This is a genomic window from Pseudomonas sp. C1C7, from assembly GCF_013359595.1.
Classification (GTDB): Bacteria; Pseudomonadota; Gammaproteobacteria; order Pseudomonadales; family Pseudomonadaceae; genus Aquipseudomonas.
The window spans coordinates 48,130-163,472 of the sequence record NZ_JABFMP010000002.1 but is presented as its reverse complement, the minus strand read 5'-3'; the positions used below and the strand labels follow the sequence as shown (position 1 = coordinate 163,472).

Annotated in this window: 93 protein-coding genes and 1 pseudogene (1 of these 94 running past the window's edge); 41 read left to right on the top strand and 53 right to left on the bottom strand. The window is 62.3% G+C overall.

Translation table 11 applies throughout. The features are described from left to right. Positions 1-1,250: the 3' portion of a TolC family outer membrane protein gene (locus HNO86_RS02345; RefSeq protein ID WP_175375425.1), read on the top strand. 184 nt of this gene lie to the left of the window's left edge; only the last 1,250 of its 1,434 coding nucleotides appear in the window; its start codon lies beyond the left edge, outside the window; the stop codon is at positions 1,248-1,250. Between the two features lie 86 nt (positions 1,251-1,336). On the opposite strand, the gene waaA is transcribed toward HNO86_RS02345, so the two are convergent. Together waaA and HNO86_RS02335 are read right to left on the bottom strand one after the other, a co-directional pair. After that, positions 1,337-2,614 carry a lipid IV(A) 3-deoxy-D-manno-octulosonic acid transferase gene (gene waaA, locus HNO86_RS02340; RefSeq protein ID WP_175375424.1) on the bottom strand — a complete coding sequence of 426 codons (1,278 nt, stop codon included), beginning with the start codon at positions 2,612-2,614 and terminating at the stop codon, positions 1,337-1,339. Beyond that, a complete protein-coding gene (locus tag HNO86_RS02335; protein ID WP_175375423.1) occupies positions 2,607-3,527 on the bottom strand; it encodes a LysR family transcriptional regulator in 921 nt (306 codons plus the stop codon). The genes waaA and HNO86_RS02335 overlap by 8 nt, the downstream gene beginning before the upstream one ends. A gap of 101 nt (positions 3,528-3,628) precedes the next feature. Here HNO86_RS02335 and HNO86_RS02330 point away from each other — a divergent pair, with 101 nt between their 5' ends. The 4 genes from HNO86_RS02330 (at position 3,629) to HNO86_RS02315 (ending at position 7,057) form a co-directional block, all read left to right on the top strand. Continuing rightward, positions 3,629-3,961 carry a multidrug efflux SMR transporter gene (locus tag HNO86_RS02330; protein WP_175375422.1) on the top strand — a complete coding sequence of 111 codons (333 nt, stop codon included), beginning with the start codon at positions 3,629-3,631 and terminating at the stop codon, positions 3,959-3,961. A 109-nt stretch (positions 3,962-4,070) separates the two neighbouring features. Next, complete coding sequence (locus HNO86_RS02325; RefSeq protein ID WP_175375421.1) at positions 4,071-5,246, top strand: FAD-binding oxidoreductase; 1,176 nt, start codon at positions 4,071-4,073, stop codon at positions 5,244-5,246. Then, the gene (locus tag HNO86_RS02320) at positions 5,243-6,055 is read left to right on the top strand and encodes an aldo/keto reductase (protein WP_175375420.1); all 813 of its coding nucleotides are present in this window, start codon (positions 5,243-5,245) and stop codon (positions 6,053-6,055) included. Before HNO86_RS02325 ends, HNO86_RS02320 begins: the two co-directional genes overlap by 4 nt. A gap of 33 nt (positions 6,056-6,088) precedes the next feature. Then, complete coding sequence (locus HNO86_RS02315; protein ID WP_175375419.1) at positions 6,089-7,057, top strand: metal ABC transporter ATPase; 969 nt, start codon at positions 6,089-6,091, stop codon at positions 7,055-7,057. Between the two features lie 86 nt (positions 7,058-7,143). On the opposite strand, the gene hldE is transcribed toward HNO86_RS02315, so the two are convergent. The 5 genes from hldE to HNO86_RS02290 all read right to left on the bottom strand — a co-directional run bounded on the left by hldE (position 7,144) and on the right by HNO86_RS02290 (position 13,155). Next, positions 7,144-8,568 carry a bifunctional D-glycero-beta-D-manno-heptose-7-phosphate kinase/D-glycero-beta-D-manno-heptose 1-phosphate adenylyltransferase HldE gene (gene hldE / locus HNO86_RS02310; RefSeq protein WP_175375418.1) on the bottom strand — a complete coding sequence of 475 codons (1,425 nt, stop codon included), beginning with the start codon at positions 8,566-8,568 and terminating at the stop codon, positions 7,144-7,146. A 102-nt stretch (positions 8,569-8,670) separates the two neighbouring features. Beyond that, positions 8,671-9,276: an adenylyl-sulfate kinase gene (cysC, locus tag HNO86_RS02305; protein ID WP_175375417.1), complete on the bottom strand. Its 606-nt coding sequence runs from the start codon at positions 9,274-9,276 to the stop codon at positions 8,671-8,673. After that, positions 9,269-9,973, bottom strand: coding sequence for a sulfotransferase family 2 domain-containing protein (locus HNO86_RS02300; protein ID WP_175375416.1), 705 nt, complete (start codon positions 9,971-9,973; stop codon positions 9,269-9,271). Before HNO86_RS02300 ends, cysC begins: the two co-directional genes overlap by 8 nt. A gap of 188 nt (positions 9,974-10,161) precedes the next feature. Continuing rightward, positions 10,162-11,967 carry a lipid A export permease/ATP-binding protein MsbA gene (gene msbA, locus HNO86_RS02295; protein ID WP_175375415.1) on the bottom strand — a complete coding sequence of 602 codons (1,806 nt, stop codon included), beginning with the start codon at positions 11,965-11,967 and terminating at the stop codon, positions 10,162-10,164. Between the two features lie 15 nt (positions 11,968-11,982). Next, positions 11,983-13,155 carry an O-antigen ligase gene (locus HNO86_RS02290; RefSeq protein WP_175375414.1) on the bottom strand — a complete coding sequence of 391 codons (1,173 nt, stop codon included), beginning with the start codon at positions 13,153-13,155 and terminating at the stop codon, positions 11,983-11,985. 149 nt (positions 13,156-13,304) lie between these two features. Here HNO86_RS02290 and HNO86_RS02285 point away from each other — a divergent pair, with 149 nt between their 5' ends. Further along, positions 13,305-13,874 carry a toluene tolerance protein gene (locus HNO86_RS02285; RefSeq protein WP_256672534.1) on the top strand — a complete coding sequence of 190 codons (570 nt, stop codon included), beginning with the start codon at positions 13,305-13,307 and terminating at the stop codon, positions 13,872-13,874. On the opposite strand, the gene HNO86_RS02280 is transcribed toward HNO86_RS02285, so the two are convergent. From HNO86_RS02280 to glnE, 15 genes are all read right to left on the bottom strand, one after another. After that, positions 13,866-14,960 (bottom strand): glycosyltransferase, encoded by a 1,095-nt coding sequence (locus HNO86_RS02280; protein WP_175375412.1) that lies wholly within the window; start codon positions 14,958-14,960, stop codon positions 13,866-13,868. The two genes, HNO86_RS02285 and HNO86_RS02280, sit on opposite strands and share 9 nt — an antisense overlap. A gap of 32 nt (positions 14,961-14,992) precedes the next feature. Continuing rightward, entirely contained in the window at positions 14,993-15,949 is a 957-nt protein-coding gene (locus tag HNO86_RS02275; protein ID WP_175375411.1) for a glycosyltransferase, read from the bottom strand. An 83-nt stretch (positions 15,950-16,032) separates the two neighbouring features. Beyond that, on the bottom strand, positions 16,033-17,433 hold the full coding sequence (locus tag HNO86_RS02270; protein WP_175375410.1) for a PIG-L deacetylase family protein: 1,401 nt from the start codon (positions 17,431-17,433) through the stop codon (positions 16,033-16,035). Positions 17,434-17,441: 8 nt separating this feature from the next. Then, a complete protein-coding gene (locus tag HNO86_RS02265) occupies positions 17,442-18,338 on the bottom strand; it encodes an antimicrobial resistance protein Mig-14 (RefSeq protein ID WP_175375409.1) in 897 nt (298 codons plus the stop codon). Continuing rightward, positions 18,338-19,468, bottom strand: coding sequence for a glycosyltransferase (locus HNO86_RS02260; RefSeq protein WP_175375408.1), 1,131 nt, complete (start codon positions 19,466-19,468; stop codon positions 18,338-18,340). The genes HNO86_RS02265 and HNO86_RS02260 overlap by 1 nt, the downstream gene beginning before the upstream one ends. Next, on the bottom strand, positions 19,452-21,209 hold the full coding sequence (locus HNO86_RS02255) for a carbamoyltransferase (protein WP_175375407.1): 1,758 nt from the start codon (positions 21,207-21,209) through the stop codon (positions 19,452-19,454). The genes HNO86_RS02260 and HNO86_RS02255 overlap by 17 nt, the downstream gene beginning before the upstream one ends. 164 nt (positions 21,210-21,373) lie before the next feature. Next, positions 21,374-21,709 (bottom strand): YceK/YidQ family lipoprotein, encoded by a 336-nt coding sequence (locus tag HNO86_RS02250; protein WP_175375406.1) that lies wholly within the window; start codon positions 21,707-21,709, stop codon positions 21,374-21,376. 176 nt (positions 21,710-21,885) lie between these two features. Beyond that, a complete protein-coding gene (locus HNO86_RS02245) occupies positions 21,886-23,337 on the bottom strand; it encodes a lipopolysaccharide kinase InaA family protein (RefSeq protein ID WP_175375405.1) in 1,452 nt (483 codons plus the stop codon). After that, positions 23,337-24,089, bottom strand: a complete 753-nt coding sequence (locus tag HNO86_RS02240) for a lipopolysaccharide kinase InaA family protein (RefSeq protein WP_175375404.1) — start codon at positions 24,087-24,089, stop codon at positions 23,337-23,339. Before HNO86_RS02240 ends, HNO86_RS02245 begins: the two co-directional genes overlap by 1 nt. Beyond that, positions 24,086-24,820 (bottom strand): lipopolysaccharide kinase InaA family protein, encoded by a 735-nt coding sequence (locus tag HNO86_RS02235; protein ID WP_175375403.1) that lies wholly within the window; start codon positions 24,818-24,820, stop codon positions 24,086-24,088. Before HNO86_RS02235 ends, HNO86_RS02240 begins: the two co-directional genes overlap by 4 nt. Then, positions 24,820-25,626, bottom strand: coding sequence for a lipopolysaccharide core heptose(I) kinase RfaP (gene rfaP / locus HNO86_RS02230; protein WP_175375402.1), 807 nt, complete (start codon positions 25,624-25,626; stop codon positions 24,820-24,822). The genes HNO86_RS02235 and rfaP overlap by 1 nt, the downstream gene beginning before the upstream one ends. After that, positions 25,627-26,748: a glycosyltransferase family 4 protein gene (locus HNO86_RS02225; RefSeq protein WP_175375401.1), complete on the bottom strand. Its 1,122-nt coding sequence runs from the start codon at positions 26,746-26,748 to the stop codon at positions 25,627-25,629. Beyond that, positions 26,748-27,809, bottom strand: a complete 1,062-nt coding sequence (gene waaC, locus HNO86_RS02220; RefSeq protein ID WP_175375400.1) for a lipopolysaccharide heptosyltransferase I — start codon at positions 27,807-27,809, stop codon at positions 26,748-26,750. Before waaC ends, HNO86_RS02225 begins: the two co-directional genes overlap by 1 nt. Before the next feature lies 1 nt (position 27,810). Then, entirely contained in the window at positions 27,811-28,845 is a 1,035-nt protein-coding gene (waaF, locus tag HNO86_RS02215) for a lipopolysaccharide heptosyltransferase II (protein WP_175375399.1), read from the bottom strand. A 193-nt stretch (positions 28,846-29,038) separates the two neighbouring features. After that, a complete protein-coding gene (glnE, locus tag HNO86_RS02210) occupies positions 29,039-31,978 on the bottom strand; it encodes a bifunctional [glutamate--ammonia ligase]-adenylyl-L-tyrosine phosphorylase/[glutamate--ammonia-ligase] adenylyltransferase (RefSeq protein WP_175375398.1) in 2,940 nt (979 codons plus the stop codon). Between the two features lie 384 nt (positions 31,979-32,362). On the opposite strand from glnE, the gene aceE reads away from it, so the two are divergent. The 5 genes from aceE (at position 32,363) to msrA (ending at position 42,333) form a co-directional block, all read left to right on the top strand. Then, positions 32,363-35,008 (top strand): pyruvate dehydrogenase (acetyl-transferring), homodimeric type, encoded by a 2,646-nt coding sequence (gene aceE, locus HNO86_RS02205; RefSeq protein ID WP_175375397.1) that lies wholly within the window; start codon positions 32,363-32,365, stop codon positions 35,006-35,008. 11 nt (positions 35,009-35,019) lie between these two features. Next, on the top strand, positions 35,020-36,984 hold the full coding sequence (gene aceF, locus HNO86_RS02200; RefSeq protein ID WP_175375396.1) for a dihydrolipoyllysine-residue acetyltransferase: 1,965 nt from the start codon (positions 35,020-35,022) through the stop codon (positions 36,982-36,984). A 238-nt stretch (positions 36,985-37,222) separates the two neighbouring features. Continuing rightward, positions 37,223-38,599, top strand: coding sequence for an alkaline phosphatase D family protein (locus HNO86_RS02195; protein WP_175375395.1), 1,377 nt, complete (start codon positions 37,223-37,225; stop codon positions 38,597-38,599). 275 nt (positions 38,600-38,874) lie between these two features. Further along, entirely contained in the window at positions 38,875-41,568 is a 2,694-nt protein-coding gene (locus tag HNO86_RS02190; protein WP_175375394.1) for a GGDEF and EAL domain-containing protein, read from the top strand. 114 nt (positions 41,569-41,682) lie between these two features. Next, entirely contained in the window at positions 41,683-42,333 is a 651-nt protein-coding gene (gene msrA, locus HNO86_RS02185; protein WP_175375393.1) for a peptide-methionine (S)-S-oxide reductase MsrA, read from the top strand. A gap of 90 nt (positions 42,334-42,423) precedes the next feature. Here msrA and HNO86_RS02180 read toward each other — a convergent pair whose 3' ends face one another. Together HNO86_RS02180 and putP are read right to left on the bottom strand one after the other, a co-directional pair. After that, positions 42,424-43,260, bottom strand: a complete 837-nt coding sequence (locus tag HNO86_RS02180) for a 23S rRNA (adenine(2030)-N(6))-methyltransferase RlmJ (protein ID WP_175375392.1) — start codon at positions 43,258-43,260, stop codon at positions 42,424-42,426. A 300-nt stretch (positions 43,261-43,560) separates the two neighbouring features. Then, positions 43,561-45,045, bottom strand: coding sequence for a sodium/proline symporter PutP (gene putP / locus HNO86_RS02175; RefSeq protein ID WP_175375391.1), 1,485 nt, complete (start codon positions 45,043-45,045; stop codon positions 43,561-43,563). A 457-nt stretch (positions 45,046-45,502) separates the two neighbouring features. Between putP and putA the strand changes: the two genes are divergently transcribed. Next, positions 45,503-49,456 (top strand): trifunctional transcriptional regulator/proline dehydrogenase/L-glutamate gamma-semialdehyde dehydrogenase, encoded by a 3,954-nt coding sequence (gene putA / locus HNO86_RS02170; protein WP_175375390.1) that lies wholly within the window; start codon positions 45,503-45,505, stop codon positions 49,454-49,456. Between the two features lie 221 nt (positions 49,457-49,677). Further along, positions 49,678-51,480 (top strand): acyl-CoA dehydrogenase, encoded by a 1,803-nt coding sequence (locus tag HNO86_RS02165; protein ID WP_175375389.1) that lies wholly within the window; start codon positions 49,678-49,680, stop codon positions 51,478-51,480. 91 nt (positions 51,481-51,571) lie between these two features. Here HNO86_RS02165 and HNO86_RS30525 read toward each other — a convergent pair whose 3' ends face one another. From HNO86_RS30525 to HNO86_RS02150, 4 genes and pseudogenes are all read right to left on the bottom strand, one after another. Then, the gene (locus HNO86_RS30525) at positions 51,572-52,303 is read right to left on the bottom strand and encodes a methyl-accepting chemotaxis protein (protein WP_372242507.1); all 732 of its coding nucleotides are present in this window, start codon (positions 52,301-52,303) and stop codon (positions 51,572-51,574) included. Between the two features lie 135 nt (positions 52,304-52,438). Next, positions 52,439-53,464, bottom strand: a pseudogene (locus HNO86_RS30520) (cache domain-containing protein); the annotation flags it as partial. A 145-nt stretch (positions 53,465-53,609) separates the two neighbouring features. Then, positions 53,610-53,909: a cell division protein ZapA gene (locus tag HNO86_RS02155; protein ID WP_175375387.1), complete on the bottom strand. Its 300-nt coding sequence runs from the start codon at positions 53,907-53,909 to the stop codon at positions 53,610-53,612. Beyond that, positions 53,906-54,136 (bottom strand): hypothetical protein, encoded by a 231-nt coding sequence (locus tag HNO86_RS02150; RefSeq protein ID WP_056852308.1) that lies wholly within the window; start codon positions 54,134-54,136, stop codon positions 53,906-53,908. Before HNO86_RS02150 ends, HNO86_RS02155 begins: the two co-directional genes overlap by 4 nt. A 343-nt stretch (positions 54,137-54,479) precedes the next feature. Between HNO86_RS02150 and HNO86_RS02145 the strand changes: the two genes are divergently transcribed. The 6 genes from HNO86_RS02145 (at position 54,480) to trxC (ending at position 63,337) form a co-directional block, all read left to right on the top strand. Beyond that, on the top strand, positions 54,480-56,222 hold the full coding sequence (locus tag HNO86_RS02145; protein ID WP_175375386.1) for a potassium/proton antiporter: 1,743 nt from the start codon (positions 54,480-54,482) through the stop codon (positions 56,220-56,222). Positions 56,223-56,257: 35 nt separating this feature from the next. After that, a complete protein-coding gene (gene mscK, locus HNO86_RS02140) occupies positions 56,258-59,611 on the top strand; it encodes a mechanosensitive channel MscK (protein ID WP_175375385.1) in 3,354 nt (1,117 codons plus the stop codon). A gap of 48 nt (positions 59,612-59,659) precedes the next feature. Continuing rightward, positions 59,660-61,123 carry a protein adenylyltransferase SelO gene (selO, locus tag HNO86_RS02135; protein WP_175375384.1) on the top strand — a complete coding sequence of 488 codons (1,464 nt, stop codon included), beginning with the start codon at positions 59,660-59,662 and terminating at the stop codon, positions 61,121-61,123. 184 nt (positions 61,124-61,307) lie between these two features. Next, positions 61,308-61,613, top strand: coding sequence for a helix-turn-helix domain-containing protein (locus HNO86_RS02130; protein ID WP_175375383.1), 306 nt, complete (start codon positions 61,308-61,310; stop codon positions 61,611-61,613). Continuing rightward, positions 61,613-62,827, top strand: coding sequence for a type II toxin-antitoxin system HipA family toxin (locus tag HNO86_RS02125; RefSeq protein WP_256672532.1), 1,215 nt, complete (start codon positions 61,613-61,615; stop codon positions 62,825-62,827). The genes HNO86_RS02130 and HNO86_RS02125 overlap by 1 nt, the downstream gene beginning before the upstream one ends. Positions 62,828-62,902: 75 nt before the next feature. Beyond that, on the top strand, positions 62,903-63,337 hold the full coding sequence (trxC, locus tag HNO86_RS02120) for a thioredoxin TrxC (protein ID WP_175375382.1): 435 nt from the start codon (positions 62,903-62,905) through the stop codon (positions 63,335-63,337). Positions 63,338-63,430: 93 nt separating this feature from the next. Here the strand turns inward: trxC and HNO86_RS02115 are convergent, their stop codons facing one another. After that, the gene (locus HNO86_RS02115; protein WP_175375381.1) at positions 63,431-64,201 is read right to left on the bottom strand and encodes a ParA family protein; all 771 of its coding nucleotides are present in this window, start codon (positions 64,199-64,201) and stop codon (positions 63,431-63,433) included. A 355-nt stretch (positions 64,202-64,556) separates the two neighbouring features. On the opposite strand from HNO86_RS02115, the gene HNO86_RS02110 reads away from it, so the two are divergent. From HNO86_RS02110 to HNO86_RS02015, 20 genes are all read left to right on the top strand, one after another. Continuing rightward, the gene (locus HNO86_RS02110) at positions 64,557-65,282 is read left to right on the top strand and encodes a beta-ketoacyl synthase chain length factor (RefSeq protein WP_175375380.1); all 726 of its coding nucleotides are present in this window, start codon (positions 64,557-64,559) and stop codon (positions 65,280-65,282) included. Then, positions 65,258-66,070 (top strand): 1-acyl-sn-glycerol-3-phosphate acyltransferase, encoded by an 813-nt coding sequence (locus HNO86_RS02105; RefSeq protein WP_175375379.1) that lies wholly within the window; start codon positions 65,258-65,260, stop codon positions 66,068-66,070. Before HNO86_RS02110 ends, HNO86_RS02105 begins: the two co-directional genes overlap by 25 nt. After that, positions 66,048-66,323, top strand: coding sequence for a phosphopantetheine-binding protein (locus HNO86_RS02100; protein WP_175375378.1), 276 nt, complete (start codon positions 66,048-66,050; stop codon positions 66,321-66,323). Before HNO86_RS02105 ends, HNO86_RS02100 begins: the two co-directional genes overlap by 23 nt. A 9-nt stretch (positions 66,324-66,332) precedes the next feature. Then, positions 66,333-66,587, top strand: a complete 255-nt coding sequence (locus HNO86_RS02095) for an acyl carrier protein (RefSeq protein WP_110965992.1) — start codon at positions 66,333-66,335, stop codon at positions 66,585-66,587. Further along, positions 66,584-67,129 (top strand): hypothetical protein, encoded by a 546-nt coding sequence (locus HNO86_RS02090; protein WP_175375377.1) that lies wholly within the window; start codon positions 66,584-66,586, stop codon positions 67,127-67,129. The genes HNO86_RS02095 and HNO86_RS02090 overlap by 4 nt, the downstream gene beginning before the upstream one ends. Beyond that, positions 67,126-68,805: an acyl-CoA synthetase family protein gene (locus tag HNO86_RS02085; RefSeq protein ID WP_175375376.1), complete on the top strand. Its 1,680-nt coding sequence runs from the start codon at positions 67,126-67,128 to the stop codon at positions 68,803-68,805. Before HNO86_RS02090 ends, HNO86_RS02085 begins: the two co-directional genes overlap by 4 nt. A gap of 163 nt (positions 68,806-68,968) precedes the next feature. Next, the gene (locus HNO86_RS02080; RefSeq protein WP_175375375.1) at positions 68,969-69,703 is read left to right on the top strand and encodes a glycosyltransferase family 2 protein; all 735 of its coding nucleotides are present in this window, start codon (positions 68,969-68,971) and stop codon (positions 69,701-69,703) included. Further along, positions 69,700-70,641 carry a glycosyl transferase gene (locus HNO86_RS02075; RefSeq protein WP_175375374.1) on the top strand — a complete coding sequence of 314 codons (942 nt, stop codon included), beginning with the start codon at positions 69,700-69,702 and terminating at the stop codon, positions 70,639-70,641. Before HNO86_RS02080 ends, HNO86_RS02075 begins: the two co-directional genes overlap by 4 nt. Then, entirely contained in the window at positions 70,622-72,166 is a 1,545-nt protein-coding gene (gene hutH / locus HNO86_RS02070; RefSeq protein WP_175375373.1) for a histidine ammonia-lyase, read from the top strand. Before HNO86_RS02075 ends, hutH begins: the two co-directional genes overlap by 20 nt. Further along, positions 72,159-72,584, top strand: coding sequence for a thioesterase family protein (locus HNO86_RS02065; protein WP_175375372.1), 426 nt, complete (start codon positions 72,159-72,161; stop codon positions 72,582-72,584). The genes hutH and HNO86_RS02065 overlap by 8 nt, the downstream gene beginning before the upstream one ends. Positions 72,585-72,730: 146 nt before the next feature. Then, complete coding sequence (locus HNO86_RS02060; protein WP_175375371.1) at positions 72,731-73,309, top strand: outer membrane lipoprotein carrier protein LolA; 579 nt, start codon at positions 72,731-72,733, stop codon at positions 73,307-73,309. Further along, the gene (locus HNO86_RS02055; RefSeq protein WP_175375370.1) at positions 73,281-75,632 is read left to right on the top strand and encodes an MMPL family transporter; all 2,352 of its coding nucleotides are present in this window, start codon (positions 73,281-73,283) and stop codon (positions 75,630-75,632) included. The genes HNO86_RS02060 and HNO86_RS02055 overlap by 29 nt, the downstream gene beginning before the upstream one ends. Beyond that, the gene (locus HNO86_RS02050) at positions 75,629-76,789 is read left to right on the top strand and encodes a sodium:proton antiporter (RefSeq protein WP_175375369.1); all 1,161 of its coding nucleotides are present in this window, start codon (positions 75,629-75,631) and stop codon (positions 76,787-76,789) included. Before HNO86_RS02055 ends, HNO86_RS02050 begins: the two co-directional genes overlap by 4 nt. Next, positions 76,776-78,023, top strand: a complete 1,248-nt coding sequence (locus HNO86_RS02045) for an NAD(P)/FAD-dependent oxidoreductase (RefSeq protein WP_175375368.1) — start codon at positions 76,776-76,778, stop codon at positions 78,021-78,023. Before HNO86_RS02050 ends, HNO86_RS02045 begins: the two co-directional genes overlap by 14 nt. Continuing rightward, positions 78,020-78,742 (top strand): class I SAM-dependent methyltransferase, encoded by a 723-nt coding sequence (locus HNO86_RS02040; RefSeq protein ID WP_175375367.1) that lies wholly within the window; start codon positions 78,020-78,022, stop codon positions 78,740-78,742. The genes HNO86_RS02045 and HNO86_RS02040 overlap by 4 nt, the downstream gene beginning before the upstream one ends. Continuing rightward, positions 78,742-79,350: a hypothetical protein gene (locus tag HNO86_RS02035; protein WP_175375366.1), complete on the top strand. Its 609-nt coding sequence runs from the start codon at positions 78,742-78,744 to the stop codon at positions 79,348-79,350. The genes HNO86_RS02040 and HNO86_RS02035 overlap by 1 nt, the downstream gene beginning before the upstream one ends. Next, complete coding sequence (locus tag HNO86_RS02030) at positions 79,347-80,537, top strand: beta-ketoacyl-[acyl-carrier-protein] synthase family protein (protein WP_175375365.1); 1,191 nt, start codon at positions 79,347-79,349, stop codon at positions 80,535-80,537. Before HNO86_RS02035 ends, HNO86_RS02030 begins: the two co-directional genes overlap by 4 nt. Beyond that, complete coding sequence (locus tag HNO86_RS02025) at positions 80,534-80,995, top strand: hotdog family protein (protein WP_175375364.1); 462 nt, start codon at positions 80,534-80,536, stop codon at positions 80,993-80,995. Before HNO86_RS02030 ends, HNO86_RS02025 begins: the two co-directional genes overlap by 4 nt. Next, entirely contained in the window at positions 80,992-81,720 is a 729-nt protein-coding gene (gene fabG, locus HNO86_RS02020) for a 3-oxoacyl-ACP reductase FabG (protein WP_175375363.1), read from the top strand. The genes HNO86_RS02025 and fabG overlap by 4 nt, the downstream gene beginning before the upstream one ends. Continuing rightward, positions 81,720-82,946: a beta-ketoacyl-ACP synthase gene (locus HNO86_RS02015; RefSeq protein ID WP_175375362.1), complete on the top strand. Its 1,227-nt coding sequence runs from the start codon at positions 81,720-81,722 to the stop codon at positions 82,944-82,946. The genes fabG and HNO86_RS02015 overlap by 1 nt, the downstream gene beginning before the upstream one ends. 182 nt (positions 82,947-83,128) lie before the next feature. On the opposite strand, the gene HNO86_RS02010 is transcribed toward HNO86_RS02015, so the two are convergent. Further along, a complete protein-coding gene (locus HNO86_RS02010) occupies positions 83,129-84,031 on the bottom strand; it encodes a LysR family transcriptional regulator (RefSeq protein WP_175375361.1) in 903 nt (300 codons plus the stop codon). Positions 84,032-84,183: 152 nt separating this feature from the next. Here HNO86_RS02010 and HNO86_RS02005 point away from each other — a divergent pair, with 152 nt between their 5' ends. Continuing rightward, positions 84,184-85,413 (top strand): MFS transporter, encoded by a 1,230-nt coding sequence (locus HNO86_RS02005; protein ID WP_372242506.1) that lies wholly within the window; start codon positions 84,184-84,186, stop codon positions 85,411-85,413. 106 nt (positions 85,414-85,519) lie between these two features. Here HNO86_RS02005 and gspM read toward each other — a convergent pair whose 3' ends face one another. From gspM to HNO86_RS01890, 23 genes are all read right to left on the bottom strand, one after another. Next, positions 85,520-85,966, bottom strand: a complete 447-nt coding sequence (gene gspM / locus HNO86_RS02000) for a type II secretion system protein GspM (RefSeq protein ID WP_256672531.1) — start codon at positions 85,964-85,966, stop codon at positions 85,520-85,522. Then, positions 85,963-87,054, bottom strand: coding sequence for a type II secretion system protein GspL (gspL, locus tag HNO86_RS01995; protein ID WP_175375359.1), 1,092 nt, complete (start codon positions 87,052-87,054; stop codon positions 85,963-85,965). The genes gspM and gspL overlap by 4 nt, the downstream gene beginning before the upstream one ends. A gap of 4 nt (positions 87,055-87,058) precedes the next feature. Continuing rightward, positions 87,059-87,871, bottom strand: coding sequence for a general secretion pathway protein GspK (locus HNO86_RS01990; protein WP_175375358.1), 813 nt, complete (start codon positions 87,869-87,871; stop codon positions 87,059-87,061). Beyond that, positions 87,868-88,404, bottom strand: coding sequence for a type II secretion system protein GspJ (locus tag HNO86_RS01985; protein ID WP_175375555.1), 537 nt, complete (start codon positions 88,402-88,404; stop codon positions 87,868-87,870). The genes HNO86_RS01990 and HNO86_RS01985 overlap by 4 nt, the downstream gene beginning before the upstream one ends. Next, positions 88,397-88,768 carry a type II secretion system minor pseudopilin GspI gene (gene gspI / locus HNO86_RS01980; RefSeq protein WP_175375357.1) on the bottom strand — a complete coding sequence of 124 codons (372 nt, stop codon included), beginning with the start codon at positions 88,766-88,768 and terminating at the stop codon, positions 88,397-88,399. The genes HNO86_RS01985 and gspI overlap by 8 nt, the downstream gene beginning before the upstream one ends. Then, entirely contained in the window at positions 88,761-89,228 is a 468-nt protein-coding gene (gspH, locus tag HNO86_RS01975) for a type II secretion system minor pseudopilin GspH (protein ID WP_175375356.1), read from the bottom strand. The genes gspI and gspH overlap by 8 nt, the downstream gene beginning before the upstream one ends. Positions 89,229-89,231: 3 nt before the next feature. After that, positions 89,232-89,681: a type II secretion system major pseudopilin GspG gene (gene gspG, locus HNO86_RS01970; RefSeq protein ID WP_175375355.1), complete on the bottom strand. Its 450-nt coding sequence runs from the start codon at positions 89,679-89,681 to the stop codon at positions 89,232-89,234. 3 nt (positions 89,682-89,684) lie between these two features. Next, entirely contained in the window at positions 89,685-90,893 is a 1,209-nt protein-coding gene (gspF, locus tag HNO86_RS01965; RefSeq protein WP_175375354.1) for a type II secretion system inner membrane protein GspF, read from the bottom strand. Beyond that, positions 90,894-92,363: a type II secretion system ATPase GspE gene (gene gspE, locus HNO86_RS01960; protein WP_175375353.1), complete on the bottom strand. Its 1,470-nt coding sequence runs from the start codon at positions 92,361-92,363 to the stop codon at positions 90,894-90,896. After that, entirely contained in the window at positions 92,360-94,261 is a 1,902-nt protein-coding gene (gene gspD, locus HNO86_RS01955) for a type II secretion system secretin GspD (protein ID WP_175375352.1), read from the bottom strand. Before gspD ends, gspE begins: the two co-directional genes overlap by 4 nt. 8 nt (positions 94,262-94,269) lie before the next feature. Continuing rightward, positions 94,270-94,647: a type II secretion system protein N gene (locus HNO86_RS01950; protein ID WP_372242503.1), complete on the bottom strand. Its 378-nt coding sequence runs from the start codon at positions 94,645-94,647 to the stop codon at positions 94,270-94,272. Between the two features lie 235 nt (positions 94,648-94,882). After that, a complete protein-coding gene (gene gbpA / locus HNO86_RS01945; protein ID WP_175375350.1) occupies positions 94,883-96,349 on the bottom strand; it encodes an N-acetylglucosamine-binding protein GbpA in 1,467 nt (488 codons plus the stop codon). 294 nt (positions 96,350-96,643) lie between these two features. Further along, a complete protein-coding gene (gene hemE / locus HNO86_RS01940; protein ID WP_175375349.1) occupies positions 96,644-97,711 on the bottom strand; it encodes a uroporphyrinogen decarboxylase in 1,068 nt (355 codons plus the stop codon). A 151-nt stretch (positions 97,712-97,862) separates the two neighbouring features. Next, positions 97,863-99,281 (bottom strand): FAD-dependent oxidoreductase, encoded by a 1,419-nt coding sequence (locus tag HNO86_RS01935; RefSeq protein WP_175375348.1) that lies wholly within the window; start codon positions 99,279-99,281, stop codon positions 97,863-97,865. A 126-nt stretch (positions 99,282-99,407) separates the two neighbouring features. After that, positions 99,408-103,856: a glutamate synthase large subunit gene (gene gltB / locus HNO86_RS01930; RefSeq protein ID WP_175375347.1), complete on the bottom strand. Its 4,449-nt coding sequence runs from the start codon at positions 103,854-103,856 to the stop codon at positions 99,408-99,410. 347 nt (positions 103,857-104,203) lie between these two features. Beyond that, positions 104,204-105,799, bottom strand: coding sequence for an AAA family ATPase (locus HNO86_RS01925; RefSeq protein WP_175375346.1), 1,596 nt, complete (start codon positions 105,797-105,799; stop codon positions 104,204-104,206). A gap of 10 nt (positions 105,800-105,809) precedes the next feature. After that, positions 105,810-106,910, bottom strand: coding sequence for a 3-dehydroquinate synthase (aroB, locus tag HNO86_RS01920; protein ID WP_175375345.1), 1,101 nt, complete (start codon positions 106,908-106,910; stop codon positions 105,810-105,812). A 150-nt stretch (positions 106,911-107,060) separates the two neighbouring features. After that, positions 107,061-107,579, bottom strand: coding sequence for a shikimate kinase AroK (aroK, locus tag HNO86_RS01915; RefSeq protein ID WP_056725695.1), 519 nt, complete (start codon positions 107,577-107,579; stop codon positions 107,061-107,063). A gap of 4 nt (positions 107,580-107,583) precedes the next feature. After that, positions 107,584-109,671 carry a type IV pilus secretin PilQ gene (pilQ, locus tag HNO86_RS01910; RefSeq protein ID WP_175375344.1) on the bottom strand — a complete coding sequence of 696 codons (2,088 nt, stop codon included), beginning with the start codon at positions 109,669-109,671 and terminating at the stop codon, positions 107,584-107,586. Between the two features lie 13 nt (positions 109,672-109,684). After that, complete coding sequence (locus tag HNO86_RS01905) at positions 109,685-110,212, bottom strand: pilus assembly protein PilP (protein ID WP_175375343.1); 528 nt, start codon at positions 110,210-110,212, stop codon at positions 109,685-109,687. After that, entirely contained in the window at positions 110,209-110,832 is a 624-nt protein-coding gene (gene pilO / locus HNO86_RS01900) for a type 4a pilus biogenesis protein PilO (RefSeq protein ID WP_175375342.1), read from the bottom strand. The genes HNO86_RS01905 and pilO overlap by 4 nt, the downstream gene beginning before the upstream one ends. Next, the gene (locus HNO86_RS01895; RefSeq protein WP_175375341.1) at positions 110,829-111,395 is read right to left on the bottom strand and encodes a PilN domain-containing protein; all 567 of its coding nucleotides are present in this window, start codon (positions 111,393-111,395) and stop codon (positions 110,829-110,831) included. The genes pilO and HNO86_RS01895 overlap by 4 nt, the downstream gene beginning before the upstream one ends. After that, a complete protein-coding gene (locus HNO86_RS01890; protein WP_175375340.1) occupies positions 111,395-112,456 on the bottom strand; it encodes a type IV pilus assembly protein PilM in 1,062 nt (353 codons plus the stop codon). Before HNO86_RS01890 ends, HNO86_RS01895 begins: the two co-directional genes overlap by 1 nt. 216 nt (positions 112,457-112,672) lie before the next feature. Between HNO86_RS01890 and HNO86_RS01885 the strand changes: the two genes are divergently transcribed. Next, entirely contained in the window at positions 112,673-115,114 is a 2,442-nt protein-coding gene (locus HNO86_RS01885; RefSeq protein WP_372242505.1) for a penicillin-binding protein 1A, read from the top strand. The last annotated feature ends 229 nt before the right edge of the window (positions 115,115-115,343 follow it).

The following is a 115,343-nucleotide window of genomic DNA, read 5'->3' as shown; positions in this document are numbered from 1 at the left end:
AGGCCCGCGCCGGATTGCTGCCCAATCTGTCCGGTGGCGCCGATGTCACCGCCGTGCGCACGAAACTAGACCAGCCTTCGGCCACTGCCAATCGTGACGCCCATTCGTACCAGGCCACCCTGGCACAACCGCTGTTCCGCGCCGATCGCTGGTTCCAGTTCCAGGCAGCCAAGGATGTCAACGAACAAGCTGCGCTGCAGCTCTCGGCGACCCAACAGAACCTGATCCTGCAAACCGCCGACAGCTATTTCAACGTGCTGCGCAGCCAGGACAACCTGGCCTCGACCAAGGCCGAGGAAGCCGCGTTCAAGCGTCAGCTCGATCAGTCCAACGAGCGCTTCGATGTCGGTCTCTCGGACAAGACCGACGTGTTGAACTCACAGGCCAGCTATGACACCGCACGGGCCAACCGCATCGTTGCGCAACGCCAAGTGGATGATGCTTTCGAAGCCCTGGTGACTCTGACCAACCGGCGCTACAACTCGATTCAGGGCATCAGCCACAACCTGCCGATCCTGCCGCCGGCACCGAACGACGCCAAGGCCTGGGTCGAAACGGCCGCTCAACAGAATCTCAATCTGCTGGCCAGCAACTACGCGGTCAGCGCCGCCGAGCAAACCCTCAAGCAGCGCAAGGCCGGGCATGCGCCGACCGTCGATGCGGTGGCGAGGTACGAAAAGGGCGACAACGATGCACTGGGCTTCGGTAACCCGAATGGCTTCCCGGTACCGTACGGTGGCAACGTCGAACAAACGTCGGTGGGGCTGCAACTGAACATTCCGATCTACAGCGGCGGCCTGATCAACTCCCAAGTACGCCAGTCGTATGCACAACTGGACCAGACTGAACAGCAACGCGAGTCCCTGCGCCGTTCCATCGTGGAAAACACCCGCGACCTGCACCGTGCGGTGAACACCGATGTCGAACAGGTCCAGGCGCGCAAGCAGTCGATCATTTCCAACCAGAGTGCGGTGGAAGCGACCGAGATCGGCTATCAGGTGGGGACACGCAACATCGTCGACGTACTGGATGCGCAGCGCTCGCTGTACACCTCGGTCCGTGACTACAACAACACCCGCTACGACTACATCCTCGACAACCTGAAGCTCAAGCAACAGGCCGGTACGTTGAACCCGGGGGATCTGCAGGACCTGGCGCGTTGGCTCAAGCCCGACTACAACCCGGACAAGGATTTCCTGCCGCCGGATCTGGCCAAGGCGGCTGCCGAGCAGCTCAAAGCCCGGCCATAAGAGCAAAAGATCGCAGCCTTCGGCAGCTCCTACATTGGAATGCGTTTCCCTGTAGGAGCTGCCGAAGGCTGCGATCTTTTTTCGGTTTAACGTTTGATCAACCGCCCCAACCCATCCAGCAATCGCTGCAACGCGCCCTGATTGCGGCGCATCACGGTCAACCCCGCCTCCGCCATGCGCTGAGCATCGCGCGGCAGTTCGAACAGGCGCTGCACCGCCAGCGCCAATCCCTCGGCATCTTCCACTTCCTGCAACGCTCCGGCACTGCGCAACTGCGCGGCGATTTCCAGGAAGTTGAACAGGTGCGGACCGCTGAGCACCGGCTTGGCCAGCGCCGCCGGCTCCAGCAGGTTATGCCCGCCATTGGGCACCAGGCTGCCGCCGACGAAAGCGCTGTCGGCCAGCGCATAGAGGAACAGCAACTCGCCCATGGTGTCGCCGAGCAACACCGACGTGGCCGAAGTGACCGTTTCGCCGCTGGAACGCCGGACCGTGGCGAACCCCTGCTGACGGCACAGTTCGAACACCGGATTGAACCGCTCGGGATGGCGCGGCACCAGAATCAGCAACGCATCCGGATGGCTCGCCAGCAGCCGGCGATGGGCCGCGAGCACCACCTCGTCTTCGCCGTCGTGGGTACTGGCGGCGATCCACACCGGGCGCTCCTGCGCCTGCCATTGCCCGCGCAAGTCGGCGGCGCGCTGCAACAACTGCGGATCGATGGTCAGATCGAATTTGATCGAGCCGGTGACTTCGACGGTTTCCGCGCGCGCGCCCAACTCGCGGAAACGCTGCGCCTCGGCTTCGGTCTGCACCGCGAACAGGCTCATCTCGGCGAGCATCGGCCCGGTCAACTTGCCGAAACGTCCATAACCTCTGGCCGAGCGTTCGGAGAGACGTGCGTTGGCCAGGGCCACGGGAATGCCACGCTTGGCGCATTGGTGGATATGGTTGGGCCACAGTTCGGTTTCCATGATCACCGCCAGCTTCGGCTGGACCCGGTCGAGGAAACGCCTGGCCGCGCACGGCAGGTCATAGGGCAGATAGCAGTGCTGGATGCGCGGTTCATTGGCGAACAGTGCGTGGATTCGCTCCGAACCGGTCGGGGTCATGCAGGTCACGGTGATCGGCAGCTGTGGATAACGCTGCAGCAAGGCGCGAATCATCGGTGCGGCGGCAATGCTCTCGCCCACCGACACGGCGTGCACCCAGATACCGCCGGGCTTCATCGCCGGCAGGCCGAAGGAGAAGCGCTCGCCGATGCGCTTGGCATAAGCCGGCGCCTTGCGCGAACGCAGCCACAGCCGAATCGCCACCAATGGCAGCCCCAGGTAAAACAGCGCGGTGTAGAGAGTTCTATTCATGGCGGCGGAGTTTATCGGGTTTTTCGCCGATCGCCTGCAAATGCACGGCAAAACGTTCAGCCAGCCAGCGCGCCGCCGGGCCCAGCGGTTCATCGCGACGCCAGACCAGTTCCACCACCAGCGCCGGCGGGGTCCATTCGCTGTTCAACTCGACCATTTGGTCCTGATAGGTCGGGTACTGCACCACATGGCGCGGCAGCCAGGCCCAGCCCAGGCCACGCACCAGCCATTCGGCCATGACGTAGAAACTGTCCGCCCGCCAGACTTCCGGGCTGGCGGGTTCGCTGCCGGGATAAATGCTCGATTGGGTCGACATCAGCAACTGGCGATGCTGTGCCAGTTGCTGGCAATTGACCTGCGCCAGTTTCGCCAGCGGATGGCCGACGCCACAGACGGTGACCATTTCCACGCTGCCGAGCACCCGCCGCTCCAGGGCTTCGGGGATCTGATCGTGAAAGAACAGCAAGCCCAGATCGGCGCGGCGCTCCACCAATTTGCGCGCCACTTCGCCCTGGGCGGCGCTGGTCAATTGCACCTCGAGGCTGGGAAACCGCTCGGCCAGGGCCTCGAAACTTTCGATGATCGGCTGATAAGGCATCGCCTCGTCCTGGGCCAACCGCAGGCGAGCCTCCTGGCCGCGCATCATCGCCAGCGCCCGGCCGTTGAGGCGCTCGCACTGGCGCAACACTTCCCGGGCCTCTTCGAGCAAGGCCGTGCCGGCTTCGGTGAGTTTCGGCTGGCGGCCACTGCTACGGTCGAAGAGGCTCACGCCCAAGTCTTCCTCCAGCAGCGCAATCGCACTGCTGACCGCCGACTGCGCCTTGCGCTGGTCCCGCGCCACGGCGGAAAACGAACGCTGCTCCGCTACGCTGACGAACAAGCGCAGCTGCTCCAGATTCCACTGAATGTTCATGACCAACCCATCTTCAGAACAGATAGGTAATGACTTTACCGCATCTGGAGAATCTCTAGAATGCCGCCTCAGAGAGCAACACTTCATACGAGGATTGAACCATGACCGCTTACTACTACTTGGCCATAGCCATCTGCGCCGAAGTGATTGCCACTGTTTCGATGAAAGCGGTCAAAGGCTTCAGCACCCCGCTGCCGCTGATCCTGGTGATCATCGGTTATGGCATCGCCTTCTGGATGTTGACCCTGGTGGTGCGCAGCGTGCCGGTGGGCGTGGCTTACGCGGTATGGGCCGGCATGGGCATCGTGATGGTCAGCGTGGCGGCGCTGTTTCTGTACGGGCAGAAGCTGGACCTGCCGGCGATGCTGGGGATGGCGTTGATTGTGTTGGGGGTTGTGGTTATTCAGCTGTTCTCCAAGACCGCAGGGCATTAGAAGCAGCTGCAAGCTTTAAGCTGCAAGAGGGATATTCTCCGGCTCTTGCTTGCAGCTTGAAGCTTGAAGCTTGAAACTTGCAGCTTCGTTCAAATGCCGAGGTCGCTGCATGCCATCCGTTATTTCCACCGACGTTCTGATTGTCGGCGCTGGTGTCGCCGGCCTCTGGCTGAATGCGCGCCTGCGCCGCCAGGGTTTTTCGACCGTGCTGGTGGAAAGCGCCACCCTCGGCGGCGGGCAGACCGTGAAATCCCAGGGCATCATCCACGGCGGCGCCAAATACGCGCTGCACGGCGCCCTGACCGGTGCCTCGGAAGCCATCGCCGACATGCCCCGCCGCTGGCGCGAGGCCCTGGCCGGCAATGGCGAACTGGACCTGTCCGGCGTGCGCCTGTTGTCCGAAGCCCATTACCTGTGGTCCCCCGGCACGATCGCCGGCAATCTCACCAGCTTCTTCGCCAGCAAGGCCGTGCGCGGACGCGTCGATCAGGTCAAGGGTGACCAACTGCCCCTCGCCCTGCAAGACAAGCGCTTCAAGGGCAAGGTCTATCGCCTGGCCGAACTGGTGATTGACGTGCCAAGCCTGGTCCAGCGCCTGGCCGAACTGGCGGGCGACGGCTTGCTCGCAGGGCAGAAAATCGAACCGTTGCTGGAAGGCGGCGTACTGGTCGGCCTGAAGGTGGATGAACGCGAGATTCGCGCGCAGCGCATCGTCCTCAGCGCCGGCGCTGGCACCGCCGCCCTGCTCGAAGCCCTGGGCCTGACCCAGCCAGCCATGCAACGCCGACCGCTGCACATGATCATCGCCAAGGGCCCGGGCCTCAAACCGCTGTACGCCCATTGCCTGGGCGGCGGCACCAAACCGCGCCTGACCATCACCACTCACCCGGCCTCCGACGGCCAGTGGGTCTGGTACATGGGTGGCGATATCGCCGAAACCGACGGCGTGGCCCGCGAGCCCGCCGAGCAGATCGCCACCGCGCAGAAAGAACTCGGCCAACTGCTGCCCTGGATCGACCTGGACTCCGCGCAATGGGCCACCCTGCGAGTGGATCGCGCAGAGCCCTTGCAATCGGGCCTGACCCGACCCGACAACGCCTTCCTCGCCGAAGAAGGCCGCCTGCTGGTGGGCTGGCCGACCAAACTGGCGCTGGCACCTGACTTCGCCGACCGCGTCATCGACAGCCTCGCCCGTGACGGCATCCAGCCAGCTGCGGCGGCACCGCTGCCGGAACTGCCAAAACCGCCCATGGGCGTACCGGCTTGGGAGCAACTGCTGCCATGAGCCAAGCAACCCTGCACGACCTTCATCGCCCCCTGGGCAGCACCGGCCTGCTTGTCTCGCCACTGGGCCTGGGCACGGTAAAGCTTGGCCGCGATCAAGGGGTGAAATACCCCAACGGCTTTCAGATTCCCGATGACGACGAAGCACGCATGTTGCTCAAACTCACCCGTGATCTGGGCATCAACCTGATCGACACCGCTCCGGCCTATGGTCGCAGCGAGGAACGCCTCGGCCCGTTGCTGCGCGGGCAGCGCAAGGACTGGGTGATCGTCAGCAAGGTCGGTGAAGAGTTCGCCGACGGCGTGTCGCACCACGATTTCAGCGCCGCCCACACCCGGCTGTCCGTGGAGCGCAGCCTGCAGCGCCTGGAGACGGATTTCATCGACCTGGTGCTGGTGCATTCCGACGGCAACGACATGGCGATCCTCAACGACTGCGAGGTTTATCAAACCCTCGCCGCGCTCAAGGCCGAAGGCAAGATTCGCGGTTTCGGCTTCTCCGGTAAAACCGTCGACGGTGGCTTGAAGGCGCTGGAGCAAGGTGACTGCGCGATGGTCACCTACAATCTGAACGAACAGAGCGAAAAGCCCGTCATTGACTATGCTGCTGCTCACGGCAAAGCCATTCTGGTGAAAAAAGCACTGGCCAGCGGTCATGTCTGCCTCAGTCCAGGGGTGGACCCGGTGCGCGCGAGTTTCGAATTGTTGTTCGAACATCCGGGCGTTGCCAGTGCTATTGTCGGGACCATCAATCCGCTGCACCTCGCCCATAACGTCTCGACCGTTGCCCAGGTCCTACGTAGCCACTGACGCCGCCCCACGCGGCCTAAAGCAGGAGCCGACATGCCGCGTACGCTCATCAGAAAGAATCCGAGCAACTTCAAGACCCTGCCGTTATTCGTCGAAGCGACTCCCGAAGGCCTGACTTATCAGAGCGTCGGGAGGCCGCTGAACTTCTCCCAGATCCTGCAGCGCCGCCGCCCGGTTTCCGTCGCCGACAGCCAGCGTTTCGCCCTTGAGTTGGCCAATCTCGGCGTGTCGGTGCGCCTGACACTGCATTGGCAGAACCGCGATTACTGGGTGCTGGTCCGCCAGCGCCGGCAGGACCGTGGCGATGTGGTGCTCAAGCTGATCTCCGGCTACGTGCCTGCCCACGAACTGAATCTGCCGCTGCACACGGCAATTCAGGAGATCGCGGAGGAATGCCTGCTGGAAACACCGGAAGGCTGGCTAAACGGTCGATTCAACGACACCTGGTTGCCGGCACCCTACTCCTCGGCGCTGCACTACCGCGAAGCGTTGCCCTTTCGCCTGTCGCCACTGTCGGGGTCGGCACGGCCGGTGCGCTGCGCCAACCTGCAATTGATCGAACGTCCGCGGGCCTATGTGCATTTACCCACGGCGTCGCTGCAGCTGATTTACGATTTGCGCCTGGATGTGCCCAAGGAAGCCAAGTCCCTGAGCCTGTTCCATGTCGACGAACGCCTTGAGGGCGATCAACTGGTTGCCCGGCTGGACCGCAAGCGTCCCGACCTGTACCTGATGCCTTTGCAGGACGGCCACCCGCTGGCCGAGCTCTATACCTTGAAGAAGGATCAGCTGTCCCCGGCGAGCACCCGCGGGCTGTACCTGGCCGAAAGCTTTGCCCGACAGGAAGGCTGGCTGGTGAAGGAGGAGCGGATTCGCTGGAAGGATTGGGTGCGGCAGCAGGGTTTGACGGAGCCCGGGAAACATTCGGGGCTGGCGGTGCTGGGTGGGAAGGCGAAGCAGTTGTTGAAGAAGATGGTGCCGCGCAAAAAGGTCAGCTCCTAAGAGCAAAAGTTCGCAGCCTGCGGCAGCTCCTGCAAAGGATGGTGTAATCCTGTAGGAGCTGCCGAAGGCTGCGATCTTTTAAAGCATCACTCGGACTTGCGGATCTTCTCGACAATTGCGGTCGTGGAGCTGTTCTCCACCAACCCCAACACTTTCACCGTGCCGCCATAAGCCTTCACGATGTCCGCGCCGACCACCTGGTCGATCCCGTAATCCCCGCCCTTGACCAGCACATCCGGCTTGACCTCGCGCAGCAGGTTTTCCGGAGTGCCTTCAGGGAAGCTGATCACCCAGTCCACCGCACCCAGCCCCGCCAGCACGGCCATGCGCCGGTCGACGCTGTTGATCGGGCGACCCGGCCCTTTCAGGCGGCTGACCGACGCGTCGTCGTTGATCGCCACGATCAGGCGATCGCCTTGCGCCCGCGCCTGCTCGAGGTAGGTCACATGGCCGGCGTGCAGAATGTCGAAACAGCCGTTGGTGAAGACGATCTTCTCGTTGTGCGCACGGGCATCGTCGACCGCCAGCAGCAGTTGTTCGAGACCCAGCACACCGCGCTCGGATCCCTCTTCGCGCTGGATGGCGCGGCGCAGTTCCGGTGCGCTGATGGCCGCGGTACCGAGCTTGCCGACCACGATGCCGGCGGCCAGGTTGGCCAGGCCGACCGCGTGCGGCAGTTCCTCGCCTGCGGCAATTGCTGCGGCCAGGGTGGAAATCACCGTGTCGCCGGCACCGGTCACATCGAACACTTCACGGGCACGGGCCGGCAGGTGCAGCGCCGGATGATCCGGACGCAGCAGGGTCATGCCGTGCTCGCCACGGGTCACCAGCAAGGCGCCGAGCTCCAGGTCGTGCATCAGCTTCGCGCCCTTGCTGACCAGTTCGTGCTCGTCGGCACAACCACCGACGATGGTTTCGAACTCGCTGAGGTTCGGCGTGATCAGGCTCGCACCGCGATAGATCGAGAAATCCTTGCCCTTGGGGTCGGCCAGGACCGGAATGCCACGGGCACGGGCGGCCTGGATCAGCACCTGGTGATTTTTCAGCGCGCCTTTGCCGTAGTCGGACAGCACCAGCACCTTGATGCCTTCGAGCAGATCGTCGACCTGATTCGCCAGTTCGAGGGCGTCGGTGGAGAACGGTTCTTCGAAGTCGATTCGCAGCAGTTGCTGGTGACGACTCATGACCCGCAGCTTGACGATGGTCGGCTGGTGCGCAATGCGCTGGAACAGCGCCCGCACGCCTGCGCCCTTGAGGCTATTGACCAGGCTGTCGGCGGCTTCATCGTCGCCGGTGACACCGACCAGCGAGGCCGGCGCGCCCAGGGCGGCAATGTTCAACGCAACGTTGGCGGCACCGCCCGGGCGGTCCTCGATGTGCTCGACCTTGACTACCGGTACCGGCGCCTCAGGGGAAATCCGTGAGGTACCACCATGCCAGTAACGGTCGAGCATGACATCGCCGACCACCAAGACAGGGGCTTGATCGAATCGCGGCATGGACAACTTCATGGAGCAACCCACATACAGAATGAACAGGGGCGCGATATTAGCACAGGGTAGGTGTCGGCTTGTGTGACGGCTGTAACGGGAGGGTTTTGCCGGGCTTTTTGCTCATTTTTTGAGCAGAAAACCTGCCAACTGCTCACAGGCCTGCGCCATGTCCAGCGCCTGGGTATCGATTTCGCATTCCGCGCGAAGCGGGGCTTCGTACGGACTGTCGATGCCAGTGAAGTCCTTGATCAACCCTTGCCGGGCTGCCAGGTAGAGACCTTTGGGATCACGCTGCGCGCACACGGCGAACGACGTGTTCACATACACCTCGATGAAATCACCCTCGCAAAACAGCTTTCGTGCCGCATCGCGATCGGCCCGGAACGGCGAGATGGCCGCGACAATCACGATCAGCCCCGCATCGACCATCAGCCGCGCCACTTCGGCCATGCGCCGGATGTTTTCCCGGCGGCAGTCGGCGCTCATCCCCAGATCACGACAAAGCCCGGCCCGCACATTGTCGCCATCGAGCACAAAGGTGTGTGCCGCGCGTCGATTGAGATAGACCTCCAGCGCATTGGCCAGCGTCGACTTGCCGGCCCCGGACAATCCGGTCAGCCACAGACACCGCGGTCGCTGCGCCTTGAGCGCGGCACGCTCGGCACTCGACAGCGACAACGCATAAGGACTGATTCGCGGATTCGATCTCGCCAGCGCCTCATTCATACCCGAGCATCTCGTAATCACGCTGATAGGCACGCCGAACCAGACGGCGGGTACGCGCCGTACAGAAATCACCTGCCGCTACCGAGCGGCGCAGCTGAGAACCGTTGACGTGCGGCAGCACCGCCTCATGCCCCATCTGCTCGCAGACCAGACTGAAATCCCGTTGCAGATGCTCTTGATAGCCGACGAAATCCAGTGCCAGATGCCCCATGGCATCCGTGAGGAAATCCGTCTGCGCAGCAAAATGCAACTGGCGCTGGATCGTCTCGGGATGCAGCCAGCGGGCGACAAAATCGTCGAAGTCACGGTAATGCCTGACCAGCCTTTGCGCGGGATGGTCCCGCTGGCTCAAGGCATTGCCTCGCAGGTAGGCGTAGGCCGAATACGCCCTTTCCAGCGGATCGCGGACGAAGGCGAACTTGAAGCTGCTGGCAAACTGTTCGGGGAATTGCTGTTCGTACCAGTACAGCGGCAAGTGTCCCGGAGTCCAACCTTCGAACAGCGCGACACAGACACTGCTACCAGCGCATTTGGGCACGTGGATGAACAGGCAGGAGCGCTGCTTGAAAGGCCGGGGAAAACGTACATTCGCCGACAGCGACTTGTTCACCACCTGCCGATCCACCACCGACAATCGGCCCAGCAGGAATTGCCGCTGCGCCTTGGGCAGCAGCTTCCAGAGATAACGTTGCAACATTCCAGCACCCGCGCGAGAGGGTTGGCCCTCTCGATTGAAATCAAAGTTCGTTCAGGAACCTTAACAAGCGCGCGGCGCAGATTTATTCAGGGTTGGTCAAGAAGGGTAAGGATCCGGATACAAACGCTTCGGCGCATTGCACGCCGAGCTTGCAACAGGGCGAGCCAGGCTCACCCTGTTGCAGCGGATCAGGCGATGTCTTCCGCCGGAGTGTCCAGGCCCATCGCGTGCAGGCGCGAGTAGTAGCCGTTCTGCGCAAGCAGTTCTGCATGGGTGCCGCGCTCGACGATCTGGCCCTGGTCCATCACCAGAATCAGGTCGGCCTTTTCGATGGTCGACAGGCGGTGGGCGATGACCAGCGTGGTGCGGCCCTTCATGACCTGATCCAGCGCTGCCTGGATGTGGCGCTCGGACTCGGTATCCAGCGCCGAAGTCGCTTCATCGAGAATCAGCAGCGGAGCATTTTTCAGCAGCGCCCGGGCAATCGCCAGACGCTGACGCTGCCCGCCGGACAGCAGCACGCCGTTTTCCCCGACCTGAGTGTCCAGGCCGTCAGGCATTTGCGAGATGAAGTCCATCGCGAAGGCATCGGTGGCGGCTTTTTCGATGTCGGCGCGGGGGGCGCCAGCCAGGTCACCGTAAGCGATGTTATTGGCAATGGTGTCGTTGAACAGGGTCACGTGCTGGGTGACCTGCGCCACGTGCCGGCGCAGATTGCGCAGTCGATAATCTTCGATTTCGACGTCATCGAGGAGGATTTCGCCGATATCGTGATGATAGAAACGCGGGATCAGGCTGGCGAGGGTCGACTTGCCGCTGCCGGAGCGACCAACCAGGGCAATCATCTGTCCGGGCGATGCCGTGAAGTTGATGTTTTTCAGCACCTCACGGTCAGTTCCAGGGTAAGAGAAGCTGAGATTGCGCACTTCCAGATGGCCGCTGATGCGCTCACGCTCGACGGTGCCGTTATCGACCTCGGGCTCGACGTCCAGCTGCTCGAAAATGCTTTCGGCACCGGCAACGCCCTTCTGGATGGTCGAACTGACTTCCGACAGCTGCCGGATCGGCTTGGGCAGCAGGCCCGCCGCAGTGATGTAGGCCACCAGATCACCGGCGGTAGCTTCACCGCGCAGGAACAGCACCAGGAACATCAACACGGCCATGGCGGTGTAGATCACCAGCTGCAGCATCGGCGTGTAGACCGCACCGGTCTTGGTCATGCGCAGTTGCTTGTCGGTGTTGCCCTGGCTCGCGGCGGCAAAACGCTGCTCTTCATAGCTCTCGCCGCCGAAGCTGCGCACCACGCGATAACCCTGAATGGTCTCGGAAGCGACATGGGTCACGTCGCCCATCGCCACCTGAATCTTCTTGCTCTGCTTGCGGAATTTCTTGCTGGTGTTGCCCACCATCATCGCGATCAGCGGCAGGATCGCCAGCATCACCAGGGTCAGCTTCCAGTTCATCCACACCAGGTAGGCGAACAGGAACACCACCGTCAGGCCTTCGCGGATCACCACCTTGATGGCATCAGTCGCAGCACCCGTCACCATGGTCACGTTGAAGGTGATACGCGAAATCAGATGTCCGGAGTTGTGGGTATCGAAATAGCGGTTGGGCAGGACCAGCAGTTTGTTGAACAGCTCGACACGCAGGTCATGGACCAGGCCCAGCGAAACCTTCGCCAGGTAGTAGTTGCCCAGAAACGAGCCCAGGCCCTGCCATGCCGCGATCAGGATGATCAGCAGGGGCACGGCCATCAGCAGCTGCAGGTCTTTGAGATAAGGGACGTTGGGGAAGAGCACCGCTTCGGGATTGCTCAAGCCATCGACGAAATATTTGAGAATCCCGGCGAGCATCGGCTGGGTGGACGCAAAAATGACGAAGCCCACGATACTCAGCAGGAAAAGGCCGATATAGGGTTTTACATACCCCAACAGCCGAAAATAGATTTTCAGGCTGGAATCCTGTCCCGCGTCTGGCGGTGCATCACTCATCGTAGGGCTCACTGGTTAGGAAGAACGCGAAATTTTATCACAAGCGCCGGACTTGGCCCGTGACCATACCAAGACACTGGCCAGGCCAATGGGTAGCCAGCTGATGAACCACTCGGCTCGCGGCGTGCCACTCATGCTGGCAGCGTCGAATTGCATGGCCAGGGTCGAGAACAGCCAGATGCCAATGGTGCCTTTGCCATACAGTGTGTCCCGAGCCTTCCAGGCCTCACGCAGGACACCCAGCCAGACCGCGCACCACAACAGCAATCCCGGAATGCCCAGCTCGATCGCCACATGGGAGAACAGGTTGTGCGCATGATCGAAATAGATACCGGAAGAGAACACCCTGTAGTCGCTGCCAAGGCCCAAACCGGTCCACGGGCGCTCGGAGATCATGTGCAGACTGGCCATCAGGATCTGCGGGCGATAGGACACGCCACGCGCGGTGACGAAAGATTCAAAAAACCAGAACGCCAGGAACGCCACGACCAGAGCAGCCCCTGCGACGACACGACTACGGTGATCGCGGCACCAGATCGGCATGGCGAGAACGGTGAAAAACAGTGCCAGGCCAGCGCCACGGCTCTGGCTGAGCAGCACGAACACGCCAAGCACCATCAACGCCAAAAACCAGACTGCCTGAGTCGGGCGGGTGCGAGGTGACCAGAGCAGAAGCCAGACCGCCGCCAGACCGATGACATAGCCCCCCAGAATCGGATGGGCCAACTCGCCCAGCCCCTCGGCCCGCGCACTCCAGGCGTTACCATCGATGCCGTAAAACCGGACGATCGCAATCAGCGCGGTGATCGCCAGCCCGACTCCACCCCATTGCATGATGCGAATCACACGATTGGGCTGGCCGTTGGCAAGAATCGGGAAAAACAGCAGAAACACCACGATGTACAACAAACGCTTGGGCTCGCGAGTTATGTCCGTCGCGCCCGACCACGCAAGACTGATGAGCGACCACGCGAACAGCCCGAGCAGAGGCAGATAGATCCAGCGCTGTGCGTAGAACAACTCCGCGAACCGGGCCCTCGCCGGCCAGGCGAAGGCCAGCGTCGGCAACCAGAGCAGGGCGACCAGCCCCTGTTGATAGATCTTGTTGGTAGGCGCGATGGCAATGGCCAGCAGAAACCACAGCAGGCCCATCGTCATCCATGCTTGCGCCCAACGTTTTTCGTGCATCAAATTGCTCCTGAGAGTGTTCACCCACCCAACCGGCATGGTTAAAGCTGAAACTTTTCGGCATCATTGCCCGCTACAGTGCCCCGTTTCTCCCAACAAGGCTTTCTACGATGCAATGTTCTCGGCTTCCGCAGGCCGCTCTAAATCAGATGATTGATGGTGCCAAGGTGCTGGAGGCCGATAGCTTCGGGCCGAAAGTCTACCTCTTGCAGGACGGGAATATTCTGAAACTATTCCGCCGCAAGCGTATTTTTTCGTCGGCCTTGTTTCGCCCGTATTCAAAACGCTTCATCGACAATGCCGTCGAACTGCAAAAGCTCGGCGTACCGACCTTGCAGGTGCTGCAATACTATCGACTGCAAACGCCAGGCATGACGGCAGTGCTTTACCAGCCATTGCCGGGTGAAACCTTGCGCCAGGTCGCCAACAAGGAAGGCTTCAGCTGGCAACAGGCCCTGCCGGACCTGGTCGGACTGATTCGCAGCCTTCATCAATCGGGGGTCTATTTCCGGTCCTTGCATCTGGGCAACATCGTGATCACCCCCGACCAGCGCATGGGCCTGATCGATGTGGCCGATATGCGATTTCTGCGAAAGCCGCTGCCTGCGCACTTGATCAAGCGCAACCTGCAGCATTTCGCCCGTTACATTGCACGGGAAAACCTGGACGAGAGCTTTCCGATGCAGGCATTGGAACAGGCGTTGCTGTCTTCAAAGTAGTAGTGAGCGGGCGGTCTGGCTGAAATTCTGCCAGGCCTTTTCCGGGGCCAGCACCTGATACTGTTGTGCCGCGATCGTCTGGGGAGCGGCTTCGAAGGCTCGCACGATGGCCGCGTGCCAACGGCTCACATCTTCAACAGGTGCATACCAGCCAGCAGCACCCAGTTGCTCGCGAAAGACCTCAAGATCGCTGGACAGGACGGGCACGCCCGCCAGGACTGCCTCCTGCATGATCAGCCCAAGCCCCTCGCTCAAGGAAGGAATGGCAATCCAGTCGAATGCCCGGTAAAGCTGCGCAGCGTCGTTCAAGTGACCGGGCAACGAGACGCTGTCTCGCAACCCCTTGGCCTCGATCTGCGCTTGCAACGCCGATCGCTCCGCGCCTTCGCCGACAATCACCAAACGCAGACTCGGCCGCTCGCGCAATGCCTCGGCGAACGCATTGATGAGGCAGGCAAAACCCTTTCCAGCGACCAGTCGTCCTACCGCACCCAGCACCTGTGAATCGTCAGCGGGCAATCCCAACCGCGAACGCGCCTGTTCGCGGGTCAGCAGTGCGGATTGGAAGGCGGCAGGATCGAATGCGCTTCGCAAGGTCACGACAGGCAGTTGCAGGTCCGCGCTCAGCGCTTGCGCCAGGGTGTTCGAGACGGCAGCCAATGTGAGCTGCGACGTCGGGGTCTTCTTGAAAAGCGCGCGATCGGCAGGAGAAAGCCGGGTCGAACCGTGGAAAACCACCACGGCACGCAATGACGGCAATGACGCAAGCAGCGGCACCATCGTGCGCGCAACGCCCAGGCCATCAAGCAGCATCAGGCGCACCTCGCTTTCCTTGAGGGCCTTCTTGAACCCTGCTTGCATCCAGGGTTTGGTAAAGCGCCAGAAACTCCGCCCCTTGAGCTGAGCCGAAGACAACCCCCATTCACGAACGTCACCGACAGTCGCCCCGGACTGGGAGGCGCTGCCCTGAAGCAACCAGGTATTGACCGGGACGGATGGCGAGGCGTGGGCGAGAATCTGCTGATGCACTTTATGAGTGGAGGCGAACGCAGCGCCGCTGGCCCACATGACGTTAAGAATGCTCATAGAACGAAAAGCCAGTGCATGGAATGCTGTTGTCAGATGCCCAGTTTCAGGCGGATTTTTTCGAGCAGGCTCAGCGGCGCGCGGGGACGCAATGCAGGCTCCATTTCCTCGACGATACGCTGGCCGATGCGGGCGAAACTGAATTGGCTCACCGCCAGTTCCCGACCGTTGTGCGCAATACGCTGCGCCAGTTCCGGGTCGTTGCGCAAGACGGCCAGCTTCTCCTGCAGTTGCGCAATGCTCTGGTAGAACACCACGTTGTGCATGTCCTGCAGGCCCAATGCCTGGCTTTCCGCCGCGCCCTGGTCAAAGGCCAGCAAGACACAGCCACAGGCCATGGCTTCGAAGTTCTTGATCATGAACTCGCCCATGCCGACATCGGCACTGACGAAAAAGCGGATGCGGTTGAGGGTGTCGCGGTATTCCTCGCCGGATTTGGTGCGGGTCACCACCAGAGGTTCGACCTGCCCCAACTCATCGAGCAGCGCCTTGCGTCCGCTGTAGGCGACGCTGTTGGTGCTGCCGACGAAGGCCAGTTCGATATCCCGCTCGCGCCCCTGATCTTCCAGCTGGGTCTGGTCGTAGCCCTTGGGCACGAACACCGCATCGAAGCCTTCCTGGCGCAGGCGCTCGGTGACCACGAAACCGGAGCTGATCACCCGCGCCCACGGCAGGCGGCGGTAATGCGCGCTGAACTTGCCGGTGTACTTGCAGGGGATGTAGTTCTGGTAAGCGTCGTGCTCGAGAATCACCAGGTTGGGGATCGTGCGGATGAACGAAGCCTGACGGATTTCCTGCTTGAAGCGCAGGAAAAACACGATGCGGTCGTACCGCGACACATCGACTTCACGCCGGAAATAGCTGCGCAGGTTGCGCTGCTCATCGCTGCTCAACCACCGCAGATCGCATTCGCAATGAGCCGCCACGCCTTCGTACAGACGGTCCAGGATGGCCCGCTGTTCTTTCTGCACCAGAAATAAAACTTTCATCGTTTTCCTTGCCGCAACAGGCAAACCGAGCAATACCTGAATGAACCCCGCCCGAAGCAGGCGCCCGTCAGGCCCGAAACACCTTACAAACGCCAGAACAGTTCGTGGCGACGCACAGCCTTGCGAAAAAACTCATTCTCGCCGTAAGGCGAACCGGAACGCCCCGCCAGCAGCCGCTGCAAACCGCGGCGCAAGCGGCGCTTGAACGGAGCGGGAGGTTGCAGGTCGTGCATCATGCCCAGGGCCATGGCCTTGTCATGCTGTTGCGCCGTGGACAGCGAGAGGCAGCAGGGATGCAGCGAAGCCGCCGGGTCGAATACAGGAGGAAGGGTGATACCGGTGCCGTTGTCACCCATCGGCCAGCGATCATTGTCGTGCAGGTGATTGGCGTAACCCAGCAGGGTCGGCTGCCATTCCAGCCCTTTCAGAGCCTCGAGAACTGCTTGCTGAGCGCAGATATGGTCGGGATGAGGATCGAGGGTCGGATGCGGCATCACGATCACTTCCGGCTGCGCCCGCTGCAACAGTGCTCGCAGATCGGCCACAAGATTGTTCCAGGTCGGCGCGCCGTCGACGTCGCCCGGCAGGGTAAACGGATTCAACTGACGGAACAGACGCGTGTCGCTCAAATCCGCTTCGCGAGAACCCACCGGCTGCGAAGGTGAGGCCTGCATGGCTTGCAACTGAAGACAGAAATAACCCAGCTGCACGCAGTGCGCCTCGGGCACTCCGGCCCAGCGCGGCACGGCAATGCTGTCCCAGGCACGCAAGCGGCCTTTGAGCCGCGCCGCCTCGACTTTGCCCAACCCCATCTGCTGATAGTGCTCGGCTTCGATTTCACCGGCTGTGAGGGTGACGATCCAGGCTTCTTCGGCCTGGCTGTACAAACCATAGGCTGCCAGCTCGGCATCATCGGCATGGGGAGCGATGACCATCACCCGCTGTCGACGGTAATCGGGATGCTCGATCGCCCACAGCACCGGCTCGCCGGACAACCGGCAGTGACGTGCGCGCAAACGCAGCTCACCCTTTGACAGCACCTGCGCCTGACCGCTGAGGTTCAGATAACGCAGCCCGTTCACACCTCGCTCGAAGGTCTGACGGTCCGGGTTTTCGCCGCCGACCAGTTCCACCACCGGATCGAGGAAACGCCCAAGCCAAGTGCTCTTGATCCGCAGCGCCAGCACCAGCGTCGCGTCGTCGACCAGCATCACGCCTTCATCCAGCCGCAGGTGCTCACCGTTCAGATGAACCTTGGGCTGCGGTGTGAAGGGAGGAAAGTTGTACTGGTAATCGTCTTTCGGCGAATAGAACAAATGGTCGGCGAACCAGGCTTCATGGGCGATCCAGCCCAGCACCGCCAGCAGCAGCGGCAACCACCAGGCCACCCAGATGCCGCAGACGATCAACAGCGCCAGGGCAACCAGCAGCGCGAGGCGTTTGTTGCGTCGATGGCGCTTGAGCAATTGTTGTTTGCGGCTCATGGGCTGACTCATACGGTGTAGACCGGCACAGGATTGCACCAACGATCCTTGTACTCCCGGTCGGCGCGGCCGAAGGAGAAGCGCAAGGGTTTGTCCAGGGCCCGGGCCTGTTCCCAGGCGCTTTGGGTGTTGAGGAAACTCAGTACGCTGCCGGGGCTGAACTCCCGGGTTTCAGGGTCGACGCCGCCATTGATGTATTCGACGCTGATCCACTGCGATGCCTCGACGCGGTACACCAACTGGATCGCGATCGGCGCATCGTTGAGGAAAATCACCGAGCCGATCAGCAGTTCGCGCAACAATTCGACGACATCGGCCATGCGCGCAGCGCCCGTGGCCGGGAAACCCCAGCGGCGCTGGAACAGATCGCAGTAGATCGCCGCCAGTTCGGCAGCGGAGAAATCGGAGACCGGTCGAACCACGCCCCCCGCCTCTTCCAGCAACCTCAGCTCGCGACGCTGGTTGTAGCGAAACTTCTTCGACAGTTCTTCCGGCGTGCGCGCCATGGCCAGTTGTTCGGCCTGCAACTTGATGCCGCTGAAGCGGTTTTCGTTCAGCGCCGACAGGTAGCGACCACGATGGCGCAACGGCGCCTGGGCATTTTCGGCGGCGGGCAGGATGATCTCGGCATTGCCCAGATCGAACAGGCCCTTTTTGCCGTTGCGTTTAAGCACGTCCTTGGACAGGGCCAGGTCGCGGCCCCAGGTCGGAAGCGCCGCCTTGATGTCGCCGCCCTGCTCCCAGACCAGATACCGGACGGGAATGCCGGCCAACTGCGCCAGTCGCTCGACCACCAGCGGATGAGTCGCGACGCTGCCGCCATAACGCTGCCAGGTTTCGGCGTAGGTCGAGGCATCAGTTACGGACCAGCCGCGTTCGCGCCAGCCTTGAAATCGGTTGAGCATCAGCCCCTCGGTGCCAGTTCTAAAACACGCGGCAGATGCCAGAAAGCATCACGAACCGCGCGGTCGGAGAAACGCTCGTGCAGGCGGTCGAGCATCAGCTCGGCGCATTGCTGACGTTGCCGAGCGTCCATCGCGGCCAGATGTTGCAGCCCCTGGGCCAGATGTTCGGCGTCCCCCAGCGGGAACAGAATACCGACGCCTTCGACCACTTCCTTCGCCCCCCCGCACGCGGTGGCCAGCAATGGCACGCTGGCGGCCATGGCCTCGAGCAGCACCATGCCGAACGGCTCGTGGTCGGAACTCAGGGCAAACACGTCGAAGGCACGGAAGTAGCGTCGCGCATCGGGCACCTGACCGAGGAACAACACGCGGTCGCCAATGCCCAGCTCGCGGGCCTGGGCCTTGAGGTCCTCCTCCAACCGACCTTTGCCGAGAATCACCAGCTGGCTGTTGGCCGGCAGGCCCGGCAATGCCTGGGAAAAACCGTCCAGCAGCGTGGCCTGATCCTTGTCCGGATGCAGACGCCCGACATTACCGACAATCCAGGCATCGCGTGCCAGACCGAGAGTTTCCCGAGCTTCGTCAGCCGATACCTGGCTTTGCTGCAATGCCGGCACGTCGATGCGGTTGTACAGCGTCTGGATCCGGGTCGCCGGCCACTTCGGCAGGCAACGGCGCATGTCGTCGCGCACGGCGTCGGAGACACCGAGCAGGCTCAGGCGCTTGCGGAAAATGTGGGCGAACAGTTTGCGCGAACCGCGTTTGTAATCATCAAACGCGTGGTGCACGCCAATCACCGGCAGCGAAGTGCCGAGCAAGGCGATGTAGATCGGCTTGAAGCGATGGGCGATGCAGAAACTGAAATTGCGTGAGGCGGCGATCTTGCGCAGATCGCCGATGGCACCCAGCTTCAGGCCACGAATGGCCTTGGAGCTGTATTCCATGAACAACACTTCATCGGAGGCGCAACCCGCGGCGACCTCGGCATCGGCGACCCCGGTGAGAAACACCGTGGTCACCCGATACCCGGTCCCCGCGAACAGGCTGGCGTACTGCCGGGCGCAGTCCAGGAACGGCCCGTCATAGCCGTGGCAGAACTGCAGCACATGGCGTTCAGCCGAGCGTGTCATAGGCGTTCGCGCCCTCTTTGACCACCAGGATGTCTTCCATGATCAGGTACTGCAGATCGGAGCCGAAGAACATGTTCAGGGCATCGGTCGGCGAGCAGATCATCGGTTCGCCACGACGGTTGAGCGAGGTGTTGAGCGACACGCCGTTGCCGGTCAGGTTCTCGAGCGCCTTCATCATGTCGTAGTAGCGCGGGTTGTATTCGCGCTTGAGCACCTGGGCGCGGGAGGTGCCGTCTTCGTGGACGACTTCCGGCACGCGGGTCTTCCACTCTTCCGCCACTTCGAAAGTGAAGGTCATGAAAGGCGCCGGGTGGTCGATCTTGATCATCTGCGGCGCGACGGTGTCGAGCATCGACGGGCAGAAAGGCCTCCAGCGCTCGCGGAACTTGATCTGGTGGTTGATGCGGTCGGCCACGCCGGCCACGCTCGGGCAACCGATGATCGAACGACCGCCCAGTGCGCGCGGCCCGAACTCCATGCGGCCCTGGAACCAGGCCACCGGGTTGCCGTCGACCATGATCTTGGCGATCTGCTCCGGCATGTTGTCGAGCTTGCGCCAGGTCGGCTTGTTCTCGTGACGGGCGCAGGCGGCGATCACGTCTTCGTTGCTGTACGACGGGCCGAGGTAGACGTGTTCCATCTTCTCGACCGGCACGCCACGGGCGTGGGACACATAGGCCGCAGCACCCACCGCGGTACCGGCGTCGCCGGACGCAGGCTGCACGAACAGTTCCTTGATGTCGTCGCGGGCGATGATTTTCTGGTTCAGCTTGACGTTCAACGCGCAGCCGCCGGCGAAGGCCAGCTTGCCGGTTTCCTTGAGCACGTCGCCCAGGTAGTGATCGATCATCTGCAACGCCAGTTTCTCGAACAGCGCTTGCATGCTCGCGGCGTAGTGGATGTAAGGCTCGTCGGCGATGTCGCCTTCGCGCTTCGGACCCAGCCACTCGATGAGTTTCGGCGAGAAGTAGAAACCCTTGCCCTTCTCTTTATAGCGACGCAGGCCGATCACGTTGGCGTATTCGGTGTTGATCACCAGCTCGCCGTTCTCGAACGAGGCCAGGCGCGAGAAGTCGTATTTGCTGGCGTCGCCGTACGGCGCCATGCCCATGACCTTGAACTCGCCGTCGAGCATTTCGAAACCGAGGAACTCGGTGATCGCGCCATACAGGCCGCCCAGGGAGTCCGGATCGAAGAATTCCTTGATCTTGTGGATCTTGCCATTCTGGCCGTAGCCGAAGAAGGTCGTGGCGTACTCGCCCTTGCCGTCGATACCGAGGATCGCGGTTTTCTCTTTGAAACCGGAGCAGTGGTAGGCGCTGGAAGCGTGGGCCAGGTGGTGTTCGACCGGCTCGATCTTGATTTTCTTCGGATCGAAGCCCAGTTGCTCCAGGCACCAGACGATTTTCTTGCGGTAGCGCTTGTAGCGACGGTTGCCCATCAGGATCGCGTCGAGGGCGCGGTCCGGGGCGTACCAGTAACGCTTGGCGTAGTGCCAGCGGGCCTTGCCGAACAGGCTGATCGGGGCGAACGGAATCGCGACCACGTCAACGTCCGAAGGCTTGATGCCGGCCTGCTCCAGGCAGAACTTCGCCGATTCGTAGGGCATGCGGTTCTTTGCATGTTTATCGCGTACGAAGCGCTCTTCTTCAGCCGCCGCGACCAGCTTGCCGTCGATGTACAAGGCTGCGGAAGGATCATGGCTAAGGGCGCCGGACAGGCCAAGAATCGTCAATGCCACAGGGGTCTAGCCTCTTTAGTCTGCATGTCAGGCGCCGTAGCGCCTCAAAAATGATCTGCCCTCGCCGGGAGCGTGGGGCAGCTAAAGGGCGGGATTATAGCTTAAAAGCAGCTGCAAGCCGCTAGCTGCAAGCTGCAAGGGGTTTGGGTGGCGGCTTTGAGGGCTCATCCGGGTGAGGAGCGCCAGTAAATGAGGATGTTGCCGTTGGTGGTCTGGCGATACAGGGTGTAGGGCAGGACCACGGTATCCAGGGCGCCGGAGAGGGCCATGTCGGCCAGAATGAAGGGCAGGAACATGCCTGTGGGGTCGGGCGGCGCGTTCAATACGCAGAAATCGTAGGCCAGGCCGCTGTAGGCCCTGGGGATGGATTGGCAATAGGTTTTCTGCTTGCGCAACCCCCGGGCTGCTTCGGCTTCGTCCTGAAATACCGTTGCGAAGGTGCCGCATCCGGTCAAAGTCAGCGAGATGACGCCTGCTGCGACGGCCATTTTGATGGTCAAGGTCTGTCCTCCATGAAGGACAGCCAAGCTAGCATCGCGGTCGATCAGGCCACAGTTCATGGTTTCCCAAGATTGTGTAGGACAGTTCCGGCCTCTTCGCGAGAAAGCCCACACAGTGGGCCGCGGCCAAATGTGGGAGCGGCGGTGCGACGATTCGACTTGCTCGCGAAGACGGATCAAGCAGCGCCGGAAATATCCTTGGGCAACCGCTGATCGATCACCTGATGCAGGGCACTGCTTTCAGGCCAGTTACGCATGAACCGCGCGCGGTCCTTGGCATAAGCCGGGGCAAAACTGCCAGGCGACTGATGCTGACACATCGAATCCAGATCGATCAGCGCCCAGCGATCCTCCTGCCAGAACAGGTTGTGCCCCTTGAAGTCGCCATGGCTGATGCGCAGACGAATCAGCTCGGCGAACAGCCGGTCCAGCGCCGCCAGCTCCGTCTCGGGGGCATCGCCGCTTTCCACGTAGGGCGCGAAGCGCTCGATGATGTCCGGCCCCGCCAGATGCTCGGTGATCAGGTAGGCCCGACCGCGCAGCCAGAGAAAACGCTTTTCCAGCAGCGCCAGGGGTTTGGGCGTGGCAATGCCGAGGAACGCCAGGCGATTGCCTTCGCGCCAGGAATGCCAGGCGCGGCTCGGGCGCCAGAAGCGCTTGAGCCAATGAGCGAAGCCCTTGATGTTGTAGCGCTTGATCACCAGCGTGCGGCCATCTACCTCGACCTTGCCAACGCTCGCCGCACCACCGGTTTTATAAAGGTGGCCTTGATCGAGCAACGCATCGGCCCGATCCAGAACCGGCAGCATCGAAGGCTCTTCCTCACGCCGGATCGCGCGCAAGCCGAACGCATCGCGCTGGACACTGAACAGCGTGCACTCGCGCCCGACCTTGATCAGGTAATCCTTGAGGCGCCAGCTGCGCACCTTGTCGATCTGCTTCTGCAAGGCTTCCATCGGCAAGGCATGCTCGCCGTTGCTCAGCAGGTAGTACACCAGCAACTCTTCGGTGAACGGCTCCAGCGCCTGGGGTAACTGGGCGAAAAACACCCCGAGGTTTTCCAGGACTTTCTGCCGCGACAGCGGCTGGCCCGGGGTTTCGGCGCGAATCCCCGCACCGTCGATCAAATACAGACGACTGCCCTGGCGCAGCAGGTTGTCGAGGTGCAGATCTTCCTGCCACAGGCCTTTGCGGTGCATCTGCCCGATCGCGCCCAGGGCTTCGGCCAGCACCGCCGATTGCTCATCGGCCAGCGCCGACAGGTGCTCGACCTGCTTCCAGGCGTCGCCCAGGCTCGCGGCCTCTTCGAGAAACTCGAACAGCAGCCAGCCGCCCTCGCCGTCCTTGAGTCCGTCGGCCAACAGCAGCGGCGTGGTCAAGCCTTGCGCCGCCAGCAGACGCACACCATCCAGCTCACGCTGGAAATGCCGCGCCGCCTTGCCGCCGACCAGCAACTTGGCCAGCACCGGACGACCGCGCCAGATGCCGGCGCCGACGTAGCGCTGCCCCGGCAAAACCCGCAACAGACTCAGCAACTGCAAATCCGCGGGACCGGCGGCATCGGCCAACGAAACACTCAGCGGCAACGTCGGGCTGCGACCGGCATTCTTCAGTTCGGACAAACGCATCAGCGCTTCTCCTTATGGCTGCGTCGCGCGGTCAGGCGTGTCAGCCAGCTGTCGATCAGCGTGCTGTCCTGAGGCTGGTCCAGATAGGCGCCCAGCAGAATGCGCAACTGCGCGTCACTCCACTCCGGCGCCCGGCGCAACAGCGGCTCCAGATCCTTGACCCGATCACGTTGCCCCAACAGCAGCGGCCGGGTCTTTTCCAGATCGATCAACTGCGCCTGGTAGCCGTCACCGGTGGCACAGAGAAAAATATGCTTGGGGTAAAAGCAGCCGTGCACCTGACGCACGCCGTGCAGGCGCCGCGCCAGTTTTCCACAGGCTTGAAGAATCGCGACATGCTGCGCCTCGCCCAGCTCCGACCAACGCTGCAGCAGCGAATCCAGGTCATCCCAGCCATCCAGGGCGCGGGTCAGCAGAATAGCCCGGACCTCGCCGTCGACCTTGCGCTCACCGAAGAACGCCGCCTTGAGCGCCGGAATACCGAGCTTTTCATAGCGGCTGATGTTGCGAAACTCACGGGCAAAGCTCGGCTCGCCAAACGGCGCGTGCAAGGTGTGCATCAGGTAGTTGCTCTGACGCTTGAGGTAGAACCCCTGACCCTCCAGATCCAGTCGAAACACGCTGCTCCAGCCACCACGGACGGTGTTGGGCTCATCCACGGCGTCGAGCTGCCGGGCCCAGAGTGCGTCGAAAGTGCCCAAGCCGTGGCGCTCGAGCAGCGCACGGTCTTCGGCAGCCAGAAAATCAGTCATTCGCGTCCCTCGAAAAATCTCACCACGTGCCGGATCCGTTTCTTGTCGGCGTCGTTGAGCCGGTCCCGTTGGCGGTATTGCAGGTAAAAGCGCAGGCGCTGGGTGGCCGACAATTGATACTTGGCGACCTTGTCCAGGCAGGCCAGGTCCTTGGTGATGCGGTACTTGAGCCAGAAACCGCTCCAGAAATCACCGTTGGGGCAATCGATCAGGAACAGTTTGGCCTGATCGTCGATCAGCAGGTTGCGCCACTTCAGATCGTTGTGGGTAAAACGATGCTCGTGCATGGTCCGGGTGTGGCTGGCCAACTGACGGCTGACCTGGTCGACCCAGGCGCGATCCGCCAGTTTCGGGTCGTGGCGCTCGGCCAGCGCGGACAGGTCCTCGGTATGCGGCAGCTCGCGGGTGATCATCGCCCCGCGATCATAGGCTGCTCCGCGCCGCTCCAGGCCCCAGGCCACCACTTCGGCGGTGGGAATGCCCCACTTGGCGAAGCGCTTGAGGTTCTGCCATTCCATTTTTACCCGGGGCTTGCCCAGATAACGACGCAAGCCCTTGCCGGCCCCCGAGTAGCGCTTGACGTAATAGTTGACGCCGTTGCGCTGCACGCGGATGACCTCGGACAGCGGGTCGCGGGTCAGGCGCTCGCCCTGCAGCGCAAACACCGCATCGAGGCTGCCGAAATCTTCTGCCAGATCGCTGTAGGCCGGCTCCAGTGTCCAACCCGCCATCAGAGCGCATCCCCGTAGCGCTGCTTGCGATCGTAAAGCTTGTTGGCCTTGCCTTCGAGCCAGCTCAGCAGCCCGGCTTCTTCACTGAGAATCTGCCGCAGCGGTCGCTGGAAGTAGCCCTTGAGAAAGCGCAGCTTGTCGCGACGGGTCAGGCCGATGTCCAGGGCCGAAAAATACAGCGCCGCCAGATCCTTGTTGCGCCAGCGCGAAGTGATGGCCGGGCGGGTCTGGGCACGGTGCAGGTCGATCACCGAGAGCTTGAAGTCGTCAGCCGTCACCGGTTTGTCGGTGTGCAGCAGAAAATGGCAGATGTAGCAGTCGCGATGGTTGACCCCGGCGCGGTGCATCATCCCGGTCATGCGCGCCACTTCGGCGATCAGTGCGCGCTTGAGTCTCGGCTCCGGCGGCTGCTTGACCCAGTTGATGCTGAAGTCTTCGAGGCTGACGGTCGGCGCCAGCTCTTCGGTGACGATGAACGAATGCTGATCCGCCGGGTTGCTGCCCTTCTCGCCGTAAGCCACGGCGGTCATGGTCGGCACACCGACTTCCTGCAGACGCTGGATGGCTTTCCATTCCTGGCCTGCGCCGAGTACCGGCAACTTGGCGGTCAGCAGGTTCTTGAAGATCTCGCCCCAACCGATGCCGCGGTGGATTTTCACGAAAAAACCATTGCCGTCCACTTCAGTGCGAAGGGTCCGGCGCGCTTCCAGCTCGCGGTAAACCTCGCCCTGCAAACCTTCGACTTCGGTGAACGCATCGCGTCCGGCCCAAAGGCTCTTGAACGGTTCAGCCAGCATCAACTTCATTTAAGCGTGCTCCGCCAGAATCACATCGGCCGCGTGCTGCGGCATGCTGTAGAGGTCGGCCGTTTCGGCAAAGGCCAGACCGTTGCGGCTCCAGGCCGCCCGTGCTTGATCGTCGTTCAACATGCCGGTCAGGTATTGCGTCAGCTGCCCCTGATCGAACGGCTCGTCCAGCACCAGGCCGGCATCGGCCTCGGCAATGTAATGGGCATAACCGCAGACGGCGCTGACCAGCACCGGCAAACCGGCCACCAGCGCTTCAAGCAGCACGGTGCCGGTATTTTCGTTGTAGGCCGGGTGGATCAAAAGATCGGCGCCAAGCAGGAAACGCGGGATATCGCTGCGACCCTTGAGGAAGGTCACGTTATCGCCCAGGCCCAGTGTGGCGCTCTGCATCTGGAACAATTTGGGGTCATCCTGGCCGATTACAAATAGCCGGGTGCGTTTCTTCAGATCGGCGGGCAAGGCCGCCAGCGCCTTCAGGCTGCGATCCACGCCCTTGGTCTTGAACCCGGAGCCGATCTGCACCAACAGCAGTTCGTCGTCCTTGAGGTTGAATTCGGCGCGAAACCCGGCGCGGATCTGGTCGGCATCCGCAGGCCGGCGGCGGTCCTGGGCGATGCCCGGCGGCAGCAGGTGGAAGCGCTTGAGCGGGGTGTCGTAATGCTTGATGAACAGCGGCTGCTGAACTTCGGAAATCATCAGCACTTCGGTCTTGGCGTCCTTGGCGAACACCGCCCGCTCGTACTCGGCGAAGTGGCGATAACGGCCCCAGCGGCGATACAGCGAGTTGCGCAGGTTCTGCGCCTTGTCTTCGAAACAGCCGTCGGCGGCGTAGTAGACGTCCAGCCCCGGCATCTTGTTGAAGCCGATCAGACGGTCCACCGGGCGTTTGGCCAGGTCCGCCTCCATCCATTCGCTGAGCTTTTCATTGCGCCGATGATTGAAGAACGCCTTGACCGGCGCCACCAGCACTTCAAAGCCCGGCGGCACGTCGCCTTCCCAGATCAGCGTGTAGACGCGAATCTGGTGGCCGCGCTTCTGGCACTCCAGGGCAATGCGCATGAAGTCACGCTGCAAACCGCCGAAGGGAAAATACTTGTAAAGGACAAATGCCAATTGCATCAGCGCAGCTCCTCGGTGAGTAACAACGTGCTCAGCCGGCTGGCGACGCGTTCGGGATTCACACGGGTGAAGCACAACGGCCACTCGCGTTTGAGGTCGAACCGACGGGCATCTTCGGCCGTCGGTTGATAGGTGCATTTCTTCGACATGCAGGGCGCGCAAGGAAAATCGCTGGCCAGATGGATCTGCGACTTGCCGTAGGCACCGGTCAGCCCGGGATTGGTCGGGCCGAACAGCGACAGGGTCGGTACGTCCAGCGCGGCGGCCAGATGACCGAGGCCGGTGTCCACCGCCACGCAGGCCTGAGCGCCGGCCAGCACCTTGCCAACACCGGCCAGATTCAGCTTGGGCAGCACTTCAACGTGCTTCATGTCCTTGGCGATGCGTTCGGCGCGGGCCTTCTCGACCGCATTGCCCCAGGGCAGCTTGACCCCGACACCCAGGTATCCGACACGCTCGGCCAGCTCGCGCCAATAGGCTTCAGGCCAGTGTTTGGTGTCCCAGGTGGTGCCATGCAGGAACAGCACGTAAGGATTCTTGCGCGGCAACTCCACCAGGCGCTCGACGTTCAGACCGTAGTCGCCCAGGCCTTTGGGCAAGTCGTAACCCAATGCCACGGCGAACAGCTGGCGCACCCGCTCCACCGCATGCTGCCCACGGGCCACGGCCAGGCGACGGGAGTAGAAGCGCGCGGCAATCGGCTCGCGGGCCGAATCCTTGTCCAGCCCGGCGACCGGGGCTTTGACGTAGCGCGTCAGCAAGGCGCTTTTCAAAAGGCCTTGGGCATCGATGACCAGATCGTATTTCGTGGCGCGCAGGCTTTGCTTGAAGCGCTTCCACTCGCCGCTCTTGATGGTTTGCCAGATATTCTTGCGCCAGCGGCGGATCGCCACCGGGATCACCTTGCCAACGGCCGGGTGCCAGGTGGGAATTTCGGCGAAGCCCTCTTCCACCACCCAATCGAAGGTGATGCCGGGAATCGCCCGCGCCGCGTCGGTCAGCGCCGGCAACGCGTGAATCACGTCGCCCAGCGATGAAGTCTTGATCAGCAGTACCCGCAAACTATTGGACCTCGACCACAGTGCCCTGCAACCGCTGCAAGGCTTCGTTCACCGCTTGCGGCATCAATTGGCGCAGGCAGTTGTAATGACCGAACCGGCAGGTGCGATCGAAGCACGGGCTGCATTCGATGCCCAGGCGCACGATCTCCACCTGCTCGGCCAGCGGCGGCGTGAAGCCCGGCGACGTCGAACCGTAGATCGCCACCAGCGGGCGGTTCAATGCGGCGGCGACGTGCATCAGGCCCGAATCGTTGGACACCACCGAGTCGGCGCAGGACAGCAGGTCGATCGCCTCGGCCAGCGAGGTGCCGCCACTGAGGTTCATCGACTCTTCACGCAGACCGGGGATCAGCCGCGAACGGATGTCTTCGCCCACCGCATGATCGTTTTTCGAGCCGAACAGCCAGACTTGCCAGCCCTCGCGAATCTTCGCCTCGGCGACCTTGGCGTAATGCTCGGACGGCCAGCGCTTGGCCTCGCCGAACTCGGCGCCGGGGCACAGCGCCAGCACCGGACGATCGAGTTCCAGGCCGAACTTGGCCAGTGTCGCTTCGCGGGTCACCGGGTCGATCTGCAAACTCGGGCGAGGATAAGGCTTGGGCAGTTCCGCGCCCGGATCAAAGGCCAGGGCCATGAAACGCTCGATCATCAGCGGATAGCGTTCTTTGTCCAGCGTGCGCACATCATTGAGCAGGCCGTAGCGGAACTCGCCACGCCAGCCGGTGCGCTTGGGGATGCCGGCGAAGAACGGCACCAGCGCCGACTTCAGGGAATTGGGCAACAGGATCGCCTGGTCGTACTGACCGGCCAGGGATTTGCCGATGCGCCGACGCGTTGCCAGCTCCAGCACGCCGTGGCCGAGCGGAAAGCTCAAGGCCTGGCGGACTTCGGGCATGCGTTCAAGAATCGGCCGGCTCCACTCGGGGGCCAGCACGTCGATTTCGCATTGCGGGTGGCGCTGTTTGAGGCACTGAAACAGTGTCTGCGCCATCACCATGTCACCGACCCAACTGGGCCCAACGATCAGAATATTCATGTGGCTTCCATAAACGAACCGGGGAGGCATACGCCTCCCCGCCTCGATAATTCTACAAAACACTGCAGATCTACTGTGGGAGCGAGCCTGCTCGCGATAGCGGCGTGACAGTCAGCATATAGGCTGGATGTGACGACCTCATCGCGAGCAGGCTCGCTCCCACACAGGGGTTCGGGTGTAGCCGATACCCCGTTCAGCTTAGCCCCAGCTCTCGCCAGATCCGCATGACCTGTCGCCGTTCGTCCGCAAACTGATCGCCCGGTATCACTCCCGGATCCTTCTGCAAGGCCTGTCGGTGAGCGGCGGAGCGGTAAGCTTTATAGGCTTCGCGCAGCAGGCTGGCATCTTCGGCGGGCATCAGCCCTTCGTGTTCCAGCTCTTCCAGAATGCGGATATTGTCGGTCCAGCGCAGCAATGGCGGATGTGTTTCGGACCACGCCAGGGCCGCGTATTGCACCATAAATTCAATATCGACGATACCACCGGCATCCTGCTTGAGATCGAACGGCGCCGTGGCCTCGAAGGCATTTGCCCCGGTGCCGGCCGCCGTGCTCTTGCTGCCCAGGTTATCGCGCATCTTGGCGCGCATCTCGCTGACTTCCTGGCGCAGCTTCGCCAGATCCCGCGCCTTGCCCAGGATCGCCGCCCGCACCTGCTCGAACGCACGCCCCACATCTTCACTGCCCACCAGCACCCGCGCCCGCACCAGCGCCTGGTGCTCCCAGGTCCAGGCTTCACCTTCCTGATAACGGGAAAACGCACCCAGCGAACTCACCAGCAACCCCGCCGCACCGGACGGCCGCAGACGCATGTCCACTTCATACAATTGCCCGGAATTGGTCTGGGCCGTGAGCAAATGAATGATTCGCTGCCCAAGACGGGTGAAAAATTGCGCGCCATCGATGGATTTCGGTCCGTCGGTTTCCGCCTGCGGATCACCATCGTGGATGAACACCAGATCCAGGTCCGAACCATGCCCCAGTTCCAGGCCGCCGACTTTCCCATAACCGACAATGATGAAGCCGGGATCGCACAAGGTGCCGTCGGTGCGCAGCGGCGTGCCGTACTTGGCCACGGTCTGGCGCCAGGCCAGCGCCAGCACCTGCTCCAGAATCGCCTCGGCCAGCCAGGTCAGGTAGTCGCTGACTTTCATCAGCGGCAGGTGCCCGGCGATTTCCGACGCGGCAACCCGCAGGCGGTGCGCCAGCTTGAAATGACGCAGCGCTTCCATCTGCTGTTCGAGGTCGTCCTCGGGAATCCGCGTCAGGCGTTCGCGCAACTCGGCCGCCAGCTCCGGCGCCAGCGGCGGCTTGAACAGCCGTCCTTCGTTAAGCAGCTCGTCGAGCAGCAGCGGGAAGCGAGTGATCTGCTCGGCGATCCACGGGCTGGCCGCGCACAAGGTCAGCAGGCGACGCAGCGCGCCGGGGTTTTCGGTCAGCAACACCAGATAAGCCGAACGACGCGCCACGGCTTCCACCAGCGGCAGTACCCGCTCCAGCACCAGGTCCGGATTGGCGTGTTCCACCGCCTGCGCCAACAAGCGTGGAATAAAGGCATCGAGACGCTCTCGCCCCAGACGCTGCATCGCGCGCAACTGCGGGCTGCTGCGCAGGCCGGCCAGTGCCCTCAGGGCTTTTGGCGCGTCGGTGAAACCGCCTTCCTGCAATTGCCGGCAGGCCGCTTCTTCATCCTGAGCTTCTTCCCATAACGGCAGCCACTCACCGCCGACCACCACTTCGCTTTCGGCACCCTGCTCTTCATCGGGATCGGCAATGACCTGGCCGAAGTGCCAGGCGATACGGCCGCGCCAGAACATCAGCTTTTCATGGAAAGACGCCCAGTCGTCGAAACCCAACATAAAGGCAATGCGCGCTTGATCCTCAGCGCCAACCGGCAGCATCTGGGTCTGGCGGTCGGCAATCGCCTGGATCGCATGTTCGGTGTAACGCAGAAATTCATAGCCTTCGCGCAACTCGCTGACCACCGCCGGCGGCAGATAGCCCTGACCTTCCAGGGTACTCAGCACTTTCAACAGAGGACGCTGCTGCAGGCTCAGGTCGCGACCGCCGTGAATCAGCTGAAAGGCCTGGGCGATGAACTCGACCTCGCGAATGCCGCCGGAGCCCAGCTTGATGTTGTCGGCCATGCCCTTGCGCCGCACCTCCTGCTGGATCAGCTGTTTCATGGTGCGCAACGCTTCGATCGCGGAGAAATCCAGATAACGCCGGTAAACGAACGGCCGCAACATCTCTTGCAGTTGCGCGCCGGCCACCTGATCGCCCGCCACCACCCGCGACTTGATCATCGCGTACCGTTCCCAGTCGCGGCCCTGATCCTGGTAGTACTGCTCCAGCGCGTTGAAACTCAGGACCAGCGCGCCGGACGAGCCATAAGGTCGCAGGCGCATGTCGACGCGGAACACGAAACCGTCGACGGTCATCGGGTCCAGGGCCTTGATCAGGCGCTGGCCGAGACGGATGAAGAATTCCTGGTTATCCAGCGCCCGTTTCACCCCCACGGTTTCGCCGCCTTCGGGGTAGGCGAAGATCAGGTCGATATCGGACGACAGATTGAGCTCCACCGCGCCGAGCTTGCCCATGCCGAGCACGACCATCTGCTGCGGCTCGCCGCTGCGATGGCCGGTGGGCACGCCGAACTGCTGGCAATGCCGCGTGTACAACCATTGATAGGCCTGATCGATGCTGGCATCGGCCATGTCGGAAAGATCGCGGCAGGTCTGGATCAGATCGGCCTGGCGATTGAGGTCGCGCCAGATGATCCGCACTTGATGACGGGCGCGCTGGCGGCGCAGGGCACGGCCCAGCAGATCGTCGGTTTCGGCAACGCTCGCCGCGGCGGCGATCTGTGCGCACAGCTCGCCGGGAGCATAGGCGCGATCCAGCTCCCCGGAACGCACCAGCTCCAGCAGCATCACCGGATCACGCACGCATTGTTCGGTCACGAAGTCGCTGGCAGCGGTCACCCGGGCGAATTGCGCCCAGCGCTCGGGCGTCCAGGCAGACAGCCCGTGATCGTCATCCAACGCCTCGACGGCGGCACGGAACGACTGCTCGGCGCGGGTGACAAACGGCAGCAGGAGCGAGGGGAGTTGGGCAAGCAAAGGAAGGCTCATGGTCTATCCTTGATCGGCGTGTAATGGGCCGAATGTAGTGATTTGTACGAATGCACTACCAAAAGGACTGTCGAACAAAAGTTAGAAATAGCTGAAATTTCTTTATTTTTGGCAGCCAACATCAAAGTTTCACCTTTTCTGATTGGAAAAAGACCAACCTTAACGATTATTCTCACAACCCAGTCGGAGGCCACAAGCCAATCATCTGTAGTTTTACTACTCGTATATACATTCGGATAGCTGAAATGCCCGATGATTTGTAGTAAAACTACACGCCGCCGGAACCTACCTCTCGGCAATCCAAGAATTCATAACGTCTGCCCACAAGGCCAGTCGCTAACTCAGGCAACCGATTCTGGTAGCCTTTCCGCCCTGGAGCAAGCCATGCAAGACCTCGATCCCGTCGAAACCCAGGAATGGCTGGACGCCCTGGAATCGGTTCTCGACAAAGAAGGCGAAGACCGTGCTCACTATCTGATGACCCGTATGGGCGAACTCGCGACCCGCAGCGGCTCGCAACTGCCTTACGCCATCACCACGCCTTACCGCAACACCATCCCTGTTACCCACGAAGCACGCATGCCAGGCGACCTGTTCATGGAACGCCGCATCCGCTCGCTCGTGCGCTGGAACGCGATGGCCATGGTAATGCGTACGAACCTGAAAGATTCTGACCTGGGTGGTCACATCTCCAGCTTCGCATCCAGTGCGACCCTGTATGACATCGGCTTCAACTACTTCTTCCAGGCTCCGACCGAAGAACACGGCGGCGACCTGATCTACTTCCAGGGCCACACCTCCCCAGGCGTGTACGCCCGTGCGTTCATGGAAGGCCGCATCAGCGAAGAGCAGATGAACAACTTCCGCCAGGAAGTGGACGGTCAGGGCCTGTCGTCCTACCCGCACCCTTGGCTGATGCCTGATTTCTGGCAGTTCCCGACCGTATCCATGGGTCTGGGTCCGATCCAGGCGATCTACCAGGCACGTTTCATGAAGTACCTGGAAGCCCGTGGCTTCATCCAGCCAGGCAAGCAGAAAGTCTGGTGCTTCCTGGGCGACGGCGAGTGCGACGAGCCGGAATCCCTGGGCGCGATCTCGCTGGCTGGCCGCGAGAAGCTCGACAACCTGATCTTCGTCATCAACTGCAACCTGCAGCGCCTCGACGGCCCGGTTCGCGGCAACGGCAAGATCATCCAGGAACTCGAAGGCGTGTTCCGCGGTGCTCAGTGGAACGTATCCAAAGTCATCTGGGGCCGTTTCTGGGACCCACTGCTGGCCAAGGACGTCGACGGCATCCTGCAACGTCGCATGGACGAAGTCATCGACGGCGAATACCAGAACTACAAGGCCAAAGACGGCGCCTTCGTACGTGAACACTTCTTCAACACGCCAGAACTCAAGGCGATGGTTGCAGACCTGTCCGACGACGAGATCTGGAAACTCAACCGTGGCGGCCACGACCCGTACAAGGTCTATGCGGCCTACCACCAGGCGGTCAACCACAAAGACCAGCCTACCGTCATCCTGGCCAAGACCATCAAGGGTTATGGCACCGGTGCCGGCGAAGCGAAGAACACCGCGCACAACACCAAGAAAGTCGACGTCGACAGCCTGAAGTCGTTCCGCGACCGCTTCGACATCCCGGTCAAGGACGAAGAACTGGAACACCTGCCGTTCTTCAAGCCGGAGCCGAACAGCGCCGAAGCCCGCTACCTGAGCGAGCGCCGCGCCGCACTGGGCGGTTTCGTGCCACAGCGTCGCGCCAAGAGCTTCAACATCCCGACGCCGCCACTCGATACCCTCAAGGCTATCCTGGACGGTTCGGGCGACCGTGAAATTTCCACCACCATGGCGTTCGTGCGGATCCTCGCGCAACTGGTCAAGGACAAGGAAATCGGCCCGCGCATCGTTCCGATCATCCCGGACGAAGCCCGTACCTTCGGTATGGAAGGCATGTTCCGTCAGTTGGGCATCTACTCGTCCGTCGGCCAGCTCTACGAGCCAGTCGATAAAGACCAGGTGATGTTCTACAAGGAAGACAAGAAGGGCCAGATTCTCGAAGAAGGCATCAACGAAGCAGGCGCCATGAGCTCCTTCATCGCCGCCGGTACTTCGTTCTCCAGCCACAACCAGCCGATGCTGCCGTTCTACATCTTCTACTCGATGTTCGGCTTCCAGCGTATCGGTGACCTGGCCTGGGCCGCCGGCGACAGCCGCACCCGTGGCTTCCTGATCGGCGGCACCGCCGGCCGTACCACCCTCAACGGTGAAGGCCTGCAGCACGAAGACGGTCACAGCCACCTGCTGGCTGCCACCATCCCGAACTGCCGCACCTACGATCCAACCTACGGCTACGAGCTGGCGGTGATCATTCAGGACGGCATGAAGAAGATGACCGAAGAGCAACAGGACGTCTTCTACTACATCACCGTGATGAACGAGTCCTACCAGCAGCCAGCCATGCCGGCCGGTGCCGAGGAAGGCATCAAGAAAGGCATGTACCTGCTCGAGGAAGACACTCGCGAAGCGGCGCACCACGTTCAGCTGATGGGCTCCGGCACCATCCTGCGTGAAGTCCGTGAAGCGGCGAAGATCCTGCGCGAGCAGTTCAACGTCGGCGCCGACGTGTGGAGCGTTACCAGCTTCAACGAACTGCGTCGCGACGGCCTGGCCGTAGAGCGCAGCAACCGTCTGCACCCGGGCCAGAAGCCCAAGCTGAGCTACGTTGAAGAGTGCCTGAACGGCCGTAAGGGTCCGGTCATCGCCTCTACCGACTACATGAAACTGTTCGCCGAGCAGATCCGTCAGTGGGTACCGTCCAAGGAATTCAAAGTCCTGGGCACCGACGGTTTCGGTCGCAGCGACAGCCGCAAGAAACTGCGTCATTTCTTCGAAGTCGACCGTCATTTCGTGGTGTTGGCAGCCCTTGAAGCACTGGCTGACCGTGGTGATATCGAACCTAAGGTGGTGTCCGAAGCCATCGCCAAGTTCGGCATCGACCCGGAAAAACGCAACCCACTGGACTGCTGAGGAGAGTTTCCGTGAGCGAACTCATTCGCGTACCTGACATCGGCAGCGGTGAAGGTGAAGTAATTGAACTGTTTGTGAAGGTCGGCGACCGCATCGAAGCCGACCAGAGCATCCTGACCCTGGAATCGGACAAGGCGAGCATGGAAGTGCCTGCGCCGAAGGCCGGTATCATCAAGAGCCTGAAAGTGAAGCTGGGCGATCGCCTGAAAGAAGGCGACGAACTGCTGGAGCTGGAAGTCGAGGGCGCCGCTGCTGCGGCCCCTGCGCCTGCCGCTGCCCCGGAGGCCAAAGCTGCACCGGCTCCGGCCGCAGCACCTGCTGCCCCAGCGCCAGCCGCTGCCCCTGCAGCCGCTTCGGTTCAGCAAGTGCACGTGCCGGACATCGGTTCGTCGGGCAAGGCCCAGATCATCGAGATCCAGGTCAAGGTCGGCGACAGCGTCGAGGCTGATCAGTCGCTGATCACCCTGGAATCCGACAAGGCGAGCATGGAAATCCCGTCGCCTGCCGCTGGCGTGGTCAAGGCCATCAGCGTCAAGCTCAACGACGAAGTCGGCACCGGCGACCTGATTCTGGACCTGGAAGTGGCGGGTGCCGCGGCGCCTGCCGCTGCCGCGCCAGCCCAGGCTGCAGCGCCTGCACCAGCCGCTGCGCCAGCTGCGGCCGCCGCACCGGCAGCTCCGGTTGCCGACAGCGTTCAGGACATCCACGTTCCGGACATCGGTTCGGCGGGCAAGGCCAAGATCATCGAAGTACTGGTCAAGGCCGGCGACAGCGTCGAAGCCGACCAGTCGCTGATCACCCTGGAATCCGACAAGGCGAGCATGGAGATTCCATCGCCTGCCGCTGGCGTGGTGGAAAGCGTTTCCGTGAAGCTCGACGATGAAGTCGGCACCGGCGACCTGATCCTCAAGCTGAAAGTCAAAGGCGCAGCGCCTGCTGCTGCACCTGCCGCTGCTGCTCCGAGCGCCCCAGCGCCTGCCGCCGCTCCGGCTGCCGCACCGGCTCCGGCGGCTGCTCCTGCCGCCGCACCCGCTGCTGCTCCGACCAAGCCGGGCGCCAAGGTTCACGCCGGCCCAGCCGTGCGTCAACTGGCCCGCGAGTTCGGCGTCGAGCTGAGCGCTGTCGGCGCCAGCGGTCCGCACGGTCGCATCCTCAAGGAAGACGTGCAGGCCTACGTCAAGGCGATGATGCAGAAGGCCAAGGAAGCTCCAGCCGCTGCGGCCGGTGCAACCGGTGGCGCGGGCATCCCGCCGATTCCGGCCGTGGACTTCAGCCGCTTCGGTGAAATCGAAGAAGTGCCGATGACCCGCCTGATGCAGGTCGGCGCCGCCAACCTGCACCGCAGCTGGCTGAACGTGCCGCACGTGACGCAATTCGACTCGGCGGATATCACCGAACTCGAAGCGTTCCGTAACGCCCAGAAAGCCGTCGCAGAGAAGGCCGGCGTCAAGCTGACCATCCTGCCGCTGCTGCTCAAGTCCTGCGCACACCTGCTCAAGGAACTGCCGGACTTCAACAGCTCGCTGGCGCCAAGCGGCAAGGCGATCATCCGCAAGAAATACGTGAACATCGGCTTCGCCGTCGACACTCCGGATGGCCTGCTGGTACCGGTCATCAAGAACGTCGACCAGAAGAGCCTGCTGCAACTGGCCGCCGAGGCCGCTTCCCTGGCTGAAAAAGCCCGGACCAAGAAGCTCTCGTCGGACGAGATGCAAGGCGCCTGCTTCACCATTTCCAGCCTCGGCCACATTGGCGGCACCGGCTTCACGCCGATCGTCAACGCGCCGGAAGTGGCGATCCTCGGTGTTTCCAAGGCAACCATGCAGCCAGTCTGGGACGGCAAAGCCTTCCAGCCGAAGCTGATGCTGCCTCTGTCGCTGTCCTACGATCACCGTGTGATCAACGGCGCCGCTGCCGCACGCTTCACCAAGCGTCTGAGCGATCTGCTGGCGGACATCCGCACCATCCTGCTGTAACTCCCAAAAGGCCCTCCCTCACCGGAGGGCCTTTTGCGTTTCACGTTTCCGAGCGCCACGCTCGTACCTCAACCCCGCCAATTTGGCGGGGCTTTTTTTGCCTGCGCAAAACGCCTTCCTACGCTGGTGGCTGATATCCCCCACAACACACGTCGCACTCTGCCGCGCTTTTTCCCCGCCCAAGTCAGTAGGCTCGATTCCAAAGGACTCACACGTAACCTTCACGGAATCGAAGAATATGTTGATACCTACCGTCGGCCCGATCGTCGGCCATACGACATCGCACCAGACCCGCCTGTTTTTGCGTGGCGGCTGGCAGAAAGACACTCAGGCATTCGCCGCCGTTCGCTGTCGAAGAGCCGGTGAGGAGCACTGGAACAACGCGACTTTTACTCCGCTGTCGGAGGCGAATGACGGGGCCGCAGTGATCGACCTTCAGGGACTTGTCGCCGATACCGAATACGAATACCAGGCCGGCTGGTTCAGTTCGACGCTTGGTGTTGAAACATTGCGCGAATCGCCGCTGCAATGGCCCGAGCCCCTCTACCGCTTTCGCACGCAATCCAGTGCAGTCACTACCCCGCGTGCCTACATCGTCGGCTCCTGCCGCTACTTGCAGATGACCGCCGGCGTGCCCTGGGCTCCGCAACTGGGCGACCGGATCTTCGCCTCGATCAATACACTGGCCAGAAATACCAACCCGCCAATCAGCGCCCTGCTCATGACCGGTGACCAGGTTTACATCGATGATCTGAACTTCATCGCTCCCGACCGGGAGTACGAGGACATCCTCGCCAAATACCGCACCGCGTTTTCCCAACCGCATATCGCCGCCCTGATGTCCGGCACACCGACCTACATGATCCTCGACGACCATGAAATCGAGGACAACTGGCCGGCCAACAAGAGCCGGGGCGATGAGCACCTGTATGAGAACGCCACGCGCGCCTACGAGCTGTACCAGGCCAGCCATGGGCCTGCCGGCACGGGGGAAGGCCTCGGGCAACCGCTGGATCGATACTGGTATCAATTCAGCCATGGCGATATCGAATGGTTCGTCACCGACAGCCGTACCCGACGCGACCTGGCATCATCAGAACCGCGCATGCTCGATCTCGAGCAGGAACAGGCATTGTGCGAATGGCTGATCCAGAGCCCCGCCAGGGTCAAATTCGTGGTCACCAGCGTGATGTTCTACCCCGACCGCAAAAGCCTGCCGGACGACGCCTGGAAGGCCTTTCCCGAGCAGCGGCTGCGACTGCTGGAAACCATCCGGACTCACGGGATCAAAAACGTGGTCTTTGTCTCGGGCGACGTCCACGGCTCATTGACCAGCCGCCTGACCCACAGCGAAGCCCCGGACTTCGACGTCCACACCATCGTCTCCTCGCCGCTGTGCAACAGCAGACTGCTGCCCTACGCCAAGGCCTCCACCTTCATTCTCGACCAACCGCTGGTGCAAACCGCCGCCGGGGATTACCGGCATGAACTCATGAGCGGCGTGATCAGCCAGGACAACTTCGCCCACGTCATCGTCGATACCGAACAGATTCATGTGCGTTTTCATGACCGCGATGGCACCCTGCTGCAATCGACCAGTATTTCGTTGAACTGACCCTGCAGGAGCGAGCTTGCTCGCGATGATCGCCAGGACGCCGCGCAGTGTCAGGTTTCCCGCGTCATCGTTGACGATCCATCGCGAGCAAGCTCGCTCCTACAGGGCTGGGGAAAAAATTGCAGAAAACTTGTCTGCTGCCGACATATTCTTATAGCACTTGGCCTTCATCTCTCTTGTCAGTCGGTAGCGCAATGATGCAACCTTGCCGCAGGCAACAGTAAGAGGGCGTGAGCCCGGCGCGTTCAGCAAATTCGAAGCGAGTTTTCCTTCATATGAAAAGCCAACCCGATGCCGCCAGCCGAATGGTGGCCGAGGTAGTGACGCAGTTGCCTGTGCCCTCGCGGCTCGGCATGCTGCGTTTCGAGCGGCTGAATGAACCAAGCTGGGCGCTGCTGTTTCTCGATCCCAATTGCGAACGACAGTTCGGCTTGCCGGCGGTGGAGCTCTGCGCCCTGGTCGGCTCACCCTACGCCAGCCTGATGGAGCCTGAAGCGCGCTATGAGCTGCACGACGCGATCCAGCTGCAACTGAGCGAAGGCTCGCATTACCTGATCCGCTACACCCTGCACACCGCCACCGGCTCCTTGAACCTGCTGGAGCTGGGCGAAGCCTACAAACAGCACAATCGACACCTGTTGCGCGGCTACCTGCTGGTCATCGACGGCCTGTTCGAGGACGACCCGCTGCTGCCCGCCCTCGATCTGGAAACCCAGAATTCGCGCCTGCAAATCGCCCTGGAGCTCAACCAGCGCGCTCAGCAGGAGCAACTGCAGCATCTGGACCGGGTCCGCGCCCAGCAGGATCTGATCCTGTTGCTGACCCGCCAGCGCTACAGCAGCGGCAACTCCCTGCAGGAAGCGGCCGAGCTGATCACCCGCAGCGCCTGCGAGATCTACGAAATCGACTGCGCCAGCCTGTGGAACCTCGAAGGTTCGATGCTGGTGCCGATCTCCGCTTTCCACCGCGCCAGCCAGGAATACGTACTGCCGCAGCCGATCGACGCGAGCAGTTTCCCCGACTACCTCGACGCCCTGCACACCGGTCGTGCCATCGACGCCCACAACGCCATGCGCGATCCGCGCACCCGGCACATCGCCGAAGCCCTGCGCCCGCGCGACGTCAACGCCATGCTCGACGCCAGCATCCGCGTCGATGGCCAGGTGGTTGGCGTGCTGTGCCTGGAGCAGACCGGCGCCACCCGCGCCTGGCAGTCGGATGAAATCGCCTTTGCCGGCGAACTGGCGGACCAGTTCGCCCAGGTCATCAGCAACCACAACCGTCGTACCGCCACCAGCGCCCTGCACCTGTTCCAGCGTGCGGTCGAGCAGAGTGCCAACGCCTTCCTGCTGGTCAATTGCGATGGCGTGGTGGAATACGTCAACCCGAGCTTCACCGCGATCACCCAGTACAGCACCGAAGAGGTCCACGGCCAGCGCCTGTCAGAGCTTCCGGCCCTGGAAAACCTCAGCGAGCTGCTGTTCGATGCGCCTTCTGCGCTGGCCAAGAGCAACAGCTGGCAAGGCGAATTCAAGAGCCGCCGCAAGAACCTCGAACCCTACTGGGGCCAGTTGTCGATCTCCAAGGTCTATGGCGATAACCGCGAGCTGACCCATTACATCGGCATCTACGAAGACATCACCCATACCAAGCTCGCGCAGCAACGCATCGAGCGCCTGGCCTACACCGACAACCTGACCAACCTGGGCAACCGTCCGGCGTTCATCCGCAACCTCGACGAGCGCTTCGCCCGGGACAGCGATGCGCCGATCAGCCTGTTGCTGGTGGACATCGACAACTTCAAGCGGATCAACGACAGCCTCGGCCACCAGACCGGCGACAAGCTGCTGATCAGCCTCGCCCGACGGCTGCGCAACAGCCTCAGCCCGAGCGGCAGCCTGGCCCGATTCGCCAGTAACGAGTTCGCGGTGCTGCTGGACAATACCGACCTGCACACCGGCCAGCAGATCGCCAGCCAGCTGCTGACCACCCTCGACAAGCCGATGTTCGTCGACAACCAGTTGATCAGCGTGACCGGTTCGGTGGGCCTGGCCTGCGCGCCGCTGCATGGCCGCGACCCGCAGACCCTGATGCGCAACGCAGGTCTGGCGCTGCACAAGGCCAAGGCCAACGGCAAACATCAAGTGCAGGTCTTCACCGAAGCGTTGAACGCCGAGGCCAGCTACAAGCTGTTCGTCGAGAACAACCTGCGCCGCGCCTTGACCCAGAACGAGCTGGACGTGTTCTATCAGCCCAAGCTGTGCCTGCGCAGCGGTCGCCTGCTGGGCATGGAGGCCTTGCTACGCTGGGACCATCCGGAAAAGGGCATGATCCGCCCGGACCAGTTCATCAGCGTCGCCGAGGAAACCGGCCTGATCATTCCGATCGGCAAATGGATCGCCCGCCAGGCCTGCCGCATGAGCAAGGCACTGACCGCCGCCGGCCTGGGCAACCTGCAGGTGGCGATCAACCTGTCGCCCAAACAGTTCTCCGACCCGGACCTGGTGGCCTCGATCACCAACATCCTCAAGGAAGAAGCTCTGCCGGCGCACCTGCTTGAGCTGGAACTGACCGAAGGCCTGCTGCTGGAAGCCACCGAAGACACCCACCTGCAACTCGACCAGCTCAAGCGCCTGGGCCTGACGCTTGCGATGGACGACTTCGGCACCGGTTACTCGTCGCTCAGTTACTTGAAAAAATTCCCCATCGACATCATTAAGATCGATCGAAGCTTCATCCACGAAATCCCGGACAACCAGGACGACATGGAAATCACCTCCGCGGTGATCGCCATGGCCCACAACCTGAAACTCAAGGTCGTGGCTGAAGGCATCGAGACCGCCGAGCAGCTGTCCTTCCTGCGCCGCCACCGCTGCGACGTCGGCCAGGGCTACCTGTTCGACCAGCCGATCCCGGGCGCCGATCTGATCGAGAAACTCAAGCGCTACCCGCGCGGTCCGATCGCCTGATAGCACTGACCTGTGGGAGCAAGCCCGCTCCCACAATGGGTAGTGCGTAACTCGCGGGCATTGGGCACACTGACGACCTGCTTACTTAAATCCCATCCTGACTGAGGACTGATAATGGTTCTGCGCTCGGAAATTCTGGTGAACAAAAACGTGCTCCCTACCAAAGAACAAGCTCTGCCTGGCCGTGAAACCCCGATGGTCCTGCCCGAGAAACACTACGTTTTCGAAGACACCCCGCTGCTGGGCCCATTCTTCCAGGACGTCGATTTCGCCATTTTCGGCCTGGGCTGCTTCTGGGGCGCCGAGCGGCGGTTCTGGCAGCGTGAAGGCGTGGTGAGCACCGTGGTCGGTTACGCCGGCGGCTTCACCCCGAACCCGACCTACGAAGAAGTCTGCTCGGGCCTGACCGGCCACGCCGAAGTGGTGCTGGTGGTGTATGACAAGGACAAGGTCAGCTACGACGAGCTGCTGAAGATGTTCTGGGAACTGCACAACCCGACCCAGGGCATGCGCCAGGGCAACGACATCGGCACCCAGTACCGTTCGACCATCTACTGCACCAGCCCTGAGCATCTGGATAAAGCCCTGGCCAGCAAGCAGGCATTCCAGGCCGAACTGAACAAGTCCGGTTTCGGTGAAATCACCACCGAAGTCGAACAGGCACCGACCGTGTACTTTGCCGAGACCTACCACCAGCAGTACCTGGCCAAGAACCCGGAAGGCTACTGCGGGATCGGCGGCACCGGCGTGACCTGTCCTATTTGAAGCAGCTGCAAGCTGCAAGCTTCAAGCTGCAAGCGGGCGTTAGGCCGACCCGCTTTTAACTTGAGGCTTGTAGCTTGAGGCTCACCGCTGCTACTCAGCAATCAACCAATCCATCTTCCACCCACCCTGGGTCTGCCCAAGCTTCTCGGCCAACCACGGCAGCAGCTCGCGCAATTCTTCCTCCAGCCCCCACGGCGGATTGGCAATCGCCAGACCGGAACCGTTCAGGCTGTTGGGCGTGTCCAGCGGGTGCACCAGCAACTCCACGCGCAACAGCTTCGGCGCGCCGGTGCCGGCCAGGTCCTGATAGAAACGGCGCAGCGCGCGCTGATCCTTCACCGGATACCAGATGGCCGCCACGGTCTGGCGCATCCGGCCAATCGCTTCTTTCATCGCCAACGCACAGCGCTGCATCTCGTCGAGCTTTTCGAACGGTGGGTCGATCAGCATCACCGCGCGCTTTTCCGGCACCGGCAGCAACGCCCTCGGCACATGCCAGCCTTCGCCCAGGTGCACCTTGACCCGGCGATCACCAGCCATGTTCTCCTTGAGCAGTAGGCCGTCCTCGGGGTGTTTCTCGTTGATCAGCACGCGATCGTGCGCACGGGTCAAGCGCCGCGCCAGCTCCGGAGAACCCGGGTAGTAGCGCAACTGGCCGTCCGGGTTCATCTCGTGCAGCACCTGCATGTAGTCGGCGGTCAGGATCGGCAGGTCCGGCTGATTCCAAAGACGCGCGATGCCTTCCAGGTACTCGCCGGTGCGATTGGCCTGATCGCCCTGCAGGTCATACAGACCGATGCCGGCGTGGGTGTCGAGATAGGCAAACGGCTGTTCCTTGCGCGACATCAGGGCGATGAGGCGGGTCAAGGTCAGGTGTTTGAACACGTCGGCGTGATTGCCGGCATGGAAGGCGTGACGATAATTCATGGCTGCTCCTGCGAAGGCCGGGAAGTTTACCTTCTGCCGGCGTGCAAGTCAGGAGTTGGCGGCCAGGCGGCTTACCTGTGGGAGCGGGCTTGCTCGCGAAAGCGGTGTACCAGCCAAAAATATGCTGGCTGACACTCCCCCTTCGCGGGCAAGCCTCGCTCCTACAGATGCCACATTCCGCAGGAGCGAGGCTTGCCCGCGAAAGCATCAGCAAAAGCACCTCACCTCCAGCGCAAAAAAAACGGCCCACCTCCATCACGGAAGCAGGCCGTTTTCATTCAAGCCATCGGCTCTCGCCAATTACTTGTTCATACGATAATCAACCTCGGCCGCCGCAAAACGCTGCAGCATGCCGGCGGTCGGCGCGCCCATCTTGCTGACGATGTAGATCGCCAGGCTGGCGAAGATGAAGCCAGGGATGATTTCGTACAGGCCCAGCAGTTCGAAATGCTTCCACACGATCACAGTGATCGCACCCACCAGGATGCCGGCCAGTGCGCCGTTGCGGGTCATGTCTTTCCAGATCACCGAGATCAGAACCACAGGACCGAACGCGGCACCGAAACCGGCCCAGGCGTAGCTGACCAGACCCAGTACGCGGTTTTCCGGATTGGCAGCCATGGCGATGGCAATCAGCGCCACCAGCAGCACCATGGCGCGACCTACCCAGACCAGTTCCACTTGGGAAGCCGATTTGCGCAGGAAGGTCTTGTAGAAGTCTTCGGTCAGGGCGCTGGAGCACACCAGCAGCTGGCAGCTCAGGGTGCTCATCACCGCCGCCAGAATGGCCGACAGCAGCACACCGGCGACCCATGGGTTGAACAGGATCTTGGCCAGCTCGATGAACACGCGCTCGTGGTTCTCGGTCACGGCACCGGCAACCTCAGGGTGCGCCGAGAAGTAGGCGATGCCGAAGAAGCCGACAGCCACCGTGCCGCCCAGGCACAGGATCATCCAGGTCATGGAGATGCGACGGGCTTTGGCGATCGACTTCACCGAATCCGCCGCCATGAAACGCGCCAGGATGTGCGGCTGGCCGAAGTAGCCCAGGCCCCAGCCCATCAGCGAGATGATGCCGATGAAAGTGGTGTTGCGCAGCATGTCGAAGTTGCCAGGGTTCTGCGCTTCGATGGCCAGGAAGGTGGTGTCGACGCCGCCGGTGGCCAGCAGCACGATGATCGGCGTCAGCAACAGGGCGAAGATCATCAGCGTGGCTTGTACGGTGTCGGTCCAGCTCACCGCCAGGAAACCGCCGACGAAGGTGTAGGCGATGGTCGCCGCGGCGCCGGCCCACAGCGCGGTCTCGTAGGACATGCCGAAGGTGCTTTCGAACAGACGGGCACCGGCCACGATGCCCGAGGCGCAGTAGATGGTGAAGAACACAAGGATGACCACGGCGGAGATGATCCGCAGCAGGCCGCTCTTGTCTTCGAAGCGGCTGGAGAAGTAGTCCGGCAGGGTCAATGCGTCACCGTTGTGCTCGGTCTGCACCCGCAGACGGCCGGCGACGAACAGCCAGTTCAGGTAGGCACCGACGATCAGGCCAATGGCGATCCAGCTTTCGGACAGGCCGGACATGTAGATGGCGCCCGGCAGGCCCATCAGCAACCAGCCGCTCATGTCGGAGGCACCGGCGGACAGCGCGGTCACGACGCTGCCCAGGCTGCGACCGCCGAGGATGTAGTCAGATAGGTTGTTGGTGGAGCGATAGGCCATGAAGCCGATCAGCACCATTGCTGCGATGTAGATCACGAACGTGATCAGGGTTGGATTCGTTACGCTCATTAAGTTACGCCCTGGCTTTGTTTTTATGTCGCAGGCTTGTGAACTACCTGCAAACGTTGACGTTTGACAGACGGTTCGGGATGCCCCGCATTTATGACCGATGTTTCCCCAGGAAAGCCATCAGCCGGTACACCTGCCTTTTGACAGGTTGCACCATGGGGCACGCATGCTATTCGCCAATGCAAATAAGGTGCAACCCATTTCTCGAGAATTAGTTGCACCCACACCAAATCACCGCAAAACAGGGATTTTTGCTCCCTTTTTGCGCAGTCAAAGCGCTTTTCAAGAACCAAAAGCTCCAAGCAAGGGTTGCACTTTCGTACCAGAATTCATTTCCCGACGAGGCGCAGATTATTCCTGCAAAAAAGGGTTGCACCCGGTTGCACCTCTGTCGGCGCGCAGCTAATCTTGCCGCCAGCTGATGCCACGCGGTCGTGGCAAACATGAGGATAAAAACATGGCTACCACCACCCTTGGCGTCAAACTTGACGACCCGACCCGCGAACGCCTCAAGGCTGCCGCGACCTCGATTGATCGCACGCCGCACTGGCTGATCAAGCAGGCGATTTTCAATTACCTGGAAAAACTCGAGGGTGGTGCAACCCTGACCGAGCTGAACGGTTCGGTGACCGCCGCCACTGACGACGCCGGTGAAGTCCACGTCGATCACGCCCACCAGTGCTTCCTCGAATTCGCCGAAAGCATCCTGCCGCAATCGGTACTGCGCGCCTCGATCACCGCCGCTTACCGTCGCCCCGAGCCGGAAGTGGTACCGATGCTGATCGAGCAGGCACGCCTGCCGGCGCCGATGGCCGAAGCCACCAACAAGCTCGCCGCCTCGATCGCCGAAAAACTGCGCAACCAGAAGAGTGCCGGCGGCCGCGCGGGCATCGTTCAGGGCCTGCTGCAGGAATTCTCCCTGTCATCCCAGGAAGGCGTGGCGCTGATGTGCCTGGCCGAAGCGCTGCTGCGTATCCCGGACAAAGGCACTCGCGATGCGCTGATCCGCGACAAGATCAGCACCGGCAACTGGCAGCCGCACCTGGGCAACAGCCCGTCGCTGTTCGTCAACGCCGCCACCTGGGGCCTGCTGCTGACCGGCAAACTGGTTTCCACCCACAACGAAGCCGGCCTGACTTCGTCCTTGAGCCGCATCATCGGCAAGAGCGGCGAGCCGATGATCCGCAAGGGCGTCGACATGGCCATGCGCCTGATGGGCGAGCAGTTCGTCACCGGCGAAACCATCGCCGAAGCCCTGGCCAATGCGAGCAAGTTCGAAGCCAAGGGTTTCCGCTACTCCTACGACATGCTCGGTGAAGCGGCGCTGACCGAACACGACGCACAGAAGTACCTGGCCTCGTACGAACAAGCCATCCACTCGATCGGCAAGGCGTCCCACGGCCGCGGCATTTATGAAGGCCCGGGCATTTCGATCAAGCTGTCCGCCCTGCACCCGCGCTACAGCCGCGCACAGTACGAGCGCGTGATGGACGAGCTGTACCCGCGCCTGCTGTCGCTGACTCTGCTGGCCAAGCAATACGATATCGGCCTGAACATCGACGCCGAAGAAGCCGACCGCCTGGAGCTGTCGCTGGATCTTCTCGAGCGCCTGTGCTTCGAGCCGCAACTGACCGGCTGGAACGGCATCGGTTTCGTGATCCAGGCGTACCAGAAGCGTTGCCCGTACGTGATCGACTACGTGATCGACCTGGCTCGTCGCAGCCGCCATCGCCTGATGATCCGTCTGGTGAAAGGCGCGTACTGGGACAGCGAAATCAAGCGCGCCCAGGTCGAAGGCCTGGAAGGCTATCCGGTCTACACCCGCAAGGTGTACACCGACGTGTCCTACATCGCCTGCGCACGCAAACTGCTGTCGGTGCCGGAAGTCATCTACCCACAGTTCGCCACGCACAACGCCCACACCCTGTCGGCCATCTACCACATCGCCGGTCAGAATTATTACCCGGGCCAGTACGAGTTCCAGTGCCTGCACGGCATGGGTGAACCGCTGTACGAACAGGTTGTAGGCAAAATCTCCGAGGGCAAGCTGAACCGTCCGTGCCGCGTGTACGCTCCGGTCGGCACTCACGAAACCCTGCTGGCGTACCTGGTGCGTCGTCTGCTGGAAAACGGCGCGAACACCTCGTTCGTCAACCGCATTGCCGACCAGTCGATCTCGATCCAGGAACTGGTGGCCGATCCGGTGGCGAGCATCGAGAAGATGGCGACCGTGGAAGGTGGTTTCGGCCTGCCGCACCCGCGCATTCCGCTGCCGCGCGACCTGTACGGTGCCGAGCGCGCCAACTCCAGCGGCATCGACATGGCCAACGAACATCGCCTGGCGTCGTTGTCCTGCGCCCTGCTGGCCACCGCGCACAACAACTGGAAAGCCGCGCCGATGCTCGGTTGCACCTCCAGCAACGAAGCGCCGAGCGCCGTGCTGAACCCGTCGGATCTGCGTGACGTGGTCGGCCATGTGCAGGAAGCCACCGTCGATGACGTCGACAACGCCATTCAATGTGCCCTGAACGCCGCACCGATCTGGCAGGCCACTCCGCCGGCCGAACGCGCCGCGATCCTGGAGCGTGCCGCCGACCTGATGGAAGGCGAGATCCAGCCGCTGATGGGCCTGCTGGCCCGCGAAGCCGGCAAGACTTTCGCCAACGCCATCGCCGAAGTGCGCGAAGCCGTGGACTTCCTGCGTTACTACGCGGTGCAGGCACGCAACGATTTCACCAACGACGCTCACCGCCCGCTGGGCCCTGTGGTGTGCATCAGCCCGTGGAACTTCCCGCTGGCGATCTTCAGCGGTCAGGTCGCTGCGGCACTGGCTGCCGGTAACCCGGTACTGGCCAAACCTGCCGAACAGACGCCGCTGGTGGCGGCCCAGGCCGTGCGCCTGCTGCTCGAAGCCGGCATTCCGGAAGGCGTGCTGCAACTGCTGCCGGGCCGTGGCGAAACCGTCGGTGCCGGTCTGGTGGGTGACGATCGCGTCAAAGGCGTGATGTTCACCGGCTCCACCGAAGTTGCGCGTCTGCTGCAACGCAACATCGCCGGTCGCCTGGACAGCCAGGGCCGTCCGATTCCGCTGATCGCCGAAACCGGTGGCCAGAACGCGATGATCGTCGACTCCTCGGCGCTGACCGAACAAGTGGTCATCGACGTCGTATCCTCGGCCTTCGACAGCGCCGGCCAGCGTTGCTCAGCCCTGCGTGTACTGTGCCTGCAGGAAGATTCCGCCGACCGCGTCATCGAAATGCTCAAGGGCGCGATGGCCGAAAGCCGTCTCGGCAACCCTGAGCGCCTGTCCGTGGACATCGGCCCGGTGATCGACGCCGAAGCCAAGGCCGGCATCGAGAAACACATCCAGGGCATGCGCGACAAAGGTCGCAACGTGTACCAGGTGGCCATCGCCGATGCCGAAGAAATCAAGCGCGGCACCTTCGTGATGCCGACCCTGATCGAACTGGAAAGCTTCGACGAACTGCAACGCGAGATCTTCGGTCCGGTGCTGCACGTGGTTCGCTACAAGCGCAAGGACATCGACCAGCTGATCGGCCAGATCAATGCCTCCGGCTACGGCCTGACCCTGGGCGTACACACCCGCATCGACGAGACCATCGCCAAGGTGATCGACACCGTCAATGCCGGTAACGTCTACGTCAACCGCAACATCGTCGGTGCCGTGGTCGGTGTGCAGCCGTTCGGTGGCGAAGGCCTGTCGGGTACCGGTCCAAAGGCCGGTGGTCCGCTGTACCTGTATCGCCTGCTGTCGACTCGTCCTACCGACGCAATCGAACAATCCTTCGCCCGCGCCGATGCTGCCGCAGCACCGGATGTGCGTCTGCGTGAAGCCATGAGCAAGCCGCTGACCGCCCTGAAAGCCTGGGCCGACAGCAACAAGTTCGCCGACCTGAGCGCTCTGTGCGTGCAATTCGCCGCGCAATCGCAAAGCGGTGTCACCCGCGTTCTGGCCGGCCCGACCGGCGAGCGCAACAGCTATGCGATCCTGCCGCGCGAACACGTGCTGTGCCTGGCGGAAGTCGAAGGCGATCTGCTGAGCCAACTGGCGGCGGTCCTGGCCGTCGGCGGTTCGGCGGTATGGCCGGAAGGTGAATTGTCCAAGACGCTGTTCGCACGCCTGCCGAAGGACATTCAGGCGCGCATCAAGCTGGTGTCCGACTGGAACAAGGATGAAGTGGTGTTCGATGCGGTCCTGCATCATGGCCATTCCGACCAGCTGCGCGCGGTGTGCCAGCAGGTCGCCAAACGTGCTGGCGCTATCGTCGGTGTGCAGGGCCTGTCCCAGGGCGAGTCCAACATTGCGCTGGAGCGTCTGGTGATCGAGCGGGCGTTGAGCGTTAACACCGCTGCGGCGGGTGGTAATGCGAGCTTGATGACGATTGGATAAAAGCAGCTGCTAGCCTTGAGCTGCAAGCTGCAAGTAAAGGCAAACTGCTCTTACTTGCAGCTTGCAGCTTGCAGCTTGCGGCTTGCGGCTTGCGGCTTGCGGCTTGCGGCTTGAAGCTTGAAGCTTATGACTTGTACCGCCCCATCACCCTCATCTATCTTCCTTCCCCATTTTTATAAGCCTTCCTACACTGCGGCATACTTTTTCCAAGGTAGGCCGCCATGTCCGAGACGTTGCTCAGTTCCCGCAATCTGGCTTTCGAGCTGTACGAAGTCCTCGATGCCGAAGGCCTGACCCAGCGCGAGCGTTTCGCCGAGCACAATCGCGAAACCTTCGATGCCGCCCTTGGCACCGCCCGCAGCATCGCCGAGAAATTCTTCGCCCCGCACAACCGCAAGGGCGACGAGAACGAGCCGCGCTACGAGGACGGCCGGGCGATTCTGATTCCGGAAGTCAAACCAGCGGTGGACGCCTTCCTTGAAGCCGGCTTCCTCAATGCCGCGCGCAGTTTCGAGGCCGGCGGTATGCAGCTGCCTACCCTGCTGTCCCAGGCCTGCTTCGCGCATTTCCAGTCGGCCAACGCCGCCTCCACCTCGTACCCGTTCCTGACCATGGGCGCGGCAAACCTGATCGAAAGCTTCGGCACCGAGGAGCAGAAACGCCGCTTCCTGCAACCGATGATCGACGGCCGCTTCTTCGGCACCATGGCCCTGACCGAACCTCATGCGGGCTCTTCCCTGTCGGACATTCGCACCCGCGCCGAGCCTGCGGCCGACGGCACCTATCGCCTGAAGGGCAACAAGATCTTCATTTCCGGCGGCGATCACCCGCTGTCGGAAAACATCGTGCACATGGTGCTGGCCAAGCTGCCGGACGCACCGGCCGGGGTGAAGGGTATCTCGCTGTTTATCGTGCCCAAGTTCCTGGTCAACGATGACGGCAGCCTGGGCAAGCGCAACGACGTGCTGCTGGCCGGGCTGTTCCACAAGATGGGCTGGCGCGGCACCACTTCCACCGCGCTGAATTTCGGCGATAACGGTGAGTGTGTCGGTTACCTGGTGGGCAAGCCTCATCACGGCCTGAGCTACATGTTCCAGATGATGAACGAGGCGCGGATCGGCGTCGGCATGGGCGCGGTGATGCTCGGGTATGCGGGCTACCTGTATTCCCTGGAGTACGCTCGCGAGCGCCCGCAGGGCCGCGTGCCGGACAGCAAGGACCCGAACACCGCACCGGTGCCGATCATCCAGCACGCCGACGTCAAGCGCATGCTGCTGACGCAAAAGGCCTACGTCGAAGGCTCGTTCGACCTGGGGCTGTATGCGGCGCGGCTGTTCGACGACACCACCACCCTCGAGACCGAAGCCGAGCGCAAGCAGGCCCATGAGCTGCTGGATCTGCTGACGCCGATCGTCAAATCCTGGCCATCGGAGTTCTGCCTGAAGGCCAATGAACTGGCGATCCAGATCCTCGGCGGCCACGGCTACACCCGCGAATACCCGGTGGAGCAGTATTACCGCGACAACCGCCTGAACCCGATCCACGAAGGCACCCACGGCATTCAGTCGCTGGACCTGCTGGGCCGCAAACTGGCGCAGAACGGCGGTGCGGGCCTGAAGCAACTGATCCGCCTGATCGCCGAAACTGCCGGGCGCGCACAAGCGTTCGAATCCCTGACGCCACTGCGTGAACCACTGGAAAAACTCGTGGCCCGCCTGCAGACCGTCACCATCGGATTGCTGACGGACATGGCACAAGGCAAGGTCAACAGCAGCCTGGCGAACTCGGCGCTGTACCTGAAGGTGTTCGGGCATACGGTGATCGGCTGGCGCTGGCTGGAGCAGGCAATTCGCGCCGAGCAAGGTCTGGCCAAGGGCAATGCGGCGGATGTGGCCTTTTATAAAGGCAAGCTGCAGGCGGCAAGGTATTTCCTGACCTGGGAAATCCCGGCTTGCCACCATGAGCTGGCGATCCTCGAGGCGCGGGATGATGTGTGTTTGAACATGCAGGATGAGTGGTTCTAGCCAAACCTGAAAAGATCGCAGCCTGCGGCAGCTCCTACAGGGAAATGCATTCCAAAAGCAGGAGCTGCCGCGGGCTGCGATCTTTTGATCTTCAGCTCAACCGAAACCCACCCATCTGCCGCGCCAGGTCATCCGCCAACCGCTGCAACGTCTGGCAATCCTCGCGACAAGCCCTGACCTCCCCCGCCGTCGCCCGCGCCAGGTCGGAAATCCCCTGCACATTGCGGTTGATTTCCTCGGTCACCGCCGACTGCTCTTCCGTCGCCGTCGCCACCTGATGGTTCATGTCGCTGATGCGTTCCACCTGCCCGGTGATCGCGGTCAGCGACGCACCCGTGCGCTGGCTGGACTCGACGCCAGTGCAGGTGGCTGCCTGCCCGCTGTGCATCGACGACACGGCATTCTCCGCGCCCTGCTTGAGGCTGCCGATCATCTGTTGAATCTCGTCGGTGGACGACTGTGTGCGTCGGGCCAATGTCCGTACTTCATCGGCCACCACGGCAAACCCACGCCCCATGTCCCCGGCCCGCGCCGCTTCGATGGCAGCGTTGAGCGCCAGCAGGTTGGTCTGCTCGGAAATCCCGCGGATCACCGCCAGCACTTGATCGATCGACGCCACCTGATCGGCCAGCTCGCCCACGGCGCTGGCGGCGACGCCGATTTCGTCGGACATGCTTTCGATATGGCGAATCGAGCCGCCGACCACTTCCCGCGCCTGCATGGCTTCATCCCGCGCCGTTTGCGAGGCCACTGCCGCGTTTCCGGCGTTTTGCGCAATTTCCTGCACCGTCAGGCCCATTTCGTGGACAGCGGTGGCGACCATGTCGGTCATTTCCTGCTGGCGCCCGGAACGTTCGGCGGTGTTGTCCACCACCCGCGCCACCTGGCCCACTGCGGTGCGCAGTTGTTCGCTGGTGGTCAGCACTTCACTGATCATCCCGCGCTGGCTGTCGAGGAAGCGATTGAAGCCCCGCGCCAGGTCGCCCAGTTCATCGGCGCGGCTGGAATCTAACCGTTGAGTCAAATCTCCACCACCGCTACCGATGGCCACCAGCGCCGCTGTTACCTGACGAATCGGTCGCACCAGACCGCGGGCCAGCAATACCACCAGCAACAGGCACACCAGCGCCACCGCCAGGCCGATGCCGCTGCTCATCCACAGGGCGCTGCGAGCTTCGGCGTAGATCTGCGCCTGTGGCACTTCGGCCACCAGGGTCCAGCCCAGGTCCCGCAATGGCAGGCTCAGGGCCAGATAGTCTTCGCCGTCGCGGGTAAAGCTGCTGTTTGTGGCAGTTTTTTGACCAATGATCGCTTGGGCCGCCGAAGCGCCTATCTGCTCGGCCAGGGTGCGCTTGCCACTGAATTGCGCTTCGGGATGGACCTGGATCAGACCGTCGGAACGCACGAGATAGACCTTGCCGCGCTCCCCGAAGCTGAAGTTGTGAATCAGCTCCGAGAGCTCTTTCATGCTCAGGCCAAGGCCGGCGACCCCTACGACCTTGCCAGCCTGTTCGACCTTGAGGTCGATGAAAAGCGCCAATTCTCCGGTGGCGCCGTCATTGTCGATGTTCAGGGTGCGCGGCTGATTGCTGTCGAGAAAGGAATAGAACCAGGCGTCCTTGGGGTTGGCGCGACTGAGCGAGCGATCCAGGCCTTTTTCGGTGAAATAGTGATGGGTGGCGGTGCCGATGATCAGCGCGGTAAACGCCTTGTGTTCGGCGCGGATGCCTTCCAGATACTCGACGAATGCGGGGGCTTTGCTGCTGTCTTCGCCGCTGGCCAGCCAGTCGCGGACCATGCTGTTGCTGGCGATGTCCTTGGCGGCGGTAAGGGGCTGGACGAGGATGCGCTCGATGTCGTTGCGCATCGCTTCGATGCTCGACGGCAGCGCCTGTTCGACCAGATATCTCTGGGCAAGACGGTTGACCACAAGGGTATAAATGCCAACCACGATCAGGATGCTGAGCAGCAGGGCGGCGCCCATGCTCAGGATCAATTGCCATTGAATACTGCGTCGCCAGAACTGCATGGAGCACCCCCAAAGAATAAGAGGCTGAATCACTGCAACAGCCATGCCGAATGTATACAACCAGTTCGACAATTTATTCTTTGGTTGTGCGCAAAGCCGATCAGGCCTGATTGATCGTCTTGGAAATCACTTCAACCGTGGCGCTGACTTGCTCTTGGTAACGGTCAAGTTCGAGTTTGTGCTGCTTCTTCATTTCGATCTGCTGAGAACACAGGTTCATCGCGGCCAATACCAGCAGTCGGTCACCGATCAGGGTCGGGTACTTCTTCTTGGTTTCAGCCAGGGTCGCCTTGAGCATCAGTGCGGCGTCGAGCAGCGTCTGCTCCTCACCTTCCGGCGCCTTGATCGAATAGTCCTCCCCCAGGATCGAGACGACTTTTACCCCAGGACCGTAACTCATGCGCTGACGGGGCCTGCGCTGACGCGCTCGACCAGGGCCTGGATGCGCGCGGCGGTGGCGCCTTGTTTCTCTTCCTGTTCCATCAGGCTCAGCTGCAGGCTTTCGTTTTCATCCTTGGCCTGGGCCAGTTCTGCGCTCAGGGCTTGGTTGGTGCCGAGCAGGGTCTGGTTCTGTTGTACCAGGTCGCTGACCAGCTGTTCCAATTGGCTTAGGGATGCTTCCAACATTTTGATTTTCCAGGCATTTTCAAAGGGCGCGTACGATAAAGAAAAGTCACCGGGGATGCCAGGGTTAAACAGGCGCAAGGCCTTGATTTTGCTGGCCAGTGAGCTTTCTCGCGAACTTTAGAGACTGTGATTGGCGGATCTGGTTCCTGCACTTCGTCGCCAAAGCAACTCAGGCTCTGTGGCGAGGGGGCTTGCCCCTCGCCACGGAACCCACAGGGCTCGTGTGACCGGCGCCCGCAAAAAAAGCTTTTTGACAGCATCACATTTCAACAGGTTAGAATCGCTGGCACGCCGACTGCATGGTCAGTTTGTGCCCGTCTTTCAGCTTTCCGGAGTACTGCCTTTGAATGCGACGACCATCAACAGCCTGTTCTTGATCGGCGCGTTGCTGGTAGGTGCAAGCATTCTGGTGAGCTCACTGTCCTCGCGCCTCGGCATCCCGATCCTGGTCATCATCCTCGCCGTGGGCATGGCCGCCGGCGTCGATGGCGGCGGCATCATCTTCAATAACTACCCGACGGCTTATCTGGTCGGCAACCTGGCGTTGGCGGTGATCCTGCTCGACGGTGGCTTGCGCACCCGGGTCTCGAGTTTCCGCGTGGCGTTATGGCCGGCGCTGTCGCTGGCCACGGTCGGGGTGCTGATAACCACCGGGCTGACCGGCATGGCCGCGGCCTGGCTGTTCGACCTGAACATGATCCAGGGCCTGCTGATCGGCGCCATTGTCGGCTCCACGGACGCCGCGGCGGTGTTCTCGCTGCTGGGTGGCAAGGGCCTGAACGAACGGGTCACGGCGAGTCTGGAAATCGAATCGGGCAGCAACGACCCGATGGCGGTGTTCCTCACCGTAACCCTGATCGACATGCTCGCCAGCGGCCAGACCGGCCTGCACTGGAGCGTGTTGACCCACCTGCTGCGCGAGTTCGGCATCGGCGGCGTCATCGGCCTCGGCGGCGGCTGGCTGATGCTGCAACTGGTCAACCGCATTCAGCTGGCCACCGGCCTTTATCCGATCCTGGTGATCGCCGGCGGCCTGGTGGTGTTTGCCCTGACCAACGCCCTGCACGGCAGCGGCTTCCTCGCGGTGTACCTGTGCGGCTTGGTGATCGGCAACCGTCCGGTGCGCAGCCGCCACGGCATCCTGCACATGCTCGACGGCATGGCGTGGCTGGCGCAGATCGGCATGTTCCTGGTGCTGGGCCTTTTGGTCACGCCCCACGACCTGCTGCCAATCGCCATGCCCGCCCTGGCCCTGGCGCTGTGGATGATCCTGTTTGCCCGGCCGCTGTCGGTGGTGGTCGGCCTGCTGCCGTTCAAGGCGTTCCACGGGCGCGAAAAAGCCTTTATTTCCTGGGTCGGCCTGCGCGGCGCGGTACCGATCATTCTGGCGGTGTTCCCGTTGATGGCGGGCCTGCCCCACGCCCAGCTCTACTTCAACCTCGCCTTCTTTATTGTGCTGGTCTCGCTGCTGGTGCAGGGCACGAGCCTGCCGTGGGTCGCCAAGCTGCTGAAGGTAACGGTTCCGCCAGAGCCCGCGCCCATTTCCCGTTCGGCGCTGGAAGTGCACGTGACCAGCGAATGGGAGCTGTTCGTTTATCGCCTCGGCGCGGAAAAATGGTGCATCGGTTCCCCCCTTCGCGAGCTGAAAATGCCCGAAGGCACCCGTATCGCGGCCCTGTTTCGTGGCCAGCAACTGCTCCATCCGTCGGGTAGTACGGTGCTGGAAGTCGACGATTTGCTCTGCGTAATCGGCCACGAACACAACCTCGCGGCCCTCGGAAAACTGTTTAGCCAGGCGCCGCAACGGGGCCTCGATTTGCGCTTCTTCGGCGACTTCGTACTCGAAGGAGACGCCCAGCTGGCCGCGGTTGCCGCCCTCTACGGGTTGAAGGTCGAAGGCATCGATCCGGACATGTCCCTGGCCCGCTTCATTGCCCAGAAAGTGGGGGGCGCACCGGTGGTCGGCGACCAGGTGGAATGGAACAACACCATCTGGACCGTCGCGGTCATGGACGGGAACAAGATCGGCAAAGTGGGCGTCAGATTCCCCGAAGGAAGTCGCCCGGGTCCCGGACTCTTCCTCTAAACTTCATTCTTCGCCTCGTACTTCGATCGGTCTTTATGTCAAGTCTGCGCACCTTTTTCGCCCTGGTTCTGCTGGGGCTGAGTCTTTCCGTCGGCACGCTGCAAGCCGCCGAACCACCCACCCGCGAATCCGTGCAGACGAGTCTGGACAAGATCGCCGACCGCAAGCTGCCGGAGGCTGACCAGAAGGCCTTGCAGTCCGTGCTGCAAGGCACGCTGACCCAGCTCAACAACCGGCGCGATTACGAGCAGAAACTCAACGACCTCAAGCAGCAGCTGGCCAGCGCGCCCAAGCAGACGGTCGAAAACCAGCGCGAGCTGACCCGCCTCAAGGGCAGTGCCGTGGTGCCGGTCTCGCAACGTTTTACCAAAGAGTCGATCCAGCAGCTCGAGCAAATGCTCACCGAGCGCGCGACCCAGCAAAGCGATCTGCAAAAGGCCCTGGCCGATGCCAATACCCTGGTCATCACCTCCCAGACTCGCCCCGAGCGCGCCCAGGCGGAAATCGCCACCAGCCAGACCCGCATCCAGCAGATCAACAACATCCTCAAGGCCGGCAAGGACAGCGGCAAGGCCCTGAGCGCCGAGCAGCGCGACCAGCTCAACGCCGAGCTGGCGGCGCTCAATGCGCTGATTCCGCTGCGTCGCCAGGAACTGGCCGGCAACACTCAGCTGCAAGATCTGGGCAACAGCCAGCATGACTTGCTCTCGGAGCGCTCCGACCGACTGGATCAGGAAATCCAGGAGCTGCAGACCCTGATCAACCAGAAGCGTCTGGCGCAGTCCCAGGAAACGGTCACCCAGCAGTCCATCGAAGCACAGAAGGCCGGCGGCAGCAGCCTGCTGGCCACCGAGAGCGCGGCCAACCTCAAGCTCTCCGACTACCTGCTCAAGAGCACCGACCGTCTCAACGAAGTCACCCAGCAGAACCTGCAGACCAAGCAGCAACTGGACAGCGTGACCCAGAGCGATTCGGCCCTGGACGAGCAGATCAACGTGCTCAAGGGCAGCCTGCTGCTGTCGAAGATTCTTTATAAGCAGAAGCAAGCCCTGCCGCGCCTGAAGGTCGACAAAGATCTGGCCGACCAGATCGCCGACATTCGCCTGTATCAGTTCGAAGTCAGCCAGCAACGCGAGCTGCTCAGCAACCCGGCCACTTACGTCGACAGCCTGCTGTCCAGTCAGCCACCCGAGCAAGTCACCCCGCAGTTGCGCAAAAGCCTGCTGGAACTCGCGACCACCCGCGCCGACCTGCTGGAGCGTTTGAACCGCGAACTGAGCGCGGTGCTCAACGAATCCATCACGCTGCAACTCAATCAGAAACAATTGCTCAGCACCGCGCAAAGCCTGCGGGCGACGCTGGACGAGCAGATGTTCTGGATTCCCAGCAACAAGCCCATCGACCCTGAATGGATCCGCGCCGTGCCGGATCGCCTGATGCGTCAGGTCGATTCGCTGCCCCTGGCCTCCAGCCTGAGCGAACTGACCGACGGCCTGACCCAGCGCCCTCTGCTGTTCCTACCGTTGGCACTGCTGATCGGTGCCCTGCTGTGGCGCCGCAAGCAGCTGTATTCGCGCCTGAACAAGGTTCACCAGGACATCGGCCACTTCAAGCGCGACAGCCAGTGGCACACCCCGCAGGCGATCCTGATCAACATTCTGCTGGCGATGCCGGTTTCGCTCGCCCTGGCGCTCTGCGGCCTGGCCCTGCAGATCGACGCCCGCGGACAGAACGCCAACATGGGCGCGGCCCTGCTGCAGATGGCCCAGGCGTGGCTGGTGTTCTACACCGCCTACCGGGTGCTGGCGCCGGGCGGCGTGGCGGAGCTGCATTTCCGTTGGGAGAAGCCGCAGGTCGAATTCCTTCGCGGCTGGATCCGCCGGCTCGGCATGGTGGTAATGGCGCTGGTGGCGGTGGTGGCGGTTGCCGAACTGCAACCGGCGGCCCTGGCCGACGACGTGCTGGGCATGCCGGTGGTGCTCATCTGCTACGCCCTGATGACCTGGCTGCTCGGCCGCCTGCTGTTCAGCAGCCCGACCCACGAGACCGCGCCGCTGTTCCGCAAGGCGGTGGCCCTGATGTTCACCGCCCTGCCGGTGGCGCTGTTCGTGGCGGTGTGCTTTGGCTACTACTACACCGCGCTGAAACTCAGCGACCGCTTGATCAACACCCTGTACCTGCTGATGTTCTGGCTGGTGATCGAGGCCACCTTCGTGCGCGGCCTGAGCGTCGCCGCACGCCGCCTGGCCTACCAGCGCGCCCTGGCCAAACGCCAGGCCGCGAAGGAAGCCGGCGACGGCGAAGCGGTGATCGAAGAACCGACCATGGACATCGAGAAGGTCAACGAACAGTCCCTGCGCCTGATCCGCCTGGCCCTGCTCGGCGGCTTCATGGCCTTGCTGTACTGGGTGTGGGCCGACCTGATCACTGTGTTCTCGTACCTGGACAACGTCACCCTCTACGAATACACCAGCGGCACCGGCGCCAACATGAGCATGGTGCCGATCAGCATCGGCGACATGCTCGGCGCGCTGATCATCATCGGCATCACCTTCGCCCTGGCGCGCAACCTGCCGGGCCTGCTGGAAGTGTTCGTGCTGTCCAAGCTCGACCTGGCCCAGGGCAGCGCCTACGCGACGACCACGTTGCTGTCCTATGTGATTGCCGGCGTCGGTTTCGTCTCGACCCTGTCGACCCTCGGCGTCAGCTGGGACAAGTTGCAATGGCTGGTGGCCGCGCTGTCGGTCGGCCTGGGTTTCGGTATGCAGGAAATCTTCGCCAACTTCATCTCCGGCATCATGATCCTGTTCGAACGCCCGGTGCGGATCGGCGACACCATCACCATCGGCAACCTGTCGGGCACGGTGAGCAAGATCCGCATCCGCGCCACAACCATCACCGACTTCGACCGCAAGGACATCATCGTCCCGAACAAGACGTTCATTACCGGGCAACTGATCAACTGGTCGCTGACCGACACCATCACCCGGGTGACGCTCAAACTCGGTGTGGATTACGGTTCGGACCTGGATCTGGTCAAGGAACTGCTGCTCAAGGCCGCGCGGGAAAACCCGCGGGTGTTGAAGGAACCGGAGCCGCACGTGTACTTCCTGAACTTCGGTGAAAGCACCCTCGACCACGAGTTGCGCATGCACGTACGTGATCTCGGCGACCGCAACCCGGTGATCGATGAGGTCAACCGCTTCATCAACCGCGAATTCAAGAAGCAGCACATCAACATCTCGTTCCGGCAAATGGAGGTCTACCTCAAGAACCTGCACGGCCAGGAATACAAGATGGTGCCGATCGAGCCAGAAGCGAAAACCATCGTGCCACTCAACGATGACAGGCAACCGCCGCTCGCTCCGCCTGCCGCCAAACTCGACTAAGCGGCCATTCCCCAGCAGAATGCTCGGACATTCTGCTGGAGACGGCCTTTGAAAGCCCTCGACGAACTGACCTTCGATAACCGCTTCGACCGCCTGGGCGACGCGTTTTCCGCCTACGTCCTGCCCGAGCCGATCGACAATCCACGCCTGGTCGTCGCCAGCCCCGCCGCCATGGCGCTGCTGGATCTCGACCCGGCCGTGGCCGAAACCCCGGAATTCGCCGAACTGTTCAGCGGCCACAAGCTATGGGCCGATGCGATTCCGCGGGCAATGGTCTATTCCGGGCATCAGTTCGGCTCCTACAACCCGCAGCTGGGCGACGGACGCGGGCTTTTGCTGGGCGAGGTGTACAACGAGGCCGGCGAGCACTGGGACCTGCATCTGAAGGGCGCCGGGCAGACGCCCTTCTCGCGCATGGGTGACGGACGCGCGGTGCTGCGTTCCTCGATCCGCGAATTCCTCGCTTCCGAAGCCCTGCACGCCCTGAACATCCCGACCACCCGCGCGCTGTGCGTGATCGGCTCCGACACCCCGGTCTGGCGCGAGAAGCAGGAACGTGCGGCGATGGTCCTGCGCCTGGCACCCAGTCACGTGCGCTTCGGTCATTTTGAATATTTCTACTACACCCAGCGTCCCGAGCAGCAGAAAGCCCTCGGCGACCACGTGCTCGCCATGCATTTCCCGGAATGCCTCGAGCAGCCGGAACCTTATCTGGCGATGTTCCGCGAAGTGGTCGAGCGCAACGCCGAGCTGATCGCCAAATGGCAGGCCTATGGCTTCTGCCACGGCGTGATGAACACCGATAACATGTCGATCCTGGGCATTACTTTCGACTTCGGCCCGTTCGCCTTCCTCGACGATTTCGACGCCAACTTCATCTGCAACCATTCCGACGATCGGGGCCGGTACTCCTTCAGCAACCAGGTGCCGATCGGCCAGTGGAACCTGAGCGCCCTGGCCCAGGCCCTGACGCCGTTCATCAGCGTCGAGGCCCTGCGCGAAACCCTCGGCCTGTACCTGCCGCTGTTCCAGGCCCACTACCTGGACCTGATGCGCCGCCGCCTGGGCCTCACCACCGCCGAAGACGACGACCAGAAACTGCTGGAACAGCTGCTGCAACTGATGCAGAACAGCGGCGTCGACTACAGCCTGTTCTTCCGCAGGCTGGGTGAAGAATCCCCGCAAGCGGCCATCGCTCGCCTGCGCGACGACTTCGTCGACCTCAAGGGTTTCGATGCCTGGGGCGAGCTTTACATCGCTCGGGGAGCGCGCGAAGGCGAACTCGATCAGGAACAGCGCCGCCAGCGGATGCACGCCGTGAACCCGCTGTACATTCTGCGCAACTACCTGGCGCAGAGGGCTATCGAAGCGGCGGAAAAAGGTGATTACTCGGAAGTCCGCCGGCTGCACGCGGTGCTGAGCAACCCGTTCGAGGAGCAGCCGGGGATGGAGAGTTATGCGCAGCGGCCACCGGAGTGGGGCAAGCATCTGGAGATCAGTTGTTCTTCGTAGCTCACTCTTGAATGGACCATATAAGAATCAGTAAAAAGGTGCTTAACCAAGTTAAGCACCATCAGAACGACTCTTAATCGAAGCGGCTTGCGCAGCTTTTCGCTATAGCCTCTCCCTGTTGCACATCATTAAGGCTGTCTATACTGTCTCTTAATCGACTTTAAGATCAGTATGGTGATTCTTAATGAGCAACTTCTTCCCCCTCGACTGCTCTGAAACGCTTGTAAATATTGGCCTTAAAGCCAAGAAGAGGCGTCAAGAACGCGGCTTGAGGCAAAAGGATCTAGCGAACCTGGTGGGTGTTGCGCCCGGTACTCTGGCCAAGATCGAGGCAGGCGAGGCGGTGGTCGAGCTGCGTACGTTCATGCTGGTGCTGTGGCACCTGGGGTTGGTCTCCGAAGTATTCAACGATCAACCTGCCCACCCACAGACCCCTGAGCCGACAAGTCAGCGAGTGCGCGTCAAACGCATCTCGCAAGAGAGCTTCTGATGAACATCCCGGCGGCCTATATCTACATGCAGCATCCCATCACCGCCGAAACCGTCACGCTGGGACGCTTGAGCGGTGGGCGTAACGGGCGCGGAGAGTTTGTTTACTCGCCTGCCTATCTTGCGCAGAACGATTGGGTGCCCGATCCGATTCGCTATCCTGTCGGCGATCAGGTTTTCCAGGTAACGACCAACAACGGTATTCCGGGATTCATACGCGACTGCATGCCCGACTCATGGGGCGAACAGCTTCTCAAATCCCTGCATGGGCAGGCCATGAGCCCTGTCGAGATGCTGATCAGGTCACCCAACAATGACCGCATAGGCAACCTGATGGCCGGCATCGCCCGGGTGCCGCCTCCCGGTGTTGGTGGAGAACAGATTCCATCCCTGCAAGGCCTGTCGGAGTTCATCGACACCGCCGATATCATTCAAAGCCGCCAGCTCATCGACCCGGACCGGCAAAAAATCCTACTGGTTCGTCATCGATCGTCCCTGGGCGGCGCCCGCCCCAAACGTACCCTGCGCGATGGCAATACGCTGGTGCTGGCCAAGGCCAGGGATCGTTTCGATATCGTCGATATTCCGGCGATCGAACACGCCTGCATGACGTTTGCCACATCGAAGGGTATCGACACGGCCCGAACGCGATTGATTGCCGATGAGCGTTCCACCTTGCTGGTGGATCGATTTGATCGGGTTGAAATCGACGGGCGCATGCATCGGATCCCCATGCTCAGCGCACTGACGCTGTTGGATGCGGACTGGTCATCGACCGACCATAGCCGCTGGCGTTATGCGGGGGTTGCCGACGAAATGCGCAGGCGTGGAGTGCCGCTGAAGGACCTCGAACAGTTTTACATTCAGATGTGCTTTCACGTTCTGGTCGGGAACGATGATGCGCACGCCAAGAACCTCGCGATCATCTGGCGCGATGGCACATGGCGGCTTTCGCCCATGTACGACGTTGTTCCCTCGCCGCTGGAGTCACCGGCCACGATGGCCATGGCTCTGGGCAAGGAAGGAAAGCGGATCAGCCGCAGAAACATTCTCAGCCATCATCAGCACTTCGGGCTGGACCTGCTCAGTGCAGAGGCCTTGCTGGACAAGGTGTTGGGCTGGGAAAGTGAATTGCGCGAGCACTACGCCAGACATCTCACAGGCGAGGATCACGCTGCCGCCGTGAACGCCATCAGCAGCTCAAGAGTCATTTAGCGGCAGGCGATACTTGAGATCACCGTCGTCAGCCTCCAACTATCGAGCCATAGCCCTGATTCCACGGAACCGACCATGACCGACCCACTCCTCATCCCCTGCCCCCACTGCAACGGCCTCAACCGCATCCCCGCCGAGCGCCTGGGTGACCACCCCAAATGCGGGCGCTGCAAGTCCGAAGTCCTGCTGAACAAGCCTTTCGAACTGAAACAGGGCGACTACGCCAGTCAGATCAAGGGTGATCTGCCGTTGCTGGTGGACGTTTGGGCGGATTGGTGCGGGCCGTGCAAGTCGTTTGCGCCGGTGTTCGAGCAGGCGGCCGGGCAGTTGGCGGGCAAATGTCGGTTGGCCAAGCTGGACAGCGAGGCGAACCAGCAGTTGTCGGCACAGTTGGGGATTCGTTCGATTCCGAGCCTGATTCTGTTCAGGAACGGCCGGGAAGTGGCGCGCCAGAGTGGGGCGTTTCCGTTGCCGCAGTTGATGAGCTGGCTGCGTACTCAGGGGATCTGATTCAGCATTGAAAAAGATCGCAGCCTGCGGCAGCTCCTGCATGGGAAGCCACGTTTCCTGTAGGAACTGCCGCAGGCTGCGATCTTTTGATCTTCAGGCGTTTTCCAACAGGTTGTGCAGCTCGACAAACTGCTGCGTCAGCTTGTGCCGAGGATCGAGGTGGATCAGCGGCGTGTTGGCCTGGTGGGATTCGCGCATGCGCACCGAGCTACCCAGGTAAACCGGCAGCACCGGCAAGCCTTCGGCGATCAGTTCGTCGAGCATCAGCTGAGGCAGGCTGGCACGGGCCTGGAACTGGTTGACCACGATCCCTTCGACCGCCAGTTCTTCGTTGTGGTCTTCCTTCAACTCTTCGATTTCCGCCAGCAGGCCATACAGCGCCTGGCGCGAGAAGCTGTCGCAATCGAAGGGAATCAACACACGATCGGCGGCAATCAGCGCCGAAACTGCGTAGAAATTCAGCGCCGGCGGCGTGTCGAGATAGATGCGGTCGTAATCCTCGTCCAGCTCTTCCAGCAACTTACGCAGCTTGTTGATCTTGTGCTTGGCCTCGAGCTTGGGCTGCAAGTCCGCCAGTTCCGACGTGGCGGTGATGACGTGGAGGTTGTCGAACGGGGTTTCGTAGATATCCACCTGGTTTTTCTTGGAGAAAGGCCCGGAGGACAGGGTCTGCTTGAAGAAATCGGCGATCCCCATCGGAATATCGCTGCCGGTGAGCCCCGTCAGGTATTGGGTGGAGTTGGCCTGGGCATCGAGATCCACCAACAGGGTGCGATAGCCCTCGCTGGCGCTGACCGCCGCCAGATTGCAGGCAATGCTGGATTTGCCCACGCCACCTTTCTGATTGAACACCACGCGCCGCATGTCTAAACCTCCGTGTATCAAAGAATGACCGAGTGTAGTGGTCCACGGCATGGCTTAGCTAGACCGCAAATTCAGGGACTACAGGGTCATCGGAAATCTCCCGCAGAAAAAGCGGAAAACACCACTATCGACCGTGGTTAGAACCGACAGACGGGCCGATGATCATGTGAATAATTCGCAAACGTTCGATTTTTGCCAACGGGCGTCTACCACCCGTTGTGCAAAATGTAACCAGCATTTGCTACAGGTTCCCGGCACCGGGATAATGCGCAGCACTCTGCGCCAGGCGCCACGCAGAGCGAGTCGTGGTCATCGACCACTTGTCGCGTCAAACAAGCCCTCCAGGGCGGGATGAATGTCTGTGATCAATTTCAACATCGCCCAATGGCGCGCGTGGGCCCCGGGGCTCGAGAGCGTGGACGATTGGCAGGCCTGGAGCCGGCAACCGGTCGAGTTGCCGGCCAGCGATGCCGCACCGGACGTCTCATTCCTGCCCGCCATGCAACGCCGGCGCCTGAGTCGGCTGGCGCGCATGGCGTTCAGCGTCGGCTGGCCATTGGCCGAGGGCCATCAGGGGCTGCCGCTGGTCTTCGTATCCCGCCACGGCGAAACCCCGCGCACCGTCGATATCCTCAGCGATCTGGCGGCCGACCAGCCGCTGTCGCCGACCCAGTTCAGCCTTTCGGTGCATAACGCGATCATCGGCCTGTGGTCGATCATGCGCGGCGAAACCAGCGAAATGACCGCTTTGGCCGCGGCCGGCGACGGTCTGGAACACGGCATGCTGGAAGCCGCCGCCCTGCTCGATGAAGGCGCGCCGGCGGTCCTGCTGGTGGTCACCGAGGAGCAACCGCCCGAGGCGTATTCGACCTGGATCGACGATGTGCCCTTCCCTTATGCCGTGGGCCTGCTGATCACGCCCGGCAATGACTGGCAGCTGTCCATGAACAGGCCCCCGGATGCGTTGTCCAAACCCCGATGGCCGCACGCGTTGAATCTTTTGCGCACACTGCTGGGCCAGCAGACCACCTGCCAACATGCCTGGAAAAATCGTGTATGGACCTGGCAACGCAAGCCATGACCGAAAAAACCCGCGACGCCTATTACTGGCGCCTGCTGGCCACCGCCGCAAGCTTTGCCCTGTTCGGGCTGGGCGGACTGTGCCTGCGCCTGGTGGTTTTTCCGTTATTGAGCTGCCTGCCGGGCGACGCCGCCACCCATCGGTTGCGCGCACGGCGAACCGTCAGTGGCTGTTTCTGGTTTTTCGTCCGGTTCATGGCCCGCGCTGGCGTGCTGACCTACGACATTCAGGGCGCTGAAAAACTCGGCAAGCCAGGCCAGATGATCGTCGCCAATCACCCGTCCCTGATCGATGTGGTGTTTCTGATCGGCCTGGTGCGCCACGCCAACTGCGTGGTCAAGCAAAGCCTGTGGGACAACCCTTTCACCCGCGCCCCGCTGCGCCGGACCGAATACATCAGCAATGATGGCAGCATGGACATGCTCGATGCCGCTGCCGACGCCCTCAAAAGCGGCCAGACCCTGATCATCTTCCCCGAAGGCACCCGCACCCAGCCAGGTGAAGCGCCGGCCTTTCATCGGGGTGGCGCGGCCATTGCCCTGCGCGGTGCGAAAATCCTCACCCCCGTGGTGATCAAGGTCAGCCCGACCACATTGACCAAGGCCGAGCCCTGGTACCGCATTCCCAAACGCCGCGTGCACTTCAGTTTCCGTGTCGGCGCCGATATAGATCCGCAGGCTTTCGCCGAGCTGGGTCCGGCCCCTCAGGCCTCACGCAAGCTCAACGATTATTTGCATTCTTACTTCATCAAGGAGCTCGCCGAAGATGAGCGATCTGAACACCGATAGCCTGAACCGGGACATCAAAAACCTGATCATCGAGGCCCTGGGCCTGGAAGACATCAGCGCCGAAGACATCGGCGACCAGCAGACGCTGTTCGGCGAAGGCCTGGGCCTGGACTCGGTGGACGCCTTGGAACTGGGCCTGGCCATCCAGAAAAAGTACGGCATCAAAATCGACGCCGACGCCAAGGACACCCGCAACCATTTCAGCAACGTGGCGAGCCTTGCGGCGTTCGTCACTGCAAAACAGGCAGCTTGAGACCGGACCATGCAAACTCGTGACGACATTTTCAACACATTGCGCGATGCCCTGGTCGAGCTGTTCGAGCTGGACCCCAAGCGGGTGAGCCTCGAATCCAACCTGTACCAGGACCTGGAAATCGACAGCATCGATGCGGTCGACCTGATCGATCACATCAAACGTCAGACCGGCAAGAAAATCGCCGCCGAGGAATTCAAATCGGTGCGTACCGTCAGTGATGTGGTCGAGGCGGTCTACCGTCTGGTTCAACCGGCCGCATGAGTCGACTGATCGGCCTCGGCCTGCTGCTGGCGGGCCTGCTCTACCCCTTCGCGGTGTATTTCGGCATGGAGCACTTCGCCCCGTGGCAGTTCGGCCTGCTGCTGGGCAGCCTGTGGCTGGCCCGGGTGCTGACCGGCAAGCGCCGCCCCGGCAGCCTGTGGATGGCCGCGATGGCCATCGTGTTCTGCCTGTTGCTGGCGCTGTTCGACAACCCGGCGTTGCTGCGCTGGTACCCGGTGCTGATCAGTGCCTTCATGCTGGCGCTGTTCGGCGGCAGCCTGGTTTACGGCCCGCCGGTGGTGGAACGCCTGGCCCGTGTGCGTGAACCGGACCTGCCGGACGAGGGCATTCGCTACACCCGCCAGGTGACCATCGCCTGGAGCGTGTTTTTTCTGTGCAATGGTTTGTGCGCGGCTGCCCTGACGCTGTGGGCGCCGCTGAGCTGGTGGATGGTCTACACCGGGCTGATTTCCTACGGATTGATCGGTCTGATGTTTGCCGTTGAGCTGCTCATACGAATACGGGTACGAGGCCGTATATGAATTGGATAAAACTTGAGCAGCTGTTGCTCAAGGCCCGGCCGGAACGGGTCGTCGCGACCGCACCGGCCTTGAATCACGGGCAACTGTGCGAACAGGCCCTGCGTCTGGCCGCCGGCCTGCAAGCCCGTGGCGTGCGGCGCATGGCCGTGTACCTGGAAGATGCCGCCGACCTGGCCATCGCCCTGCTCGGTGCCTGGCGTGCCGAAGTCAGCGTGCTGCTGCCGTCCGACCTGCAACCCCAGACCCGCCAGCGCTGGTCGGATGACGTCGACCTGTGGTTGACCGATCAGGCCGGCGATGCGCACCTGCATGACTTCCAGCAGCCACCGCTGAACGCGGCCGAACTCGATCCGCAGCGCTGTACCCTGAGCCTGTGTACATCCGGTTCCAGCGGTGAACCCAAGCGCATCGAAAAGACCCTGCGCCAGCTGATCAACGAAGTCGAAGCCCTGGAGCGGCTGTGGGGCACCGACCTGGGTCCGGCGTGCATCATCGGCAGCGTCGCCACCCAACACATCTATGGCCTGCTGTTCCGCGTGCTGTGGCCGCTGTGCGCCGGGCGCACCTTCGTGCGCAAACAACTGGCCTTTCCCGAAGACCTGCAACGGGCCAGCCGCGAACACCCCGCGTTTGCCTGGGTGGCCAGCCCGGCGTTGCTCAAGCGGATGGGCGATAACCTCGACTGGCCGGCATTGAGCGCGGTGCGCCGGGTGTTTTCTTCCGGCGGCGCGTTGCCCGCCGACGCGGCGCAGAGCCTGCACCAGCGCCTGAATCAATGGCCGACGGAAATCTTCGGCAGCTCGGAAACCGGCGGCATCGCCTGGCGTCAGGGGCAGGATTTCTGGCAGCCCTTCGCCGATGTGCGGCTCACTCAGGACAGCGACGGCGCGCTGCTGATCGCCTCGCCCTACCTGCCTGACGACCATATCGAACACACCGCCGATGCGGCGCGTATCGCCGCCGACGGCCGATTCGAACTGCTCGGGCGGCTGGACCGGATCGTCAAGCTCGAAGAAAAACGCATCTCGCTGCCGATGCTCGAACAAGCGCTGATGGCCCATGCCTGGGTCGCCGAAGCGCGTCTGGGCGTCGTGCAGGAAAACCGCGCCTCACTGGGCGCTTTGCTGGTGTTGAGCGAAGCCGGGCTGCACGCCTTGCGCAATCAAGGCCGACGCACCCTCACCGAGACCTTGCGCCAGCACCTGAGCCAGCACTGCGAAGCCTTGGCCCTGCCTCGGCGCTGGCGCCTGCTGCGGCAATTGCCGCTGAACGCCCAAGGCAAACTGCCCCAGGCCGAAGTCGAAGCCCTGCTGCTGGCGCCGCGTCCCCAGACGCCGCAGGTGCTGGAGCAGACCGAAACCGATGGCGAGTGGAGCCTGCAACTGGCCATCCCGCCGGACCTCGCCTATTTCAGCGGACACTTTCCCAAAGTCCCCGTACTGCCCGGTGTGGTGCAGGTCGAGTGGGCCATGAACCTCGGTCAGCAACTGATGAACCTGCCGCCAAAATTCGCCGGCATGGAAGTCCTGAAGTTCCAGCAGCTGGTGCGGCCAGGGGATGAAGTCCAGTTGCACCTGCGCTTCGACCCGAGCCGCGGCAAGCTTTATTTCGCCTATCGCAACGAAACCGCCACCTGCTCCAGCGGGCGGATTCTGCTGGAGGCGGCGGATGCTTAGGCCCTGCTCTTATGTAGCAGCTGCCGAAGGCTGCGTCCGAGTGCGAAACGCTCGCCTCAGCACCACAATATCCGGACCGAAATACCGCGTCTGCCGGTTTGCGAGCGCTTCGCGCTCGGACGCAGCCTTCGGCAGCTGCTGCAGGGGCGAGGTGTGACTGCCCATGCATAACCCCTGCGCCATCATCCCGGTCTACAACCACGAAACCGCGATCACCACCGTGGTCGAGGCGCTGCTCGCCTGCCATCTGCCATGCATTCTGGTGGACGACGCGAGCAACCCGGCCTGCGCCAGGGTGCTGGACCAACTGGCCCAACGCGACAAGGTTCACCTGATCCGCCTCGCCGCCAATCAGGGCAAGGGCGGTGCGGTGATGACCGGTTTGCGCGAAGCGGGCCGCCTGGGTTTCACCCATGCCCTGCAGGTGGACGCCGACGGCCAGCACGACCTGCAGGACGTGAAGACCTTCATCGAACAATCCCGCGCCCATCCTGACGCGGTGATCTGCGGCTATCCGCTGTACGACGCCAGCGTGCCCAAGGGCCGCCTGTACGCCCGTTACCTGACCCACGTGATGGTCTGGATCAACACCCTGTCGCTGCAGATCCGCGATTCGATGTGCGGTTTTCGCGTCTACCCGCTGCCACCGGTGCTGGCGTTGATCGACACCGCAAAGATCGGCAAGCGCATGGATTTCGACTCGGACATCCTCGTGCGTCTGGCCTGGCGCAACCAGCCGATGCGCTGGCTGCAAACCCGGGTTCATTACCCGCTGGATGGCGTTTCGCACTTTCGCATGTTCCACGACAACGTCCTGATATCGAGCATGCACACCCGCCTGTTCTTCGGCATGCTGCTGCGCTCGCCCGTGATTCTCTGGCGACGGTGGCGCGCATGAGCACCGATAAACAGCACTGGGCCGACCGTGAGGAACGCGGAAGCTTCTGGCTGATGAAGCTCACCGCGTTCGGCGCCAAAGTGCTCGGCCGCCGGCTGCTGAGCCCGATTCTGTACGGCATCGTCCTGTACTTCTTCCTGTTCGGCCGCAGCGCCCGCCACAGTGCCTGGCAATACCAGCAACGCCTCGCCGACTGGTCCGGTCGCAGCGAATTGCGCCCGACTCACTGGCGAGTGTTCGGCCAGTTCATGGCCTTCGCCGATTCGATGCTCGACAAGCTCGACGTGTGGAACCGCAAGCTGAGCATCGAGCAGATCGAAATCATCGACCCGGCGCTGTTGCGCGACCAGTTGCGCGGCAGTCGCGGACAGATGCTGGTGGGCGCGCACCTGGGCAATCTGGAAGTCTGCCGCGCGCTGGCGGAAATCGGCGAGAAGGTGACCATGAACGTGCTGGTGCACACCAAGCACGCCGAGCAGTTCAACCGTTTGCTGGGCGAGGCCGGGGCGACCAATTTGCGCCTGATTCAGGTCAGCGAACTGGACCCGGTGATCATGCTGCAACTGCACGAGCGCCTTGAGCGCGGCGAGTGGCTGGCGATTGCCGGTGATCGCGTGCCGCTGCACGGCGGGCGCAGCGTGACCGTGGACTTCCTCGGCCACCCGGCCAGATTCCCCCAGGGTCCCTGGTTGCTGGCGGGCCTGCTGAAATGCCCGATCAATCTGCTGATGTGCCTGAAGAAGCCCGACGGCGACTATCGCCTGACCCTGGAACCCTTCGCGCAGGCCATCACCTGGAAGCGCAGCGACCGCGAGCAGGTCATTCATCAGTGGGCCTCCCGCTATGCCGAGCGCCTGAGTCACTATTGCCTGCAAGCGCCTCAACAATGGTTCAACTTTTACCCTTTCTGGAAGACCGATGACGACGCCAACGCTTGAGCCGGTAACCTTCGGCGAACTCTCTTTGCGCATCGAAGACGTGCTGGTCCTGGCCAACCGTCAGGCCCCCGCGCAGCTGCAGGATGATCCCGCCTACCGCGAGCGCATTGCCAAGGGCGCGCGTTTCCTCGATTCGCTGCTGGACAAGGAAGGCGTGATCTACGGCGTGACTACCGGCTACGGCGATTCCTGCGTGGTGGCGGTGCCGCTGCATCACGTCGAGGCGTTGCCGCAGCACCTGTTCACGTTCCATGGCTGCGGGCTGGGCAAACTGCTCGACGCCCAGGCCACTCGCGCGGTGCTGGCGGCGCGGTTGCAGTCGCTGTGCCACGGGGTTTCCGGGGTGCGCGTGGAGCTGCTGGAGCGTCTGCAAGCCTTCCTTGAACACGACATCCTGCCGCTGATTCCGGAAGAAGGCTCGGTGGGCGCCAGCGGTGATCTGACGCCGTTGTCCTATGTCGCCGCGACCCTGTCCGGCGAGCGCGAAGTAATGTATCGCGGCGAACGCCGGCAGGCTGCCGACGTGCATCGCGAACTTGGCTGGCAGCCGCTGGTGCTGCGCCCCAAGGAGGCCCTGGCGCTGATGAACGGCACGGCGGTGATGACCGGCCTCGCCTGCCTGGCCTACGCCCGCGCCGACTATCTGCTGCAACTGGCAACGCGCATCACCGCGCTGAATGTGGTTGCCTTGCAAGGCAATCCGGAGCATTTCGACGAGCGCCTGTTCGCCGCCAAACCCCATCCGGGGCAGATGCAGGTCGCCGCATGGCTGCGCAAGGACCTGGCCATCGACGCCCCGATGCCGGAACTGCATCGCCTGCAAGACCGCTACTCCCTGCGTTGCGCTCCCCACGTACTGGGTGTGCTGGCCGACAGCCTGAACTGGCTGCGCTCGTTCATCGAGACCGAGCTCAACAGCGCCAACGACAACCCGATCATCGACGCCAAAGCCGAGCGCGTGCTGCACGGCGGGCACTTCTATGGCGGGCACATCGCCTTCGCCATGGACAGTCTGAAGAACCTGGTGGCCAACGTCGCCGACCTGCTGGATCGGCAACTGGCGCTGCTGGTGGATGAACGCTACAACCACGGTTTGCCGAGCAACCTGTCCGGCGCCAGCGCCGAGCGGGCGATGCTCAATCACGGCTTCAAGGCGGTGCAGATCGGCGCCAGCGCCTGGACCGCCGAAGCCCTGAAAAACACCATGCCGGCCAGCGTGTTCTCGCGCTCCACCGAATGCCACAACCAGGACAAGGTGAGCATGGGCACCATCGCCGCCCGCGACGCGATCCGTGTGCTGGAGCTCACCGAACAGGTCGCCGCCGCCACCTTGCTCGCCGCCAATCAAGGCGTCTGGCTGCGTGGACAGGCCGAAGATGCGCGAGCGCTGCCACCGGCCCTGGCCGCCATGCACGAAGAATTGTCCCGGGACTTTGCGCCCGTCATCGAAGACCGTGCCCTGGAAGGCGAACTGCGCCTGTGCCTGCAACGAATCGCCGAACAACACTGGAGGCTGCATGCGTAGCAAGGGAGTGCTTCACACCGATACGGAAATCCTCGTGCCGTTCTTCGACGTGGACAGCATGGACGTGGTCTGGCACGGCCATTACGTGAAGTACCTGGAAGTCGCCCGCTGCGCGTTGCTGGACAAGATCGGCCACAACTACACCGCCATGGTCGAGTCCGGCTACGCGTGGCCGGTGATCGACCTGCAACTGCGCTACATCCGTGGCGCGGTGTTCGGCCAGAAGCTCAATGTGCGGGCCAACCTGGTGGAGTGGGAGAACCGTCTGAAGATCAACTACCTGATCAGCGACCTGGAAACCGGCGAACGCATGACCCGCGCCGTCTCCGTGCAGGTCGCCGTCGACATGGGCACGCGCGAGATGCAGCTGGCCTGTCCGAAAGTCTTCACCGATGCCGTCGAGCGGGTACTCTCATGAACCCACTGCAAATCCTCTGTAGCAGCTGGCGAAGCCTGCGTCCGACTGCGCAACAGTCGCCCTGCGTTCTTGCTGAAACCCCGCGTGCGCAGGTTTTGCGACGGCTTCGCCGCCGGACGCAGCCTCGCGGGCTCGGCAGCTGCTACATGTTCCTGTTGTTCTTCGGATTCACTTCCTTGGCCCAGGCCTTCGACCTGCAACAACTCAGCGATCAACTGGCCAAACCCGATGTGATCCACGGCCACTTCGTCCAGGAAAAACACCTGCGCGCCCTGCCCCAGCCGCTGACCAGCCAGGGCACCTTCGTCCTGGCGAAAGACCACGGCCTGCTGTGGCTGCTCAAAACCCCGCTGCAACAGGATTACCGCATCACCGCCAAGGGCATCGCCCGGCGGGATGCCAGCGGCTGGCAGATGCTGCCGGGCAAGAGCGCCGGGGCCGAGCAGAACCGCTTGTTCCTCGCCGTGCTGCAAGGCGACAGCAGCGGTCTGCAACGGGATTTCGAGCTGTCCCTGAGTGGCGACGCGCAGAACTGGAAACTGACCCTGGTGCCGCGATCGATGCTGCTCAAGCAGGTGTTCAACCAGATCAACATCACCGGCTCAGAACTGGTGAGCACCATCGAACTGCTGGAAACCCAGGGCGACAGCACCTTGCTGCGCATGCAGGACAGCACCAGCGCCCAACCCTTGAGCGATGCGGAGCAACACGACTTTGCCCAGTGAGCGCCTGCTGCCTCGCCTGTTCCTGATCCTGCTGCTGGCAGTGCTGGCGCTCGCCGGCTGGCAGTGGCGTGACGGCGCACCGCTGTCGGCCAACCTGATGGAACTGGTGCCCGGCACTGCGCCCGACGCTCTGGAACAACGCGCCGAACAGCGCATGCAGGAACCGCTCAACCGCGAAATGCTGGTGCTGGTCGGCCACACTGACCGCCAGCAGGCCGTCGCCATGGCGCAGAAACTCAGCGAACAGTGGCAGGCCAGCGGCCTGTTCGAGAAGGTCCAGTGGAACCTGCAAGCGGACCTGCCGGCGCTGCGCACGCAACTGCTGCAAGGCCGTCTGGCGATGCTCTCGGCGGAGGATCGCCAGCAACTGATCGAACACCCCGATGCCTTCATCCAACAACGGGTGCAGGCGTTGTTCGACCCCTTCACCGGCTTCAGCCTGGTGCCCAGCCAGGACGACTGGCTGGGCCTGACCGGACGCATCCAGAACAGCCAGCCGCAACACGGCGCGGTGCAACTGGACATCGGCAGCGGCGCGCTGATCGCTGATGCCGACGGCAAGAGCTGGGTGCTGGTACGTGCCCGCGCCACCGGCAACGCCTTCGACATGAACCTGCCGTTGCAAGTGGCGAACCTGCTTGAACAGAGCCGCGCAGAAGCCGCCAGATCCGACGTCCAGTTACTCGCGGCCAGCGGCCTGCTGTACGCCGCCAACGGCCAGCAGCAAGCCACCCGCGAGATGACCTGGGTCGGTGGCGGTGCCACGCTCGGCATTCTGTTGCTGCTGTTGCTGGCCTTCCGTCGCTGGCGGGTGTTGCTGGCTTTCGTGCCGGTGCTGGTGGGCATGCTGTTCGGTGCGGTGGCCTGTGTGGCGCTGTTTGGCCACATGCACGTGATGACCCTGGTGCTGGGCTCGAGCCTGATCGGTGTCGCCATCGACTACCCCCTGCATTACCTGTCCAAGAGCTGGAGCCTGAAGCCCTGGCGCAGCTGGCCGGCCGTTCGCCTGACCTTGCCGGGCCTGACCCTGAGCCTGATCACCAGCGCCATCGGTTACCTGGCGCTGGCCTGGACCCCGTTCCCGGCGCTGACCCAGATCGCGGTGTTCTCCGCCGCCGGCCTGCTGGGTGCCTACCTGTCCGCCGTGTGCCTGCTGCCGGCGCTGCTCATGGGCGTCGAGCTGCGCCCGGCGCATTGGCCGCTGCGGGTGTCCGGCTTTTTGCTGGGCCGTCGAGAAGCCCTGCTCAAGCACCTGAGCACCCCGGTCCTGCTGGCCCTGCTGATCGCCTTCTGCTCCGGCGGCCTGCTGAAGCTGGAAACGAAAAACGACATCCGCCAATGGGTCGGCGCGCCGCAGCAACTGACCGACGAAGCCAAGACCATCGCGCGCATCACCGGCTATCAACCCACCAGCCAGTTCTTCCTGGTACAGGCGGCGGATGAACAGCAATTGCTCCAGCGCCTGAGCGCCCTGGATGAGCGCCTGGATCAGCTGGTCAATCTGGACAAGCTCGAGGGCTACCTGTCGCTCAATCAACTGGTCAGCCAGCCAAGTGAACAGCAACGAGTGCGCGAGGCGCTGGGCAAGCTGCCGCCGTTCTGGCAGCCATTGGTCGGAGTCGGTGTGCCGGTCGATGCGTTGCGCGCCGAACTGCGCCGATTACAGGCGCTGCCGACTCAGGACATCGACACTGCGCTGGCCGGGCCATTGGCCGAACCCTATCGCCCGCTGTGGCTGGGGCCGACCGAGAATGGCGTGGCGGCGATGGTGAGTTTGCAGGGCCTGAGCAATCCATCCCTGCTACGGGTCCAGGGCGAAGACTTGCCCGGCGTGAAGCTGGTGGACCGGCTCGGTGAATTGAATGCGGTGTTCGCCGCGACGCAAATCAGCGCCGCCGAGCTTAAACTCGCCTCCTGCGTGCTGATCGTGCTGGTGCTGATCCTGCCGTTCGGTTTGGGTGGCGCGTTGCGCATTGTCTCCCTGCCGCTGCTGGCGGCGCTGTGCAGCCTGGCCAGTCTCGGCTGGCTGGGGCAGCCGCTGACCCTGTTCAGCCTGTTCGGCCTGCTGCTGGTGACGGCGATCAGCGTCGACTACGCGATCCTCATGCGCGAGCAGGTGGGCGGCGCGGCGGTCAGCCTTTTGGGCACTTTGCTCGCGGCACTGACCACTTGGCTGTCGTTCGGCCTGCTGGCGGTGTCGAGCACGCCGGCGGTGAGCAATTTCGGCCTGTCGGTCAGCCTGGGCCTGATGTTCAGCTTCATGCTGGCGCCCTGGGCCGGACGCCAGCCGCATGCGGCCACAGTCGCGGAGCCGACGGCATGATGATCGCGCTGTTCTGGGCCATGGCCCTGGCCTTGTTCGCTGTCGCCACCCGCGTCGGCCGCCACTTCGGCCTCATTCCCATCGTCAGCCAATTGCTGCTCGCGACCGTCGGCCTGCCGTTGCTGATGCACTTCTGGGTCGAGCCGCACTGGCAGCTCAGCGGCGCGGCACTGGTGGCGCCGATCTGGCTGAAAAACCTCTACAGCCTGAGTTTCGCGCTATTGCTGGGTTACATCCTCAGCGACGTGATCGACCTGCAACTGGACCGCCAGAGCCTGAAAATCGCCCTGCCGAGTTTCTGCATTCCCTTTGCCTGCGGCCTGGCCACGGCGATCTGGCTGCTGCCGCCACAACCCTGGATCAGCTCCCTGGCGGTCGGCCTGTTGTTCGCCATTACCGCCATTGCGGTGCTGTACCTGTACCTGCGGCATATCGATTACCCCACCGCCGCCACCCGACGACTGGTGCAAACCGCGATCCTCATCGACCTCACCTGCTGGACCCTGTTCGCCATCGCCCAGGGCACCCTGCACCTGAGCAGCCTGCTGCTGCCGCTGGCCGGCGCCTGCCTGCCGCTGGCATTGCGCCTGCTGGGCCTGCGCCAGCTGTGGCTGTACAGCCTGGGCTTTTTCGGATTGCTGGTGGTGGCCGAGCACTACAAGCTCAACGCGCTGATTTTCGGCATCGGTTACGTGCTGATCATGGCCGCGCTCAACGCACCGCTGACCCATCCGCTACCGGCGATCTGGATGAGCCGCCTGCAGACCTACGTGGCAATTCCGCTGATCCTCACCTTCGGCATCGTGCAGATCGACGTTCACAGCGCCATGAGCAGCCTGGGCTGGGTGCAACTGGCGGCGCTGCTGCTGTTGCCGATCGCCAGCAAGATGCTCGGCAACTGGCTCGGTCTGGGTTGGGCCGGCGCTTCGTTCCCCGGCGCCAGCCGCTGGCGGGAAAGTGTGCTGCTGAACATTCGCGGCCTGAGCGAGATTGTCTTTCTCAATCTTTTACTGCAACAACAGCTCATCAGCCCGGCGCTGTATTTCGCTTTGATGGTGATGGGCCTGATCGCGACATTGCTGCCGGCGTTGGCCGGCATGCACCGAATACCCCAGAACGCTGCCGCCCCGGCAAGGAGCCCCCATGCCCACCGCTGAAATGGAACGTCGCCAGGTCGTGGTCATCGGCGCCGGCCCTTCGGGCGCCATCGCCGCCGCACTGCTCAAGCGCAAGGGCCACGATGTGCTGGTGATCGAGCGCCAGCATTTCCCACGGTTTTCCATCGGCGAAAGTCTGTTAGCCCATTGCCTGGATTTCGTCGAGGAAGCCGGCATGCTCGAGGCGGTCAACGCCGCCGGTTTCCAGGTGAAAACCGGCGCTGCCTTCGCCTGGGGCGAGCAATACAGTGCCTTCGATTTCGCCGAAGCCTTCACCCCCGGCAAGACCACCACCTTCCAGGTGCAGCGCGCCGATTTCGACCAGTTGCTGGCCGAGCAGGCGGCGTTGCAAGGCGTTGAGATCCGCTTTGGTGAAACCCTCGTCAGCGTCGATAACGAATCCGCCAGGCCCCAACTCGGCGTGCGTCGCGAAGACGGTAGCGAATACCGCATCGAGGCGGATTTCATGCTCGACGCCAGCGGCTACGGTCGCGTCCTGCCGCGTTTGCTCGACCTCGAAGCACCGTCGAACTTCCCGGTGCGCCAGGCGGTGTTCACCCACGTCGAAGACCGCATCGACCAGCCGGATTTCGATCGCAGCAAGATCCTCGTCACCACCCACCCAACCCGGCGCGACATCTGGTTCTGGACCATTCCGTTCAGCAACGGCCGCTGTTCGGTGGGCGTGGTGGCCGCCGCAGAGCACTTCGAAGGCCGCAGCGACGATCTGGATGCCTGTTTGCGCAGCTTCATCGCCGACACTCCAAGCCTGGCCAGTGTGCTGAAAAATGCCGTGTGGGATACCCCGGCGCGCACCATCGGTGGATACTCGGCCAACGTCAAAACCCTGCACGGGCCGGGCTTTGCGCTGCTGGGCAATGCCGCGGAGTTCCTCGACCCGGTATTCTCCTCCGGCGTCACCATCGCCATGCGTTCGGCGAGCATGGCGGCGGGCCTGGTGCACCGCCAGTTGCAGGGCGAAACGGTCGATTGGCAGGGAGAATTCGCCGTCCCGCTCAAACGGGGTGTCGACACCTTCCGCTGCTACGTCGAAGGCTGGTACGACGGGACGTTCCAGGACGTGATCTTCCATGAAGGCAGCTCACGGGAAATCCGCGGCATGATCAGTTCGATCCTCGCCGGTTACGCCTGGGACGAACGCAACCCGTTCGTCAGCGAAGCCCGGCGGCGGTTGAAGGTGATTTCAGAATTTTGTGCAAGGACGGCGACATGACCTATTCGAGCGACAACTACGTCGAAGAAACCCGCTTCGGTCTGTGGTTCTTGCGCAGCCGCACCTGGCAGCACTATGTGTTGCGGGTGGCGATCGAGGATTTGCGCGGCCTGTTCAGCGAAGCCCTGCCGAGCCAGCCGGTGCTGCTGGACGCCGGTTGTGGCCAGGGCAAGTCCTTCAAATACCTGCGCCAGGCCTTCATGCCCGGCCGTCTGATCGGTGTCGACGCCGACCCGCAGAGCCTGCAACGCAGCCGCATCGAGGCGGTCAATCTGGGTATGGCGGTGGAGTTGATCGACAGCGACTGCGCGAACCTGAAGATGGCCGACGCCAGCGTCGACCTGCTGTTCTGCCACCAGACCTTCCATCATCTGGTGGAGCAGGAAAGGGCCCTGGCGGAGTTCTATCGCGTGCTCAAGCCCGGCGGCTACCTGCTGTTCGCCGAATCCACCGAGGCCTACATTGATACCTGGGTCATTCGCTGGCTGTTCAGGCACCCGATGCAGGTGCAGAAAAGCGCGGCGCAGTACCTGGAGATGATTCGCGGGCAGGGTTTCGAATTCGCGGCGCGGAATGTGTCCTATCCCTACCTGTGGTGGAGCCGGTCCACGGATTTCGGGTTGCTCGAGGTGTTGGGGTACAAGCCCAAGCCGTTTGGGCAGCGGGAAGAGACGTTGGTCAATGTGGTGGCGCGCAAGCCGTTGGAGGGTGGTGTTTGATGCTCCGTTCCAGTCGCTTGAAATGCGTACCTTGTGGGAGCGGGCTTGCCCGCGATAGCAGTCTGTCAGCCAACATTAATGTTGAATGTGCTGCCGTCATCGCGGGCAAGCCCGCTCCCACATGGGTACGTGGTTTGCTCTGGTTTTGTGCTGTCCTGCTGTTGAGCGCCTGCTCCAGCAGCCCACCGCTGCCCGAGCAGACACCGACACTCCCCCTGCCCCTGCAACTGCACATCGAGCGCCTGCAAGACGACCAGCGCCAGGACTGGGTGCTGGTGATCCAGCAGGAAGGCCCGGCCATCCGCTGGTCGATGATGGACCTGCTGGGTATTCCCCAGGCCCGGCAGAAGCTGGTGCACGGCAAATGGCAGGCCGACGGCTTGCTGCCGCCGAATCCCGAAGCCCGGGAGCTGTTCGCCGCGCTGCTGTTTGCGCTGACCACCAGGGACGAACTGAACGTCAACTACCCGGACGCCTGGCAACATGGCGCACAACGCGCCTTGCCAGAACGCTGGGACGTCCGATACGCACAACCGATGAACTTTGAATTGAATCTGCCCAAAGGCCCCAAATACCACGTCACGCCGCTGAGCGGGGAGACCCCATGAGCGCCTGTCTGAACGCCCTCGGGATGATCTGCTCCCTGGGCCGTGGCAAGGACGAAGTCGCGCGCAATCTGTTTGCCGGCGATTGCTCTGGCATGCGCAGCGAAGCCGGCTGGGTTGCGGATCGTTCGTTGCCGGTGGGTTCGGTCCAGGGCGAACTGGCGGCCCTGCCGGCCGAGCTGTCGCGGCAGGACACCCGCAACAATCGCCTGTTGCTGGACGCTGCCCTGCAGATCCGCGAAGACATCGAGCAAGCCATCCAGACCTATGGCCGCGACCGCATCGGCGTGGTGCTGGGCACCAGCACGTCGGGCATCGAAGAAGCCAGCCAGGGCCTGGCCCACTATCTGGATGCCGGTCAGTTCCCCGCCGAATACGACTACCAGCAACAGGAACTCAGCGCCCCGGCGAATTTCCTCGCCGAGTGGCTGCAACTCAGTGGCCCGGCCTACGTGATTTCCACCGCCTGCACCTCCAGCGCCCGGGCGTTGATGAGTGCCCAGCGCCTGCTGGACCTGGGCGTCTGCGACGTGGTGCTGTGTGGTGGCGTCGACAGCCTGTGCAAGCTGACGCTCAACGGTTTCTCGTCGCTGGAGGCGGTGTCCGATCAGCGCTGCAACCCGTTCTCGGTGAATCGCCACGGCATCAACATTGGCGAAGCGGCGGTGCTGTTTGTGATGAGCAGGCAGGCTGTCGGTGAGCGCCCGATTGCCCTGCTCGGCAGCGGCGCCAGCTCCGATGCCCATCACATCTCCGCCCCCGAGCCGACTGGCCGTGGCGCGCTGCAAGCCATGGGCAAGGCACTGAGCCGCGCCGGCCTGCAACCGCAGCAGATCAGCTACCTGAACCTGCACGGCACCGCTACCCAGCACAACGACGCCATGGAAAGCACGGCGGTCAATACGCTGTTCCCGACGGGCGTGCTCTGCTCCTCGACCAAGCCCATGACCGGCCACACTCTGGGCGCTGCGGGCGCTCTGGAAGCGGCGTTCTGCTGGTTGAGCCTGAAAGCGGACAACCAGGCGCTGCCCCCGCACGTCTGGGACAACCAGCCTGACCCCGAGCTGCCGGCCCTCAATTGGGTGACCCCGAGCACGCGCCTGGCGTCCACTGGTCCCCGCTACCTGATGAGCAATTCCTTCGCCTTCGGTGGTAACAACGTCAGCCTGATTATCGGAGACGCCCCATGATTGACTGGCCGCTCGCCGAACTGCTGCCTCACGCTGGCGACATGATCCTCATCGATCAGATCCTCGCGTTCGATGCCGAGCAGATTCACACCCGCCTCACGGTCAAGCCCACCGGGCTGTTCAATCGCCCCGACGGCAGCCTGCCGGCCTGGGTCGGCATCGAGCTGATGGCCCAGAGCGTCGCCGCGTTCGCCGGTTGCCATGCGCGCCAGCGCGGTGACGAGGTGGAGTTGGGCTTTCTGCTCGGCAGCCGCAAGTTCGAATGCAACGTCGAGAGTTTTCCCGCCGGCACCGAGCTGACCATCCACGGCCTGCGTTCGCTGGAAGACGACAACGGCATGGGGGTTTTCGAATGCCATATCAATGGGGCCGGCATTCACGCCAGCGCCCGCCTGAACGTGTATCGCCCGCCTCAGGCCACTCAATATCTTCATGAACCTGCTGGAGTCCAGTCATGAGTGAATCCGTACTGGTCACCGGCTCCAGCCGTGGCATCGGCCGCGCCATCGCCCTGCGCCTAGCCCAGGCCGGGCACGACATCGTGCTGCATTGCCGCAGTGGCCTTGCCGAAGCACAAGCGGTGCAAGGCGAAATCGCAGCCCTGGGCCGCAGTGCGCGCATCCTGCAATTCGACGTGTCCGACCGCGCCGGCTGCAAGGCCGTTCTGGAAGCCGATGTGGAAGCCCACGGCGCCTATTACGGCGTGGTGCTCAACGCCGGCCTGACGCGTGACGGTGCTTTTCCGGCGCTGAGCGAGGATGATTGGGATGTGGTGATGCGCACCAACCTCGACGGTTTCTACAACGTGCTGCACCCGGTGATGATGCCGATGATCCGTCGTCGCGCCGCCGGGCGGATTGTCTGCATCACCTCGGTGTCGGGGCTGATCGGCAACCGTGGACAGGTCAACTACAGCGCCTCCAAGGCCGGTCTGATCGGCGCGGCCAAGGCGCTGGCCACGGAACTGGCCAAGCGCAAGATCACCGTCAACTGTGTCGCCCCCGGCCTGATCGACACAGCGATGCTCGATGAAAACGTGCCGGTGGAAGAACTGATGAAAATGATCCCCGCACAACGCATGGGCACCCCGGAAGAGGTGGCCGGCGCGGTGAATTTCCTGATGTCGGCGGAAGCCTCGTACATCACCCGCCAGGTGCTGGCGGTCAACGGAGGCCTGTGCTGATGAAGCGCGTCGTCGTCACCGGCATGGCCGGCATCACCTCACTGGGCAGCGACTGGGACACCATCGCCCGCCACTTCGCGGCCAATCAGAGCGGTATCCGCCGGATGGACGAGTGGGATCGTTTCACCGAACTCAACACCCGTCTGGCCGGTCCTATCGATGACTTCAAGGTGCCGAGTCACTGGACCCGCAAGCAACTGCGCAGCATGGGCCGGGTTTCGCGTCTGGCGGTGGGTGCCTCGGAGCAAGCCCTGGCGGACGCTGGGTTGCTGGGCGACGAATCGATCAGGGACGGGCGCATGGGTGTGGCCTGCGGTTCCTCCACCGGCAGCACCGACGAGATCAAGGCGTTCGGCAACATGCTGCTCAATTCGGTGGCCGAAGGTCTTAACGCCAACTCCTACGTGCGCATGATGCCGCACACCACGGCGGCCAATATCAGCATCTTCTTTGGTCTGACCGGGCGCCTGATCCCGACGTCCAGCGCCTGCACCAGCGGCAGCCAGGGTATCGGTTATGCGTACGAGGCGATCAAGTTCGGCCGCCTGCCGCTGATGCTCGCCGGCGGCGCCGAAGAACTGTGCCCGACCGAAGCGATGGTGTTCGACGCGCTCTACGCCACCAGCCTGAAGAACGACACGCCGCACTTGTCTCCGCGTCCGTACGACACCGGTCGTGATGGTCTGGTGATCGGTGAAGGCGCCGGCATGCTGGTGCTGGAAGAGCTGGAGCACGCCCTGGCGCGGGGTGCGCATATCCATGCGGAGATCGTCGGCTTCGGCAGCAACGCCGACGGCCAGCACACCACCCGCCCCGAGCAGGTCACCATGCGCCGGGCCATGGAGCTGGCGCTGGAAGATGCGGGCCTTGAGCCGTCAGCCATCGGCTACGTGAACGGCCACGGCACCGCGACCGAACAAGGCGACATCGCCGAAACCCTGGCCACCAGCAGCCTGTTCGGCGAACACATGCCCATCAGCTCGCAGAAAAGCTTCCTCGGCCACACCCTCGGCGCGTGCGGCGCGCTGGAGTCCTGGTTCAGCATCGAAATGCTCAACCGCGACCTGTACGTTCACACGCTAAACCTCGATGCAGTCGACCCCAACTGCGGCAAGCTCGATTACCTGCGTGGCGAGTTCCGGCAGATGAGTAATCAGTTCGTGATGAACAACAACTTCGCGTTTGGCGGGGTGAATACTTCGCTGATTTTCAAGCGCTGGCAATAATCAGTCTGTGGGAGCCTGCTCGCGATGGTCGTCAACGATAACGCGGGCCGCCTGAATCCCCGCGTTGCCTGCGCCTCCATCGCGGGCAAGCCCGCTCCCACAGGTTTTCGGGTGAAGCAGAGATTTTTCAGCCACTCTCGACCATTGTGGGAGCGGGCTTGCCCGCGATGATGGCGCAGCCGTCAGGACTTCAGCGACTCAACCTTACTGGTCAACAACTCCACAAACGCCCGCGCCATGGCCGACTTCTGGTCCTTGCGCTGCACCAGCCACACCGCCGACTCCGCCGCCGGGTCCAGCAGGGGTCGGTAGACCACGCCGTCGATGCGCATCCGTCGGTACGATGCCGGCATCACCGATACGCCCAATCCCGCCGCCACCAGCCCGATGATGGTCATTGCCTCCCCGGCCTCCTGGGCGAAGTGCGGGCTGAAGCCGGCATCCCGCGCCAGGCTCAACAACTGGGCATAGAGGCCGCTGCCGTAGCTGCGCGGGAAAAACACGAAAGGTTCGAGGGCCAGGGCGGACAGGTAGAGCCCCTCTTCACTGCCCTCCACCAACGGGTCCTTGGAGCTGAGCACCGCGACCAGCGGCTCGCGCATCAGCTCGACCACGCTGAGCGAATCCGGCAAGCCCAGCGGGCGCATGATGCCGACCTCGATCGACTCGTCCACCAGCGCATCCGCCACCTGTGTACTGCTCATTTCCCTCAGGTTGAGGTGCACCGCCGGGAAGCGCTGGCGGAACTCGAAGATCGCCTGGGGAATGGTGGTATTGAATGGCGCCGACGAGGTGAAGCCGATTTTCAGCTCGCCAAGCTCACCCAATTGCGCCCGCCGCGCCACATCCGCCGCCTTGTCGACCTGCGCCAGCACCAGTCGCGCCTCTTCCAGGAACAGCCGACCGGCTTCACTCAGTTCTACCCGACGATTGGTACGTTCGAACAAGCGCGCGCCGAGCTCCTGTTCCAGCGCCTGAATCTGCTGGCTCAGCGGCGGCTGGGAGATGCCCAGGGCCTGTGCGGCGCGGCCGAAGTGCAGTTCCTCGGCGACGGCGATGAAGTAGCGCAGATGACGCAATTCCATGGAAACCTCATTAGGTCGTTAAAGCTATCAAACAGGTCGAACAATATATTGGATTGAATCATTAGCCAGCTATATGCTTTTTTCATTGCCTGACCGGCTGTGTGCTACCGAGGTCCACCGTGAAAACTGCTGTCGCTCCACTCGCCCATGAAATTTCTCCCGCTGCCGTGGAGGATGTCGTCGCCGAACTGCAAGAGATCTACATCGAAAAAGGCACGCCGGCTTTCATGCGTACGGTGCTGGCGCTGTTCTGCGGCGGCTTCGCGACCTTCGCCCTGCTCTACTGCGTGCAGCCGATGATGCCGATGCTGTCCCACGAATATTCGATCAATGCAGCGCAGAGCAGCCTGATCCTCTCGGTGGCCACGGGCATGCTCGCCATCGGCCTGTTGATCACAGGCCCCTTGTCCGATCGCGTCGGGCGCAAGCCGGTGATGGTCACGGCGCTGTTTGCCGCCGCGCTGTGCACCATGGCCAGTGCGATGATGCCAAGCTGGGAAGGTGTGCTCGTAATGCGGGCGCTGATTGGCTTGTCCCTGAGCGGTCTGGCGGCGGTCGCCATGACCTATTTGAGTGAGGAGATCCACCCGCAGCACCTCGGTTTGGCCATGGGCCTGTACATCGCGGGCAACGCCATCGGCGGCATGAGTGGGCGCTTGATCACAGGGGTGTTGATCGACTTCATCAGCTGGCACACGGCGATGCTGGTGATCGGTGGTCTGGCACTGATCGCGGCGGCGGTGTTCTGGAAGATCCTCCCCGAATCGCGCAACTTCCGCTCCCGTTCGCTGCACCCGCGCAGCCTGCTCGACGGTTTCATCCTGCACTTTCGCGATGCCGGTCTGCCGCTGCTATTCCTTGAAGCCTTCGTGCTGATGGGCGCGTTCGTCACCTTGTTCAACTACATCGGCTACCGCTTGCTGGCCGAGCCGTACCACATGGAACAGGCCTTCGTCGGGCTGCTGTCGGTGGTGTACCTGTCGGGCATCTACAGCTCGGCGAAAATCGGTGCCCTGGCGGACAAACTCGGGCGACGCAAAGTCCTGTGGAGCACCATCGCACTGATGATCGCCGGCCTTGCCCTGACGATGTTCACACCGCTACCGCTGGTGATCTTCGGCATGCTGGTGTTCACCTTCGGCTTCTTCGGCGCCCATTCGGTGGCCAGCAGCTGGATCGGCCGCCGCGCCCTCAAGGCCAAGGGCCAGGCGTCTTCGCTGTACCTGTTCAGCTACTACGCCGGTTCAAGCGTTGCCGGTACAGCCGGCGGTGTGTTCTGGCATGTGGGCGGCTGGAATGGTATCGGCCTGTTCATCGGTGCGTTGCTGCTAGTGGCGTTGGCGGTGGCGCTGAAGCTGGCGAAATTGCCGCCGTTGCAATGAACCCACTCCCCTGTAGAAGCTGTGTAGGAGCTGTCGAGTGCAACGAGGCTGCGATCTTTTGATCTTGTTGTAGAAAGATCGCAGCCTGCGGCAGCTCCTACAGGGGTCACCTGACGGCCACCTGCGCATGCAGCACCGCTTCACGCTTTTCCAGCATCAGCGATTGCAGGGTAACGCCGTCGCGCTCCAGGCCGTCGAGCCATGACAGCAATGCCCTCGCCTCGCCGCTGAGGGTCAGGCGCAGCAGGTCGTTGTCGGTGTCCATCTGATGCAATTCCAGCCCTGTGGCGGCGACGCTTTCGCTGATGCGTAGTGACAAAGGTTGATCAACGGGGCCCGGTGCATGAGTGCGCGGCAGCGCCTGTTGCAGTTGCGCGGCCAGGGCCATTTGCTGTCGATGCTGACGCTCGGCGACCGCCAGCCGTTGTTGCGTGGGTTGCCAGATCAGGCCGAATGCCGCGACGCTCAGGACAAACAGGCTGAGGATCAACACCATGCGCTGTTCGCGAAGGGACAAGCCCTGCCACTTCGCCATAAAACCTGTGAACTTCATGCGCCTTGCTCCATGGTCAAGGTTGCCTGCACCCGATTTCGATCCTTGCTCGCACTGTCGATACGCACAGGCAAGCCCTGCTGCCGCCCCCGCTCGCGCATCTGCTCAAGCTCGGCAAAGCTGTTGGCGGTGAGTTGGACTTTCCAGCCGTCGCCGTCGCGAAACTCAATACGCTGCACTTCGACATGGCTGGCACCGACGACCTGCTCGACCAGCTTGACCAGGTTGGCGATGTGACTGCCTTGTGCCTGAGCCCCCTGACTCTGCAGGGCTCGAAATTGCGCCGCGAGGTCGACGATGCGGGTTTGCTCCGGATAGAGCGCCTTGAACTGCTGCTCATTGCGGCTGTAAATCTGCCGGCTTTCATGTTCGAGAAAACGGACTCGCGTCTCACCGGCGCCCCAGGTCAGCAGCACCAGGATCAAGGCCGCCATCGCGCCGAAACGCCAGGGCAAAGGCGTACGGCCCAAGGCGAAATCGCCGTGCAGCAGGTTGATGGCCTGACTGTGTTCGCCGCTTAACCAATGATCGACATCGTCCGGGTGCCACTGCATGTCGGCGGGCAGGCAAGGCTTGAGCGAGGCCAACGCCTCGTCCCCGAGCGCCAGGCGAGCCTCCAGCGCGCCCCCCAACAGCCAGCGGCCGAACCATCGCGCGCCCAAGGCCTGATCCGCCGGTAGCAGATCGGCATCGACGAACACCGAACGCACCTCGACCGCGCTTTGGGCTAGTAACGCCAGCACACCGGCGAAACGCTCCCGACCTATCACCATCAGGGGATAGCGCCCTTGTGGATCGCGACGGCCGACACTCAAGTGCAGCCTCTCCAGCGCTTCGCTCAATTGTTCTTCAACGGCGAATGCGAGGGCTTTGGCGTCCGGTCGACGCCGGGAAGGCCATGACTCACTGCGCAGCCAGCTGCATGATTCCATGGGCAACAACAGCTCGACGGCCTTCCCCTTGAGCCTTCGCGCCGCCTCGCTCAAAGGCAGGGTTTGTCGTCCGCCGGTCTGGGACCACAGGCAACACGGCCAGTCGAGCGATGGCGCAGCAAGGCCTTCGGCCGTCAGGTAAAGCCAGGTTTTCATGGAGTCATCTCTTGGGATTTGGTGGCAGCAATCGACGTTGCAGGACATTGAGCTGACCGGTCTTGGCGTCGCGTTCGACATCGGTGGCCAGGCGTAATCGATTCGGTCCATGTGCCACCTGAACGTTGATACGCAGCCAGCGACTGTCGATGCCAAGACCATGGCTGCTCACGCCAGCACCGGCGAGCAACGGGTCCTGGGTGAAGGCCTGGACGCTTGGCCATGGAGTGGCGGCTCGCTGTTGCACGAACGCGTCGGCGATCGCACCGTCAATGCCATCGAGGCTGCGCAATAGCAGTGCCGGGGCGGTGTTGATGTTCAGTGCGGCGTCCGTGGGTAACAGGGCGACCCAAGGCTCCAGTCGACGCAGCCAGTGACCGTCGATGCCCGGCAGCAGTCGCAGTTGGCTCAGTTCCCGCAGCGCGCCGACTTGCTCCAGCCGCACTTCTGGCAACTCCAGCAGCGCCAACAGGCGTGCCCAGCGATTGAGGGTGACTTGATCGATCTGCCCTTGCTTGAGCAGAGCATTGAGATTGAAACGCCCGGCCAGGTCTTCGATCTCGACCTGGATCCGCGCACCGTCAATGTCGAACGATGCGTTGCGTTCGGCCATTGGCTCGCTGTGTTTTTTCAGTGCTGCCAACGCCCAGACTTCCCCGGTAACCGCCAACTGCCGCAGGTGCATCTGCTGCACCTGCTGCCCACTGCTTTGCAGCAACAAACGATGACTGCGTAGAACGCCGCCAACGATCAACAACGCCAGGCTCATGACCAGCAACACGCTGATCAGCGCAACGCCCCGTTGCCGTGCCCTCATGGCAATGCACCGGGCAACAGCAACACGCGGCGGATCCCTTCGAAGCGCCCTGCCGACAGTTGCACTTCCAGCGCCAGCGGCGCCTTCGACCCGCTCGGCCAATCGTTTCGCCAGCCGTCTTGAGCGTCGAACAGGCGCCAGCTCAGCTGCCGGACATCGTCGAGCAGTTTTTGCCGTTGTACCTGGAGCGCGCCTTCACTGCGGCTCTCGCGCCATAACACGCCGCTGTCGAGCCGATACGTCAGTGCCTGGCGCTCGCTGCGTGGCTGATCCAGCGGGTTGCGCCAATTGCCCCGCTGCCAGTGCACTTGCGTGGGCGTAAGCACGATGGGTTGTTCGGTGATGTGCAGCAGGTCGCGCTCGATCAGGGCCACGGCGCGTTGCAGGCTGCGCAACTCGCGCTCGTGGCCCTGGGTGCCCTGTTGCACGCGCACGACACCGTCGAACAGCGTCCAGCTGGCCAGCCCCAATAAGGCGAATATCGCCAGGGCGATCACCAGCTCCAGCAAGGTGAAACCGCGCTGCTCATTGATCACGATGGGGGATCCAGGCACTGGCGCGGTATAGGGTCTGATCGCGTCCGGCGAGGCTGACCTGAAGATCGATCCTGATCAGGCGCGGATCGCTCGACGAACCCACCTGCCGGCGAACGATCCAGTCCCGACGGTCCATATTCACCACCCGCTGCGACTGCCCGAAATCCGACTCGTTTTGCAGACGCAGCTCATTCAATTGGTTGTCCGCCACCCAGGCCGCGAGTAACCGTTCTTCCACCGTCGAGGCCTGCCTGAGCACGTATTGGCTGGCGGACAACACGGCCGTGGCCAGTGTCGCGAACACGGTCAGCGCCACCATGATTTCCAGCAGGGTAAAGCCGCCCATGCGCCGCTTAGCCATCGATCACCACCTCGCCGATGCCATCGCTGGACAGGCTCAACCCGCTGCGACCGGCGCTTTCGAAGGTCAGGCTGAAGGCGCTGATTTCATCACTGCTGAGCAGCAGCAATTGCGGCGGACCTTCGTCGCTTGCCAGGCTCACGAAATAGCCGTCGTGCTGCAGGCGCAGGCGCAAATCGGCCGGCCAGCGATGAAGCGCCGTGACCGGCTCCCAGCCACTGATGCCCAGACGCAAGGTGCGATAACCCTCGTTGCTCAAACGCACGCCGTACTCCTGGCTTTCCAGCACCGCGCGCTCGCGAAACTGCCGGATCACGCCCGTCAGGACGTCCGCTTCCTGCCTCGCCTGCCGCGCCGGATTGATGCCAGCGGCCAAATTCACCATGCCCAGCAGCACGCCGATCAGCACGATCACGATCATCAGTTCCAGCAATGTGAATCCCCGACAGCCACGCCCCATGAATCAGCCACCCCAGTTGCCGATGTCGGCCGCATGCCCCTCGCCACCCACCACGCCATCGGAGCCCAGGGAGTAAAGGTCATAGCTGCCATCGACCGACTTCACACCGGGGTTGAGGTATTGATAGGGCGTGCCCCAAGGATCCACCGGCAAGCTTTTCAAATAACCCTGAGGGTTCCAGCTGCGCGCGGCCGGCAGCCCCGAAGGGCGATTGTGCAACGCCTCCAGTCCCTGCTGCGTCGAGGGGTACTGGAAGTTATCGAGGCGATACATTTCCAGCGCGGTGGCGATGGCCTGGATATCGGTTTTGGTCGCGGTGACCTTGGCCTGATCGGGACGGCTCATGAACTGCGGCACCACGATGGACCCGAGGATGCCGATGATGACGACCACCACCATGATTTCGATCAGGGTAAAACCGCGCTGGGATTTGCTGGGACGTGAGGCTTGCATGGGTCAATTCACCAATTGGTTGAGGCTGAGAATGGGCAGCAGGATGGCCAGGACGATCAGCAGCACCACGGCGCCCATCAGCACCAACATGGCCGGCTCGAACAGGCTCACCACCAGAGCGATGCGTGCCGCCAGGCTGCTTTCCTGCTGTTCGGCGGCGCGGGCCAGCATGCGGTCGAGTTCTCCGGCACGCTCGCCGCTGGCGATCATGTGCAACATCATCGGCGGGATGTCGCCGCTGCGTTCCAGGCCGCGGGTCAGGGTGACGCCCTCGCGGACCGAGCGGGCGACATCGACCATGCGTGCGCGGATGGTCAGGTTGCCGATCACGGCGGCGGCGATTTCCAGGGCGTCGACCAAGGGCACGGCGCTTTTGCCGAGAATCGCCAGGGTGCTGGCAAACCGCGCGGCTTCCATCGCCCGCAGCACTTCGCCGATCACTGGCAGGTTCAACGCCAGGCGGTGCCAGCGCAACCGCCAGAGGGGCTGGCGCAAACTCCCGCGCCAGAGGCCGACCAGTGCAGCCAGGGCGCCGAGAAACAGCAGGCCATGACTGCGCAAGGCATCGCTCACACCGATCAGCGCAATGGTCAGCCAAGGCAACGCCTGCCCGCTGTCGACGAAGATCTTCACCACGTCCGGCACGACGTAACCGAGCAGAAAACCGACGATCACCACGCTGCTCAGCATCAGGATCAGCGGGTACACCAGGGCCATCTGGATTTTCTGTCGCGAGGCCTGGCGCGCCTGGGTGTATGCCGCCAGTTGCTCGAGCACGTCACCCAGATGACCGGACCGTTCACCGGCGGCGACGGTGGCGCGAAACAATTCGGGAAACGCCTTGGGAAACTGGCCCAGCGCAGTGGACAGCGCATGCCCTTCCATCACTCGACTCCTGACCGCCGACAGCAGGCTGGCGACCTTGCGTTTGGCACTCTGTTTCGCCACCGCCTCAAGGGCTTCCTCAAGCGGCAGACCGGCCTGAACCAGGGTGGACAGTTGCAGCGTCAACAACGCCAGATCCGCCGCGCCAAGGCTTGCGCTGCGTGGCTGCCGGCCTTTGTCTCCCCCCACCCGCACCTCCTGCAATTCGCGCGGCCACAAGCCTCGCTCACGCATCAACTGGCGGGCGTGACGCGGGCTATCGGCTTCAATCCGGCCCTTGCAGCGCCGGCCCTGGGCATTGTCAGCGCGGTAATCGAACGTCGGCACTTAGTCCTCCTGAGTCACGCGCAGCAATTCGTCGAGACTGGTCATGCCGTCCAGCACCCGCTGGCGACCATCCTGAAACAGGCTGCGCGACACCTTGCGCGCCTCATCGATCAACGCCTGCTCGCCGGCGCCTCGATGCATCAGCGCCGACACCGCCGGCGTCACCTCGATCAATTCGTAGATCCCGATTCGTCCGCGATAACCGTGCTGACACTGATCGCAGCCCCCTGCCCGGAACAGCAGCGCAGGCGCCGCACGATCCAGCCCAAGCCGTTGGCACGCTTGGGCGTCGGCGCGGTAAGACACTTTGCAATGCCCGCACAACGTGCGCAGAAGACGTTGAGCCAGAACGCCCACCAACGACGACGCCAACAGATAGGCATCAACGCCCATGTCCACCAGGCGCGTGACCGCGCCAGCCGCACTGTTGGTGTGCAAGGTGGAAAGCACCAGGTGCCCGGTCAACGATGCCTGCACGGCAATTTGCGCCGTCTCGCGGTCGCGGATTTCACCGACCATGACCACGTCCGGGTCTTGCCGCAGGATGGCCCGCAAGCCTCGGGCGAAGGTCATGTCGACCTTGGGATTGACCGGCATCTGGCCGATCCCCGGCAGGTGGTATTCGATGGGGTCTTCGACGGTGAGGATGTTGCGGGTCTGGTCATTCAGACTGCTCAGGGCGGCGTACAGGCTGGTGGTTTTTCCCGAGCCGGTCGGTCCCGTGACCAACAGGATGCCGTGGGGTCTGCCCAGCAGTTGGCGCAGGGCGGCGAGGGTATCGTCCGGCATGCCCAGGCGCTGCAATTGCAGGCGTCCGGCCTGCTTGTCGAGCAAGCGCAGCACCACCCGCTCACCGTGGGCCGAAGGCAGCGTCGAAACCCGCACGTCGACTTCGTGCCCGGCCAGGCGCAGGGCCATGCGCCCATCCTGTGGTACGCGTTTTTCCGCGATATCCAATCGCGCCATGACCTTGATCCGCGACACCAACAGCGTCGCCAGCTCACGTCTTGGCCGCAGCATTTCGCGCAGCTGCCCGTCGACGCGCATGCGCACCGACAGGTACTGCTCGAAGGTTTCCAGATGCACGTCGGACGCCTGTTCACGCACGGCCTCGCTGAGCAGTGCGTTGATCAGGCGGATGATCGGCGCATCGCCCTGCTGCTCCAACAGATCGGCGGTTTGCGGCACCTGATCTACCAGACTGAGCAGGTCCAGTTCGTCATCGAGTCCTTGGGCGACCTGTTCGGCGGCGCTCTGCCCCTCGCGATAAGCCGCCGCCAGACGGGTGGCGAAGACCTCGGAGGACAGCATCCGCACGGGCAAATCCCGACCACACACCCGGCGTGCCTCGGCAATCGCCGTCAGCGGTGTATCGGCGCGAATGGCCAGGCTTGGCGCATCGCCCTCGCACTCCAGCAGAACGCCGAAGCGCCGGGCGAAGCCGAATGGCAGCTCAGTCGGGCAGCTCATGGGAGGTTCGGCGCCTCGACGCCCGACTCGAACAACTGGCGAGCATCGGCGGGCAGCAGCAACGAGTTGTTGTCCCGCGCCCTTGGCTGACTCAGCTCACGCAGCGCGTTGTAACGCTGGCGGCTGACGTCGGCCAGATCTTCCTTGCTGCGCACGATGGTCGGGCGCAGGAACACCATCAGGTTGCTTTTGGTCTGGGTGTCGCGACTCCAGCGGAACAGCGCGCCCAGATAAGGGATGTCGCGCAGCAGCGGCACCCCGCTCTTCTGGGTGCGCACGCTGTCGCGGATCAGGCCGCCGATGACGATGATTTCGCCGTCGTCGGCCAGGATGGTGCTCTTGAGTGCGCGCTTGTTGGTGATCAGGTCCGAGGAATCGATGCCGGAGACCGAGGGGGCGATGTCCGACACTTCCTGCTCGACTTCCAGGCGCAGGGTCGAGCCTTCGTTGATGTAGGGCTTGATCTTCAGGCTGATGCCGACGTCCTTGCGTTCGACCGTGGTGAACGGGTTGTCGGCGCCGCTGCTGTTGGTGGCGTAGGAGCCGGTTTTGAACGGCACGTTTTGGCCAACGATGATTTCCGCTTCCTGATTGTCCAGGGTCAGCAGACTCGGCGTGGACAGCAAGTTGCTGTGGGTGTTGCTGGCCAGGGCCGAAATCAGCGCGCCGAAGCGGTCGCTGCCGAGCTTGAGCAACGCGCCTTCCGGGGCCGATTTTTTCTCGTCGAAGGTCAGGCCGCCGACGATGGGAATGTCGGTGCCGGGGAAGTTGATGAAGCCCTTGGCATCGCCGGTGTTGAGGTTCCACTGCACGCCCACCGCCTCGGCAATGTCGCCGGAGATTTCGACGATGGCGGCGTGGATCAGCACTTGCGCCCGGGGCTGGTCGAGCTGGCGCACGATGCTTTCGATGGTCTGCACCTGCGCCGGCTCGGCGATCAGCACCAGCGCGTTCTGGCTTTCGTCGGCCTTGATCATGAAGTTCGAACTGGAGGTGTTGTCCTTGGCGCCGCCCAAGGGTGCCGGTGCCTTTCGGCCCTGGCCCATGGTTTCCAGAATCTGCGCCAGTTGCTTGGCATCGCTGTGACGCAGGCGGATCACCCGGGCATTGTCGGGGCTCGCCATGGCGCGCACATCCAGGCCACGAGCCAGCGCGCTCAGGCGCTGGCGGACGGCGGCGGGGCCGATGAGGATCAGGCGATTGGTGCGGGTATCGGCCAACACCTGGATTACGCTTTCGGCATTGCGTTTGCCCAGAGACGCTTCCATCAGCGCGGCCACGTCGCTGGCCTGGGCGTGCTGCAACTGGATCACCGTGTGCAAGTTGCCCTGCCCCGAATCCAGTTGCCGCACCACCTGGGCGATACGTTGGGCGTTGGCGGCAGTCTCGGTGACCACCAGCGCATTGGCCGAGGTCGAAGGGCCGACATAACCGTTGGCTGACACCAGCGGCCGCACCAGCCCGGCAAAATCGGCGGCGCTGCCGGTGTTCAGTTCGATGACCTGGGTGACGAATTGCGAAGCCGTGGCGTTGGCTGCCGAGCTGGTGCCGGCGCGGGTCTTGGCTTCAGCCACGGGGGTGATGAGGATCCGGTCGCCTTCATCGATGACCGTGAAGTTGTGAGCGTCCAGCACCGCGTAGAACAGCCGGCGCACGCCTTCCCGATCGAGGGCCTTGGGCGACATGACGGTGACGCGCCCGGAGACTCGCGGATCAAGCACGACGGTGGTGCCGAGAATGCTGGAGATCTCTTCGACGATGTCCCGCAGTTCGGCGTTGTTCATCGCCAACTGCCATTTTTCTTGTGCGGCGTGCGGTGTGCCCGGCAACGTCGCCAGCACCAGCAAGACGCAAAGAAACATGGAGCGCAAAGCCTGCGCGCCAATGAAGCTGTTCATGAATTCGATCACTCTGACAGCCCGGAAAACGGGCGTAGAAAACGCGTGGAAACGCCAGGGGCCTGGGCGTCGGCCGCAGGTTCGAGTTGGCGCAGCAAGCGCGCGGCGGGCGGATGCAAGGTCAGCCGCTCTTCGCGCCCCTTGTTCCACAGCAACACCTGATTGGCCTCGACCCGGCGCAGCACGCTGCCACCCGGCAAGCGTTCGCCGACCTGATACAGGCGCGGGCCCTGGGCATCGGCCAGCAGCGCCTTGGACAGGCCATTGCTGACCACGAAACTGGCGTGCAGGGTCAGGGGTTCGGCGCTGGCCTGTGGCGTGTCTTTAGAGGTGAAGCCCAACACCATGGCAACGGCAGTTGCGTCCAGCGTCGTCGGCTCGGACACCACTGTCGCTGGCCTCGCCACTCCAGATAACCGAGGCAGCTGCTGACGAAACTGCCATTCCTGCCACAGCACAAACACTGCATAGCCCACCGATAAAACCAGCAGGCCAAAAGCAGGGATGTGGCGTTTGAAAGGGATCGACACAAGATCACTCGATGTTTGAAAAAACAAAAAAGCGAGTTTCGGCATAAGCCTTCAGGCGCCCATTAGTGAGCGCCCAAAGGGTGACGAGGACTTAAATCTTGTCCCAGGCCATGTGCCAATGGGCACCGACACCCGGCTCAAAGCCATTGGCGCTCGGGCTGTACTGCTTGCAGTAGCCAGACTCCGGGAACGGCTTGCACTCGAAGACTTCGTTGGTCTTGGGTTGCAGCACTTTGGTACCGGCGGTGTATTCGCTGAGGCCTTCGGGGAACACGAAGTCATGCTCGACACCAGCGCCTTCGCCGATCACGTTGGTGGTCTGGGTGTCCTGATGGGTGGTGCGACCATCCAGGGTGGTGCCGACCAGGGTCAGGGTGTGTTGACCAGGGTTGCTGCGAATATCCATGACCAGGTTGGTCACGCCGCTGTCCGCCTGTGCCGACGTGGAGCCAACCAGCTTGTTGTTCTCGTCGAACAAGGTCGCTTCAACGTTCATCTTGCGATTGGAGATCATGCTGAAATCGACCTTGGCCAAGCCTTTTTCCAGTACGTATTTGTCTTGCTGAGAAGCCACGGACATGCGCGCGCCGGTATCTTCCTTCATGTCCAACTGAACTTCATAGCGGGTGACGCCGCTGTCTTTTTGGGCGTACAGGCTGTTGTTGCCCTTGACCGGCTCGATAGTGCCGTTTTCATCACGAACGCCAGCGCGGATAAGCGTATGGGCCTGGTTGATAGCCTCTGCCAGCTTGAACGACCAGTTGTTCGGCGTACCTTGTTCGGCGGTATCGATAGAGATTTCGACGCTGTACTGCGGGCTTTCGCCGTTGGCAGAGAACGCGCGTGCCTTGACCTTGTCGCCGACCAGCAATGGGGTCGAAGGCGCAATGCTGCCCACGGCAGACCAACCGCCTGGAAGTTCTGCCTCGGCAATGATGTTCACATCGGCAGCGTTGTAAAACGCGGCGTCAGTGTCACCTACGCTCCAGACCCCCAGAATCACATGCTGGCCGGATTTATCCGCGGGGATGTTGCAGTTGTGCTTGTCGCTGTCAGACGGCTTCTGATTGCCACCGTCGATGGTGCAGAACGGCGTGCTTTCGAAGGAGGCACGCTTGAGTGCTTCGTTCGGATTCCAGCCGTTACGCGTGATGAAATATTCGTGTTTGGTGGCCGGGTGCACGGCGGTGTAGTGCCACTGGAAATCGACGTTGCGGTTCTTGATTTCCGTCATGTGCCAACGGGTGGCGGACTGAGCATCCAGTGCCGAGAACAGCGAGTGACCGCCGCTCGGGATCTTGCCGTCAATAGGCCCTTGCATGGGTGCTCCGCCCGTACCGGCGGGGAAGCCCTTGAAGGTTTCACCGACGCTTTGCGGCTCGTACTGCGCGCCGCCGCAGTGGGTGTTCAGGCCTTTCTGGCAAAGCAGTGCGCGCGAAGGCGGGACTTCCAGATAGCCGTGAGCGGAAACGGTTTGAGACGCCAACATGGCCGATAACAGGATCATTGAAGAAGTGCAGCTGGCCAGGGCACTTCGCTTGTAGGAGGTATTGTTCATCAAATGAATTCCAGACTACTTATCGAAGATTGAGGCGCACATTGCTGGCGCCCATGTTTGCGATATTGCTCAGCAATGAGGCTGGGCAAGGGGCCGGAACCTTACTTGGATGAATGGATTTTCTATGTAGGGAAAATCGCTTTTGGACGCAGGAATAGTCACCTTGAGCGCTTTTCCGACGGGGATGAAGGAATTGTCCCGCGCAGTGAAACGGCCTTTAACATGAAAAACGTCAGGCACAAAAAAGCCTGTCCGGCGTAATGCCGGACAGGCTTTCGATCATTTCAGAAACGCTTATTCGTGGTACTGGGCCGACAGCTCATGTACCGCACGCAAGAAAGCACCTGCATGCTCCGGATCGACTTCCGGCGTGATGCCATGCCCCAGGTTGAACACGTGACCGCTACCTTTGCCGTAGCTGGCGAGGATGCGCCCGACTTCGGCGCGGATGGCTTCCGGCTTGGCGTAAAGCACGGTCGGGTCCATGTTGCCTTGCAGCGCAACTTTGCTGCCGACGCGATCACGGGCGCTGCCGATGTCGCAGGTCCAATCCAGGCCCAGCGCGTCGGCGCCGGCGTCGGCGATGCTTTCCAGCCACAGGCCGCCGTTCTTGGTGAACAGGATCACCGGCACCTTGCGACCTTCGTGCTCGCGGATCAGGCCGCTGACGATTTTCTTCATGTAGGCCAGGGAGAACTCCTGGTAGGCCGCCGCCGACAGGCTGCCGCCCCAGCTGTCGAAGATTTGCACCGCTTGCGCACCGGCCTTGATCTGGCCATTGAGGTAGCTGGTGACCGTCTGCGCGAGCTTGTCCAGCAGCAGGTGCAGGGCTTGCGGGTTGTCGTACAGCATGGTTTTGGTCTTGCGGTAGTCTTTCGACGAGCCGCCTTCGACCATGTAGGTGGCCAGGGTCCACGGGCTGCCGGAGAAGCCGATCAGCGGTACGCGGCCGTTGAGTTCGCGGCGGATGGTGCTGACCGCGTCCATGACGTAGCCGAGGTCTTTCTGCGGATCGGGGATCGGCAGGGCTTCGATATCGGCCAGGGTGCTGACGACTTTCTTGAAGCGCGGGCCTTCGCCGGTTTCAAAATACAGGCCCTGGCCCATGGCGTCGGGGATGGTCAGGATGTCGGAGAACAGGATCGCCGCATCCAGTTGTGGATAACGGTCCAGCGGCTGCAGCGTGACTTCGCAGGCGAACGACGGGTTCATGCACAGGCTCATGAAATCGCCGGCCTTGGCACGGCTGGCGCGGTATTCAGGTAAATAGCGTCCGGCCTGACGCATCATCCACACGGGCGTGACGTCTACGGGTTGCTTGAGCAGGGCGCGCAGGAAACGGTCGTTCTTCAGGGCAGTCATGTCGGCATCCGGAAAAAAAGTGCGGGCATGGTCTCAAAAGACAGCCGCAAGCGGCAAGCTACAAGCGACAAGTTAACGGCGCGATCACCTCAACTTGCAGCTTGCAGCTTGCAGCTTGCAGCTTGCAGCTTGTAGCTTGAAGCTGGCGTCGTCAGACGCCCAGATAATCCAGAATCCCTTCAGCCGCATTGCGGCCTTCGAAGATCGCGGTCACCACCAGGTCGGAACCGCGCACCATGTCGCCACCGGCGAAGATTTTCGGGTTGCTGGTCTGGTGCTTGTACTGACCCTGTTCCGGAGCCACGACGCGGCCCTGGCTGTCGGTCTGGATGCTGAACTGCTCGAACCACGGCGCCGGGCTCGGGCGGAAGCCGAAGGCGATGACCACGGCGTCGGCCGGGATGATCTCTTCGGAGCCCGGAATCGGCTCGGGGCTGCGACGGCCACGGGCGTCCGGCTCGCCGAGACGGGTCTCGACCACCTTCACGCCTTCGACCTTGTCTTCACCCACGATGGCGATCGGCTGGCGGTTGTAGAGGAATTTCACGCCCTCTTCCTTGGCGTTCTTTACCTCTTTGCGCGAGCCCGGCATGTTCGCTTCGTCACGACGATAGGCGCAGGTCACCGACTTGGCGCCCTGGCGGATCGAGGTGCGGTTGCAGTCCATCGCCGTGTCGCCACCACCCAGGACCACGACCTTCTTGCCCTTCATGTCGACGAAATCTTCCGGCGACTTTTCAAAGCCCAGGTTGCGGTTGACGTTGGCGACCAGGAAGTCCAGCGCGTCGTAGACGCCCGGAAGGTCCTCACCGGCAAAGCCGCCCTTCATGTAGGTGTAGGTGCCCATGCCCATGAACACGGCATCGTATTCGGCGAGCAGTTGCTCCATGGTCACGTCCTTGCCCACCTCGGTGTTGAGGCGGAACTCGATGCCCATGCCGCTGAAGACTTCGCGACGATTGCTCAGCACGGTCTTTTCCAGCTTGAACTCGGGGATGCCGAAGGTCAGCAGACCGCCGATTTCCGGGTTCTTGTCGAACACCACCGGGGTAACGCCGCCACGCACCAGCACGTCGGCACAGCCCAGGCCCGCCGGGCCCGCGCCGATGATCGCGACACGCTTGCCGGTCGGCTTGACCTTGGACATGTCCGGACGCCAGCCCATCGCGAACGCGGTGTCGGTGATGTACTTCTCAACCGAACCGATGGTCACCGCGCCGAAGCCGTCGTTGAGGGTGCAGGCACCCTCGCACAGACGGTCCTGCGGGCACACCCGGCCGCAGACTTCCGGCAGGGTGTTGGTCTGGTGCGACAGCTCGGCGGCGGCGAGGATGTTGCCCTCGGCCACAAGCTTGAGCCAGTTGGGAATGAAGTTGTGCACCGGGCACTTCCATTCGCAGTACGGGTTACCGCAACCCAGGCAGCGGTGGGCCTGCTCGGCCGACTGCTGGGGTTTGAAAGGTTCGTAGATTTCCACGAACTCTTTCTTGCGTTGACGCAACAGTTTCTTCTTCGGATCCTTGCGCCCGACCTCGATGAATTGGAAGTCGTTGCTGAGACGTTCGCCCATCTTCAAAACCTCGTACACGACAGCTTCAAGCTACAAGCTTCAAGCTGCAAGAAAATCAAATTAATCCGCCTCACCGCGCAAGCTTCCAGCTTGGCGCTTGAAGCTTGCGGCTTGCCGCTGCGTCGTTTACTGCGGATTCGCACGAGTGCTGGAGAGCAGAGATTTCAAGTTCGCTGCCTTTGGTTTGACAAGCCAGAAACGGCGCACGTAGTCATCCAGGTTCTCGGCGAGTTCACGACCCCACTCGCTGTCGGTTTCCTCGACGTACTCGTTCAGCACGCGTTGCAGGTGGCTGCGGTAGGCTTCCATCGCCTCGCCGCTGATCCGCTGGATTTCCACCAGTTCGTGGTTGACCCGGTCAACGAAGGTGTTGTCCTGGTCGAGCACGTAGGCGAAACCGCCGGTCATGCCAGAGCCGAAGTTGTAACCGGTCTTGCCCAGTACGCAGACGAAACCACCGGTCATGTATTCGCAGCAGTGATCGCCAGTGCCTTCCACGACGGTGTGGGCACCGGAGTTACGCACGGCGAAACGCTCGCCCGCGGTACCGGCGGCGAACAGCTTGCCGCCCGTGGCGCCATACAGGCAGGTGTTGCCGACAATGGCACTGTCCTGAGTCTTGTAGATGCTGCCCTTCGGCGGAACGATCACCAGCTTGCCGCCGGTCATGCCCTTGCCGACGTAGTCGTTGGCGTCACCTTCCAGGTACATGTTCAGGCCACCGGCGTTCCAGACGCCGAAGCTCTGACCAGCGGTGCCCTTGAAGCGGAAGGTGATCGGCGCGTTGGCCATGCCCTGGTTGCCGTGCTTGCGGGCGATTTCACCGGAGATTCGCGCGCCGATGGAACGGTCGCAGTTGCAGATATCCAGGGCGAACTCGGCGCCGCTCAGGTCGTTGATCGCCGAAGTGGCCATCTCGACCATCTTCTCGGCCAGCAGGCCCTGGTCGAACGGCGGGTTACGCTCAACGCCGCAGAACTGAGGCTTGTCCGCCGGGATGTGATCGCTGCCCAGCAACGGGGTCAGGTCCAGGTGGTGCTGCTTGGTGGTCTGACCTTCGATGATGTCCAGCAGATCGGTACGGCCGATCAGCTCTTCGAGCGAGCGCACGCCCAGCTTGGCCAGCCACTCACGGGTTTCTTCGGCGACGTAGGTGAAGAAATTCACCACCATGTCGACGGTACCGATGTAGTGGTCCTTGCGCAGCTTCTCGTTCTGAGTCGCAACGCCGGTGGCGCAGTTGTTCAGGTGGCAGATGCGCAGGTATTTGCAACCCAGGGCAATCATCGGAGCGGTGCCGAAGCCGAAGCTTTCAGCGCCGAGGATGGCCGCCTTGATCACGTCGAGGCCGGTTTTCAGGCCGCCGTCGGTCTGCACCTTGACCTTGCCGCGCAGGTCATTGCCACGCAGGGTCTGGTGGGTTTCAGCCAGGCCGAGTTCCCACGGAGCGCCCGCGTATTTGATCGAGGTCAGTGGCGATGCACCGGTACCGCCGTCGTAGCCGGAGATGGTGATCAGGTCGGCATAGGCCTTGGCCACACCGGCGGCGATGGTGCCGACGCCTGCTTCTGCCACCAGCTTCACCGAGACCAGCGCCTTCGGGTTGACTTGCTTGAGGTCGAAAATCAGCTGCGACAAGTCTTCGATCGAGTAGATGTCGTGGTGCGGCGGTGGCGAGATCAGGGTCACGCCCGGTACCGCGTAACGCAGCTTGGCGATCAGACCGTTGACCTTGCCGCCTGGCAGCTGACCGCCCTCGCCCGGCTTGGCGCCTTGGGCAACCTTGATCTGCAGCACTTCGGCGTTGACCAGGTATTCAGGGGTCACACCGAAACGACCGGTAGCAACCTGCTTGATTTTCGAGCTCTTGATGGTGCCGTAGCGCGCCGGGTCTTCGCCGCCTTCACCGGAGTTGGAACGCGCACCGAGGCGGTTCATGGCCTCGGCCAGGGCTTCGTGAGCTTCCGGCGACAGGGCGCCCAGGGAGATACCGGCGGAGTCGAAGCGCTTGAGCACCGATTCCAGCGGCTCGACTTCGCTGATGTCCAGCGGCTTGTCGAGGACCTTGACCTTGAGCAGGTCGCGGATCATCGACACCGGACGGTTGTCCACCAGCGAGGTGTATTCCTTGAACTTGGCGTAGTCGCCCTGCTGCACGGCGGCTTGCAGGGTGTTGACCACGTCCGGGTTGTAGGCGTGGTATTCGCCACCGTGGACGAACTTCAGCAGACCGCCCTGCTGGATCGGCTTGCGCGGACTCCAGGCTTCGGCGGCCAGGGCTTTCTGCTCGGCTTCGATGTCGACGAAACGCGCACCCTTGATGCGGCTCGGCACGCCGCGGAAGCTCAGGTTGCAGACTTCCTCGGACAGACCGATGGCTTCGAACAGCTGCGCGCCACGGTAGGACGTGATGGTCGAGATACCCATCTTCGACAGGATCTTGAGCAGGCCCTTGGTGATGCCGCGACGGTAGTTCTTGAACACCTCATAGAGGTCGCCCAGCACTTCACCGGTACGGATCAGGTCGCCCAGCACTTCGTAGGCCAGGAACGGATAAACGGCGGAAGCACCGAAACCGACCAGCACGGCGAAGTGATGCGGATCGCGAGCGGTCGCGGTTTCAACAAGAATGTTGGAGTCGCAACGCAGGCCTTTCTCGGTCAGGCGGTGGTGGACCGCACCGGTGGCCAGGGAGGCGTGGATCGGCAACTTGCCCGGTGCGATGTGACGGTCACTCAGCACAACCTGGGTACGACCGGAACGCACGGCTTCTTCAGCCTGATCGGCAACGCTGCGGATGGCCGCTTCGAGGCCGACGCTTTCGTCGTAGTTGAGGTCGATGATCGCCCGCTCGAAGCCCGGACGGTCCAGGTTCATCAACGAACGCCACTTGGCCGGGGAAATGATCGGCGAGCTGAGGATGACGCGCGAAGCGTGCTCAGGCGATTCCTGGAAGATGTTGCGCTCGGCACCGAGGCAGATCTCCAGCGACATGACGATGGCTTCACGCAACGGGTCGATCGGCGGGTTGGTGACTTGCGCGAACTGCTGGCGGAAATAGTCGTACGGCGTGCGTACGCGCTGGGACAGCACGGCCATCGGCGTATCGTCGCCCATCGAGCCCACGGCTTCGTAGCCTTGCTCGCCGAGCGGACGCAGCACCTGGTCGCGCTCTTCGAACGTGACCTGATACATCTTCATGTATTGCTTGAGCTGGTCGACGTCGTAGAAGGCCGAACCGTGGTCGTTGTCTTCCATGGTCGCCTGGATGCGCAGGGCGTTCTTGCGCAGCCATTGCTTGTACGGATGACGGGACTTCAGACGGTTGTCGATGGCGTCGGTGTCGAGGATCTGACCGGTTTCGGTGTCCACGGCGAAGATCTGGCCAGGACCGACACGGCCCTTGGCGATCACGTCTTCAGGCTGGTAGTCCCAGACGCCGATTTCCGAGGCCAGGGTGATGAAGCCGTTCTTGGTGGTGACCCAGCGCGCCGGACGCAGACCGTTACGGTCGAGCAGGCACACCGCGTAGCGACCGTCGGTCATTACCACGCCGGCCGGGCCGTCCCACGGCTCCATGTGCATCGAGTTGTATTCGTAGAACGCACGCAGATCCGGGTCCATGGTTTCGACGTTCTGCCAGGCTGGCGGAATGATCATCCGCACGCCACGGAACAGGTCGATGCCACCGGTGACCATCAGCTCGAGCATGTTGTCCATGCTGGAGGAGTCGGAACCGACGCGGTTGACCAGCGGGCCGAGCTCTTCGAGGTCGGGCATCAGGTCGTTGGCGAACTTGGTGCGACGGGCCACGGCCCAGTTGCGGTTGCCGGTGATGGTGTTGATCTCGCCGTTGTGCGCCAGGAAGCGGAACGGTTGAGCCAACGGCCATTTCGGCAGGGTGTTGGTGGAGAAGCGCTGGTGGAACACGCAGATTGCGGTTTGCAGGCGCTCATCGCTCAGGTCCGGATAGAAGGCGGCGAGGTCCGCCGGCATCATCAGGCCCTTATAAATGATGGTCTTGTGGGAGAAGCTGCAGATGTAGTGATCGACGTCGGCGGCGTTGGCCACGGACGAACGACGACGGGAGCTGAACAGCTTGATCGCCATGTCCTGATCGCTCAAGCCTTCACCACCGATGAACACTTGTTCGATCTGCGGCAGGCGCTCCAGAGCCAGGCGGCCGAGGACGCTGGTGTCGATCGGCACTTTGCGCCAGCCGACCAGCTGCAGGCCGGCGGCCAGGATCTCGCGGTTCATGTTCTCGCGAGCGGCTTCGGCTTTTACAGGGTCCTGGTTGAAGAAGACCATGCCCACCGCATATTGCTTGGGCATTTCGACGCCGAAGGTTTCCTGGGCGATGGCTCGCAGAAACGCGTCGGGCTTTTGAATCAGCAGACCGCAACCGTCACCGGTCTTGCCGTCGGCATTAATCCCACCGCGGTGGGTCATGCAGGTCAGGGCCTCGATGGCCGTTGTCAAAAGGGTATGACTGGGCTCGCCCTGCATATGGGCTATCAGGCCGAAACCGCAGTTATCCTTGAATTCATCTGGTTGGTACAGACCTGCTTTCATAGACACTTTCTCACCAGGCTGCCCCTCAACGAGGCAAATTTCTTTTCAATTCAACCACTTGCGATCCGCGCCGAACGTACGCCGGCTTTGCGGAAGCAAAAGGGAGGTCATTGTACACACCGACACAAGGGCTCACAAATTTGGCGACGAAATGTCGCAAATCCGTGTCGCATTTATGAAAGGTTTAAAGCGATCTGCTGTGCTAGTCAAAACTTTTTTAGTTTCGACCGCTACGACTCAAAGACTACTGTGACGCAGACACCACAACGCACGCGGCCCGAAAGCCGCATGCGTTGCAGAAATTTTGAGGTGCCGGGAGAGGCGGCCTGGGTAAGGCCGCCGAATCTTCAGCGAGTTGTTGCCAGTTCCTGTTGGACGCTGGCGACAGTGCGAGGCCAAGGTTTACCAGCCTGAACCTTCGCTGGCAAGGCCTTGATGGCGGTTACGGCTGCATCGCGGTTGGCGAAGCTGCCGTAAGTGATGACGTAAAGCGGTTTGCCATTGAGGACTTTCTTGAAATAACGGTACTCGCCGCCCTGCTCCTTGACGAAGTTCTGAGCGGTCGCTTCGGAGCTGGTGCCGAGGATCTGCACCACGTAGTTGCCCGGCGCCTGACCTGCGTACCAGGTACCACCGGCAGCCTTGGCTGGAGCGGCGGCTGGCTTCTCGACAGGCTTGGCAGTGGCGACAGCGGCCGGTTTGGCTGGCGCCGGAGCAGGCTTGGCAGCAGGTGCCGGAGCGGGTGCAGGCTTGGCGGTGGCGACTTGAGTCGGGGCCGGCGTCGGCTTGGTCACCGGCGTCGGCGCCGGACCGGCAGGAGCGCCCGCAGGCGGTGCGATGGTGGTGACGGTCGGCGGTGTCGCGCTGGAGCCTTCCAACGGCACGCCATCGTCGCCCTCGGTAATACCACCGGCGGCTTCGGCGAGCGGCTCACGCATCACCGGTTGCGAATTACCGACCAACGGCAATGGCATCGGCTGCGTGTTACCGGCGAATTCCACGGCCGGCGCACCGCCCGCCTGTGGTTGTCCCTGGCCCAGCGGCAGTTGCGCCTGCTCGTTGGCCGGTGCACCCGTGGTCGGTGCTTTGCTGCGACCCGGCATCAACCAGGCGGCGGCTACCGCGACCACAACGACGGCGGAAATCGCCAATACGTGTTTCTTCGGCATATTGAACCCCATACTTGGACGCTTGACCGCTGTGCGGCTGGCAATCATGGCTTCGATCATCGCATCGCGGGCGACCTGATTGATGTTTCCAGGCCAGCCTTCGGAGCTTTCGTGAATATCAGAGATCTGATCCGCGGTAAAAAGTTCGATACCCCGGCCGGCGCCTTCGAGTCGCTGGTCGAGATATTCGCGGGTTTCTTCTTCGGTGTAAGGCTGCAGTTCGATGACGTGGAAACGCTCTTCCTCGAGCTGCAAGGCGTCGAGTTTGGCAATCAGCGACGACTCGCCGAACAGGAACACGTGCGGGCGGCCTTCCGGCGCACCGGCGGCCAGCGCCATCAAGGCTTCCAGGGCAGAGTCGTCGAGCTGCTCGGCGTCATCCACCAGCAGATAGACTTCCTGACCGGTCAGCGCCAGTTGCACCACCTGATCCAGGATGTCGCCGACTTCGGCCTGCGCCACGTCCAGCGTCTGCGCCACCTGGCGCAGCACGCCAGCTGCATCGCCGGCGCCACGGGCGGAAACCACCACGCTCTGTACCGATTGCTTGTTGGTGCTGGCCACCAGCGCCTGACGCAACAGAGTCTTGCCGCTGCCCTGCGGGCCCGTGACCACCAACAGCAATTGGCTGTAGCGCGCCAGGTGATGCAACTGGCCGAGCACCGGTTTGCGCTGGGCCGGGAAAAACTTGAAGCCGGGGACCCGTGGTGCGAAGGGGTCGTGGTTCAACTGGTAATGGCCGAGGAAAGCCTCGTCGGCATGCAAACTAGTCATCGCTTTCTTATTAACCTTTAAGCTGAGCCAGGGCGCGATAGTCCGCTCCCAGCGTGGCCTGTAGAACCTCTTTCGGATAATCGTCGGTCACCACCGCTTCGCCCATGCGGCGCAGCAGCACCAGGCGCAAACGACCGTCGATCACTTTTTTATCAACTGACATGTGTTCGAGGAAATGGGCTTCGGTCATTTCTTCAGGCGGAATGACCGGCAAGCCGGCACGCTGGAACAGACGAATGCCGCGATCGCGTTCCTGCTCGCTGATCCAGCCCAGGCGCGCCGACATTTCCAGCGCCATCACGGTGCCCGCGGCGACCGCTTCGCCATGCAGCCAGACGCCGTAGCCCATGTGGGTTTCGATGGCGTGGCCGAAGGTGTGGCCCAGGTTGAGCGTGGCGCGCACGCCGGTCTCTTTTTCGTCGGCACCGACGACCGCGGCCTTGGCCGCGCAAGAGCGCTCGATGGCATAGGTCAGGGCTTGCTGATCCAGACTGCGCAGGCGATCCACGTTGCCTTCGAGCCAGGTCAGGAACGGCTCATCGCAGATCAGGCCGTACTTGATGACTTCAGCCAGCCCGGCGGACAGCTCGCGCGCTGGCAGAGTCTTGAGGGAAGCCGTGTCGATCAGCACGACGTTCGGCTGATAGAACGCGCCGATCATGTTCTTGCCCAACGGGTGATTGATACCGGTCTTGCCGCCGACCGAAGAGTCGACCTGGGACAGCAAGGTGGTCGGGACCTGAATGAAATCGACGCCGCGCTGGTAGCAGGCCGCCGCAAAACCGGCCATGTCGCCGATCACGCCGCCACCGAGGGCGATCACCGTGGTGCGGCGGTCGTGCCGTGCGGTCAGCAGACCGTCGAAGATCAGTTGCAGGGTTTCCCAGTTCTTGAAGGCTTCGCCATCGGGCAGCACCACGGAAATCACCGAGAACTGCGCGAGGCTGCGGGTCAGACGTTCAAGATAGAGCGGCGCGACGGTTTCGTTGGAGATGATCGCGACTTGCCGTCCGCGAATGTGCGGGGCCAGCAGCTCGGGCTGATCCAACAACCCTTCGCCAATGTGAATCGGGTAGCTGCGCTCGCCTAGATCGACCTTGAGTGTCTGCATGTGTCCCCACAGTGAAGATGTAATCAGGCGTCCCGCCTTGAATTATCGAAAGTCCACGACATCTGCCGGTTTGACGCCGTACCAGAGCCATCCGCCACAATCGCGAAGGATGTGGCAGGACGCCGAGGATAGCGCATTTCGCGCCGCGCTTTAACGGGGAGGCAGTTGCTGCAGGCGTTCGAGGATATCAAGCACGACCATTCGCGGCGGCCGCTCATCGGTTTCCACCACCAGATCGGCGATTTCCCGGTACAGCGGATCGCGGATCGCCAGCAGATCCCGGAGGGTCTTGGCCGGATCTGCCGTGCGCAGCAACGGCCGATTGCGGTCGCGGGACGTGCGACCGACCTGCTGTTCGACGGAAGCATGCAGGTAAACCACCCTGCCCCCGGCATGCAGTGCCCGACGATTGGCTTCGCGCATCACCGCGCCACCGCCGGTCGCCAGCACCACGCCGTCGTAATCGCACAGCTCGGCAATCATTGCCTGCTCGCGATCACGAAAGCCCGGTTCGCCTTCCTTGTCGAAGATCCATGGGATATTGGCGCCCGTGCGTAATTCAATTTCCTTATCGGAATCTTTGAACGGCAAGCGCAGCTCTTTGGCCAGCAAACGGCCGATGGTGCTTTTTCCAGCGCCCATCGGTCCTACAAGAATCAAATTTCGCACAGAATCAACGACTCACAGCAAACGCCTGGTTATTCATGATACGCGGAGTGAGAAACACCAACAGCTCGGATTTTTTCTCCGAAACCACGTCACGCCGGAAAAGGCGGCCAAGATACGGCACATCGCCAAGAAATGGCACCTTATCTACAACCTTGCTCTGAGTATTTGAGAAAACGCCGCCAATGACGATGGTCTCGCCATCATTGACCAGGACCTTGGCATTGACCTCGTTTTTCTTGATGGGCGGTACATCCTGCACTTTGTTGAGGAAGTCGGGTTCGTCCTTGGTGACCTTCACTTCCATGATGATCCGGTTGTCCGGCGTGATCTGCGGTGTGACCTCCAGCGACAGCGACGCCTCCTTGAAAGACACCGATGTAGCGCCGCTGGAGCTGGCTTCCTGGTAGGGAATTTCGGTGCCCTTGAGGATCTTCGCGGTCTCCTTGTCGGAGGTGACGACCTTGGGTTGCGAGACGATTTCACCGTTGCCGGTCTTTTCCATGGCCGTCAGTTCAAGGTCGAGCAGAACGTTGTCGGTAATGAACGCAATGCCGATTCCCGACGTATTGCCCGCCGCGCCCATGTCGACGAACGGTGTGTTGGTGCTGGTACTGCCGGGGGTGCCGATGGTCGTCGAGGAGTTGTTCACTCCGGAGGCATTCCAGTTGCCCTTGTTCTGCACCGAACCACCCCAGCGCACGCCCAGGCTCTTGTCGTAATCCACGTTGGCCTCGACGATCCGCGCCTCGATCATCACCTGGCGCACCGGAATGTCCAACTGCGCGACGATGCGGCGCAATTCGTCGAGCCGATCCTGGGTCTGGTAGGCAATGATGTTGTTGGTCCGCTCATCGACGGTGATCGAGCCCCGTTCGTCGACTTTCGCCTCGGCACTGGTCACCGACTGGAACAGCTTGGCGATATCGGCGGCCTTGGCGTAATTGACCTGCAACAGCTCGCGCCGCAACGGCGCCAGTTCCGCAATCTGCTTCTGCGACTCCAGTTCCTGGCGCTCGCGGGCGGCGATTTCATCCGCCGGCGCCACCAGCAACACGTTGCCGATCTTGCGCTTGTCCAGGCCCTTGGTTTTCAGCACCAGGTCCAGCGCCTGGTCCCAGGGCACGTTTTGCAGGCGCAGGGTGATGCCGCCCTGCACGGTGTCGCTGGCGACCAGATTGAGGTTGGTGAAGTCGGCGATCAGTTGCAGCACCGAACGTACATCGATGTCCTGGAAGTTCAGCGAGAGCTTTTCGCCGCTGTAGGCGTAGCGATCGGCGTTGCGCTTTTGCAGGTCATCGACCGTCATCGCACGGATGCTGACGGTCAGCTTGTTGTCGGTCTGGTAGGTGGAGTAATCGAAGGCGCCGCTGGGCTCGATGGTGATATTGGCGCGGTCACCGGTGGCGCTGGCATTGACGAACTGCACCGGGGTGGCGAAATCCTTGACGTCCAGACGCACACGCAGCGGTTCGGGCAGTCGGGTTTTGGCAAAGCTGAGGACGATCTTGCCTTCGCGCTCCTGAATGTCCGGGGCGATGGACGGATCCGACAGGTCGATCACCACATTGCCCTCGCCCTGGGTGCCGCGCTGGAAATCCACGGCCCGGATGGCTTTAGAGGCCGCAACAGGCGCGCGCGCCGGAGCCGGGGCTGGCGTCGACACCGCAGCGGCTGGCGCTCTGGAGGCCGGTGCCTTGGCAGTCGCCATCTTGCTGCCCTGGCCGACTTCAACGAACAGGTTATTACCCTCGACCCGGGTGCTGTAGGGCGTCAGTTGGGTCAGGTTGATGATCAGCCGCGTGCGATCGGCAGCCTCGACCACCGTGGCGCTGCGGGCATTGCCGCTGCCAAGGTCACGGGTCTTGCTCGACAACTGGTTGACTACACCGGGCAGGTCCAGGGCGATTCGTGCGGGCGATTCGGTGGTGTAGCCGCGCGGTGCCGGTGGTGGCTGGTCGAACGCCAGCTTCAACTCGACGCGGTCTCCAGGCAGCGCGGCGACATCCAGCGCCTTGAGGTTGGCCGCCTGTACCATCGGCGAAAGCAGCGCTATCCATAGCGACATCCCGAGGGTGGAGAGAATCCTGTTCATTGTTCGAGTTCCACTATGAGTGTTCTTTCAAAGGAATGGTCCGCGGCCGTTCCAGCCATGCACCTTCGCCGTCAGGGACGATTTCGATCACATCGACTTGCGTGGCATTGATGGAGACGATCCGCCCATCGTTGCGCCCCAGGTAATCGCCGACTTTCAGCCGGTACACGCCGCCCGCTCCGCGCAGCAGCGCAAAGGAGCCCGATGCGTTGGAAAGGGTGCCGACCATTTCAAACTGCTCGATGTTGAAGCCTTCGAGGTATTGCTTGACCCGGTTCGGGTCCGGTTTGACGTTGCGCGAGCCGCGCTTCTGGCCGGCCAGGTCGACCCTGACCTGCCGCGAAAACGGACTGCGCAGATTGGCGGCGTTGTAGGTGAATGTGGGGTAAGACCGGAATGTCGGCGTTGGTTCAATCTTGCCCGGCGCCCGCAGGCGCATTTCGTTCATGTAGGCGTCCAGATCCCTGAAATCGTCCCCGCCGCCGCAACCGGCCAGGACCGCCAGGGTCGCAGCCATGAAAATCATCCGGATCGGGCTCATGGATGCAGCCCCTTGTCGTTGTAGCGATAGGTCTTGGCCAGGATGCTCATGCGCAACTTGGGCCCGCCGTCGGGATTGGCCGGCGCCAGGTCGAAATCATGCAGGGTGACGATACGCGGCAGCCCGGCCACGCCGCTGACGAACGTGGCCAGGTCGTGATAGGCGCCGGTGACGGTGATCTGGATCGGCAATTCGATGTAGAACGGCTGGGTGACCTCGGGCAGCAGTTTGATCTCTTCAAACTCCAGGCCGCTGCCCAGACCGGTGCGGGTGATGTCTTCCAGCAGGCCGGGGACTTCGGTGTCACTGGGCAGTTGCCGCAGCAGCACGCCGAAGGAATTCTCCATTTCCTTCATCTGCTCGGTATAGAGCTCCAGATTCGCCGCCATGCGGGCCTTGTCGGCAAACTGCTCCTTGAGCGTCGACTCCTCTTCGCGCTTGAGATGCAGCTGATCCTCGAGCTCACTGGTGGAAAAGCTGTAGCCCAGCGCCAGCACCAGCGCCATGACCAACGTCCCCACCACCACCTTGATCGCCGGCGGCCATGAACCGATGTTGTTGGTGTCCAGATCGTTGATGTCGATGTTGCGCAGCCCTTCAATCCATCCGGACAGATTCATTTTCCGTCCTCCGCGACAGCAGGCTGGGTCTGACGAACGGTCAGCTGGAACACGTTGGCCTGATCAACCTGACCGGCGGTCGTCGCTTTGACCTCCGTCAGGCTCGGCGCGTCGAACCAGTCCGACGCCTCCAGATTGCGCATCAGGTCGGACACCCGGTTGTTGGATTCCGCGGCGCCGGAGATGGACAGGCTCTTGCCTTCCATTTTCACTTCGGTGAAGTACACCCCGTCCGGCAGGGTGCGCGCCAACTGATCAAAAATTCGCCCACTGATGGGCCGGTTGCCCTGCAAGTCCTGAATGATGCGCATACGTTCGATCAACTGCTGACGACGAGCCTTGAGATCACTGATCTGCTTGATGCGTTCGTCGACAATGGCGATCTGCTTGCTGATGTAGTCGTTGCGCGCCACCTGCCGGTCTATCGCGCTGCTGATCACCTGGTTGGCAATCAGTACCGCGCCCGCCGTGCCGACCAGCACACCCACCAGAATCAGCAGAAACCGCTTGCGACGCTCTTCGCGCAGCTCTTCGCGCCAGGGTAAAAGGTTGATCCGCGCCATCAGTCGAAGCTCCTGAGCGCCAGCCCGCAGGCGATCATCAGGGCGGGCGCATCGCTGGCCAGCGCCGCGGCGTTGACCTTGCCGTTCAGGGTCATGTCGGCAAAGGGGTTGGCGACCAGGGTCGGGGTACCCAGCTGCTGTTCGATCAACCGGTCCAGCCCGGAGACCGAGGCCGTGCCGCCGGCCAGCACGATCTGGTCGACCGCGTGGTACTGACCGGAGGCAAAGAAAAACTGCAACGAGCGCGAGACCTGTTGCACCAGAGCTTCACGGAAGGGCTGCAACACGGCGCTGACGTAGTCGCTGGGCAATCCGCCCTGCTTCTTCGCCAGGCCGGCCTGCTCGACGGTCAGGCCATATCGACGCTGAATTTCCTCGGTCAACTGGCGACCGCCGAACAATTGTTCGCGGGTGTAGATGATCCGCCCGCCCAGCAGCACGCTCAGGGTGGTCATGGTCGCGCCGATATCCACCACCGCCACCAGGCGCTCCGGGGAAACCGTCAAGTGATTGCCCAGCAGGCCGAAGGAGCGTTCCAGGGCATAGGCTTCGACGTCGACCACGCGGGCGGTCAGGCCGGCCAGGGTCAGGGCGGCCTCGCGCACTTCGACGTTCTCCTTGCGGCAGGCGGCGAGCAGCACGTTGACCCGCTCGGGGTTACGCGCAGACGCGCCCTGGACTTCGAAGTCGATGGCGACTTCATCCAGCGGATAAGGGATGTATTGATCGGCCTCGATTTTCAGCTGGCTTTCCATCTCGTCATCGGAAAGACCGGCATCCATCTCGATGGTCTTGGTGATCACCGCGGAACCGGCAACCGCCACCGCAACGTTCTTGAGGCTGGTTTTGGCCTTGACCACCACGCGTGCGAGGGCCTGACCCACGCCTTCGAGTTCGGCGATGTTTTTTTCGGTCACAGCGCTGGCGGGCAGCGGTTCTACCGCGTAGGCCTCGACCCGATAGCGGTCGCCCTGACGACTCAACTCCAGCAATTTCACCGATGTGGAGCTGATGTCGATGCCCAGAAGCGTATTGGCCTTTTTGTTGAAGAGTCCTGGCACTAGCAATTCCCTATGACTATCCGTGAGTTACGGACTCTGTAATGCGTATTGCGTTCCCTCCACCCGTCTTGACATTAGCCGCCAATGACGCCTGCGGTGGAAAAATGCTTATAATGCCCAGCGTTTTTTTCCGCTTTTCTCAAGCGCGGGCCGTTCGCCTTTACTCTGAACCCTGATGCGTCACTCAATTTTTACCCTGGATATCCAATAGCCTTGATTCGTCTGCTGAAATTTCTCGGTTGGTCCATCGTCGCGATATTCTGCGGACTGCTTCTGGGTCTGAGCGGGGCGTTTCTATACCTTAGCCCCGGTTTGCCATCTGTGGAGGCGCTGAGAAGTATCCAGTTGCAGATTCCGCTGCGGGTCTACAGCAGCGACAACAAACTGATCGCAGAGTTCGGCGAAATGCGCCGCACGCCGATCCGTTTCGCCGACATTCCCCCCAACTTCATCAATGCGTTACTAAGTGCTGAAGACGACAACTTCGCCAACCACTATGGCGTCGACCCCAGCAGCCTGATGCGCGCGGCGACCCAACTGGTCAAGAGCGGGCACATCCAGTCCGGCGGCAGCACCATCACCATGCAGGTGGCGAAGAACTTCTTCCTGACCAGCGAACGCAGCTTCTCGCGCAAGACCACCGAAATTCTCCTGGCGCTGCAGATCGAACGGCAGCTGACCAAGGACGAAATCCTCGAGCTGTACGTCAACAAGATCTATCTGGGCAACCGCGCCTACGGCATCGAGGCGGCGGCGCAGGTCTATTACGGCAAGTCGATTCGTGACATCAGCCTGGCGCAGATGGCGATGATCGCCGGCCTGCCCAAGGCCCCGTCGCGCTTCAACCCGCTCGCCAACCCGGCGCGCAGCAAGGAGCGTCGCGACTGGATCCTGGGGCGGATGTACAAGCTGGGCAAAATCAGCGAAGCCGATTACACCGCGGCGATCAACGAGCCGCTCAACGCCAGTTATCACGTGCCGACGCCGGAAGTTAACGCGCCATACATCGCCGAAATGGCTCGCGCGGAAATGGTCGGCCGCTATGGCAGCGACGCCTACACCGAAGGTTTCCGCGTCACCACCACGGTACCGAGCAACCTGCAGGAACTGGCCAACACCGCCGTTCATGAAGGCTTGATGACCTACGACCAGCGTCATGGCTATCGCGGGCCCGAGTCGCGCTTGCCGGGCAAGACCCGCGAGGCGTGGGCGACCGAACTGACCAAACAGCGCACCATCAGTGGCCTGGAGCCGGCCATCGTCACCCAGGTCGACAAGAACGGCCTGCAGGTGCTGACCCGCACCGGCAGCGAGCACGTCAACTGGGACACCATGAAATGGGCCCGCCCGTTCCTCAACACCAACAGCATGGGCGCCAATCCGCGCCAGCCGTCGGATGTGGCCCAGGTCGGCGACCTGATTCGCGTACAGCGCCAGCAGGATGATTCGCTGAAGTTCAGCCAGATCCCGCAGGCCCAGGGCGCGCTGGTGTCCCTCGACCCGCAGAACGGCGCCATTCGCGCGCTGGTCGGCGGTTTTGCCTTCGAGCAGAGCAACTACAACCGCGCCTTGCAGGCCAAGCGGCAGCCGGGTTCGAGCTTCAAGCCGTTCGTCTATAGCGCCGCGCTGGATAACGGCTACACCGCCGCCAGCCTGGTGAACGATGCGCCGATCGTGTTCGTCGACGAGTACCTGGACAAGGTCTGGCGTCCGAAGAACGACACCAACACCTTCCTCGGCCCGATCCGTCTGCGCGAAGCGCTGTACAAGTCGCGCAACCTGGTGTCGATCCGCCTGCTGCAGGCGCTGGGCGTCGATCGCACCATCGACTACATCAGCAAGTTCGGCTTCAACAAGCAGGACCTGCCGCGCAACCTGTCCCTGGCCCTGGGCACCGCGACCCTGACGCCAATGGAGATCGCCACCGGCTGGAGCACCTTCGCCAACGGCGGCTACAAGATCACCCCGTACATCATCGACAAGGTCGAAAGCCGCAATGGCGACACGCTGTTCGTCGCCAATCCGCCGACCGTGCCAAAGGGCGGCGCCGCCAGCGACGGTATCGCCGCGCCAGCGGCCCAGGCCTTCACGGTCAATGCCACGCCGGGCGATGCCGCTGCCGCAACACAGCCGACGCCGCAGGCGCCAGCTGTGGCCGAGCGCATTGTCGATGGCCGCACGACCTACATCCTCAACAGCATGCTCGAGGACGTGATCAAGCTCGGCACCGGCCGTCGAGCCCTGGCCCTGGGCCGCAGCGACATCGCCGGCAAGACCGGTACCACCAACGAATCCAAGGACGCCTGGTTCTCCGGCTACAACGCCGATTACGTGACCACCGTCTGGACCGGTTTCGACCAACCCGAAAGCCTGGGCCGCAAGGAGTTCGGCGGCACGGTCGCGCTGCCGATCTGGATGAATTACATGGGTGCCGCGCTCAAGGACATGCCGCCGCACACGCAGCAGGAGCCTGAAGGCATCCTCAGCCTGCGTGTCGACCCGGTCAGCGGCCGCGCGGCCACTCCGGGCACCCCTGGCGCCTATTTCGAGCTGTTCAAGGCCGAAGACACGCCACCGTCGGTCAATGAGCTGGGCAACGGTAATGCACCGGGCAGCCCGCTGCCAGCGGATGAAGCGGCGCCGATCGATTTGTTCTAGAGAAGCAGCGGCGAGCTTCAAGCTACAAGCTTCAAGAAAGATCAAAAGATCGCAGCCTTCGGCAGCTCCTACAGGGTGAATACAAATCCCGTGCAGGAGCTGCCGAAGGCTGCGATCTTTTCGCTTGTGGCTTGTGGCTTGTGGCTTGTGGCTTGCGGCTTGCGGGCTTGCGGCTTGCGGCTTGCGGCTTGCGGCTTGCGGCTTGCGGCTTGCGGCTTGCGGCTTGCCT

Bases quoted from the DNA above. Each gene is read 5' to 3' on its own strand.
- gltB (WP_175375347.1), bottom strand. From the start codon at position 103,856: ATGAAAGCAGGTCTGTACCAACCAGATGAATTCAAGGATAACTGCGGT.
- HNO86_RS02260 (WP_175375408.1), bottom strand. From the start codon at position 19,468: ATGACACGCTCGGCTGAACGCCATGTGCTGCAGTTCTGCCACGGCTAT.
- HNO86_RS02040 (WP_175375367.1), top strand. From the start codon at position 78,020: ATGACCTATTCGAGCGACAACTACGTCGAAGAAACCCGCTTCGGTCTG.
- HNO86_RS02025 (WP_175375364.1), top strand. From the start codon at position 80,534: ATGATTGACTGGCCGCTCGCCGAACTGCTGCCTCACGCTGGCGACATG.
- HNO86_RS02275 (WP_175375411.1), bottom strand. From the start codon at position 15,949: ATGAAAGTTTTATTTCTGGTGCAGAAAGAACAGCGGGCCATCCTGGAC.
- hldE (WP_175375418.1), bottom strand. From the start codon at position 8,568: ATGAAGTTGTCCATGCCGCGATTCGATCAAGCCCCTGTCTTGGTGGTC.
- HNO86_RS02330 (WP_175375422.1), top strand. From the start codon at position 3,629: ATGACCGCTTACTACTACTTGGCCATAGCCATCTGCGCCGAAGTGATT.
- HNO86_RS01905 (WP_175375343.1), bottom strand. From the start codon at position 110,212: ATGAGCCCGATCCGGATGATTTTCATGGCTGCGACCCTGGCGGTCCTG.
- HNO86_RS02300 (WP_175375416.1), bottom strand. From the start codon at position 9,973: ATGTTGCAACGTTATCTCTGGAAGCTGCTGCCCAAGGCGCAGCGGCAA.
- gbpA (WP_175375350.1), bottom strand. From the start codon at position 96,349: ATGAACAATACCTCCTACAAGCGAAGTGCCCTGGCCAGCTGCACTTCT.
- putP (WP_175375391.1), bottom strand. From the start codon at position 45,045: ATGAGCGTAACGAATCCAACCCTGATCACGTTCGTGATCTACATCGCA.
- hemE (WP_175375349.1), bottom strand. From the start codon at position 97,711: ATGACTGCCCTGAAGAACGACCGTTTCCTGCGCGCCCTGCTCAAGCAA.
- HNO86_RS02085 (WP_175375376.1), top strand. From the start codon at position 67,126: ATGAATTGGATAAAACTTGAGCAGCTGTTGCTCAAGGCCCGGCCGGAA.
- fabG (WP_175375363.1), top strand. From the start codon at position 80,992: ATGAGTGAATCCGTACTGGTCACCGGCTCCAGCCGTGGCATCGGCCGC.
- gspL (WP_175375359.1), bottom strand. From the start codon at position 87,054: ATGAAAACCTGGCTTTACCTGACGGCCGAAGGCCTTGCTGCGCCATCG.
- HNO86_RS02125 (WP_256672532.1), top strand. From the start codon at position 61,613: ATGAACATCCCGGCGGCCTATATCTACATGCAGCATCCCATCACCGCC.
- HNO86_RS02155 (WP_175375387.1), bottom strand. From the start codon at position 53,909: ATGAGTTACGGTCCTGGGGTAAAAGTCGTCTCGATCCTGGGGGAGGAC.
- HNO86_RS01990 (WP_175375358.1), bottom strand. From the start codon at position 87,871: ATGAGGGCACGGCAACGGGGCGTTGCGCTGATCAGCGTGTTGCTGGTC.
- HNO86_RS02050 (WP_175375369.1), top strand. From the start codon at position 75,629: ATGATGATCGCGCTGTTCTGGGCCATGGCCCTGGCCTTGTTCGCTGTC.
- msbA (WP_175375415.1), bottom strand. From the start codon at position 11,967: ATGAGTGATGCACCGCCAGACGCGGGACAGGATTCCAGCCTGAAAATC.
- HNO86_RS02240 (WP_175375404.1), bottom strand. From the start codon at position 24,089: ATGACTGATTTTCTGGCTGCCGAAGACCGTGCGCTGCTCGAGCGCCAC.
- aceE (WP_175375397.1), top strand. From the start codon at position 32,363: ATGCAAGACCTCGATCCCGTCGAAACCCAGGAATGGCTGGACGCCCTG.
- rfaP (WP_175375402.1), bottom strand. From the start codon at position 25,626: ATGAAGTTGATGCTGGCTGAACCGTTCAAGAGCCTTTGGGCCGGACGC.
- gspH (WP_175375356.1), bottom strand. From the start codon at position 89,228: ATGGGGCGTGGCTGTCGGGGATTCACATTGCTGGAACTGATGATCGTG.
- HNO86_RS02090 (WP_175375377.1), top strand. From the start codon at position 66,584: ATGAGTCGACTGATCGGCCTCGGCCTGCTGCTGGCGGGCCTGCTCTAC.
- HNO86_RS02265 (WP_175375409.1), bottom strand. From the start codon at position 18,338: ATGCTCAACCGATTTCAAGGCTGGCGCGAACGCGGCTGGTCCGTAACT.
- waaF (WP_175375399.1), bottom strand. From the start codon at position 28,845: ATGAATATTCTGATCGTTGGGCCCAGTTGGGTCGGTGACATGGTGATG.
- HNO86_RS02080 (WP_175375375.1), top strand. From the start codon at position 68,969: ATGCATAACCCCTGCGCCATCATCCCGGTCTACAACCACGAAACCGCG.
- HNO86_RS01925 (WP_175375346.1), bottom strand. From the start codon at position 105,799: ATGACTAGTTTGCATGCCGACGAGGCTTTCCTCGGCCATTACCAGTTG.
- HNO86_RS30525 (WP_372242507.1), bottom strand. From the start codon at position 52,303: ATGGTCGCCACCGCTGTCCACGAAATGGGCCTGACGGTGCAGGAAATT.
- HNO86_RS01895 (WP_175375341.1), bottom strand. From the start codon at position 111,395: ATGGCGCGGATCAACCTTTTACCCTGGCGCGAAGAGCTGCGCGAAGAG.
- HNO86_RS02110 (WP_175375380.1), top strand. From the start codon at position 64,557: ATGTCTGTGATCAATTTCAACATCGCCCAATGGCGCGCGTGGGCCCCG.
- HNO86_RS02035 (WP_175375366.1), top strand. From the start codon at position 78,742: ATGCTCCGTTCCAGTCGCTTGAAATGCGTACCTTGTGGGAGCGGGCTT.
- trxC (WP_175375382.1), top strand. From the start codon at position 62,903: ATGACCGACCCACTCCTCATCCCCTGCCCCCACTGCAACGGCCTCAAC.
- HNO86_RS02015 (WP_175375362.1), top strand. From the start codon at position 81,720: ATGAAGCGCGTCGTCGTCACCGGCATGGCCGGCATCACCTCACTGGGC.
- HNO86_RS02150 (WP_056852308.1), bottom strand. From the start codon at position 54,136: ATGTTGGAAGCATCCCTAAGCCAATTGGAACAGCTGGTCAGCGACCTG.
- HNO86_RS02105 (WP_175375379.1), top strand. From the start codon at position 65,258: ATGGACCTGGCAACGCAAGCCATGACCGAAAAAACCCGCGACGCCTAT.
- waaA (WP_175375424.1), bottom strand. From the start codon at position 2,614: ATGAATAGAACTCTCTACACCGCGCTGTTTTACCTGGGGCTGCCATTG.
- hutH (WP_175375373.1), top strand. From the start codon at position 70,622: ATGACGACGCCAACGCTTGAGCCGGTAACCTTCGGCGAACTCTCTTTG.
- HNO86_RS02075 (WP_175375374.1), top strand. From the start codon at position 69,700: ATGAGCACCGATAAACAGCACTGGGCCGACCGTGAGGAACGCGGAAGC.
- mscK (WP_175375385.1), top strand. From the start codon at position 56,258: ATGTCAAGTCTGCGCACCTTTTTCGCCCTGGTTCTGCTGGGGCTGAGT.
- gspI (WP_175375357.1), bottom strand. From the start codon at position 88,768: ATGGCTAAGCGGCGCATGGGCGGCTTTACCCTGCTGGAAATCATGGTG.
- HNO86_RS02130 (WP_175375383.1), top strand. From the start codon at position 61,308: ATGAGCAACTTCTTCCCCCTCGACTGCTCTGAAACGCTTGTAAATATT.
- HNO86_RS02285 (WP_256672534.1), top strand. From the start codon at position 13,305: ATGATTGATGGTGCCAAGGTGCTGGAGGCCGATAGCTTCGGGCCGAAA.
- HNO86_RS02280 (WP_175375412.1), bottom strand. From the start codon at position 14,960: ATGAGCATTCTTAACGTCATGTGGGCCAGCGGCGCTGCGTTCGCCTCC.
- HNO86_RS02115 (WP_175375381.1), bottom strand. From the start codon at position 64,201: ATGCGGCGCGTGGTGTTCAATCAGAAAGGTGGCGTGGGCAAATCCAGC.
- HNO86_RS02225 (WP_175375401.1), bottom strand. From the start codon at position 26,748: ATGCAATTGGCATTTGTCCTTTACAAGTATTTTCCCTTCGGCGGTTTG.
- HNO86_RS02270 (WP_175375410.1), bottom strand. From the start codon at position 17,433: ATGAGCCGCAAACAACAATTGCTCAAGCGCCATCGACGCAACAAACGC.
- msrA (WP_175375393.1), top strand. From the start codon at position 41,683: ATGGTTCTGCGCTCGGAAATTCTGGTGAACAAAAACGTGCTCCCTACC.
- HNO86_RS02060 (WP_175375371.1), top strand. From the start codon at position 72,731: ATGTTCCTGTTGTTCTTCGGATTCACTTCCTTGGCCCAGGCCTTCGAC.
- gspG (WP_175375355.1), bottom strand. From the start codon at position 89,681: ATGCAAGCCTCACGTCCCAGCAAATCCCAGCGCGGTTTTACCCTGATC.
- aroB (WP_175375345.1), bottom strand. From the start codon at position 106,910: ATGCAGACACTCAAGGTCGATCTAGGCGAGCGCAGCTACCCGATTCAC.
- pilQ (WP_175375344.1), bottom strand. From the start codon at position 109,671: ATGAACAGGATTCTCTCCACCCTCGGGATGTCGCTATGGATAGCGCTG.
- HNO86_RS02315 (WP_175375419.1), top strand. From the start codon at position 6,089: ATGCCGCGTACGCTCATCAGAAAGAATCCGAGCAACTTCAAGACCCTG.
- HNO86_RS02030 (WP_175375365.1), top strand. From the start codon at position 79,347: ATGAGCGCCTGTCTGAACGCCCTCGGGATGATCTGCTCCCTGGGCCGT.
- HNO86_RS02245 (WP_175375405.1), bottom strand. From the start codon at position 23,337: ATGCGTTTGTCCGAACTGAAGAATGCCGGTCGCAGCCCGACGTTGCCG.
- HNO86_RS02165 (WP_175375389.1), top strand. From the start codon at position 49,678: ATGTCCGAGACGTTGCTCAGTTCCCGCAATCTGGCTTTCGAGCTGTAC.
- HNO86_RS02290 (WP_175375414.1), bottom strand. From the start codon at position 13,155: ATGCACGAAAAACGTTGGGCGCAAGCATGGATGACGATGGGCCTGCTG.
- cysC (WP_175375417.1), bottom strand. From the start codon at position 9,276: ATGAATGAGGCGCTGGCGAGATCGAATCCGCGAATCAGTCCTTATGCG.
- HNO86_RS02325 (WP_175375421.1), top strand. From the start codon at position 4,071: ATGCCATCCGTTATTTCCACCGACGTTCTGATTGTCGGCGCTGGTGTC.
- pilO (WP_175375342.1), bottom strand. From the start codon at position 110,832: ATGAATCTGTCCGGATGGATTGAAGGGCTGCGCAACATCGACATCAAC.
- HNO86_RS02235 (WP_175375403.1), bottom strand. From the start codon at position 24,820: ATGGCGGGTTGGACACTGGAGCCGGCCTACAGCGATCTGGCAGAAGAT.
- HNO86_RS01935 (WP_175375348.1), bottom strand. From the start codon at position 99,281: ATGGGCGAACGTCTCAGCAACGACTTCCAATTCATCGAGGTCGGGCGC.
- HNO86_RS02095 (WP_110965992.1), top strand. From the start codon at position 66,333: ATGCAAACTCGTGACGACATTTTCAACACATTGCGCGATGCCCTGGTC.
- HNO86_RS02100 (WP_175375378.1), top strand. From the start codon at position 66,048: ATGAGCGATCTGAACACCGATAGCCTGAACCGGGACATCAAAAACCTG.
- HNO86_RS02335 (WP_175375423.1), bottom strand. From the start codon at position 3,527: ATGAACATTCAGTGGAATCTGGAGCAGCTGCGCTTGTTCGTCAGCGTA.
- gspM (WP_256672531.1), bottom strand. From the start codon at position 85,966: ATGAAGTTCACAGGTTTTATGGCGAAGTGGCAGGGCTTGTCCCTTCGC.
- gspD (WP_175375352.1), bottom strand. From the start codon at position 94,261: ATGAACAGCTTCATTGGCGCGCAGGCTTTGCGCTCCATGTTTCTTTGC.
- HNO86_RS02045 (WP_175375368.1), top strand. From the start codon at position 76,776: ATGCCCACCGCTGAAATGGAACGTCGCCAGGTCGTGGTCATCGGCGCC.
- HNO86_RS02065 (WP_175375372.1), top strand. From the start codon at position 72,159: ATGCGTAGCAAGGGAGTGCTTCACACCGATACGGAAATCCTCGTGCCG.
- HNO86_RS02320 (WP_175375420.1), top strand. From the start codon at position 5,243: ATGAGCCAAGCAACCCTGCACGACCTTCATCGCCCCCTGGGCAGCACC.
- HNO86_RS02055 (WP_175375370.1), top strand. From the start codon at position 73,281: ATGCGGAGCAACACGACTTTGCCCAGTGAGCGCCTGCTGCCTCGCCTG.
- HNO86_RS02010 (WP_175375361.1), bottom strand. From the start codon at position 84,031: ATGGAATTGCGTCATCTGCGCTACTTCATCGCCGTCGCCGAGGAACTG.
- gspE (WP_175375353.1), bottom strand. From the start codon at position 92,363: ATGAGCTGCCCGACTGAGCTGCCATTCGGCTTCGCCCGGCGCTTCGGC.
- putA (WP_175375390.1), top strand. From the start codon at position 45,503: ATGGCTACCACCACCCTTGGCGTCAAACTTGACGACCCGACCCGCGAA.
- HNO86_RS02195 (WP_175375395.1), top strand. From the start codon at position 37,223: ATGTTGATACCTACCGTCGGCCCGATCGTCGGCCATACGACATCGCAC.
- HNO86_RS02180 (WP_175375392.1), bottom strand. From the start codon at position 43,260: ATGAATTATCGTCACGCCTTCCATGCCGGCAATCACGCCGACGTGTTC.
- HNO86_RS02190 (WP_175375394.1), top strand. From the start codon at position 38,875: ATGAAAAGCCAACCCGATGCCGCCAGCCGAATGGTGGCCGAGGTAGTG.
- glnE (WP_175375398.1), bottom strand. From the start codon at position 31,978: ATGAGCCTTCCTTTGCTTGCCCAACTCCCCTCGCTCCTGCTGCCGTTT.